Here is a 108,225-nt window from a genome sequence, read left to right on the forward strand (position 1 = left end):
CCGGCGAAGGGGTGCTTGGTGACGGTGCCCTTGAGCGCCCTGCCCTTGCCCGACCAGACCGGCTTCGAGCCGGTGACCTTGGCATCCGCCTCGAATGCAGCCTTCAGCGCCTCGGCCACCAGCAGACGTTCGCCGGTCCTGACCAGCGCGCCTTCGCCGACGCCGGTCACCTCGAGCGCGACATAGTCCACGTTCTCGCCATAGGCGACCGCGCGGTTGCCGGGGATGGTCCAGGGCGTCGTGGTCCAGATCACCACATTCGCGCCTTCCAGTTCCTTCGCCGGCGCCTGCACGATCGGGAACTTCACCCAGATCGTGTCCGAGGTGTGCTCCTTGTATTCGACCTCGGCCTCGGCGAGGGCGGTCTTCTCCACCACCGACCACAAGACGGGTTTGGAGCCGCGGAACAACCCGCCGTTCATCAGGAAGTTGCCGATCTCGGCGGCGATCTGCGCCTCGGAGGCGTTCTTCATCGTGGTGTAGGGATTATCCCAGTCGCCCTCGACGCCCAGCCGCTTGAACTCCTCGCGCTGCACGTCGATCCAATGCGCGGCGAATTCGCGGCATTCCTTGCGGAAGTCGATGATCGCGACTTCGTCCTTGTTCTTGCCGGCCTTGCGGTACTTCTCCTCGATCATCCATTCGATCGGCAGCCCGTGGCAGTCCCAGCCCGGGATGTAGAAGGCGTCCTTGCCGCTCATCTGCTGCGAGCGGTTGATCACGTCCTTCAGGATCTTGTTCAGCGCATGGCCGATATGGATGTTGCCGTTGGCGTAGGGCGGGCCGTCATGCAGGATGAACTTGTCGCGGCCCTTCGAGGTCTCGCGCAGGCGGCGGAACAGGTTCATCTTCTGCCAGGAGGCCAGGATCTCCGGCTCGCGCTTCGGCAGGTCGCCGCGCATCGGGAAATCGGTCTTCGGCAGAAACACGGTCGCTTTGTAGTCCACGTTCGGTCCTTCAGTTCAAATCTTCCGGCAGGCTCGCCGGGTGCTCGCGCAAAGCCGGCCCGCGATATTCGGCCAGCATCCGCCTTGCGGTGTCGCTGTCGGCGGCGATCTGCGCCTTCAATTGATCGAGGCCGGAGAATTTCATCTCCGGCCGGATGAACCCGAGCAACGCCACCCGGAGATGCCGGCCATAGAGGTCGCCGGCATAGTCGAAGAGATGCACTTCGAGCTGGACTCTCGTCCCGCCGACGGTCGGTCGCATCCCCAGATTGGCGACGCCGCCGATCCATTGCAAGCCGCTGCCGCCGTCCACGGCGGCTTTCACCGCATAGACGCCCAGCTTGGGGTGCATGAACTCGCCCAAGGCGATGTTGGCGGTCGGGAAACCCAGCAGCCGCCCGCGCTGGTCGCCATGCTCGACCCGGCCCTCGATCTCCCAGGGCCGGTTGAGGCAGGCGGCGGCGGTCAGCGGATCGCCCTTGGCCAGCGCGTCGCGGATCAGGGTCGAGGAATAGACGGCGCCTTTCTGGTCGGTCTGCGGCGAGACCGCGGTGACGCCGAAGCCGAGCTTCTCCCCGGCGGCCTTCAGCGTGGTCGCATTGCCGCCACGCTTGTTGCCGTAGCAGAAGTCCGAACCGACCACGATATGCGCGGCGCCCAGGCCCTTCACCAGCACCGCGTTCACGAACTCATCGGCGCTCCGCTGCGACATGTCGTGGTCGAAGGTCAGCACGAAGGCGACATCGACGCCGAGATCCTGCAGATGCCGCATCTTGATGCGGAACGGCGTCAGCCGGAACGGCGGCTCGTCCGGCTTGAAGAAGGAGCGGGGATGCGGCTCGAAGGTCAACACCCCGAGCTTGGCGCCGCGCTTCTTCGCCTGCTCCGCCGCCTGGCCCAACACCACCTGGTGGCCCTGGTGCACGCCGTCGAAATTGCCGATGGCGATCACCGCGCCCTGGAGCTCCGCGGGCACATCCTCGAAATGCCGGATCAGCCGCATGGCGGTGCTGGTACAAATGCGGAAGAAATCCTCGACCCCTCATCCCGGTCCTCTCCCGCAAGGGGAGAGGGGGGCTTACACCGCGCACCGCGCGTAAGTTCGCGAGACCGTCTGTAGCCGCAGCGAATAGAAACCCCCTCTGCCCTTGCGGGAGAGGGCGGGGTGAGGGGTCGATGACTCTCTCCGACTGGCATCACTGCGCCGGCCGGCGCGGCACCATCAGCTGCGCTTCGCCGTCGAGGACGATCTTGTCGCCGACATGGGCCGTGGTGGCGAAGGTGACGCGCGCCTTCTCCTGGTCGATGGCGCTGACCGTGACCCGGGCCTTCACCGTGTCGCCGATCTTCACCGGCGCCTTGAACTTCAAGTTCTGGCTGAGATAGATGCAGCCCGGCCCGGGCAGCTTGGTCCCGAACACCGCGGAGATGAAGCCCGCTGTCAGCATGCCATGGGCGATCCGCCCCTTGAACATGGTCGGCTTGGCGAATTCCTCGTCGAGATGGACCGGATTGGTGTCGCCGGTGATGCCGGCGAACAGCACGATATCGGCCTCGGTTACGGTCTTGGAGAAGACCGCGCTCATGCCCTCGGTGATCTCGTCCAGGTATTTGCCGCGCAATTCGTCCATGTCGCCCTCGGAATCCGTCTCTTCGCCTGATTTGGCGCGGCACTATATCGGGCGCATCCCCCCGTCACAAGGCGTCACGCTGCGCCGCGAAAGGTTATTTTCTCTCGTTGAATCAAGGAGTTCTGGGGTCAATCGGTACCGCATCCCGGAGCCCGAGCAGGTCCTCGATCCAGAGCCCCTGGGAGAGCAGGCCGGCCTCGCCGCGGGGCTTGCCGACCAGTTGGATCCCGATCGGCCGCCCGTCCGCCGAGAACCCGCCCGGCAAGGCCAGCGACGGGCAAGAGGTCATGGTGATGAGGGCCGCCAGCTTCAGCCATTCGACATAATTCTCGAGTTGCACGCCGTTGATCTCTCGTGGCCAGCGCTCCTTCACGTCGCGCGGCAGGATCGGCGCCGCCGGCAGCAGCATCGCGTCATAGCTGCCGAAGAAGGCCGCGACCTCGCTGTAGAGACGTGCCCGCCGCAGCAGCGCCTTGCCGATCTCCTCGGACTTGAGCGCAAGGCCCTTCTCGATGTTCCAGATCACATCGGGCTTCAGCTTGTCGCGATGCTGCTTCAGCAGCGCGCCCATGCTGCTGGAGAAATCGACCGCGCGCAGGGTCTGGAAGGCCTGGCCGACGCCGCCGAAATCCGGACTCGCCTCCTCGACGATGATGCCTTCCCTGGCGAGCCTCTCCGCCACCGCGCGCACGCCGGCGATCACCTCGGGCTCGATCGGCAACCCGGCGGGGGCAAGGATCAGCGCCACGCGCTTCGGCTTCTTGCGCCGCCGCGCCGTGGAGAGGAAGGGCTCCGCCGGCTTTTCCAGCGAGATCGGATCCTCGATATGCCAGCCGGCCATGGCGTCGAGCATCAGCGCCGCGTCCTCGACATTGCGCGCCATCGGCCCGTTGACAGAGAGCGTGTCGAAATTCTGCTCGCGCGGGCCGTTGGCGACGCGCCCCGGCGAAGGCCGAAGACCGATCACCGAGCAAAAGCTCGCCGGCGTGCGCAAGGATCCGCCGAGATCCGATCCCGTCGCCAGCCAGACTTGGCCGGTCGCCAAGGCCGCCGCCGAACCGCCCGACGAGCCCGCGGCATTGAGCTTGGTGTTCCAGGGATTGAGCGTCTCGCCGAAGACTTCGTTGAAGGTGTTGGCGCCGGCGCCGAACTCCGGCGTGTTCGACATGGCGAGCGGAATGGCGCCGTTGCCCTCGAGCGTCTCGACCATGATGTCGGAACGCGTCGGCACGTTGTCGGCATAGATTGGCGAGCCGTAAGTCGTCCTGAGGCCGGCGACGTCGTTCAGATCTTTGACCGCGATCGGCAGGCCCGCCAGCATGCCGCGCGCCTCGATGGGCAGCTGCATCAGCCGCTGGGCCTGCGCCCGCGCGCGCTCTTCGCCCAAGGTCACCAGAGCGTTGACGGCGGGATTGACGGCGGCGATGCGGGCCAGCGCCGCGTCGATCAGCTCGACCGGCGAGACTTTGCCGCGGCGCAGCAAGTCGGTGACGGCGCAGGCGCTCAGGCGCCAAAGCTCATTCATCTTGTCGATTTCCTCCTCCGACTTGTTTTAACGAGTCATCCCCATCGCCAGAAGAACGGCGCGCATGCTATCTCTCGATCAATAGAAGACCGCGTTCATCCCGCCAACCCCTCCGATGGAATCCAATCCGCTTTTCTGGCTGAGGCCCACTCGGAAGCCCGGTGCCGGCGCCTTTGCCGCTCTGTTCGCCTTGGACTCGCTGGCGCGTGCCAGCGTGGTGACCGTCCTCTATCTGCAGGCCAAGGATCTCGGCTTGCCGGATCGCGATGTCACCTTGCTCACCAACATCGCGAGCCTGAGCTCGCTGATCTTCAGCTTCCTGGCGCCGCTGCTGATGCAGCGCTTTCGCCGGCGCTGGGTCTATACCGGCGGCATTCTGCTCGGCATGGCGGCGGCGGTCTCGCTCGGCACCGCGACCATGGCGGGCGAGGTCGCCGGCCTGGTGCTGCGCGCGCTCTCCAGCGTCGCGATCAACATCGGCCTGATGCTCTATGTGATGGACTTCATCCCGCGGCATCAGATGATCCGCTCGGAGCCGCTGCGCCTGTTCTCGAGCTGCCTGCCCTGGGGCCTCGGTCCCTGGATCGGCGTCGAGCTCTACAAGCATTTCGGCGTCGGGGCGACCTCGGCGCTGAGCTTCACCGCCTATGCCGCGCTGATGATCTACTTCTGGTATCTGCGCCTGAGCGACAATCCCGCGGTCGCCGCCGCCACGCGACCGCCGCCCAATCCCTTCGCCAACCTGAAGCGCTTCGTCTCGCAGCCGCGCCTGATGCTCGGCTGGGCGATCGCCTTCGGCCGCTCGGCCTGGTGGTCGATGTTCTTCGTCTACCCGACGCTTTACCTGCGCAACCACCAGGTCGATGACAGCTGGACCGGCGCCCTCACCGGGGCCGGCAACCTGCTGCTGCTCCTCACCTTGCCGATCGGCTGGATGGCGCAGCGCACCGGAATCCGCCGGCCGATTGTGATTGCGTTCCTGTGCGCCGGCGGCTTGACGCTCTTAACTTCGGTTACCTGGAACGTCGTGCCGCTGACCGCTTTGCTGTTCCTGGCCGGCGCGGTCTTCGTCGTGGCGTTGGACGCGCTCGGCAACATCCCCTTCATGCGCGCGGTGCGTTCCTATGAGCGGCCGCAGATGACCGCGCTTTTCCGCACGTATATCGACCTCGGCGACCTGCTGCCGGGTCTGATCTATCTCACCCTGCAAGGCTACTTCGACCTGCGCTCTGTCTTCGTCGCCAGTGGTGTGTTGACTCTCGCTGCCGGCTTGATCGCATCGCGATTGCCCCGTCGGATGTAAGCCTTGCGGATGGTGGCCTTAACGGCTTGTAGAGGGGTTCCAAGCTTTCTACTATCCCGTCGCCGCGGGAGGAGGGGAAATGCACGAGGAGAGCGATCGCAAGATGGAAGCCGTGCTCGCGCGCGCCCAGGCTGCAGTTGCCGACCTTGCGAAGAGCTACGGCCCCAGCACCCTCGCCGATCTCGACCGCTGCGGGGACCTCTTGAAAGCGGCGCGTGCCGATGCCGCCACCCGTGCGGCCTCGATCAAGGAACTCTACGGCATCGCCCACAACGTGAAGGGCCAGGGCGGCGCCTTCGGCTATCCGCTGGTGACGCGGATCGCCCATTCGCTCTGCACCCTGGTGCGCCAGGAGCGCGATCTCTCCGACTCCGATCTCGGCGTGGTGCAGGCGCATCTCGATGCCTTGCGGCTGATCCTCACCAAGGAGATCAAGGGCGAGGGCGGCGAGGTCGGCCCCAAGCTGGCCGCGCGCCTGGAGAACATGGTCAAGGCGCCCGGGTGATCACGGGGGTGAACCCGACGTGACCGCGGATCCGCAGGGTTGGCTGGGTTACGCCCTGGTCGGCAAATTCCTTCTCGTCCTCGCCTGGCTGGTCGCCGTCATCGTCCTCGAGAATCGCTGGAGCGCCGCGATCATGCCGTTGCGCATCGCCGGCTATGGCCCGGCCTGGTTCCGCCGCTGGGGCCGCAATCTCGCCCTCTTCGCGTTGAATGCCGGCCTGGCGCCGCTGCTGGTCTTGCCCGTCACCTTCTATGCCGCGGCGCATCCGCTCTGGACCCGGCCGGCCTTCCTGTCATTCCCCTATGCCCTGCCGCTCGACCTGCTGCTGCTCGATCTCTGGATCTATTGGTGGCATCGCGCCAATCATGAACTGCCGATCCTCTGGCGGTTTCACGAGGTGCATCACCGCGATGCCTTCCTCGACGCGACCAGCGCGCTCCGGTTCCATTTCGGCGAAGTGGTGATCGCGGCGGTGGCGCGGGCTATCGTGATCCTCCTGCTCGCGATCCCGCTGGGCTCGGCCCTCATCTTCGAGACCCTGGTGCTGCTGGCTTCGATCTTCCATCACTCGAACTGGCGCTTGCCCGAAGCGATCGAGCAGCGCCTGGCGCGCTGGATCATCACCCCGTCGCTGCACTGGGTGCATCACCACAAGCAGAAGCGCGACACCGATTCCATCTACGGCACGGGTCTGAGCCTTTGGGACCGCCTGTTCGACACCGGCCCGAGCATGAACCGCCGCCGCGACATGCCGATTGGCGTCGAAGGCGAGAAGGAAGTCGGCCTGCTCCGCTTGATCGCGCTGCCGTTCTATCGCGGGCGATGAACTCGCGCGGACATCGCCATCCCCGGGGCCGGATGGCGCCGGCGCGCCAGCATCGGCGGAATTCCAGGCACGCGCACTCTTCTTCTCCGCCCTGCTGCATACTCCTGAATTCATGCAGCGCGAGAGGGCGGCGCGCGCCTGACGCGCAGCGCTTCTTGTGGTATCATCGGCCTGCTGTTTGATATCGTGAATCCTGTGTCGATAGCCGCGTCACACGAGCGCCCCGACGAAGGGGCGGCGCGTGGCGCGCCATGCTTGCTGCGCTGCGTCGCAGACCGGGCGCAGACCGGACGCAGACAAAACAAAAAATCTGCCACGCCGCGAAGGCGGGTGAAGTGTCCATCACCAGAGGCTTGGGCGATTTTGCGCCCGCGGGGCGTCTGCGTCGCGATGCGGCTAGCCCGTCGTTCGGCCCTTCTTCTTCTCGGGCGTGCGGAACAGGGAGTTCTCAAGCTGGACGCCGAACTCGGCGTTGTAGAGGGCGACACGGACCGCCTGGTTCTTGCTGTCGACGATGGTCCATTGCTGGAGCTCGAGGGGCTTGTCGCCGAGCACCAGGGTGACGGTGCCGGCATCCGGCTCGTCGGTCTGCACGATGCCGATCTCGAAGACGTTCGGGCCGCGGTTGAAGGTGGTGACGGTCACGTCGCCGCCGAGGCTGACATGGTCGCGCAGCAGGAACCAGAGCGGCGAGAGGCCGAGCGGCGCCTGGTTGAGCTGGTTCAATTCCGCGTCGTAGTAGCTGACCGCGATCGAATCGGCGACCAGGATGACCTGGCTCGGCGGATCGTATTGCACGCGCAAGAAGCCCGGGCGACGGACATAGATCATGCCGAAGGCGATGTTGCCGGCGCCGTCCACCTGCTGGAACTTGGCCCGCATCGTGGTGATGCCGTTCAGGTATTCCTCGATACGTGCGACGTCGGCCTTGTCCTGGTCGGAGAGGGCGGCCGGCTTCACCTTCTTTGCCCAGGCGGACGAAGTCAGCGCGCCGAGCGCCGTCGCCGTGGCGAGCGCGCCAATTCCCGCGCGCATCAAGCCGCGCCGTGTCAGGTCCAGTTTCAGCAAGGTTTGTCTCAGTCCATTCCGTCGATGTTGCGGGCGAGCACTTCGCGCTTGCCGGCATGATTGGCCTGGCTGACCACGCCTTCTTTTTCCATACGCTCGATCAGGCGGGCCGCGCGGTTGTAGCCGATCTGCAGGTACCGCTGAACAAAACTCGTGGAAGCTTTCCGTTCCCGGCAGACCAGCGCCACCGCCTTGTCGTAGAGCTCGTCGCCGGAGCCGGCGCCCTCGCCGGGCAGTTCACCGTCCTCGCCGACCTCTTCTTCCTCGGCCGTCACGTCCTCGATATAGTCAGGCGTCCCCTGGGCCTTCAAGAACTTCACGACAGTTTCAACTTCACGGTCCGAGACGAACGGGCCGTGAACGCGGGTGATCCGGCCGCCATTGGCCATGTAGAGCATATCGCCCTGTCCCAGCAGCTGCTCGGCGCCGGTCTCGCCGAGGATGGTCCGGCTGTCGATCCGCGTCGTCACGTGGAACGACACTCTGGTCGGGAAATTGGCCTTAATTGTGCCGGTAATGACGTCGACCGATGGCCTTTGTGTGGCCATGATGATGTGGATGCCGGCGGCGCGCGCCATCTGCGCCAGGCGCTGAATCGCGGCCTCGATCTCCTTGCCCGCGACCAGCATCAGGTCCGCCATCTCGTCCACCACGACGACGATGAAGGGCAGCGGCTTCAGGTCGAACGGCTCTTCCTCGTAGATCGGATGGCCGGTTTCCGGGTCGAAGCCGGTCTGCACCTTGCGCGTCAGCTGCTCGCCGGCGGCGACTGCCTGGGCGAGGCGCTGGTTGTAGCCCTCGACATTGCGCACGCCGAGCTTCGACATGGAGCGATAGCGGTTCTCCATCTCGCGCACGACCCATTTCAGCGCCACGATCGCCTTCTTCGGCTCGGTCACCACCGGCGCCAGCAGATGCGGGATGCCGTCATAGACCGAGAGCTCGAGCATCTTCGGGTCGATCATGATGAACTTGCACTGCTCGGGCGTCAGGCGATAAAGCAGCGACATGATCATGGTGTTGATCGCGACCGACTTGCCCGAGCCGGTGGTGCCGGCGATCAGCAGATGCGGCATGCGCGCGAGATCGACCACCATCGGCTGGCCGCCGATATCCTTGCCGAGCGCCAGGCCGAGCTTGCTGCCGGTCCCCGAATAAGAATCGTCTTCCAGCAGCTCGCGCAAGGACACGACCTCGCGCTCGCGGTTCGGCAGCTCGATGCCGATCACGCTGCGGCCGGTGACCACGGCGATGCGCACTGAGACGGCGCTCATCGACCGCGCGACGTCGTCCGCGAGGCCGACGACCCGGCTGGTCTTGGTGCCGGGTGCCGGCTCCAATTCGTAGAGCGTCACCACCGGGCCGGGCCGCACCTTCACGATCTGGCCCTTGACGCCGAAATCGTCGAGCACGGTCTCCAGCAGCCGCGCGTTCTTCTCCAGGCTCTCCTCGTTGATGCGCTGGACCGCGGCGTTGGAGGTCGGGCGCGACAGCATGTCGTGCGGCGGCAGCTCGAACTCGGTCTCGCCGTCGAAGTCGAGCTTGGCCTGGACGCGCTCCTTCTTCGCCGGCTTCTTCTCTTTCTTCGGCGCCGGCGGCACCACGACCCGCGCGGCGCCCGGACGCTCGATCACCGCCGGTTCGGGCAGGTCGATCTCCGGCTCCTCGTAGCCGCCGAGCTGCGGCTCGCGGCGCGCGACCACTTCGTCGTCGTCATCGCGGCGGCCGCGGATCGTGAACAGGCTCTTCAGGCTCGGCATCCGGATCTCGCCGAAGGTGCGCCGGAAGAAGGACTCCTTCGCTTCCTCGTCCTCCTCCTCGTGCACGGTCCGCGCCACGCGCGAGGTTGCGGTGGCGGGCTGGCGGCGGCGGTCGAAGGCCAGGCCGACCTTCTTGCCGGCATGGGCGACATTGCGGCCGAAGCGGACATAGCCGCCGAGCGCGATGCCCAAGGTGAAGAACAGCGCGATGAAGGTCAGCACGGTCGTGGTGAGGATCAGCAGGGCATGCACCTGCGTACCGGGCATCTCGTTGCCGGCGAGGCGGGCCGCCCAGCCGGCGAGGCCGCTGCTGCCGTCGGCCCCGGCAAAGCCCATGCGGCCGACAAAGCCGCCGAAACCCGCCACCCAAGGCCACTGCCCGCTGGAGGGGAGCGCCGACAAGGGAATCGCGGAGAGCGCGGTCGAGATCGGCAGCAGCAGCAGTTTCAGCCACCAGCGCGCCATCGCCCGGGTGCGGACGAGGCGCCAGCCCCAGGCGATCAGCGCCGCGGCCGGAACCGCCGCCGCGAGGCCCAGCGCCTGAAGTGCGAAGTCGGCAACATAGGCGCCGGGCAGGCCGAGCAGGTTGCGTGCCGGATCATCGACCGCGTGGTTGAAGCTCGGATCGTTCGAATCGGCCGAGAGCAAGGCCATGAGATAGGCGAGGCCGAGCAGGATCAGGGCGACCCCGACCGCTTCCATGGTGCGGCGGCGCAGGAAGTCGAGCAGGCTTTGCCCGCCGGTGCCTTCGGCGCGCGAGAGCAGCGACATCCTTGTGTTATCCCCGATCATTGGACTACCGGCCCCCCGCCGCAGCTTTTGCGCTCTTGCCATGAACCAAACCCTCCAGAACCGGCGCCATGCGGCGCAACGCGGCCGCCATCTCCTCCGGTTCCAAGATCACCGCGACGCGGATGTATCGCGCGCCCGGATTCCTGCCATCCGCCTCGGCCCGCGCCATGTATCCGCCCGGCAGTACCTTGACCGCCGCCTGTTTCCACAGCTCGACGGCGGCGCGTTCGCCGTCGCCGACATCGAGCCAGAGGAAGAAGCCGCCCTGCGGCCGCACTTCGCCGAAGATCGGCCCGAGAATCTCCTGCGCGATCTCGAAGCTCTTCCGATAGCGCGCGCGATTCTCCGCGACATGCGCCTCGTCCTGCCAGAGCCTGGTCGCCGCGGCGAGGATCGGCAGCGGCATCGCAACGCCGCCGTAGTTGATGAGCTGCGCCTGGCGCGCGACCAGCTTGGCGTCGCCGGCGATGAAGCCGGAACGCAGGCCCGGCGCGCTCGAGCGCTTGGACAGCGAATGGAAGACCAACAGATGATCGACCGCGCCGCCAAGTTCGCGCGCCGCTTCCAGCGCGCCCGGCGGCGGTGCGTCGGGATAGATCTCCGCGTAGCACTCGTCCGCCGCCAGCACGAAGTCGTGCTTGCGCGCGAGCAGGAGCCATTGCTTCAGATAGTCGAGCGGCGCCACCGCGCCCTGCGGGTTGGCCGGCGAGCAGAGATAGACCAGCGCCGCCCGATCGAGCTCGGCCGTGGTGATCTTGGAAAGATCGGGCAGGAAATTGCTGTTGCGATCGGCGGGGAGGAAAGCCGGCTCGCCGCCCGCCACCGCCGCCGCACCGGCATAGGAATGATAGAAGGGATTCCCCATCAGCACTTTGGTCTTGCCCTTCGGTGCCCCCGCGGCGACGGCCGACAATGCGATCTGGAACAGCGCCTCTCGGGTGCCGGAGACCGGCAGAATCTCCTTGTCGGCGTTGAGCATCGTCGACGGCAGGTGGTAGCGCCGCTCGAGCCAGGCCTTCACGGCGTTGCGGAAGGCCTCGTTGCCGGCGGTCGGCGGATATTTGCTCCAGCCGGCGGCGGCCTTGGCGATCTCCTCGGCGACGAAGGCCGGCGGCGCGAATTGCGGCTCGCCGAGCTGTAACAACAAAGGCGTATTTCCGCCGCCGGGGGCGATCCCCTCCAGCAGCTTGTTGAGCCGCGTGAAGGGATGAAAGGTTACCAAGGACTCGAGTCGGTCCGCGCTCATAGCACCCCGAAAGCCCGGAACGGGCAAAAGGCCGATCGGAATCAAGGCGCGACTCGACGTCGACTCGAGTCGCACAAAGCGGAAACGAGAGTAATCTCTTAAGAATACCACCTCAAGCACTTGTATTTACGGACTTTCCGTCCACAAGGGCGTTCCGCCCGGCGAATCACGACTCGTTCCTGCGGCGTTCGCCGGGGGCGCGTCCGATGGGGATTACGCAGCGAGCCTTAAGGCTTAGGGCAGGATGGCCGTCTTCACGCAGTCGCGGCCGGCATGCTTCGCCGCGTAGAGGCATTCGTCGGCCGCGGCCATCAGCGCCTTCAATTCGGTCTCGGCCTGCTGGCTGGTGGCGGCGCCGATCGAGATGGTGACCGGCGGGAGGTCGTCGTCATGGGCGCGCCGGCCTTTCGACTTTACCGACTCGCGGATCTTCTCCGCGATCCGCTGGGCGTCGGCCGGCCCGCATTCCAGCAGCACCGCGATCTCCTCGCCGCCATAGCGGAAAACCAGGTCGCTGTCGCGGACCGCGGCATGCACGCGCTGCGCGGTGCGGCGCAGCACCTCGTCGCCGACCGCATGGCCGTATTCGTCGTTCAGCCGCTTGAAATGGTCGAGGTCGCACATCATCAAGGTGATCGGCTGGCCTTCAGCGCGGGCCTCGGCATGCCGCTGCGGCATCGAGATGTTCATGCTGCGCCGGTTGAGCAGGCCGGTCAGCGCATCATGCCGCGCCATGCTGCGCAGCTCGGCTTCCGCCCGGTGTCGCTGGATGTCCAGGCGCCGCCCGACCAGGGCGGTCGCCCCGAAGGTGATCCAGCCGACGACGATCACGCTGGCCACCGTCTCCGCCAGCGCGCGCGGCGCGCTGCCTTCGGGCAGCAGGCTCGCATAGAACAGCGCCAGGACGATGGGGCCGACGGTCGCCACCAGGATCTGCTTGCGGGCGAAGCTGCCGGAGATGGTCTTCGAGAGAAAGACGCGGATCGCGCCACGATGCGCCGTCCCGCCCAGCAGGGCGACACCGCACAGCGCCGTCGTCAGCAGGACCAGCGCCGGCGGCCGGCCGAACAGGACGTCGGTGTGCAGCAAATGACCGATCGCGCTGCCGAGGCTCGGCAGGAATCCGAGCACGGTGGCGGCCTGGCCCAACCCATAGCGGCGCGCCAGGAACAGCAGCGCCGCCGCGCCATAGCAGATGACGGCGGCACTCGTGGATCGCGCCATCGCGTCCGGCATCACAAGTGCGGCGAGGCCGATGAAACCGCCCAGGGCCGAGATCAGCCGGCCGAGACGGCGGGTCCGGCGCATCCATGCCAGCACCGCACCGAACGCGAGTAACTGCAGCGACAGCCCCGTCGGCAGGTCTACGCCGGCCGGCGCCGCCGGCACGATCCAAATGAGCGCGTAGGCGCAGAGCATCACGGCGGCAAAGCCGCACAGTGCCGCTGCACCCACGACGAACTTGAGCAGGCCCGACTTCATGCGTTTGAACGGTGTCTCCCCCAACCCCATGATGCATGTTCCTGCCGGTCTGAACAGCCCCGCGACGGGGGCTCCATCGTCGGCGCTTCTCCGCCGCTTTCCCGATAGATCGCCCCGACCCCCTCTGCTAGAAGCCTCGGCGGGTTCTAAGAAGGGGTTAACTCATGCAGATTAAGGGTATGGCTGCGGTCGTGACCGGCGGCGGTTCGGGCATGGGCGCCGACGTGGCGCGGCATCTGACGGCGCTGGGCGCCAAGGTCGCGGTGCTGGACGTCAACACCGCCGGCGCCGAAGCCGTCGCCAAGGAAATCGGCGGGGTCGCCTGCACTTGCGACATCTCCAAGGCCGACAGCGCCGAGGCCGCCCTGGCGAAAGCGAAAGCCGCGCACGGCCCCGCCCGCATCCTGGTCAATGTCGCCGGCATCCTCATTCCCGGCCGCATCCTCGGCAAGGACGGGCCGCTCCCCTTGGAGAAGTTTTCCAAGGTGATCGAGGTCAACCTGATCGGCACCTTCAACATGATGCGCCTCGCCGCCGCCGACATGGCGGGCATGGACCCGCTTGCCGACGGCGAGCGCGGCGTCATCGTCAACACCAGCTCGGTCGCCGCCTATGAAGGCCAGATCGGCCAGGCGGCCTATGCCGCCTCGAAGGCCGGCATCGTCGGCTTGACCTTGCCCGCCGCGCGCGACCTCGCCCGCTCCGGCATCCGCGTGCTGGCGATTGCGCCGGGCCTGGTCGCGACGCCGATGATGCTGAACCTGCCGCCCGACATCCAGAAGGCCCTGGGTGATTCCGTGCCCTTCCCGCAGCGCCTCGCCGAAGCCCGCGAGTTCTCGCGCCTGGTGCAGCACATGATCGAGAACGTCATGCTGAACGGCGAGGTCGTGCGCTTAGACGGCGCGCTCCGGCTCGCGCCGAAGTAACCGCGAGACGGCCCGATGGAGCGGATGCGCATCGGGTCTCTGCTGCTGGAGGCCATGGCGGTGGCGGCCCGCCATTGGTTCGTCTTCATCGTCACGCTCGTAGTCTTGGTCGCCGCCTTCCTGATCGGCACGTCTCTGGTGACTCGATGCCTGCTCTCCCCCGCCTGCGTTCCGACCAGCATCTTCACGACGTTCAGTTCGCCTTTCGAGGATGCTCTCTGGGCGGCCTACCGGGTGACTTCGTGGCTGATCTGTGGCCTGGCGATACAGCGTGTACTGGCATCGGAAGCCGCCCGGCGCGGACTGGGCGATGCAACGCGCGGATCGCGGCTGCTGCCCGGCTACGGCCGATGCCTGCTGTTTCTCGCCAGTCTCAGCGCCGTCGGATATCTCGTCGAAATACCCTCGCGCCTTGTAACGCCTGAGGTCGAAACCGCGCGCGCCTTGTGGATCGGCATCGCCGTCTATATCGGCTTCGGCATCGCTGCCGTCTGCCTCTGGGCTTATGTGGATGCGCGCTTTGCGCTCTTCACGGCGAGCCGGGCCTGTCGCGGTCAGTCCCTCAGCTTCGCCGAAGGCTGGCGCAGGCTGCAGCCGAACCGGCGCGTGGTGTTCTTCTTGTTTCTCATTATCGAAACGGCAACCTATCTCGCCCACGCCTGGGTGCCGGACTCGCCCTACCTGATCATGAATCTCTCGCGATACACCGTGGCCCTCGAGCCTCTACTCGGCCTGCCACGCGGCGCCCTGGTCTTTCGCTTTCCCGCCATGGTGGAGTTCGCCGTCTATCTCACCGTGGCGAACCTGCTCACCGCCGGCGCGTTCATTGCCATCTACCGAAGGCAGATCGAAAGCAGCCCCGAGATGCGTGCCGCCGTGTTTGACTAGGCACAGCAAAAGATCGGCGGCCCTGCGGCCGCCGATCCTTCTGTTTGCAATCCGTCGAAGGTCAGGCGCCTTTATGCGCGCCGCCTTTCAGCAGCCGGTCTTCGCCGTGCGAATGCGACTTGCCTTCGCGTTCGGCCTTGCGCATTTCATCGGCTTCCTTGCCTTCCAGCGCCTGCTTGGCTTCGCGGGCCTTGCCTTCGACCTGGCCGCTCTTGGTGAACTCCGTGGTCTCGCGGTTGTATTCGCGGGCGGCGGTCTTGTTGCCTTCGCCCTCGTTGCGTTGACCCATCATGTCCTCCGTTGGTGATCGCGCGACCGGCATCGGCCGTCGCTCGCAAGACCAATGTCGACTTTCTGGAGTCGTTCCGAACCTGCAGGAAAGGTTGGCCGGCCGCGGGGGGAACGCGGCCGGCCAGTCAGTCAGGGGCGGCGCCCAAGGCCCGAGGGGCGTCCGAGGAGTCGCTGGGGGGAACCCTCGGACGATGCAGGGCCGTCATAAACCGGGAGAAGTCGATCGGCGCAAAGCGCCACGTCTCCATCCGACACGCGGGTCGGATTCGCCACCCGCAAACTTAAATGTGAAATCGCGGAAAAGGTTCCCGTCCGCTTCGCTCAAGCGAGCAATTGGTCGATCGCCCGCGCCAGCTTCAGGTCTCTCTCGGACAGGCCGTCGCAGTCATGGGTGCTCAGCAGGATCTCCACCCGGTTGTAGACATTGGACCATTCCGGATGGTGGTCCTGGGTCTCGGCCAGCAGCGCCACCCGGTTCATGAAGCCCCAGGCCTCGCTGAAATTCTTGAACTTGAACGAACGCTGGATCGCGTCGCGGCCCTGAGACGCCTGCCAATCTTTCAGTTCCGCGAGCCTGGCCCTGCGTTCCGCCTCGCTCAGCTTCTGGATCATGCCGCTCTCCTGATTGGGTTTTCCGCATCCTGGTCGGAGCGAATCCCGCGATCAACAGAATCGTGATCTCTGCAAATGAGAATGATTTGCAATTGATCGTGAAGCCTGCTACACCATCGCCAGCACCGGGGAGTTCATATTCGGGCCGTGTTCAGGCAGGCGCGGCAACTCCCGCGAAGAAAACTCCCCGGTGCGACCTTTCCCAGCAAGTGCAAGGACAGTGCATGGCACGATCCGGTCGCCCGAAAGCTCCCGTGGCCAAAGTCCCGGCGGTGAACGACAACACGCCGCGCGGGCAGGATCTCGCGCATGGGGACGATTGCCGCAACGAGCTGATGGCGATGCCGGATGTCAGCGCGCTCGACTTCACCGCGCAGTTCACCGTCTGGGCGGTCAGGAGCTGGGTGCAGGCCTTCAAGGCGAAGCAGTCCTTCGACGACGTCACGCAGCACACCTTCGCGCGCTTCGGTCTTTCTCGCTCAGGCCTGGCGATCGACAGCCTGATGACGGTGCTGGCCGCCTCCGCCGCGCGCAGCATCGACATCCGCTGCGTGCAATGCCGCTTGCTCAGCCCCGATGAAGCCTTGCTGATCGACGCGATGGCGGCTGCGCAATCCGGCGGCTATTTCGTCGCGACCGTCGCGCTTCGTCAGCTGATGCCGGGGACGGCGGCGCGTGCGGCGCTGCCGCAGCTGGTCGATCTTGCGCGCGACTTCAGCGATGCGGGGATGGTCGCCAAGCCGATTCCGCCCTATGCCGGAATGGCAGCGCCGGCAGCAGCGGCAATGCCGGCCTCAACGGCCCGCGTTCTGCACTAGCGGCTCCGGGCGCGCGGTCAGCGCGTAGGACCGTTCCGCGTGATAGACCGAGTTCTCGCTGCCGAGCACGCTCGAGAACAAGGTGAAGTGCGTCACCTCGAACGGGTCCGAGCGGAACAGGTTGTGCCCGGCGAGATACTGCTGCAGCTTCGCGACCGGCGGATCCTTCGGCCAGGTAAGTGTGACATGCGGCGTGTATTTCTGCCCATCGGGCGGCAGGCCGGCGCGCACCACCGCCGATTCGATCTTGTCATGCAGATGCAGGAGCGCGGGTTCCTTCTCGACGCCCGCCCAGACCGCCTTGATCCGGTTACCACTGGCGAAATGTCCGACCCCGGCCAGCCGCAGCATAAAGCCCGGCGCCCGGATATTGGCGAGCGCCGCGTCGACATAGTCCATGTCGCGACCATCCACATCGCCGAGGAAGCGCAACGTGATGTGGAAATTCTCCGGGGGCACCCAGCGCGCGCCCGGAAGTCCGCCGCAGAGAAGGCGCAGCTGCCAGCGCAGGTTTTCGGGCAAGCTCAGGGCAACGAAGTAACGCATTCTGGTGCCCCAATTCCGCGCGGCGCACGGCGCCCGGCGAATCGCCGCGCGCTGTTCCAATAATACATAAAAACGGCGGCCTTCAACTACAAGACGGAGGCCCCGGAAACCGCGGCGGCCGGGGAACGAAGCCCACAGGCTCGACGTTTGCAGGACAGCCCGCTTTCGCCCTTGGACCGGGATGGACCGTCATGGATCTCGCCGCGCATTTCCAGGGAATCTTTCAATCCTTTGCCTGGCTCGGGCTTGTGGACAGCCCGGTTCTGACCTGGCTCGGCGGCACTTTGTCCAGCTGGCAGGCGCATCCCGACGTCGCCGTCTCCTCCAGCATCGCCGCCCTGGCGGTGGTCATTGCGCTGGCCAGCATCAGCCAGACGCATCTGATCCGCCGCCGTCTGGAAAATGTGAAACGCGAGTTCTTCGCCGCGATGCGACCGCGCCTCGTGCTTCGCGACGTCCATGCCAAGAGCTGCAAGATCGGCGAGCCGATCGAGGTCACCTATACGATCTGCAACACCGGCAGCTCGGCCGCGCATATCGTCGAAAGCGTGCTCTCGGTCGAAGTGCAGCATTGGGACAGCCCGCGCCGCGTGCCGATCCCCGCGGGCAAGAACGCGATCGGCGCCGTAACACTCAACGCCGGCGAAGCCGCGACCTTCACCTACAAGGTGGCGGAGCGCACCTGGAACAAGAACCTGGTCAAGGACAGCGAAGTCATCGCGCTGATTTTCTGCGGCCGCATCGACTATGCCGATTCAGGCGGCGTGGTGCGCGAGACCTCGTTCTGCCGCGCCTTCGACGGCAGCCGCGAACGCTTCTTCCCGATGCGCGACCCGGAGCTCGAATACGCTGACTGAGCCGGCCCTCAGGTGAACAGCGTCAGCACGCCGGTATGGGCGTAGAGCCGGTCGTGGCTGATCTCGCCGTTGGCGAAGAAGCCCACCAGCGGGAAGTCTCCGAGCTGTGCGTTGATGCGGCGGGTCTCCGCCGCATCTGGCCCGAACAGGTTCACGCCGCGCGACAGGCAGGAGACGTAGACTCCGCCACGGATCGGTCTGTCGATCCGTTGCCTGAGCTTTGCGAGCATGCGGTCGAGGTCGGCCTCGGCGCTGGGCTTGTCGCGCCGGGTGAACATGATCGGGTCGCCCTTGGCGACCAGGTCGCCGATCGCGATCCAGCCCTTGTTCGGGTCGATTCCCACCAGGTTGCGCACCAGGTAGTCGCCGGTATCCGAAGCCTTCACCGGCAAGGCCGCGAAGATGTAACCGGCGGCCCGGTTGAGGTTGCGCGCCAGCACCTCGCCGATCTCTTCCTTGAAGACGTCGAGCGCGGGGCGGTCGTCGATCGTCATCACGATGTTGCTGTCGCATTCGGTGACGGTGTGGACCGGGCCGATCGGCGAGCAGCCCTGACTCAAACCGGTCGCGACCACGACGCCGCCCGAGAACATCACGCCGGAGATGCCGCCCTCGGCGACATGCTCGGCCGCCAGGGCGTGAGGTCCGCGCGAGGAGGCGAGGCCGCCCACGAGATAGAGCCCGCTGGTATCGGCGAGCGATTCCAGGATCGCCGGCAGGCGGTGGCTGCGGGGATCGCCGTGGATGAGCCCGAGCTGTGCGCCCTGGCCCTCGATCCAGCGGCCATGCTGTTTAGAAAAGGCGCTGGTGCCGATCTCCCGCTGCTCGAACAGCCGGAAACTGTCGGCGGCAAGGTCGGTCACCATCACGGTCATCGCCGGCGCGTCGAAGTATTCCGCCGCGGCCTTGCCGTCGCTTCCGCTCCCTTCATGTCCAAGGATGCCGACCCCGACCGTACCGACCCAATTCTTGAGCCCGGTGCTGAGGCGGAGATGATCGATGACCTCCGAAAGATTCGCGCCGAGCAGGTCGGTCACATAGACGAAGCCAAGCCCGTCATCGCCGGTCGGAGCCGGACCCTTCTCGGCGAGCCTTGCCAGGCACCGCCGCGTCAGCGCCGACCAATGGCCGCCGGCGACGTCACCCTCGCTGGTGCCCGCATGGGCAACGCGGAACGGTGCGCTCACGCACCGCTCGCGCGCGGTGAATGAGCATTCACGACTTTGCATCCAGCAGCTTCAGCAGGTCCGGCATGATGCCATCGACGATCACCTTGGCCCCCGCCTCGGTCGGGTGCAGCCCGTCGCCCTGCAGCAGCTTCGGATCGGCCTTGCCATCCGCGCCGACGATGCCGGCCATGAAGAACGGATAGAACGCGACCCCGTATTGCTTGGCGAGATCGGGGTAGATCGCATCGAATCGCTGCACATAGTCCGCGCCGAGGTTGCGCTGCGCCTTCATGCCGGCCAGCAGCACCTTGGCGCCCGCCGCCTGGGCCTTCTCGATGATGCCGGCGAGATTCTGCCGCGTGGTCTCGGGACTGATGCCCCGCAGCATGTCATTGGCGCCGAGTTCGAGGATCACCAGCTTCGGCTGGTCGGAGAGCGCCCAGTCGATCCGGGAGAGCCCGCCCGCCGAGGTATCCCCGCTGACCCCGCCATTGATAACCGTGACCGGACGGCCCATCTTGCGAAAGGCGGTTTGCAGCTGGTCGGCGAAGCCTTCGCCCTGCTTTAGCCCATATCCGGCCGTAAGGCTGTCACCAAGGGCAAGCAGTTTCACGGGCTCCTCGGCGAGGGCGGGGCGCAGCTGGGCAGCCAACGTGAATCCAGCTAACCCTGCGAGGAAGCTGCGCCGGGCGGATCGCAGACTGGGGGACAGAGTTGAAGAAGGTTTCATGATCGACATTGCGGACCTCCGTCTCACACTGGCGAGCGATGCCGGCCCGGTCAATATCCTCAATGGACTCAATCTCAAGGTTGCGGCCCGTGAGTCGCTCGGCATCGTCGGTCCCTCCGGCTCTGGCAAGACCAGCCTGATGCTGCTGATCGCGGGGCTGGAGCAGGCAAGCGGCGGCTCGATCCGCCTCGGCAATCGGGAGACCGGTGACGCAGAAGTGACCGCGCTTTCCGAGGATCAGCTCGCCCTCTTTCGCCGCCGGCGCATCGGTATCGTGTTCCAGGCCTTCCATCTGATCCCCACCATGACCGCGCTGGAGAACGTGGCGACCCCGCTCGAGCTCGCCGGCGAGGCCAAGGCCTTCGAGATCGCCCGGCATGCGCTGGAGGAAGTCGGCCTCGGCCACCGCCTCGGCCACTATCCCAGCCAGCTTTCCGGCGGCGAGCAGCAGCGCGTCGCCCTGGCGCGGGCGGTGGCGCCGGAACCCGACATCCTCCTGGCCGACGAACCCACCGGCAATCTCGACACCGAGACCGGCCAGAAGGTGATCGAGCTGCTGTTCGGCATGCAGCGCCGCCGCGGCGCCACTTTGCTGCTGATCACCCACGACTCGGCGCTGGCGCGGCGCTGCGACCGCATCATCCACCTCGCCGACGGCAGGATCGTCGAAGAAGAGATCGTGCAGCACCAGGCGGCGAAATGAGCCGCTTCCCGACGCTGCTGCGCATCGCGTTGCGCGAGATGCGCGGCGGCCGCACCGGCGGACGGGTGCGCGGCTTTCGCATCTTCCTGCTCTGTCTCATTCTCGGCGTGGCGATCGTCGCGGGCGTCGGTTCGATCGCCGCTGCGATCGACGCCGGCATCGCCGCCGACGGCAAGCGCATCCTCGGCGGCGACTATGAGTTCCGCCTCACCTACGAGCCGCTCACCCAGGACCAGGCCAATGCGCTGAAGTCCGGCACGCAGCTCTCGCACACCGTCGAGATGCGGGCGATGGCCCGCGCCGGGAATGAAGTCGAAGGTGCGCATGCCGCCACGGTAGGGGCTGCCAATGCAACCCTGGTCGAGCTCAAGGCCGTCGATCTCATCTACCCGCTCTATGGCAAGATGCTGCTCGATCCCGACATGCCGCTCGCCGCGGCGCTGCAGAAGGACGCACAAGGCCGCTATGGCGCGGTGGCGGAGCCGGCGCTGGTCCAGCGCCTCGGGCTCAAGCTCGGCGATGAAGTCCGCCTGGGCGAGGCGACCTTTCAGCTGCGCGCCGTGATCACCGACGAGCCCGACCGCGGCTCACAGGTCTTCAACCTCGGCCCGCGCCTGATGATCTCCGGCGCCGCTCTCCCGGACACCCGGCTGGTCCAGCCGGGCAGCCTGGTCTATCACCTCTATCGGGCGAAGCTGCCGGCGGCGATCTCCGGGCCGCGCTGGCTGGCGAAGGTGAAGGCTGAGTTCCCGGAACAGCCCTGGCGCATTCGCGGGGTCGAGGATGCGGCCACCGGGGTCAAGAACTTCATCGACCGTACCCGCATGTTCCTCAACCTGGTGGGCTTGAGCGCACTGCTGATCGGCGGCTTGGGGATCGGCAACGCGGTCCGGGTCTATCTCGAGGGCCGCGCCCAGTCGCTGGCGATCCTGAAATCCCTCGGCGCCACCCGCGGCTTCGTCTTCACCTTGCACATGCTGCTGATCGCGCGCATGGCGCTGATCGGCACCGTGCTCGGCCTCGCCCTCGGCGCGCTGGCGCCCTACGCGACGCAGGGCCTGTTCGCACGCTTTGACCTGCGGCTGATCCCGGCGCTCTACGCCGAGCCGCTGCTGCTCGCGGCCGGCTTTGGTCTCGTGACCGCGCTCGCCTTCTCGCTGCCCTCGCTTTTCCAGGCGATGCGGGTCAAGCCGGCCCAGCTCTTCCGCGCGGTCGCGACCGAGCTCGGCGAGGTGCGGCGGCGGGATCTCATCCCGATCGGCCTTGCCGTGGCGGCACTCGCGATCCTGGCGGTGGTCTCGACCGGCAATGTCCGGCTCTCGCTCGGCTTCGTCGCGGCGGCGCTGATGGCTTTCGCGCTGTTCCAGGTGCTGGCACTGGGACTTCGGCGTCTCGCGCGCTGGGGTCGCGCCCGCTCCCGCAGCCGCGCCTTGCGCTTCGCCTTGGCCGCCGTCGGCCGGCCGCGGGCACCGACCGCGAGTATCGTGCTCTCGCTCGGCCTCGGCCTCACCGTGCTGGTCGCGGTGATGCAGATCCAGGGCAGCATCGTCGATGAGATGGAAAGCAGCCTGCCGGCGCGGGCGCCGAGCTTCTATTTCCTCGACATTCAGCCGAACCAGACCGAAGCCTTCGACCGAAGCCTGGGCGCCTTTCCGACCGCGGAAGGCCTGGAGCGCGTGCCGATGCTGCGTGGCCGGATCATGAAGATGCGGGATGTGCCGGTGGACCAGATCCCGACGCCCGAGGACCAGGCTTGGGTGCTGAAGGGCGACCGCGGCATCACCTGGTCGGCCACGCCGCCCAAGGGCTCGCGCCTGGTCGAAGGCGAATGGTGGGCGCCCGATTATCAGGGCCCGCCGCTCATCTCCTTGAGCGCCGAGACGGCGCATGCCTTCAACCTGAAGATCGGCGACACCATCACCGTCAACGTGCTCGGCCGCGAGATCACCGGCACGATCAAGAATCTGCGCGAGATCGACTGGTCCAGCCTCTCGATCAATTTCGTCATGGTATTCTCGCCCGGCATGATATCCGGCGCGCCGCAGACCCATATCGCGACTTTGCATGTCGCGCCGGATGAGGAAGGCAACCTGATCGCGCTCTTGTCGAAGCAGTTCCCCAACGTCTCCGCGGTCCGGGTACGCGACGCCATCGCCTCGGCTGCCGAAATCCTGCGCTCGGTCGGCGCCGCGGTCCGGGTGGCCGCCGGCGTGGCGCTGGTCGCGGGCGTGCTGGTCCTGGCCGGCGCTATGGCGGCGGGCCAGCAGCGGCGGATCTATGAATCCGTGCTGCTGAAGATGCTGGGCGGAAGGCGCCGCGACATCGCCATGAGCTTCCTCTGGGAATTCGCCCTGCTGGCGCTCTCCGCCGCCGCGATCGCGCTGGTCGTCGGCAGCATAGGCGCCTGGTTCTTCCTGACCCGGGTGATGGACACGCCCTTCGTCTTCTCGCCGGCGGCCGCCTTCGGCGCGGTCGTGCTCAGCCTCAGCCTGGCCCTGGTGATCGGCTTCGCGTCATCCTGGCGCGCGCTGGGGGCGAAGGCGGCGCCTTACCTGCGGAACGAGTAAAGCGCGCTACTGCGCCGCGGTGACCGTCTTCGCGTCTTTCGCCGGCGCGAAATCCGCCTCGCGTTCCTGCAGCACCTGCATCAGCGAATCGCGGATCGCCTTAAGCCGGCCTTCGCTCTCCACCTTCAGGCCGAACTGGTCCTTGACATAGAAGACGTCGACCACGCGGTGGCCGAAGGTCGAGATCTTCGCGGTCGAGATCTGCAGGTTCTGCGCTGTCAGCGCGCGGGTCAGGAAGTGCATCAGGCCGCGGCGGTCGCGGCCGGTGATCTCGACCAGCGTATGGGTGGCGCTGGCCTTGTTGTCGATGAGGACCCGCGGCACCACCGGGAAGCTCCGGACCGCGGGATTGGCCGGTGCCATCCGCTTCAATTCGCCGAGCGTCTTGGTCGGATTCTCGAGCACCCGTTCCATGGTGGCGGCGAGCCGTGCCAGCTTGGCCGGGCTTTCGAATGGGCCGCCGTTGGAATCCTGCACGGTGAAGGAATCCAGCGCCATGCCGTTCTTCAGGGTGAAGATTCGCGCGTCGACGATGCTGGCGCCGGAGAGCGCCAGCGCGCCCGCCAGCTGCGAGACCAGGCCACGCCAATCCGCGACATAGATCGTGACCTCGGTCATGGCGCGCCATGCGTCGACAGCGTAGTCGATCGAGAGTGGCCGCTTGTCGAGCTCGGCCTCGCGGATGAGCCGGGCCTGGCGCACCAGGCTCGGCAGCGGGAAGCCCAGCCAGTAGGAGGCGGGGCCGCGGGCGGCATGCGCCTCGAAATCGGCGTCGCTCCAGTCGGCGAGCTCGGCGCGGAGCTGCTTCAGCGTCTCGGCGACCCGGGCCTCGCGGCCCTCGGTGATCAGGCCGCCGGAGAGCTTCTCCTCGGCGCGCTGGTAGAGTGCGCGCAGCAGCTGCGCCTTCCAGCCGTTCCAGACCTTGGGGCCGACGGCGCGGATATCGGCGACGGTCAGCACCAGCAGCAGCCGCAGGCGCTCCATCGACTGCACCGCCTCGGTGAAGTCGGCGATGGTCTTCGGGTCCTCGATGTCGCGGCGGAAGGCGGTGTTGCTCATGATCAGGTGAAAACGTACCAGCCAGGCGACCGTCTCGGTCTCTTCCGCAGTGAGCCCCAGGCGCGGCGCCAGCCGGTCGGCGATATCGGCGCCGAGCTCGGAATGATCGCCGCCGCGGCCCTTGGCGATATCGTGCAGCAGCACCGCGAGATAGAGCACGCGGCGCGAGACCACCTGGTGCACCACCTCGCTGGCGACCGGCGCCTCCTCCTTGATGTCGCCGCGCTCGATCTGCCAGAGGATGCCGATCGCCTTCAGGCTGTGCTCGTCGACCGTGTAGTGGTGATACATGTCGAACTGCATCTGCGCCACCACCCGGCCGAAATCCGGGATGAAGCGGCCGAGCACGCCGACCTCGTTCATTCGCCTGAGGGTCAGCTCCGGGTCGTTCGCACCGGTCAGGATGTCGAGGAAGATCTGATTGGCGGCCGGGTCGGTGCGCATCGCATCGATATGCCGCGCCGACTGTGTCAGCCAGGTCATCGCGACCGGATGGATCCCCATCTCGTGGCGCTGGGCGACGGCGAAGATCCGTAAGAGGTCGATCGGGTGTTTCTGGAACCAGTTGGCGCCGGCCACGTGCAGCTGGCCGCCCTCGTTGCGGAAGCCCTCGACGTCGCTCTTCAGCAGGCTGAGCTTGGGCATCTTGAACAGCGGCCGGTGCAGCTGCTTCGATTCCACCGCCGCCAGGAAATAGCGGGTCAGGCCGCCGACCGATTTCGCGACCAGGAAATAATGCTTCATCAGCCGCTCGACGCCCTTCGAGCCGGCGTGATCGGTATAGCCGAGGCGTCGCGCCATCTCCGACTGCTGGTCGAAGGTCAGGCGCTCCTCGGCGCGGCCGGTCAAGTAGTGTAGATGGCAGCGGAGCGTCCAGAGGAAATTGAAGGCCTTGTCATAGGCCAGCACCTCGTTGGCGGTCAGCAGGTCCTGGTCCACCAGATCGACGAAGTCGCGCACCCGGTACATGAAGCGCGCGATCCAGAGCAGGGTCTGCAGATCGCGCAAGCCGCCTTTGCCTTCCTTGATGTTGGGCTCCAGCGCATAGCGCGAATCGCCGGCGCGCCTGTGCCGCGCCTGGCGCTCGGCGAGCTTGTCTTTCAGGAAGGCCTCGCCCTTGCCTTTGAGAATCTCCTTCTCATAGCGGGCGCGGAACTGCTCGTAGAGCGGCTTCTCGCCCCAGAGATAGCGCGACTCCAGGAGATTGGTGCGGATGGTGAGGTCGCCCTGGGCCTGGCGGATGCATTCCTGCACCGTGCGTGCCGCATGCCCGACCTTGAGGCCGAGGTCCCAGAGCCGATAGAGGATGAACTCCACCACCTGCTCGCTGTGCGGCGTCAGCTTGTAGGGCAGCAGGAAGAGAAGATCGATGTCGGAATGCGGCGCCAGCTCGCTGCGGCCATAACCGCCGACCGCGGCCAGGCTGAGCTTCTCGGCGCTGGTCGGGTTGGGCAGCGGATAGGCGCGCTCGATCGCATAGTCGAACAGACAGCGGATGAGCTGGTCGATCAGGAAGCTCATCTCATGGGCGCAGGCGAGGCCGGCGCCGGCGCCGCGCGGGTTGGCGTCGAACCGCCGCTTGATCTCCGCCCGGCCCTCGGCGAGATGCCGGCGCAGGAGGACCTGGATCTCCGCGGTGGCGCCCGCCGGATCGCCGCTGGCATCGGCCAGGGCGGTCAGCTCGCCCGCCAGCGTCCGGCGATCCAGGATTGCCCGTTGATTCTCGATATCGGCCATTCGGCCATGCTACGCGCCCGGCCCGCAGGGGTAAAGGCGGCCGGACGTCTCTCGCGCCGCTCCGAGCAGCGTGGCGGCAACCGGCGCGATCAATCCTGGGAGATGAAGAGCTTCACGGTCTCGAACGCCTTCTCCCTGCCATCGTCGGAACAGGACAAGCCGACGGTCAGGCCGTTGATCCCTTCCCAGCGCCGTGCGCCCAGCTTGCGGAAGCCGACGCATTCCAGCGGCTCTCCGTCATCGAAGGTCACGGTCACGTTGCGGAGCTCATAGTCGCCGATATCGTCCAGGGTCGCCCAATCGGAGAACTTGGCCGTGTAACTGGTCTCCAGGTCGGACTCCATGGACCGGCGGGTGTAGTAGATGGTGGCGCCCACGATGTAATCGCTGAAGGCATCCAAGAAGGTCGAATCCTTCGCCGAGTATGCGTAAAGGCTGTAGGACTTGGAGGCTGCAAGCGATTGACCGGTGCTGACCGCAGCGCGGCTATAGTCCTTGCAGGTGATCTCGAAACCGGGGGCCTCGAAGTCGAAGTCGGTTTCGCTGCAGGCGACCTCCTTGCCTTTCTCGGCCTGCGCCGCAACAGCGGACAGGGCCAGAAACGCCGCGGCCGCGAAGCTCGTCATCCAACGCATCGTTTTCGTCCTCTCATCCCCTTGGAGCCCGTGCGGTTACTCGCCGGCGAGATGCTTCAGGGCCGTCATGGCCTTGTCACGGCCGTCCATCGAGCAGACCAGGCCGACGGTCATTCCGGCGATGCCTTCGTAACGGCGCGCGCCCATCTGCTGGAAAGCGAAGCAGTCCATCGGATCGTTGCCGTCCTTGAAGTCGGCGGTCACGCGCTTCACCGTGTAGTTCCCGACGTCTTCCTCGTCGGCCCAGCCGTTGAAGTCGCCGTTGTAGTAGCGGGTAATGTTGCTCTGCAGGCTGCTCTTGCGATAGAAGACGCCGGAATTGCCGAGGATATGGTCGCTGACCACGTCGAGAAACGTCGAGTCGGCTTGCGACACCGCGTGCAGGCTGTAGATCTTCAAGGTGATCGTGCCGCCGCTGACATCGACCGAGTTCTGGCTCGCATCCTTGCAGTCGACCACGTAACCCGGCGCATCGAACTCGAAGCTGGTGTCGCTGCAGTCAATCTTCTTGCCCTCCGCGAGCGCCGCGGCGGGCGCCAGAGCGCAGACGGCCAGAGCGCCGAACGCCAGAGCAGCGGCGGCGGCCTTCATGAAACGCATTACATTCATCTCCATTCGCCTCAGCCTCCCGGCGCCTCGAGCTGCTTCAGGGTCTCGATCAGCCCGGCCCGATCGCCGGTGGTGCAGCCGATGCCGATCACGATCCGGCCGAAGCCCGCATCGCCGTAGCCTCCATTGCGGCGCGTCATCTGGCGGCGGAAGGCGATGCATTCCTCCTCGTTGGAGCCGCTGCGCCGGTTGACGTATTCCGCATACTCGAAGCCGGCGACCGGCGCGGCGCCGGCATGCCATTCCGCCAGCTCCTCGCTCGGGAAGTTGGTCCTGACATCCTCCTCGAGGCCCTTTCGGAGAAGGTAGATGTTGCCGATCGCCCGCTTATCCACGACGCCGATGAACTGCTCTTTCTTCTGCGAGATCGCCTTGAGGTATTCGACACCCAGTTTTCCGGCGTTCGAAACCGCCGTGGGGTTGCTGTAATCCTCGCAGGTGATTTCGAAATCCGCCGCCTTCAACGCCATGTCGGTGTCGGCGCAGTCCATTTTCCTGCCGTCTGCGGCCTGCGCCGCGACGGCGGTGAGTGCGGTGATCGTCAGCGTCAACAGGCTCTTCATCAAACGCATGGGCTTCATCTTATGGCAGTCCCGCGGCGCCCCCGGCTCTAATTCTGCTGGCTGACGAAGTGTTGCACGGCCTCGAGCGCCTTGCCTCGGCCGCTCCCGGAGCAGGCATATCCCGCCGTCAGGCTGGAGACGCCTTCATAGCGCCGGGCGCCGAGCTTCAGGAAGCCGACGCAATCGGCGGGCTCGCCGGATTCGGAAGTGATGGTCACGTGCTTGACTTCAAAGTCGCCGATATCGTCCTCGTCGCCCCAATCGGAGAAGCGAGAGGAGAAGCTGTCCTCCAACTCGGATTCCAGGCTGCGCCGGTGGAAATAGATCCGGGTCCCGCCCAGGACCGCCTTCCGGTAGGCTTGAATGTAAGTGATATCCGCCTCGGAGACCGCGAACAGGCTGTAGACCTGCGACGCGGCATTCATTTCGCCGACGCTGATCGAAGAGTCGCTGTAATCACGGCAATTCGCCGTGAAGCCCGGCGCCTCGAACTTCAGGTTGGTCTTATTGCAATCGATCTCCCGGCCCTCATCGCCGTGCGCTGCGCCGCCGCACAGCGCCAGCAGCGTCGCCGCCGCCAAAATCATTCCCCGCATTCCCCGCATCCCGCCAGTCCCAGTCTGATCGCCGCACCGTAATGCAACCGCGGATTTAGTCAACGCGGGAGGCGCGGGCGATGCGTCTCAATACCTGGGATTGCGGCCAACCAGAATGCCCAGGCGCTGCAGCCTGCGGCGCAGCTTCGTTTGCAGCGCCTGGTTCACATAATAGGTGAGCATGATCGACCGGCGCTCGCCGTCGGCCGTCGTGGTCGCCGGCACGCTGTGCCAGCTTTCCTTGCGGCGCACCGCGAAGGCATAGCCCTGCGCCGGCAGGAACGGCATCGTGGTCGGGCGATCGCTGCCGTCCGTGCTGCGGCTGGTGTGGAACACGGTGCCGAGATGCAGCTGGGAAGCATCGCGCGGCAGATAGAATTGCACGGTGATCGCCTTGGTCAATGCGTCGGCGTGGATGCCGATCCGGTAGCCCGGCAGATCGCGCACCAGGATCGGCACCGGGTAGAGCGGGATTCGCTCGGCCTCCCGCCCGAACCGATCCTCCAGCGCCGTGCGGAACTTGCGCTTGAAGGCATCCTGCAGCGCGGGCGCGCAGAGCGCCGCGGCGACCTTGCGCCAGATCCGGCGCTGTGCCGCAGGGAGGCGCCACAGGCTCTCGGGATAGAGATAGAGCCGCTGCCGCGTGCTGCTGCCGTCCGGGCGCAGGGCGTCGCGGTGATGCAGCGGATGAAATGCCGCCGGGGCGGGAAAGGCTTCCAGCATCGCGCGATAGAAGACGGGGGAAAAGACGTCTTGCAGGACAACGTGATCGAAGGGAGCGTCGCGCAGCGATGACCGATCGATCACCTTCACGAGATCAAGGACCGGTGGGTCCGCGCGTGTCGCGCCGGCGATGGCAGCTTCGAGACTCTGGGGGGACATTCGCATCCTCTCATGCCGAATGCCTCCCGCCCCAAGGCAGGATAGAGAGTGCCGGGCTCGAAGGACAGAGCAAGAACCTGACGGCGCGGCGGCGCCGGCGGTCTCCGCCGCGGGTACGATTTTTGCTTGGCAAGGCCGGAGCCAGGCCCCATAGAATAACCCCAGGGGCAAGACCCCAAGGGGAAGGCAACGGGCCGAAGGCCCGCCTCACTGCGGCAAACGCGGTGATCTGAAGAGAGGAAGCCGATGGCGGAGACCGCGCTGGTCGTCGAGGACCTGCATAAGCGATTCGGGGATCTCGAAGTCCTGAAGGGAGTCTCGGTCACCGCGCATGTCGGCGACGTGATCGCGATGATCGGCTCGTCGGGCTCCGGCAAGAGCACCTTGCTCCGCTGCATCAATCTCCTGGAGACGCCTGATTCCGGCAAGGTCATCGTCAACGGCGAACTCATTCGCATGAAGCCAACCCGCGGCGGCCATGCCGTTCCGGAAAGCTCGAAGCAGGTGGATCGGATCCGCTCCAGCCTCGGCATGGTGTTCCAGAGCTTCAACCTCTGGTCCCACATGACCATCCTCGAAAACGTGATCGAGGCGCCGGTCCATGTCCTGAAGCTGCCGAAGAAGGACGCGATCGAGCGCGCCGAGAAACTCCTCGCCAAGGTCGGCATCGCCGACAAGCGCAACCACTATCCGAGCCATCTTTCCGGCGGCCAGCAGCAGCGCGCCGCGATCGCCCGCGCCCTGGCGATGGAGCCGAAGGTGATGCTGTTCGACGAGCCGACCTCGGCGCTCGATCCGGAGCTGGTCGGAGAGGTGCTGCGCGTCATGCGCCAGCTCGCCGAGGAAGGCCGCACCATGCTGGTGGTGACCCATGAGATGGGCTTCGCGCGGGAAGTCGCCAACAACGTGATCTTCCTGCACCAGGGCCGGATCGAGGAAGAGGGCGACCCGAAGGAAGTCTTCGCCAATCCGAAATCGGAGCGGCTGCGGGGCTTCCTGAAGACCGCGCACCACAAATAGCGTGACGAATACCGATCTGCGCAAGTTCGGCCCGCCGCCGAGTCTCGACGAGATCGAGGAGATGGCGCAGCGCATCTTCGCGGCGCTGCCGGCGATCTTCACCGCGCGCTGCCAGGGTCTCGCGATCCGGGTGCTGGATTTCGCCGACGACGCGACGCTCGCCGAGATGGAGATCGAGTCGCCGTTCGAGCTGGCCGGCCTCTATCGCGGCGCGCCGTTACCCACCCGCGGCATCGCCGACGTGACCCAGCATCTCGACATGGTGTTTCTTTATCGGCGGGCGTTGCTCGACTGGTGGGCCGAGGACGCAATGGACTTCGAAGACCTTGTCCGCCACGTCCTCATCCACGAGATCGGCCACCACTTCGGCTTCAGCGACGCCGACATGGATCGCATAGAAGCCGAAGCTCATTGAGTCGTCATGCCCGGGCTTGACCCGGGCATCAGGCGCCGCGCGTCTGCGGCACCATGGTCGCGGCATCGGTCTCGCCCGCGGGGAGCGGGAAACCCTTCAGCCAGAGATTGGCGGCGAAGCTCAGCACGCCGAGCCCCATCACCACCGAGACGATGCCGGCGAGCGGCCCGCCGATCTCGGGGTGGCCGTTGACGATCAGCCAGACGGCCGCCATGAGCGGAGGGAGGCCGAGGTTGTGCAGCCAGAAATGCGCCTTGGCCAGGAAGCTCTTCTCCAGATGTGGCGCCTTCGCATAGATCAGTCCGCAGAGCCCGAGACTGACCCAGCCGAGCAGGTTGAGATGCGCGTGCACCGGAACGTCGGTGAAATTCTCGGTGGCGCCCATGAAGATGCCCCAGCTGACGCCGAGCACCCAATAGACGACCGCGATCTGCAGGAGGCGGCGACTGAGCATGGTAGTATCCTTTCCCGGTGACCGTCCCCAAACGGCTTCTGGCCGCGACCTATACAAAGATGGCCGATCCGCGAGTAGCCGGGATCAATCGGCTCGTGATCGGAATCACACGTTAACTGCGCTTTAATGCGGGAGCGCGAGGCTGGATTATCGATTGAGGTATTGCATCCGATTTTCCCGAGGAGGGATGATCATGACGAAACTCTTGGTATCCGAAGCCAACCCCAACGGCTACACGACGGAGAAGGTGCTGGGGCTGATCCGCGCCGACATCATCACCCGCATGCAGAAACACGCCGGCGACCCGCGCAAGGAAGCGCGGCAGGTACTGGACAACAACATCCGCATCCTGCAGCTGCTCGGCGAGGCGATCGCGCTGGCCGAGGCGAACACGCGGACCCTGACCGGAGAGGGTTGAGCTAACGCTGCATCGGCCGCGTGACGACGACGGTGCTGCCGACGCCCGGCGCGCCGGCGATCTCGAGCGAGCCGCCGGGAAGCTCATCCAAGCCCTTGGCCAGCGGCTGCCGGCAAACCCGCGTCCTGGTTGCGGCCGAATCCACCTGGCCGGGTTTCTCGCTCCGCGGGCCGGGCCGGCCGGCACAATATTTCCGAGAGCGTGTTCGTCGCTCCCGCTTGCGCGAGAACCGTGAAGGAAGTCCTGCCGGGTCGGTCCTGTCTACTAGGAATATACGGATCTTGCGACGAGAACCCAGAGATCCCTGCGGGCGAATCGGCGCTTCAGGCTAGGATTGCTGAGCTGAGCTTGGGAGCACCGACATCGTGCCGAACCTCATTGCCGATCCCCTGCAGGTGCCTGCATCGCCCCTGGAAGCGGCCGATTCCCGGGTCGCGGTCTATGTCGCCCATTCCGGTCGCAGCGTCCTTCCGGCCGATCAAGCCGCACCGGAGACCCCGGAGGCGCGGGCGCTGTGGTCCTGGTGGCGGGGTGCCGCTTCGGGCGGGCGGCAGCCGCATCGGAATGACTTCGATGTGGTCGAGAACCGGCAGCTCGCGGCCAATCTCTACCTGATCGAACCGGTGGCGGGCGGGTTCCGCCTCAGGCTGGCCGGCGAGGTGTTCGAGCAGCTGTTCCGCCGCAGCCGCGGCCATGCCTGGCTGCGCGATTCAAGCGAACCGCTGGCGCGCGCTTTCGCCGGCTACTTCGATTTCGTGACCGAGCAGGCGCAGCCCTATCGCAGCCTGGGGCGGATGAAATGCGAGTATTCCGACTGGTTCAGCTTCGAATCGCTGCTCTGCCCGCTGCGCCACGAGGACGGGGATCAACTGCTGGGCGTGGCGGCGCGGGTGCCGGAACCGGGACTTTGACGGTGCAGCGCGGAGAGATTGGTGGACCCGATCAGAATCGAACTGACGACCTTCTCATTGCGAACGAGACGCTCTCCCAACTGAGCTACGGGCCCACCCGCGGGAGATTCGGCACCGGCTTCCAGGCCGGCGCGAACGGGGCGGAATATGGTTGCCCTGGGTGCGGCCTGTCAAGCAGCGTCTAAGATCTTGTTCAAAAACCCAAAACCTGCAATTGCCTGCTGCGACCCCAGCGCCCTTGGGGCGACCTTGCACCCGGCCCCGGCCTTGGCTAGGGTCCGGCCCACTGTGCAAAACCCCGGCCGGGAGGCGACCTGTCCTGGACGGTCCTGGGGCGGAAGCCTGAGCTTATGAGGAAGCGTCTGCTGCCATGATTGCTCTCGCCCATCTCATCGACGCGGTCGTGAACATCTTCATCTTCGTCCTGATCGTTCAGGTGGTGATGAGCTGGCTGATCGCCTTCAACGTGGTCAACACCCGCAACCGCTTCGTCTACATGATCGCGGACGTGGCCTATAAGATCACCGAGCCGGTGTTGCGGCCGATCCGCCGCATCCTGCCGAATTTCGGCGGTCTCGATCTTTCCCCGGTCGTTCTCATCCTCTTGCTCTACTTCATCCGCGACCTGCTGTTCGAGTATGTGATCTTTGCCTGAGGTCTCCGGCGCGCGTGCGGTTGCCGGTGGCATCCGCCTGCGCCTCAAGGTGCAACCGAAGGCACGCCGCGAGGGCATCGCCGGATGGACCCCCGATCCGGACGGATTAGCCCTGAAGCTCTCGGTCGGCGCCCCACCCGAAGACGGCAAGGCCAATGCCGCGGTGATTGCCCTGCTCGCGAAGGCGCTCGGTGTCGCCAAATCGGCGATTTCGGTCGTCTCGGGCGCTACCGACCGGCGCAAGCTGGTGGAGATTCGCGGCGACGAAAAGGATTTGCGCGCAGCTCTGGACGCGCTGCTGCTGCAACCAGGTAAGAAGGATTGAGAACCATGAGTGACGGAACAACCGTAGCAAAGGCAGCCGATCCGAAGGTCATCGACGGCAAGGCCTTCGCCGAGGGCCTGCGCGCCAAGATCGCGCGCCAAGTCGCGACGCTGAAGGAGAAACACGGCTTCGTGCCCGGCCTCGCCGTGGTGCTGGTCGGCGAGGATCCGGCCAGCAAGGTCTACGTGCGCAACAAGGGCGAGCAGACCAAGGCTTCCGGCATGGCGAGCTTCGAGCATAAGCTCGACGCCTCGACCAGCCAGGCCGATCTCCTGAAGCTGATCGACCAGCTGAACAAGGATCCCCAGGTCAACGGCATTCTCTGCCAGCTCCCGGTGCCGAAGCAGATCGACCCGCAGGCGATCATCGACGCGATCGATCCCGACAAGGACGTGGACGGCTTCCATGTGGTGAACGCCGGAAGGCTTGCCACCGGCGGTAAGGGCCTGGTGCCCTGTACGCCTTACGGCTGCCTGCTGCTCTTGAAGGATCGGCTCGGCGATCTCGCCGGCAAGCATGCCGTCGTCATCGGCCGCTCCAACATCGTCGGCAAGCCGATGGCGCAGCTGCTGCTGAACGAGAGCTGCACCGTCACCATCGCACATTCCAAGACCAAGGATCTGCCGGGCGAGGTCCGCCGCGCCGACATCGTGGTCGCCGCGGTCGGGCGCCCGGAAATGGTCAAGGGCGACTGGATCAAGCAAGGCGCCGTGGTGATCGACGTTGGCATCAACCGCATCGAGAGGGACGGCAAGGGCAGGCTGGTCGGCGATGTCGACTACGCCTCCTGCTACCCCAAGGCCTCGGCGATCACCCCGGTGCCGGGCGGAGTCGGGCCTATGACGATTGCATTGCTGCTCAACAACACGCTGATTGCCGCCTGCCGTCAGCACAACGTTCCGCTCCCGGAATAGACTGCAACTCTTTCGAGGTCTTGGCATTCATGAGCCGCGGGCCTATCTCCTGGACCGCGGTTCCTGAGTGGCTCTTTTCAGTAAGGTAGATTTCCCATCATGCACGGCAAATTGCCCGAGACCCCGGAACTCGCCGCCATCCGAGAGCGGGAGACCGCGATCGGCGTCCCCCTCGACTACCAGCGCGACATGGCGGCCGCCTCGCCCGGCTCGGCTTTGCGGCTGCAGGAAATAGGCCGCCTGATCCGGGAGAACCAGTCGGTGCCCGAACCCGTCGCAATGATGGCTGCGCTGGGCGCGGTCATGGCGGAGGACTGCGGCGAATGCGTGCAGATCTACGTCAACCTTTCGCTGAAGGCCGGGATCGACAAGGCAATCGTGAAGGCCGCACTGGAGAATCACTTGAGCGAGATGCCGGCCGACTTGAAGCTCGGCTTCTGTTTCGGCCGCGTCGTGTCGGAGAACGATCCGATGCTGCTGGAGAAGGGCGCGGCGCTCGAGGCCAAGTTCGGCCGCAAGGCGCTGGTCGACTTGTCGCTGGTGATCGCGATGGCGCGCTTCTATCCGACGGTGAAGCGTGCGCTCGGCCATTCGCGCTCCTGCGCCGAAGTCAAGGTCTCGCTCTAAGCCTCTTACTCCACCGGCACGCGCGATTGCCGCGCCGTCCAAGCGTGGTGGCGCTCTATGTTGGTCACTGCCCGGGCTACGGCATTGGCGTCGGCCGGCTTGGCGATATAGCCCAGCGCCTGCACCGATTCCGCCTTGGCGCGAAGATTGGCATCACCGCTGATCAACACGGTCTCGACCAGGTCTTCATGCAGCGCCCGGGCGGCGGCGAGGCCGGTGCGGCCGTCGCGCAGGGTGATGTCGATCAACGCGAGATCGGCATGCATCCGCCCGGCCTTGGCCGGGGCGGCGGCGCCGTTCTCGGTGATGGCGACGACCTGATGCCCGGCATCGCTCAGCGCTGCCGCAAAGGCGGCGGCGGTCAAGGCGTCGTCTTCGACGATGAGGATGCGGAGGGCCATCCTATTCGTGGGTTACTTCGGGTGTGGCGCGCGCCTCCAGCGCGGCCGGGCCGGCACCGTTGCCGCCCTCCTCGGTGGCCGCGACCACCGCGGCCTCGACGTCGTCCAGCTCACGGCGCTGCAGCTTGATCGCCTTCATGATGGCGCTGCCTTCGGAAGCGGTGATGCTGCGGCCGCGCGGCGATTCCACGGCGCGGCTGCGGCGGATGAGATCGAGCAGGCGGCCGACCGCGCCCGGCAGATCCAGCGCCTCGACCAGCACGTCGCCGACGGGCCGCGTGCTGCGGCGGGTGCGCGCCGCGAGCTGACGGGTGTAGGACTCGAAGAAGGGCGCGCGCCCGGTCTGCTCGTAGCAGGCGGAATCCAGCGCCAGCGCCGTCTGCAATGTCGGCCGTCCTGGCCGGTCGGCGTCGCTGTAGTCGCGCAGGGTCTGCGGCGAGAGGCCGGCGACTTTGGCGGCCTCTTGCGCGCTGAGGAGGCGCACGGTCTCCAGCGCGGCTTCTTCGAAGGAATCCGGTACACGCATCTTGGTCATGGCTCTGCTCCTCGATGGACAAGCATGGCGAACACGCGGTCGGCCCGCTGCCATGATTGAGGACATGACAGGGCACGGGTTGATCTCAGACCGGGGCCATCGGGAAACAAAGTCGGATATGGGGCGAAGGTTCCTTAACCCCGGCCGACCGCGGTTCCGCACACAAAGAGGATTGAATCCAGGGATTTGGCAAAGCCGCCCAGGATGGCTATTTAGCAATACCAGGATGTGATAATCGGGCCGGAGCTGCGGAGGATTCGATGCTGAACCTGGCGCTTGCCGCTACCGCCTTCGTCGCCGCGCATTTCCTGATCTCCTCGACCGGTCTCCGGCCGCGGCTGGTCACCCGGCTCGGCGAACGCGGCTATGCCGCCCTGTTCTCGGCCCAGGCCTTCGCGCTGATCGCCTGGATGGCCATGGCGTTCCGCGCCGCGCCCCGCGACCGGATCCTCTGGGAGTTTCCCGGCGCGAGCCACCTTTTGCTGCCGCTGATGATACCGGTCGTGGTCCTGGCGGTCGGCGGCTTCCTCTCCGCCAACCCTTCTGCCGTGCTGCAGGCTTCGCCCGGCACCGCCTGGCGACCTCGCGGCGTCCTCACCGTCACCCGCCATCCGGTGATGTGGGCCTTTGGCGGTTGGGCGCTGCTCCATATTCTTGCCAACGGCGATCTCGCCGCGCTGATCTTCTTCGGCGCCTTCGCCGTCTTGGCCTTGGGCGGGACGCTCGCGATCGACGCCAAGAAGCGCCGCAGCTGGCCGGCCGAAAGCTGGGCGGCGTATAGCGCGTCCACCTCGAATCTGCCGGGCTGGGCCATCGCGCAGGGCCGGGTCGAGCTCGATCGCGCCGGCATCCTCGAATGGAAAGCCCTCGCGATCACCCTCGCGATCTATTCGGCGATCGTCTTCTGGCTGCACCCGCATGTCATCGGCGTGCCGTTGTACTGATCACTCCACCCGCACCGCGGTCCCGCTGGCGCTCACCATCAGCATGCTGCCGCTCTTGCCGATGACCTCGTAGTCGAGATCGACGCCGACCACGGCGTTGCCCCCGGCCTCGCGCGCGGCTTGCTGCAACTCGCGCAAAGCCGTCTCGCGGGCGCCGCGCAAGGCATCCTCATAGGCGCCGGAGCGGCCGCCGACGATGTCGGTCACCGAGGCGAAAAGATCGCGGAAGATATTGGCGCCGACGATCGCCTCGCCGGCCACCACGCCGAGATACTCGACGATGCGGCTGCCTTCGATCGAAGGGGTGGTGGTGACGATCATGGCTTCTCCTGTTCTGGTTCCTGGCCGGGTAATCGGCTGCGCAAGCTGCCCTTGGAGCGTATGGCATGGCTGTCACCGCGCCCGGCTTCCTGCGAGGCCTGCTGCAGGTCGGCGCGGAAGTCGTCCCGCTTCTGATGGATCGAAGCGATCACCGGCCCCATCGGCACGCCCAGCGCCACCAGGGACGCCTCGGCCAACTGCAGGCTCGCTTCCACGGTCTCCGGCACCGCGTCGGTGGCACCGACCGCGTAGAGATGGCGGGCATGCTCGGCATCGCGGGCGCGGGAGATGATCTTCACATCCGGCCGCATCGCGCGCACCTGCTCAACCACCCGGTCGATCGCCTTCTTGGATTGGATGGTGATCACCACCGCGCGCGCTTCGTCGAGGCCGCAGGCCTGCAGGAACATCGGGTCGCTGGCATCGCCGAAATAGACCCGCCTTCCGGCGCGCCGGTCGCGCGTCACGCTGGCGGAGTCATAGTCGATCGCGAGATAGGGCACGCCATGCTCGTCCAGCAGCGAGGCGGCGACCTTGCCGACCCGGCCGAAGCCGACCACGATCGCGTGCCCGTGCAACGCTTCCGGCATCGCCGCGAGCTCCGGTTCCGGCGCATCCTGCCTGGTCAGGATCGGCGTCAGGCGGCGCGCGGCCAGGGACAGGAACGGCAGCAGCGCCATGGTGAGCGAGGTCGCGACCAGGGTGAAGCGGGCGGTCGGCGCATCGACCAGCTTCGCCGCCGTGGCGGCACCGATGGTGACGAAGGCGAACTCACCGCCAGGGCCGAGCAGCAGCCCCAGCTCCGCCGCGGTCGGCCAGCCTAGCTTGAAGGCGCGCGCCAGTCCCGCCGTCAGCAGCGCCTTCACCGCGATGATGCCGAACACGCTGAGCGCCAGCCATCCCGGGTAGTGCACCAGCTCGCGGAAGTCGATGGTCATCCCGACGCTGAAGAAGAAGACGCCCAGCAGCAGGCTCTTGAACGGCTCGATCGTCGCCTGCACCGCCTTGCCGTATTCGGTATCGGCGAGCAGCAGCCCGGCGACGAAGGCGCCGAGCGCCATGGAGAGCCCGGCCTGGTGGGCCGCGACACCCGCCGCGACGATCACGAACAGGGTCGTGGCGATGAACAGGTCGTTCGAGCGCGTGGCCGCGGCGAAGCGGAAGACCGGCCGCAGCAGCAGCCGGCCGAGCACCGCGATTGCGCCCAGCGTCAGGCCGGCCTGCAGCAGCGCCCGCCCGATGCTCTCGACCAGCGAGCCATGCGTGTCGCCGCCCATGATCGAGATGAAGATCAACAGCGGCACCACCGCGAGATCCTGGGCCAGCAGGACCGAGAAGCCGGCCCGACCGACGGTGGAGGTCAGGCGTTCCTGGTGCGACAGCAGCTCCAGCACGATCGCGGTCGATGAGAGCGACAGGCTGGCGCCAAGGATGATCGCCGCCGCGGTTTCCTGGCCGGCCAGCCAGAGCACCAGGGCGATGGCGGCGGTGCCGCTCAGCACCTGCAGCGAGCCCAGACCGAAGACCAACCGCCGCATGGTGATCAGGCGCTGCAGGGAAAGTTCGAGCCCGATCAGGAACAACAGGAAGACGACGCCGAGCTCGGCGATCCCAGAGACACTCTCGGCATCGACGATGGTGAACCAGTAGAGCGCCGGCAGCGATCCCATGAAGGAGCCGAGGCCGAGCGGCCCCAGCACCGCCCCGGCGCCGAGATAGCCGAGGATCGGGCTCACCCCCAGCCGCCGCAGCACCGGCACGATCAGCCCGGCCGTCGCCAGGAGGATCAGCGCGTCGCTATAAACGCCGATATTGAACGCGTCTTCCATCCCCCGCCCGCCACCGCGCCAGTGATTCGGACAGCATTCTGGCATGGCAATGAAAGAACGTCATGGCCGTCCGCGGACTTGATCCGCGGATTGATCCGGCCATTCGTCCGCTGGGTCCGGGCCCGACGATGTCGGGAGACTCTACCCCCGCCCGCGCTTCAGCAATCGCAGCCTGAGCGCGTTCAGCTTGATGAACCCCGCTGCATCGCGCTGGTCATAGGCGCCGGCGTCGTCCTCGAAGGTGACGTGCTTGAGGCTGTAGAGGCTCTTCTCGGACTTGCGGCCGATCACCGTCGCGTTGCCCTTGTAGAGCTTCATCCGCACCGTGCCCTCGACATGCTCCTGGCTCTTGTCGATCAGCGCCTGCAGCATCTCGCGCTCCGGCGCGAACCAGAAGCCGTTGTAGATGAGCTCCGCATAGCGCGGCATGATCTCGTCCTTGAGATGCGCGGCACCCCGGTCGAGGGTGATCGATTCGATGCCGCGATGCGCTGCATGCAGGATGGTGCCGCCGGGCGTCTCGTAGACGCCGCGCGACTTCATGCCGACGAAGCGGTTCTCCACCAGGTCGAGGCGTCCGATGCCGTTGGCCTTGCCCAGCGCATTGAGCTTGGTGAGCAGGGAAGCCGGCGACAAAGCCTCGCCGTCGATCGAAACCGGATCGCCCTTCTTGAAGCCGACCTCGATCACCGTCGCCTTGTCCGGTGCCGCTTCCGGCGAGATGGTGCGCTGGTAGACCATCTCCTCCGGTTCGATCCAGGGATCCTCCAGCACCTTCCCTTCGCTGGAGGAGTGCAGCAGGTTGGCATCGACCGAGAAGGGCGCCTCGCCGCGCTTGTCCTTGGCGACCTGGATCTGGTGCGCCTCGGCATATTCGATGAGCTTGGTGCGCGAGGTCAGGTCCCATTCGCGCCAGGGCGCGATGACCTTGATGTCCGGGTTCAGCGCATAGCAGGAGAGCTCGAAGCGGACCTGGTCGTTGCCCTTGCCGGTCGCGCCATGCGCCACCGCGTCGGCGCCGGTCCGCTTGGCGATCTCGATCAGGTGCTTGGAGATCAGCGGCCGGGCGATCGAGGTGCCGAGCAGGTACTGGCCCTCATAAAGCGCGTTGGCGCGGAACATCGGGAAGACGAAGTCGCGGCAGAACTCCTCGCGCACGTCGACGATATGGATCTCCTTGATCCCGGCCCGCTCGGCCTTCTGGCGCGCCGGCTCCAGCTCCTCGCCCTGGCCGAGATCGGCGGTGAAGGTCACCACCTCGCATCGGTAGGTCTCCTGCAGCCATTTCAGGATGACGCTGGTGTCGAGCCCGCCGGAATAGGCGAGCACGACCTTTTTGATGTCCCGTGTCGGGGCGCTGGCCATGGGAAATTCGCTCTGCTGGTTTTGAGGAGGTCGGAAAAGCGCGGCGAAACTAGGGGATCGCCCCGAGGGAGACAAGATGGCGGGCGGCCGCGGCGGACAAGAAGCGCTGGTGATCCTCAAGATTTTATAATAGTCTAATATTAGATAATAATCTCACTTAGCATAATCATGCCCAGTCGCCTCATCGTCGGCCCGCGTTTCGAGCTGTTCCTGGCCCTGGCCGCGGTGCTGCGCGCCGGCCCGGACAGTGCGCCTTGGCTCGGCCAGGCCCGCCGCAAGCTCGACCCGGCGACCCGCCGAAGGATGGGCGATCTGGCCCTCGCGCCGGCATTCTGGCTGGCGCTCGCGGCCGTGCCCGGAGCGGCAGCGTTGGACGGCGACACCGAAGCCGTCATCGCCGCCGTCGCCGATTTGGCGCCGGAAGACTTTGCCCGGCGCTGTCGCGATGCCCTGCCGGCCGGTGATGCCGATGCGGCTTTCTTGCGGCTGGTCGAACGCTTAGCGACGGATCCGGCGGAATTGCAGCAGGCCGCCGTCGACGCGCTGCGTCGTTTCGACCGCCTGGCCTTTGCCGCCTTGTGGCGCCGCGCCGCGCCGGACCTCGAAGAGGCGGCGCGTCACGGCATCGCGCCCACGCCTGAAGGCACGGACGCGATCGTCTTTCCCAGCCTGTTCGGCGAGCATCGCTTCCCGCTCGGCAAGCTCCTGGCGTTGACGCTTCCGGCCGAGCGGCTGACGGCAGTTTCGCCGCAAGCGCCGGCGATCGAGGATCCCGAGCTGGTGTTTCGCGCGCTCGGCGATGCGACGCGCTATGCGATCGCGCGCCTGATCGCCCGGGAGCCGCTGACCGGCGCCGCGCTGGCGCGGCGCCTCGGCGTATCGGGTCCCACGCTCACGCATCATCTCAAGGAGCTGCGCCGCGCCCGCCTGGTGATCGAAGAGCGCCGCGGCAACAGCATCCTGCTCAGCCTCGACCGCGGCGCCGTCGCGACGCTATCCTCGGCCGCACTGGCAACCTTCGCCGCCGCACCGGCTTCACTCCGCCGTTCGCGCAAGAGATAAGCCGAAAGTCAGTTCTGCTTCTTCGCGAGCTTCTTCAACTCGAGCCCCGCATCGACGGCTTCGAGGCTGCCGATGCCGGCCTTGGCAGCGACCGCCGCCTCGAAATGCTTGCGCGCGGCCTTGGGCTCGTCTTGCAGCAGCGCCCATTGCCCCAGGTAATAGCGGGTCTCGGCAATGAGGCTGGCATTGGTCGCGGCCTTGCCGGCCTTGGCGGCGGCGAGCAGATCGGCCTCGCTCATCCGGCCCTGGTAGAAGGCGATCACCGGCATCGGCCATTGCTCGTCGGGGAAATTCTTGGCCGCTGCCGCCAGGGGCGCCGCATCCTTCTGCCCCATGCGCCCGCGCGCGATGTACAGCCGCAAGGCGGCATAGGGATTGTCGTTGCGCGCCTGCATCAGCGCGGCGAAGTCCTCGGCGGCCGCGGCATTGTCGCCTTTCAGCATCTCGGCGCGGCCGCGGTTGTAGAGCGCGTCGAGCGCCGCCGGGTCCTTCTTCAGCAGCTGGTTGAGATCGGCAATCGCATCTTCGTTTCGCTGCAGCGCGATCAGCAGACCGGCCCGCTGCAGCCGCGAGATGCCGTCGTCGGGCCGCTGCTTCAGCACGCCGCCCAGATCCTTGACCGCGGATTCGATCTTGCCCTGGTTCACATAGATCAGCGCCCGGTAGAACAGGGTGTCGGGGTCGTTGGGCGCCCGCTCCAGCACCTGCGCGAAATCGCTGAGCGCGTAGCTGGCCTGTCCCATCAGCGCATAGGCGGCGCCGCGGTTGTAGAGCGCGTCAGTGGCGCCTGGATCGATCTTCAGCGCCTCGGAGAAATCCGCGATCGCCGCCTTGAGCTCGTTGCGTTGCGCCTGCGCCTTGCCGCGGGAGACGTAGGCGACGCCGAGCGCCTTGCCCTTCAGGCTGCCGCCGGTGATGAGCTGCGTGCAGGCGACCGCCCGCGCCTCCGGATCGTCGCCGCTGGCGCAGGGCCGCATCGCCTCGACCGCGGGGTCGATCTTGGTCTGGGCGGGCGGGGTATCGGCCCGCGTCGCGGCCAGCGGCAGCGACAACATCAAACCGGCGATCAGAAGAGCGGAACGGATCAAAGCGGACACTCGCACTGAAAGGGCGACCCCGGGGGTTGGCCGCGCCCCGAACTGGTACACCGTGCCGCCGCCGAAACCCACTCACTTCTTGCCGACCAGCCTGTTGCGTCCGATATCAACCGAACCATCCTGTCGATCGAGCGCAGACAGCCGCCTAGGCGGGCTTGCGATCCTTCCAGTCGAAGTAGCGCATCGCCAGCGGCAGGAACCAGGGATCGCCCGAATAGAAGGGCAGAGTTGGGAAGGGCGTCTCGGCGAAAGTCGAGCGCCCTTCCGCTTTCCCCTCGATCATCGCCGCGAGCTTGGCGCCGAAATGCGTCCCCATCGGGATGCCGGCGAAGTTGTAGCCCAGCCCGTACCAGACATGGTCGCGCCCGCCGATATGCGGCATCATGTCGAAGGTGCCGGCGCAATAGCCGGTCCAGGCATGGCTGAGCTTCACCGGCGCGAGCTGCGGGAACACCCGCCGCAGGATGCCGTGCAGGAAGACTGCGATCGCGCGCGCGTCACCGCGCGGGACGCCGGTGCCGCCGCCGAACAGCAGGCGCCGGGCATCCGGCGCCGGTCGGAAGAAATCGATGTTGGTGTTGGAATCGATCATGGTGCGGAGATTCGGGATCGCATCTTGGAGCTGCGCTTCGCTGAGCTCTTCCGTCGCCGCCATATAGGCCTGGAACGGAACGACCCGTTTCGCGTACCAGCCGAGGCCCCGCGGCGTATAGCCATTGGTGGCGATGATCGCGTCCCTGGCCACGACCGTGCCGCGATCGGTGACGACCTGGACGCCGCCAGGCTCCGGCGTCACCGCTTTCACCGTGGTCCCGTCGCCAAGGACGGCGCCCGCCGCCTTCGCCCGTTCGGTGAGGCCCTGGTGATAGAGGCCGGAATGGATCGCCGCGAGATCGGGAATGACCGCGCCGCCGTAATAGGCATCGCTGCCGAACTCGCGCCGTTGTTCGGCGCGAGGGACCATCTCGTAAGGATAGCCGAGCAGCCGGCGCATCGGCTCGAGGTCGGCGGCCAGCGCGTCGTAATGTCTTGTGCTGGTAGCGGCGATGTAGCGTCCCGGCCGCGCCAGATGGCAGTCGATCCGCTCGCGGTCGATCAGGTCGATGACACCGGTGAAGGCATCGCCCAGCTCGCGGTACATCGCGATCCCCTGGGCCTCGCCATGCTTCCGCATCAGGGCGGTCAGCGAATGCTTCAGCACCCGGCCCAGATAGCCGGCGTTGCGCCGCGCCGCACCCGATCCTGCGGCATCCTGGTCCAGCACCAGCACGCTGCGTCCGGCCCGAGCCAGCTCCAGCGCCGCCCGCATCCCGGTGAAGCCGCTGCCCACGATCGCCACGTCGACTCGCGGCGGCAGCGCGGTTGCCGGGTGCATAACCGGTCGCGCCGCATCCCACCAATAAGGCTCGAATTTGATCGACGGCAGCGCGATGCCGTCGATCGGCTCAATCCCCTTCACGATTTTCGCTTCCCCTTGCCCTCGCGTGTTGAACCGCGACGCTAGTGGAAACAATCCTGCCGCGCCAGCCGCCCCCCATGCGACCCCTGGGATGAGAAGTCCGCTTGGCGAGAGATTGCACTCAAGCCTATTGTTGAATCATGCGGATGATTCGCGTCGCCTTCCTGCTGCTCGCCTGCACGGCCACGCCCGTGGCGGCGCAGGACGTCTCGCCCGAGGCCCCCTTGCCTGAAGCCAGGGCGATCGGCGAGATCCTCGCGGTCGGCGCACCCCCGGTCATCGACATTGATGCAGCGCTGGGCGCGGAGGCGGTCGCGGCGTTGCGCAACGTCTATGCCCTGCGCGGCAACCTGCCGATCTGGTTCACCACGGCGGAGGCGCCGGCCGCCCATGCCCTGCTGGACCGGCTGACCCGATCCGACCTCACCATCGGCAACAACCTGCAGCCACTGCTCGACGCGGCCCGCGCCCGGACCGCGGAACCCGGCGCTGACTCCCGCGCCGGCGCCGATCTGCTGCTGACCGCACTCTATGGCGCGACCGCGCGCGCCTTCCGGCCGAAGGATGCGCCCACCGGTTTCGCGGCCGCCCTGGATGCGCTCGCGGCCTCGGGCGACGTTGCCTCCCTGCTGCAGGAACCGGAGCCGCCCAAAGTCGAGACGCCGCCCGCCGAAACGCCAAAGGCCGAAACGCCGAAGGCCGAGGCGCCGCCTGCGGTCGAGACTCCCAAGGTCGAGACGCCGCCGGAACCGGCCAAAGAGGCTTGGCGCCAGGTCACCGACTGGCCGACTGTGCCCGACGGACCGAAGCTGCAGCTCGGTGATTCCGGCCCGCGCGTCGAAGCTCTGAGCCGACGCCTGATCGCCTCCGCCGATCTCAAGGCGACGGCGCCCAGCGCCAAGTTCGACGCAGCGATGAAATCCGCCCTGGAGCATTTCCAGGCGCGTCACGCCTTGCCGGCCGACGGTGTTGCCGGCGCCTCGACCATTGCCGCGCTCAACGTGCCGGCGCCGCAACGCATCGCCAGCCTCGAGCGCAACCTCGCGCGCAGCAAGGATCGCAACTGGGGCGGCCGCTATCTGGTCGTCAACCTCGCCGCCGCGCGCTATCGCCTGGTCGATAAGGGCGGCACGATCGCTGAAGGCCCGGCCATTGTCGGCGCCGCTGCGACGCCGACGCCGGCGCTGGATGCTGCGATCGACCGCATCGAGCTCCGTCCGTCGTACCGCATCCCGCAGAGCGTTGCCGACCGACAGCTCTGGCCGCGCCAGGAGGAGGACGCGCTCTACTTCACCAACCACGGCATTCGCGTGACCGACGACGGCTTGCGCCAGGTGCCGGGAGCCGGCAATCCGCTCGGCATTGCGAAGCTGCTGATCGCCGGCAACGACCGCATCGCCCTGCACGGCGTGCCCGGCGGCCCGCAGAGCCAGGCTGCCTTCGACTCACCCGATCGCCACAGCAGTCTCGGCTGCGTGGCCCTCCCGGACATTGCGTCGCTGGTAAAGCCGCTGCTCGCCGCCGATCCTGCCTGGACCGAAGGCCGTATCGACGGCGCGCTCGCGGTCGGCGGCACCCAGGTCGTGGCGCTGGCGCAGCCGCTCCCCGTGCATTTCGTCTACGACACCGCCTGGATCGACGCCGACGGCACTCTTGAATTCCGCGACGACGTCTACGGTTGGGACAAAGCGATGCCCGCCACCGAGGTCAACGCCGTCGCGGAGCCCTGTGGCAGCTGACGGGATGCATTGCACTTAATCGTCATGCCCGGGCTTGACCCGGGCATCTGTTCCAGTCGGCACGAGATTGCCGGCCCCGTCCGCGAATGCGGACATTCGTGAGCTGGGCCCGGTAATGACGATAATTAGGTTAGCCCATCCGGCTGCTGCCGGTCAGGAACGGCTTCAGCAACGCCAGATCCGCTGCGCTCAGGCGATCGGAGGCGGTGTTGGCCTGATGCCAATAGGGATAGATCAGCGTGGGCTTGCTGACGTCGTCGAGCTTCTTGCGCTCCTCGTCGGTGAGCTTCAGCGCCGCCGCCGGCAGGTTCGCCTTCAACTGCTCCTCGTTGCGCGCGCCGATCACGGCCGAGGTGACGCCGGGCCGCCCCAGCGACCAGGCCAGCGCCACCGCCGAGGCCGGCTGCTGCTTCGCCTCCGCCACGGCGACCAGCACCTCGATGATGTCGTAGAGCGCCTTCTCGTCGTAGATCGGCGGCTCGCCCCAGTCCTTCAGGTGCCGGCCTTCCGGCATCGGCTTGCCGCGCCGGTACTTGCCGGAGAGCAGGCCGCCGGCCAGTGGGCTCCAGATCAGGATCCCAAGCCCTTGGTCGACCGAGATCGGCACCAGTTCGTATTCTGCCTCGCGGGCCTGCAGCGAGTAGTAGATCTGCTGGCTGACGAAGCGCGCCTGGTGCCGCGCGTCGGAGACGGCGAGCGCCTTCATGATGTGCCAGCCGGAATAGTTGGAGCAGCCGATGTAGCGCACCTTGCCGGAGCGCTGCAGCGCGTCCAGCGCGTCGATCGTCTCCTCGATCGGCGTCTCGCCGTCCCATTCATGCATCTGGTAGAGATCGATGGTCTCGCGCTTCAGCCGTTTGAGGCTCGCCTCGCAGGACTTGATGATGTGGTGGCGCGACAGGCCGCGCTCGTTCGGTCCCTTGGCCATCGGGAAGCGCACCTTGGTCGCGACCATCAGGTCGCTGCGTGCGCCGTCCAGCGCCTCGCCGATCACTTCCTCCGAGACGCCGGTCGAATAGGCATTCGCGGTGTCGAGCAGATTGCCGCCGGCATCCCGATACATGTCCATCACCCGCCGCGCCCCCGCGACGTCGAATTTGCCGGCCTTGTTGAAGAAGTCGCCCACCGAGCCGAAATTCATCGTGCCGAGGGTGAGGGTCGAGACCTTCAAGCCGGACCGTCCGAGCAAGCGGTATTCCATGGCGCTGCCTTCCTGTGCTGCATGCGGGTTCGGCCGAGGAGAACCGGCCGTTTGGATATTGCATGCAGTGTAAGCACAGCGCGCGGCGCGCGCCAAGCCGCTCAGTTCGGCAGGAACACCGCGCGCACGAAGTCGCGGTAGAGCCGGATCTGCTGCGGCAGGATCGCGGGATCCTGCAGCATCCGCCCCATCACCAGTCCGCCCTCCACCAGTGCGGAGGCCATGTCGGCGAGGCCGTCGAGATTGACCGGCATGCGCGGCGGATAACGCTCGGCGATCAGCTCAAGCCGCGCCTTGAAGCGCTCGCGCCAGGCGAGCACGCCCTGCCGATTGAGTGCATGGACCTCGCGGTTGAATTGCTGGTCCTGGTAGGTGAAGGCGGCGGCGAGGCAGCCGGGATGCGCCTCGCGCAGTTGGCCCATCATCTCAGCGAACAGCTGCAGGCCGACCAGGAAGCCATGCAGCGGATCCTCGTTCAGCGCGTCGCCGCGCTGGAACACGTCGTCGAGGATCGCGCGGTCATGGGCGAGATGGCGCTCCATCATCGCCTTGGCGAGGCCGGCCTTGTCGCCGAAGTGATAGAAGAACCCGCTCTTGGTGATGCCGACTTCGGCGATCAGCTCCTCGATCGAGGTGGCGGCAAAGCCCTTGGCCAGCACGGCGCGCTCGGCCGCTTCCAGCAGCAGCTCGCGGGTCTCGCTGCCCTTGCGGGCCAATGCTGTCCTGCCCTGCATGATCGCCCCTGAAGTCTTGGCCTGCAGCCTTGGATGGACCGCCCATCTCGAAAAGTCCGGCGAAACTACTGTACCATGGGTCCAGTAATCTGTGATCCATGCCACAGTTGGGCCGGTCAGCATTCTGACGATTGCGCAATAAGTCATTCGGAAAGCGCAGTTTTTCGAAAGTCAGGGTGCTGTACCACGGGCATTCTGGAGCGCAGAACAGGGTTTGGGGGAAGTTCACCGCGCCGGCGGGATGAACCACCGGCCGCGAATCCTCCCAAACGAAAGGCCCAATGCCATGACCGCTTCCCCAATCTCAGCAAAATACCGCCGGCGTCTTCCCCAGCTGGGCAGCAAGCGGTTCCTGACCGACGCCGGCCTGGAGACCATCCTGGTCTTTCACGAGGGCGTCGATCTGCCCTGCTTCGCCTCCTTCCCGCTGCTCAACAGCGAGGCGGGCGTGAAGCGGCTGCGCGAATACTACGCCGGCTTTGCCAAGCTTGCGGTCGCGAACGGCGTCGGCCTGATTCTCGAAGGCGCCACCTGGCGCGCCAATCCCGACTGGGGTGCCAAGCTCGGCTATGACCAGGAGGCGCTGGCCGAGATCAACCGCCGCTCGGTCGATCTGATGCTCGATGTCCGGCGCGACCACGAGACCGCGCAGAGCCCAATGCCGATCAGCGGCAATATCGGCCCGCGCGGCGACGGCTACGATCCAGGCCAGCTGATGAGCCCGCAGGAAGCCGAAGAATACCACGGCGCCCAGGTCCGCGTTCTCGCCGAGACCGCGGTCGACTATGTCTCCGCCTTCACCATCACCAACGCGCCGGAGGCGATCGGCATCGTGCGCGCCGCGAAGGCGGCCAAGGTGCCGGTGGTGATCTCCTTCACCCTGGAGACCGACGGCAAGCTGCCGACCGGCCAGAGCCTGGAAGCCGCGATCGCCGAGGTCGATGCCGCGACCGAAGGCTATGCGACCTATTTCATGATCAACTGCGCGCATCCCACGCATTTCGACAGCGTGCTGCAGCCGGGCGCCGCCTGGGTCCAGCGCCTGCGCGGCATCCGCGCCAACGCCTCCTGCCGCAGCCATGCCGAGCTCGACGCCGCCACCGACCTCGACGCCGGCAACCCGGCCGAGCTCGGCCGGCAATACGCCGATCTCCTGAAGCACTACCCGCACTTCACCGTGCTCGGCGGCTGCTGCGGCACCGACTTCCGCCACGTCGAGGCAATCTCGCACAACTGCTGCGCAAAGGCCGCTTAAGAAGCCACGCGGCGTCCGAGGCAAACGCCGCGCGTGCTCCTTCCCCCTCCCCCGAATCGGGGGAGGGCCGGGGCGGGCGCTGCGAATCACCGCCACCCGCAAGCAAAGATGCGCGCGACCATTGGTGGATGTGGCGGCGCTGTTCGTGGGAGCGGTCTGCGCGGAAAGCGAGGCCCAGCCTTAGGGGACGCCGCACCGCCCAGTTTCATTCAACCTCAACAGGATACAACGCGCGGCTGTCATTCTCGTGGATAGGAAGAATGACGCCAAAATACACTGGAAGATGCGGCCTGCATGGATTGGTCAATATCGCTGCCGGCTCTCTGGCGCTGCAACAACCTGGGGTCGACTTTCGGTATACGGCGCTTCGTTCGCGGGATATAAAGCCTAGATCGGTTGCGCGCGCGGGGCTGCGCGAAGCGATTCGGAACAGAGCTGCCACCTTTTGTCGGGGGAGGGTCGATGCGCTGCTTTCCGCTCATGACGTTGATTGCGGCGGGGCTGGTTCTCAGTTCCTGCGCCGATTTCTACAGTATCGGCCGCCGCACCACGCTCCCGGACAACCCGACCTCGAACAAGGGCCTCGCCATCCATCTCGATGCGCAGCAGCGCCTGATGATGGTGGGCAAGGACGGCACTTATTGCGCCGAAGCCAGCCCCGACGCCATGGCCGCCTATGCCGCCGCGCTCGCCGCCAGCGTCAGCGCCCAGGGTTACGGCGCCGGCTCCGCCTCCAACGCCTCGCAGAGCAACATTGCCAGCATCGGGCTGCGCACCCAGTCCATCACCCTGATGCGCGACGCGCTCTATCGGCTCTGTGAAGCTGGCGCCAACGGCCAGCTCTCGAAGATGAGCGCCACGCAATTGATGGCGCGCAGCCAGGATCTGACCGCCGTCGTCGTGGCGGTCGAGCAGCTGACCGGCGCGGTCGCCGCCAACCAGGCGATCCTCACCGGCACCTCGAATGCCAGCGCCTCGGCCAGCATGATCGGCGATGCGCAGCAGCTCGACATCGCCACCAAGAATCTCGAGCGCAAGCAGGAAGCGACCAGCCAGGCGCAGCTCGATCGCGACGCCGCGGCCGCCGCGGTCAAGGCGCAGGAGCCCAAGGCGACTGCGGCGCAGGGTGCCGTGGACAACGCGCCGGCCGACATCGAGCCGACCGAGCTCGCGCAATTGCAGGCGACCCGCGACCAGGAGCAGGCGACCCTGACCCGGATGCGCAGCGATCTTGCGAACCAGGAAGGCCGGCTGAAGAACGCCAAGGAATCCCAGGCGCATGCCCAGGAGGTGGTGGACACGATCGCGGCCAAGAACACCGCCGCCATGTCCGACACCGCCGCGAGCACGACCGGCGCCGGCCAGTTCTCCGGGGTAACGCCGCGGGTGAAGCTGGACGAGAAGGCGACCGAGCAGGTCGCGAAATCGGTCCAGGCCATGGTGACCACCGTGGTGAACAAGGACTATACCGGCGCCGACTGCATGTTCCTGCTGACCAACATCACGGAGGTCGCGACCCTCGATGCGCAGCACCAGGTCCTGCTCGACAACACGCTGAAGCAATGTGCGGACCTTCTGAGCAAGAAGATCCAGGCCGAGTCGGCCCAGTATATGACGGGCGTGATGGCGACCGACGACAGCACGGCCCGGCTGGAAACCGCGCTCGACACGGTGCCCGGCTTCGATGCCAAGCTCGAGGCGTTCATCGCGCGCAACGCGCCCGGCGCGCCGATGACCAACTTCCTGACCCATGCCGGCTTCGCCCAGCTCAGGCAGCAGGCGATCGCCGAACTGTTGCCCTAAGGCGAGGAGGGAGACGTGCCAACCGCAACCACGACCGGCGTCGAGAAGGACAAGGTCGGCGAGCAGGTGCAGCGCTACATCAAGCGCGACAAGGCGACCAAGGTCGAAAGCAAGCAGGACGCCGACGGCACCTGGACCGTCAAGGCCGAGATCCCCAAGAAGCCGTAGCGCGTCTTCCTTCCGCCATCGCCGCCAGGGTAGAATCGCGGCGATGTATCGCCTCCGGCCCGGCATAAAGAAGAATCCCGAGAAACGCTGGGCCTTGCCCGACCGTGTCTTCTTCGCCTGCGGCGCCTGCCACATCCTCGCCTATGCCTTCCTGCGGCGCTTTCCCGATCGCGGCTTTCGCGCGCTCTGGATCAAGCCGGCCGCAGGCTTCACCGGCAACCACATCATCGCAATCGACGAGGGCGGCCTGGCTTTCGACTATCACGGCTGGAGCCGCTTTGATCGCCTGATGGCGCATATGCAGGCGAAGGCGTGCCGCTGGTGGCCAGGGTGGAATTCGACGCTGATCGAACTGCCCGCAGAAGTTCTCATCTCCGAAGCCAGGTCGCGCACCTACGCGGGCCTATGGCTGCGCGAGCCGCTGCAATTTCTGCACGACGCCATGCCGCGCGCGGAACGGTTTATCGACGGAAAGATCCGGAATTCAGCGCTCGATAGAATCCGCACCGGACAAGCGACGTCGCTTGTGGTATAATGCGCAAGCTGTTTGAGATCGTGAATCCTCCATCGAGAGCTGCGTCGGACGATGCGCCCTCACGACTAAACCGCGCTTCGACCGCAGCGGCGTGCACGCGACTTTCACTTTGCATTGACAGTGCATGTACGGAATGAGGGATCGCTTTCACCGGCTCGGCGCTTTGCTGCACCTGCAACACAGACCGGACGCAGACAGGAGAAATTTCGCCGGTCCATGCGCTGCGCTGCAACGCAGACCCGACGCAGACAGAAGCGAGATTCGGCTGCGCCGTCTGCGTGCGAAAAACGCCTGCATCGTCAGCGGCTTGCCGCCGTCTGCGCTCCGGAAAACGCCCGCGTTTATACCCGCCCGCCCTATCCCGGCCGGGCTTGGTGCTCTGTCAATCCGTTACGGCAACTCGTCGTGCTGCGGCAGGTCGTCGGTGATCTCGAACCAGGGTGCCTTGGAGCCGACGAAGATATGCGCGCTCGGCCGGATCGACGGCGCGTCGATGAGCGTACCCATTGCGACATGAGCATACTTGCCCTCGCGCACCACCGAGTAGAGCAGCGAACCGCAGGTCCGGCAGTGGGTGTCGTTCCCGGTCGCGTCGCCATAGACCAGCAGCGCATCGCCGCCGGCGGTGAGGCGGAGCTTCTCGCGGCGGATTCCGGCGAAGGGCTTGAACGCCGCACCGGTGGTGCGGCGGCACTGCGAGCAATGGCAGTTCATCGCGTATTCGAAGGAGTCCTCGACGGCATATTGCACCGTCTTGCAGAAGCAGGCGCCCTTCAGTTCGCTCAGGCTCATCCCGCCGCGGCCGCGGCGTCTCGGACACTCTTGCGTTCGCGGATGCTCTCGCTTTTCAGCTGGCCGCAGGCCGCCATGATGTCCTCGCCGCGCGGGGTGCGGACCGGTGAGGCATAGCCGGCGTTGAATACAATCTCGGCGAATTTCGAGATCGCCGCATTGGTCGAGCGTTCGAACGGTGCGCCGGGCCAGGGATTGAACGGGATCAGGTTCACCTTGGCCGGGATGTCCTTGATCAGCTGGACCAGCGCCCGCGCATCGGCCGGGCTGTCGTTCACGTCCTTCAGCATCACGTATTCGAAGGTGATGCGCCGCGCGTTGTTGAGCGTCGGATAATCGCGGCAGGCCTGCATCAGCTCCGCGATCGGATACTTCTTGTTGATCGGCACGATCCTGTCGCGGAGTTCGTCGGTGACGGCGTGCAGCGAAATCGCCAGGTTGACGCCGAGCTCGGCGCCGGCGCGGCCGATCATCGGCACGACGCCGGCGGTCGAAAGCGTGATCTTGCGCTTGGAGATCGAGATGCCCTCATGGTCCATCACGATCTTCAGCGCCTTGGCGACGTTGTCGTAATTGTAGAGCGGCTCGCCCATCCCCATCATCACGATGTTGGAGAGCAGCCGCCCGTCCTGCGGGCTCGGCCATTCGCCGAGCTTGTCGCGGGCATTCATTACCTGGCCGACGATCTCGCCGGCGGCAAGATTGCGCACCAGGCGCTGCGTGCCGGTGTGGCAGAACTTGCAGGTCAGGGTGCAGCCGACCTGGGAGGAGACGCAGAGCGTGCCGCGATCCTCTTCCGGGATATGCACCGACTCCGCTTCCTGGCCGTCCTGGAACTTCAGCAGCCATTTGCGGGTGCCGTCGATCGACTCGCGGTCGACGCTGATGCCGGGCCGGCCGACCTCGAAATGCTCGGCCAAGGCCGCGCGGAACGGCTTGGCGAGCGAGGTCATCTTGTCGAACTCGGTCTCGCCGCGGTGATAGATCCAATGCCAGAGCTGGCGCGCGCGGAAGGCCGGCTCGCCGATCTCCTGCATGAGCGCGGTCAGTTCCTCGCGCGACAGGCCGACCAGGGTCCGCTTGGCGTCGGCGGCAGGCAAGGGCGCCTCGAACACCTCGGCATGATGGGCCGTGCTCATGGGCGGGGGCTCATTTGCAGGCCGTCACCGAGGCGTCGTAGGCCTTGCCGAAGCCGGAGAGATAATAGGTGTCGCGCACCTTCTCGCCCTTCTTCGAGATCGAATCGACCACGAGATAGTTGTAGCGCTTCATCGCGCTGACGATCTGCTTGTCCTGGCCGCTGCTCTCGGCCCAGGCGCGGCCGACTGCAAATTTCTTCAGGGTGAACTTCTTGCCCTTGCCGGCCTTGGCGCCGATCGTGACTGTCACGTTCTTGCCGTCCTGCGGCAGGAAGCCGAGCACGATCGAGACCTGGTCCCGGGCGGCGGCGTCGGGCGCCTGGATCACCATCACTGCCGCCGACCCGCGGCTCTCGACCTTGCCGATCGAGCCCGCAGGCTCGCTCTGCGTGTAGCACATCAGCCGGCCCTTATCCTCGAAGGTATAGGCCGACCAGGACTTGAAGCTGCCCACCGCCGTCGGGGTCGCGGCTGCCGCCGCTGCGGTGGCGTCCTGCGCCACCTCCTGCCCCAGGGCCGAAGCCGTGGCGGCGAGGCTCAGGGCAAAGCCGGCGAGGAGCGATTTGAGAATGATTGCCATCGGCGGGATGTATCAGGTGCGCCGCGGAAAATCCACCCGGGAAAGGCAAAAGTGATCGCCGGCGTTATTCGGGATTGCCCAATGTTTTCAACCGGTTCTTCTTCCAGATCGGCAGGCCGTGGCGGTGCTTTTTCTGCTGCGCGGCTACGGGGCCCCCGACCCGGACCGGCCGCTCGGCGAAGCGGCCCAGGCTGATCATCCGGTCATACATCACGATGGCGCCGGCGACCGCCAGGTTGACGCAGAACTTGGTCGGAATCTTGACGATGAAATCGCAGCGCGCCTGCAATTCGGGCGAGAGCGAATCCTGCTCGGCGCCCAGCACATAGGCAGCCGCGACCGGATGGGTGAAGCTCGGCAGGTCGACCGCGTCCTCGGTGATCTCGATCCCGATCAGCCGGCAATGCAGCGGCAGGGCGAAATCCTCGACCTTCTCGTAGAGCTGGACGGGGAGGCTGTTGAAGGCGGCCGACGTGTCGCTGGCCAGGACCGTCGGCACGTCGAACTCGGCCTTGATGGCAAAGGCGAAGCTCGCATTGAAGGCATGGGCCGTGCGCAGCACGGCGCCCAGATTCATCGGCTTCGAGATCCCTTCGACGCCGATCCCGAAATAGCCTCGCATCTTGGGGCCCGGCCCGGCCGTGGCATTGGACGCGCGGTCGCGCTTGGCTTCATTGCTCATGGGGCGGGAAGATAGCGTTCTAGGCCGCCGGCGCCAGCGGCTTTTCGGGTGGCTTTTCTTCGGGCTTTTCCTGCGGCTGGCGGGTGGCGAGGACCAGGCCGATCACGATCACGATGCTGCCCAGGATCCCGTCCAGGGTCGGTGTCTCGTCGAGGATGAAGAAGCCGAGGATGGTTGCGACCACCGGCTGGCCATAGCCCATCAGCGAGGCGAGACCGGTTGGCACGGTCTTCAGGCCGCGGTTGAAGAGGTTGTAGCTGACCAGGGTCAGCACCGCGTAGCCGACCACATAGGCCCAGCCCTGGAAGTCGCGCGGCACCGGCCGGCTGTCGGGCGCCGCCGGCATGACGCTGAGCGCATCCGCCGCGACCGGCGCGAAGGCGACCACGGCGGCACCGGCCGCGGCCCAGAAAATCAGCCAGAAGGAGACGATCTGGGTATCGTAGATTCGACAGAGCCGCGCCGAAATCAGCAGCGATCCCGTGTAGAAGAACGCGGCGGCGACCGCCATCAGGTTGCCGACCAGGCTCGATCGCCCGCCGGGATCGGCATCGGCAACCATCAAGAGCAGCCCGCCGAAGGCGATCAGGCCGCCGATCGCGACCCGCTTGGTGATCCGCTCCTTGAAGATCAGGTAATTCGCGATCGCCGCGATCAACGGATAGACCATCACGAGGACGGTGCCCTCGAGGATCGTGGTCCGCATCAGCGCCTCGTTCCAGAAGCAGAGGTCGCCGGCGAGGAACAGGCCGGCGAAGGCGGCCCAGACCATGGCGCGCGGCGGGAGCAGGAAAGAGCGCCGGATCAGGACGAGCGCGATCGGCAGTGCGATGGCCAGGCGCCAGAAAGCGGTTGACGCCGGATCGACCGGGCTGTCGCGCACCAGCACCGGGCCGATACCCGAGAGGATAACGGCGAGCACCATCAGATGGATTGCTGCGCGCAAGGCGCCCCCGGATCCCTGTTTTCCGAGCCGAAGCCGGAACGCCGACTCGGATGTGATTTTTGTCTCCGGCCACAGTCTCGCGGCTTCTCCGTCGCGTCAAACAAAAGTTGTTGAGATCACACCCGCATCTGTATGCAGCTTGGCGCCGCTCAGAGCGTGCCGGCGCGCAGGCCTGCGAGCACCAGCTGCAGCACCGCCTTGATCTCCGGCGTGGTATCGCGGCCGCCGGATTCCTTCACGTGATACGGATGGTGGAAGCGCGAGGTCGCATTGAGCACGGCGATGGCGGCGGTGTCCGCATTCTTCACCTTGAAAGCGCCTTGCGCGACGCCGTCGCGGATGAGCTGCGCGATCTGCTGCTGCAGCTCGCCGACATGACTCTCGATCACCGCGCGCGCGTCCTGGGCGATCGCGTGATAGGCGGCGAAGAGCTCGGGATCGTTCAGGACTTTGGCGCGCTTCTGCGCCGCCAGGGTCAGCACCCAGCGCTCCAGCCGCTCGGCGGCATCGCCCTCTTCCGCGACGATGGCACGCAGCGGCGCCATGATCTTGGCCAGCCACTGCTCGGCGACGGCATCCTGCAGCTCGGACTTGCTGGCGAAATGGCGATAGACGTTGGCATGGCTCATGTCGAGCGCCCGCGCAACGTCCACCACCGAGGTCTTGGCGATGCCATGTTTCCGCAGCAGATCCTCCGCCGCCGCGAGGATGCGCTCGCGGGTCTCGCTGCCTTTGCCTTCTTGTTCGGCTTTACGGATGGCGGGCTTCTTCATCCTCTCCTTATCAGGCGGAGCGGCGCTCGCTGTCCAGCATCTGCATCTGCCGCGCGTCATAGCGGGTGCCGGCGACGGCGCTGGCCGGGACCGCGGCCTCGATCTGGGCGAGATCCGCTTGGGAGAGCTTGATCTCCGTGGCCTGAACAGCCTCGGCGAGACGCTTGCGGTTCTTGGTGCCGACCAGCGGGATGATGTCGTAGCCGCGAGTCAGCGCCCAGGCGATCGCCAGCTGGGCGGAGCTGACGCCCAGCTCCTGGGCGAGAGTCTCGAGCTGTTGCGCAAGGGTCAGGTTGTTGGCGAGATTCTCGCCCTGGAAGCGCGGCGTGTGTGCGCGGAAGTCGCCGGGCCTGGAAAAGTCGCTGGCCTTCAATCCGCCGAGCAGGCCGCGGCCGAGCACGCCATAGGCGGTGACCGCAATCCCGAGCTCGCGCAAGGTCGGCAGGATCTCCGTCTCGATGCTGCGGGTCATCAATCCGTATTCGATCTGCAAGCCGGCGATCGGATGCACCTTATGCGCCCGGCGGATCGTTGCCGCACCCATCTCGGAAAGGCCGATATGGCGGATGTATCCGGCCTTCACCAGCTCGGCCATCGCGCCGACGGTCTCCTCGATCGGGACCGCGGGATCAAGTCGCGCGGGCATGTAGAGATCGATGTAATCGGTACCGAGCCGCTTCAGCGAATAGGCGACTGCGGTCTTCACCGCCGCCGGCCGCGCATCGAAGCCGAGGAAGGAACTGTCGGGCGCCCGCTGCGCGCCGAATTTTACCTGAATGAACATGCGGTTGCGCTTGCCGCCCTTGATCGCCTCGCGCAGCAGCAGCTCGTTATGACCCATGCCGTAGAAGTCGCCGGTATCGAACAGCGTGATACCGGCCTCGAGCGCGGCATCGATGGTGGCAAGACTCTCCTTGTCGTCCGCCGGCCCGTAAAAGTCCGACATACCCATGCAGCCGAGACCGATGGCGGAGACGAGCGGCCCGTTCGAGCCGAGACGACGCTGTTCCATGAAAAGCTCCTCTGGGGAAGTGACCAGTGACAAAATATGTAATTTGTCACTCTCGTCAAGAGGCGCTGCTGAATTTTTCTCTGAGGGTTCCGACCGCGCGGTCGATGAAGAGCCGGGCCTTGACCGCGAGGTGCCTGCCGGCGGGATGGACAATGTGGACCGGGACCGGTGGTTGCGGCTCGTCCTCCAGCACCCGGACCAGCTTGCCCTCGGCCTCGGCGATGGCGGTCTGGTAGGACAGCAGCCGGACGATCCCGCCGTCGCCGACCGCGGCATCGAGCGCCGCCTGCACCGAGTTCACCGTCAACCGCGGCTGGATCGGCACCGAAACGGTCTGGCCCCGGCGTTCGAAGCTCCAGCGGTCGGCGACCGGGCGGACGCCGGTGGTGGCGATGACCGCATGACGGCTCAAGTCCTCGACCCGGCGGGGCATCCCATGGGCGGCGACATAGTGCGGGCTGGCGCAGCAGATCCGTTGCACCTGCCCGACCAGGATCGCCTGCAAGCTGGAATCCGGCAGTTGCGCGATTCGGAGGCCGAGATCGATACCCTCGTCGATATAGGAGACGATGCGGTTCAGCAGCAGCAGTGAGACATCCACCTGCCGGTACTCGGCCATATAGGCCTGCACGATCGGCAGGATATGCAGGCGCCCGAACATCTCCGGTGCGGTCACCGTCAGCAGGCCCTGCGGCACCTGCTGCTCGCCCGCTGCCGAGAGCTCCAACTCGGAGAACTCGGCAAGGGCGCGCCTAGCGCGTTCGAGATAGCGGGCCCCGGCATCGGTCAAGGCGACGGCCCGCGTGGTGCGGTTGAACAGGCGGATGCCCAGCCGGTCTTCCAGGCTGGCCACCGCCCTTGTCATTGCCGCCGGCGAGCGCCCGAGTCGTCGCGCTGCACCGACGAAGCTGCCGGCCTCGGCCACGGCGACGAAGATCTCGACGGCTTCCAGGCGATCCATGATTAATGCAAAAAATGAAATAGAGAAGGCCAGACTAAGCCATTTATGGCAGCGCTAGAAATAATAAATATGAGGTTCTCGCAGCACTGGAGACCCTCATGCGCCCGACCCGACCGATCACCCTCTACGGCTTCAAGCTTTCCGGCCACTCGCACCGGGCGGAGCTGATGCTCCGTCTCCTCGGCCTGCCCTTCACCTACCAAGCCATCGATCTTGCGAGCGGGGAGCAGCGGGGGGAGGCCTTCCGCCGGCTCAATCCCTTCGCGACCGTGCCGGTGATCGACGACGCTGGGACCGTCATCGGGGATTCGGTCGCGATCCTGGTCTATCTCGCCAGCCGCTACGACCCGGACCGGACCTGGTTGCCGGCCGATCCGGTGACGGCGGCCGAGGTGCAGCGCTGGCTCTCGGTGGCCCAGGGCTGGCTGGCCTTCGGCCCGGCCCGGGCCCGGATCGTCCTGAAGTTCGGCGGACAATACGATCTCGCCGCTGCCCAGACTCTGGCCGAGCGCCTGTTCAAGATCCTGGAAGCGGAACTCGAGGGCCGGGCCTTCCTGGTCGGCGACCGTGCGACCCTGGCTGACATCGCGCTCTACAGCTACACCGCGGTCGCGCCGGAGGGTGGCATCCGGCTCGAGCCCTATCCCGCCATCCAGGCCTGGCTGAAGCGGGTCGAAGCCCTGCCGCATTTCGAAGGAATGCCGCGATGATCGCCAACACCTGGCATGACGGCGAACGGGCCGCGCAGGCCCGCGTCGGGACGGCCGAACATATGGCGGCGATCGGGCCGAAGGTCATTCGCGACTTCATGCCCGACCAGCACCGCCAGTTCTTCGAGCAGCTGCCCTTCGTCGTGGTGGGCTCGCTCGATGCCGAGCATCGCCCCTGGGCCTCGATCCTCTCCGGGATGCCGGGCTTCGCCAGCAGCCCGCACCCGCGGCGGCTGGAGATCGAGGCCAACCCGCTGCCGGGAGATCCGCTGGGCGATGCGCTCGAGGTTGGCAATGCGCTCGGCTTCCTCGGCATCGAGCTGCCGACCCGGCGTCGCAACCGCATGAACGGCCATGTGGTCGCGCGCGACATGGCGGGCTTCGCCGTCCACGTGCGCGAGAGCTTCGGCAATTGCCCGCAATACATCCAGCGCCGCGACTACACCGCCTTCACGCCGCAAGCCGGTGCGGTCGAAAACTTCACCGGCCTGCCCACGGAAGCGGCGGATCTGATCCGCCGCGCCGACACGATGTTCGTCGCCTCGGCGGCGAAGCGCGCGGATGGAAAGTACAGCATCGACGTCTCGCATCGCGGCGGCCAGCCGGGGTTTCTCGGCCTCGACCGCGAGGGCGCGATCGTGGTGCCGGATTTCCGCGGCAACGGCTTCTTCCAGACCATCGGCAACCTGCTCGCTCACCCGCGCGCCGGCCTGCTGATCATGGACTTCGCCACCGGCGATCTCTTGCAGGTGACCGGCATAGCGGAAGTCGTCTGGGATGGCCGCGAAGTTGAAGCCTTTGCCGGTGCCGAGCGGCTCTGGAAGGTGCGGGTGGAATCCGGCCGCTGGCTGCGCGCCGGCTTCCCCTTGCGGTTCGGCGCGCCCGAACTCTCGCCCCGCTCGCTGGCGGTGGGCGTCTACGGCGGGTGAGGTTGCGCCGAACGCAAGGCTGATCACCGGTCGTTGCGGTTGTCCGGTCGCAATGCGGCGGCGAACATGGCCGTCCTGCCTTCGAAGACCCAGCCGGAGTAAGCCCGCGTGAGCAACATGGCCGCAACCGTTGACCGGAGCGATGCGGAGAAGACCGCCTTGGCGGTCCTGGGCGCGATCAGTTTCAGCCATCTGCTGAACGACATGATGCAGTCGCTGGTGCCTTCGATCTATCCGATCCTCAAGAGCGAATACGCTCTGAACTTCATGCAGCTCGGGTTCATCACCTATACCTTTCAGATCACGGCCTCGGTCCTGCAGCCGGTGGTTGGCCTCACCACCGACAAGAAGCCGCAGCCCTTCGCGCTGCCCATCGGCATGGGCTGCACGCTGATCGGCTTGCTGCTGCTGGCCTATGCGGGGAGTTATCCGATCCTGCTGGTGGGTGCCGCCATGGTCGGCATGGGCTCATCGGTGTTCCATCCAGAATCCTCGCGGGTCGCGCGTCTCGCCTCGGGGGGCCGGCACGGTCTGGCGCAGTCGGTGTTCCAGGTTGGTGGCAATATCGGCTCGGCTTCCGGCCCGCTGATGGCGGCCTTCATCGTTATCCCAAACGGACAGAAGAGCCTGGCCTGGTTCTCGCTGGCGGCCCTGGTGGCGATCTCCGTGCTCTATGGCGTCGCGAGCTGGTATCAGTCGCATCGCCGCGCCCGCGCTGCGAAGCCCAAAGCTGAGATCGTCCGGCCCAATCTCACCAGGCGGCAAGTCACCGTGGCGCTGCTGGTGCTGCTGGCCCTGATCTTCTCCAAGTTCTTCTACACGGAGAGTCTTCGGAGCTATTACACCTTCTACCTGATCGACCGCTTCCATGTGTCGGTCCAGAACGCGCTGATCTTCCTCTTCGTCTTCCTCGGCGCCTTCGCCGCGGGCACGCTGGCAGGCGGGCCGATCGGCGACATGATCGGGCGGAAGCGCGTGATCTGGTTCTCGATCCTGGGGCCGCTGCCCTTTACCCTGCTGTTGCCGCATGTCGGCCTGTTCTGGACCGTGGCGCTGACTGTCGTGATCGGCGTGATCCTGTCCTCGGCCTTCTCGGCGATCCTGGTCTATGCCCAGGAGCTGGTGCCCGGCCGTGTCGGCATGATCGCCGGCCTGTTCTTCGGCCTTGCCTTCGGCATGGGCGGCATCGGCGCCGCGGTCCTCGGCGCGCTCGCCGACCGGACCAGCGTCGAGTTCGTCTATTCGGTCTGCGCCTGGCTGCCGGCGATCGGCCTGCTGACGGTGCTGCTGCCTAATCTCGAGACCGCGCGGCAGCGCAGCCGGAAGGCGGCGCAAAGCTAACTTGCTTCCGGACGCGGCACATTCCATGGTGCAGCCCTGAAAAGAATTCAGGACGCGCCATGCAAGACGACCACGAACACGGCCACCATCACCACCACCACCCTGTTCATCCGGCGCCGCAGTTCCGCGACCTGCCCGCGGTGCCGACCGATGGCAGCCCGCTGCTGATCGACGTCTGGCGCGGCAACCTGATCGAGAGCCGACACGAGGTGCACGGCGCGGTGGTCGATTCCCATGGCGGCGTCATTGTCGCATGGGGTGATTTCGAGGCGCCGATCTACGGCCGCTCGGCGATCAAGCCGCTGCTCGCGTTGCTGCTGGTCGAGTCCGGCGCCGCCGACAAATATGCGCTCGGCGACCGCGAGATCGCGCTCGCGTGTGCCTCGCATAACGGCGAGCCCGGCCATGTCGATGCGGTGAAGGCTTGGCTCGGCAGGGTCGGTCTTACGGTCGATGACCTCGAATGCGGCCCGCAGGCGCCGAGCCACGAGCCGGCCTTGCGCGCGATGTATGAGGCGCATGAAGGCCCGACCCGGGAACGCAACAACTGCTCGGGCAAGCATACCGGCTTTCTCACCGCCGCGGTGCATCTCGGCTTCCCGACCAAGGGCTATCTCCAATATGAGCACCCGCTGCAGCAGCGCCTGGTCGGCATCCTCGAGCAGATGTCCGGCTTCAGCCTGACCGGCGTGCCGCGCGGCATCGATGGCTGCGGCATCCCGACCATCGCTTTTCCGATCGGCCATCATGCCTTCGCGATGGCGCAGTTCGCCGATCCGCATCATCTCCCCGATGCGCGGGCGGATGCCTGCCGCCGCATTGCCAAGGCGATGACGAGCGAGCCCTGGTACGTCGCCGGCACCAACCGCTATTGCACCCAGGTGATGGAGGTCACCGGCGCCAAGGCGGCGATCAAGACCGGTGCCGAGGGCGTCTATATGGGGGCGCTGCCGGAGCATGGCCTCGGCATCTGCCTGAAGGTCGCGGATGGCGGCGGCCGTGCCTCGGAAGTGGCGATGGGCGCCGTGCTGCGCCATCTCGGCGTGATCGACGAAGCTGCCGAGGCGAAGCTGCAGGCGGTGATCGAGCCGGCGATCAAGAACTGGGCCGGCACCATCACCGGCAAGATCGCACCCGGCACCGAGGCGCGGTTCTGAATCACCGTCTCCCTCAACAATGTCCGCATAAGTGACAATCATGCGCGCACTGCAATGCCAGGTTCTCAGCAAGCCTTCTGATCTGAAGCTGGTCGAGATTCCCGATCTGCCGTCGCCGAAGGCCGGCGAGATCAAGGTCAAGGTCGCTTCGGCAGGCCTGAACTTCGCCGACACGCTGATGATCGCCGGGCAGTATCAGCAGAAGCCCGAGTTGCCGTTCACCCCCGGGCTTGAACTCGCCGGCACGGTCCTGGAAGTCGGTCCCGGTGAGACGCGGATCAAGATCGGCGATCCGGTGATGGCGGCGGTCGACCACGGCGGCTTTGCCGAACAGGCGATCGTGCGCGCCGCGGATGCGGTGCCGATTCCTTCTGGCATGGATCCGGTGGTGGCGGGTGGCTTCGTCATCGCCTACGGCACCTCTTACGGCGCGCTGGTTTGGAAGGCACGGCTCCAGGAAGGCGAACTGCTGCTGGTCCATGGCGCCGCCGGCGGCGTCGGCCTGACCGCGGTCGAGATCGGCAAGGCCCTGGGTGCCAAAGTGATCGCGACGGCGGGCGGCGCCGACAAATGCGCGGTCGCGAAGCAGCACGGCGCCGATTGGACCATCGACTACAAGTCAGAGAACGTCCGCGACCGGGTGAAGGCGATCGCGGCCGCGCTCGGGCGCGAGGGCGCTGACGTGGTCTACGATCCGGTCGGCGGCGAGATCTTCGACGCCTCGCTGCGCTGCGTCGCCTGGGGCGCGCGGTTGCTGGTGGTCGGCTTCGCCGCCGGGCAGATTCAGAAGATTCCGGCCAATATCCTGCTGGTGAAGAATATCGACGCCCAGGGCTTCTATTGGGGCTCCTACCGCCGTCACCAGCCCGAACGCATCGTGGATTGCTTCGCCGGCCTGGGGCGGATGCATGCCGCGGGGCAGCTAAAGCCGCATATTTCCCATCGATTCGATCTGGCGGATTTTACTCAAGCTTTCGATATCCTGGTGACGCGCAAGTCCACCGGGAAGGTCGTGCTGACGACCTGACCGAAGCCTTACAGATGTCAGGGTCTTGCACCCCGCCCCGACTTGGTTAGGATGCGCCCAAGAATGAGCACCAAGAATCGGCCCGGCTAAATGCTCTCTGAATCGCGCCTGCTGCTGAAGCTCTGGCTGAAGAACCCGCTGAAGATCGGCGCTGTCGCCGCGAGCAGCCCGGAGCTTGCCGCCGCCATGGCCCGGCATATTCCGCTCGGGAGCGAAGGCTATGTGGTCGAGCTCGGCGGCGGCACCGGGCCGGTGACCCGCGCCATCCTCGATACCGGCCTGCCGCCCGATCGCCTGATCGTGGTCGAGCGCGATCCGGTGCTGCACCGGCATCTGGCGGCGCGCTATCCGACCGTGCGGGTGTTGCAGGGCGATGCCATGCATCTCCAGCAGCTGCTGCGGCGCGAGGGCATCCATCCGGTGAAATGCATCGTCTCCAGCCTGCCGCTGCTCTCAATGAAGAAGGCGATCCAGCATCGCATCGGCGCCCAGGCCTTCGCCGTGCTCGAGCCGGGCGCGCCCTTCATCCAGTTCACCTATGGCTTGTTCTCACCATTGAACCGCCGCCTGCTCGGCGTCAGCGGCACGGTCGAGGACCGCGTGCTGCAGAACCTGCCCCCAGCCAGCGTCTGGCTCTACCGCAAGAGCGGGCGCAACCACCACGCCGAGGCGGCTTAGGCGCTACGCCTCTTTGTCTTCATAAATGAAATAGACCAGATCCAGCGGTGGCGGCGCCACGCGGGTCGATGAGATCATGGCATGCGCCTGGCCGCGGTGATGGGTCTGGTGGTTGAAGAAATGCGCCAGCACCGGAAGCATCTCCGACGATTTCGGTTCGCCCGCCGTGTTCTTGTATTCGAACACGGAATCGATCCGTGCCTGCGGCAGCTCGCGGAAGAAGGCGATGATGCGCTGGTCCTCGGCCTCGCGCGCGGCGGTCAGCTCGGCGAATTCCTCATAGGGCGCTTCGTCGAGCCGCTTGTGATCGGAAAGCTTTCCGACGAAGCGGGCCATCCAGATCCGGTCGGTCACGACCATGTGGTTGAGCGTCTTCGCGATCGATGGGAAGAAGCCGCTGCGCGGCGCGTGGATTTCTTCGGGCTCGAGCTGCGCAACCACGCCGTAGATGCGGCGGTTGGCCCAGCGGTTGTAGCGCGCCATGCGCTCGAAATGTGCTTTCATCCCCACAACTCCCGAACGAAGTCAGCCAGCAAATATTCCGGCAGGAAAGTCAGGCCGGATCAAAACAGATTCGCCCCCGATCCCCAACCGCGACTCTCGGGAGCCGTCGCGGTTGGGTCCGAGGGAGAGGAAACGGAAGAACGAAATCCCAGCCAAGTGAAGTCGACCGGCGTTACGCCTTCCAGAACGGCTTCACGTATTCGGCGTCGACCTCGGCGCGGCTGACGCCGATGTCGTGCAGGATGTAATCCGGCATCTGGTAGAGGTGGCTGCGGGCGCGACGGCGCTCCGACCATTCGGAGACCCGGTTGAACAGGCCAACCAGGCCTTCGCCGATATAGGAATTGCGACGCGTGATACCCAGATTGCTGATGACCTGTGCCATGATTTCCCTCACATCTCACGGGGACCGGACCGGGAGTGGCCGTTGCCCTTGGCCTTAACCTGTGCTTGAAATGCGCATGGCACAAATGATCGTTTCTAACTTGTTCTGTTAGGCAACCTCACAAGTCGGGAGCCGGGGTAAGTCCCTGATCATGGCCGCTTTTCCACCGCTTAAAGCCGTGCGCTACTTCGAAAGCGCCGCTCGCCACCTCAGTTTTTCGAAGGCGGCGGAGGAGCTCAACGTCACCCATTCGGCGATCAGCCATCAGATCAAGGCGCTGGAGGAGTGGGTCGGGCAGCCGCTGTTCGACCGCACCGGCCGCGCGCTGCGCCTGACCGAGGCGGGGCGCCAGTTCCTGCCGCCGGTCCGGAGCGCCTTTCAGCAATTGGCCGATGCCGCGCAGGATCTCCGCCAGCTCTGCCATGGTGGGCCGCTGACGGTCAGCGTGCTGCCTTCGCTCGCGTCGAAATGGTTGGTGCCGCGCCTGTTCGACTTCCGCGCCCGGCATCCGGAGATCGAGGTCAGGATCTCGGCGACCGAACGCGTCGAGCAGATCGGCCAGGGCGGCATCGACATCGCGATCCGCTATGGCCGCGGCAAATGGCCGAACGTCGATTCCGAACTGCTGCTGAAGGACGATCTCTTTCCGATCGTCAGTCCCGCGCTGCTGAGCGGCGAACAGAAGCTCAAGGAGCCCCGCGATCTCGCCCATTTCACCTTGCTCTCCGACACCACCTGGCAGGCGGCGCAGTTCGATTTCTGGCAGCAATGGCTGGAGCATGCCGGCGTCACCGGGCTCGAATTGAAGTCCGGCGGCTTCGCCTTCAACTATTCGAACCTGCTGATCCAGGCGGCAATCGACGGGCTGGGCGTGGCACTCGGCAACACCATGCTGGCCAGCGACGACCTCAAGGCCGGCCGGCTGGTGCGGCCGTTCGACATCTCGGTGCCTTTGGACACCGGCTATTACGTGGTCTATGTGCGCGACGCGCTGAAGCGCCCGAAGATCAAGGCCTTCCGCGACTGGGTCATGGACCAGGTGGCACCCTTCCGCGCCGAGATGTCACCGGAACGCGAACAGCTTGGCGAAGCGCTCGGGCAGAAGCTCGGCAAGAAGCTCGACGGCGCGCCGGTCCAGTAGGGGAGAAAATGTCCGCATTCGCGGACCGACCCGGTGATCTCTCTCCGGGCACAAAATGCCCGGATTAGCTCCGGGCATGACCATTGGATTCAGTGATCGAACAGCGCCGGCTCTTTCGGGCTGCGCGCAGGCACCGCGAGATCCGTGGTCGCGACCGGCGCGGCCGCCGGTTCCGCCGCGGGTGCGGCCGGCGGTGCCGACTGCACCTCCGGCGTCGGCGGCGGCACGACCACGGCGGGTTCAGGCGTGGGCGTCGGCGCGGGAGCGACAGCTGGGGCCGGGGCGGTTGCGACCTCGGTGCTGGTAAAATCGGGCACGGGCGCCGGCGGCGTCACCGAAGTCGTGCCGGGTTCCGGCTGGGGCGTCGGAGCCGCGGCCGTGGCGGCTGGCGCGGGTGCCGGCTGCTGCAGATCCAGGGGTTGGGTGACGGTTTGCGCCGGCGCGGGTGCCGGTGTCGGCGCGGTTGACGGCACCGGCTGCAACTCCAGGGGCTCGGTCACCGTGGCGGTGGCGGCGGGTGCCGGCGCCGGGGCTGTGGCGGGCGCCGGAAGCGGCGCAGCGGCAACGGTAGGCTCTGCCGGTGCTGGGGTCAGCGCCGGCGCCGGCGCGGGTTCAGGTGCCGGCGGTGGCGTCGGCTGCGGGGCGGGCGCCGGTTCAGCGGCGGCGACGGGCGCGGCTGCCGGTTCAGCAGCGGGTGCCGGCGCCGGGACCGGCTCGGCCGGCGGCGTTGCCGCGGCGGTGGCGGTGCCGGGCAGGGCGTTGGGGTCGCGCGGCTGCCAGGCCGCTGCCTGGGCCTTGGCGCGCACGACATCGGTCGGGCTCATATTCGCTTCTAGCGCCGCGGCACGCGTCGCGCCTTCCGCGACACCGTTGGCGGCCGCGAGATCGAACCAGCTGTGCGCCGTCACCAAGTCCTGCGGCACGCCCTTGCCCTCGGCATAGAGCTGGCCCAAAGCCAGCATCGACGGGCCGTCCTTGGCATTAGCGGCGGTCTGGAAATGATCCATGGCCTGGATGTAGTCGGGCTGGCCGGTATAGCCGGCCTGGAACAGCAGGCCGAGATTATATTCGGCCTCGGTGCTGCCTTGCGCCGCCGCCTTCTGGAACCAGTCATGGGCAATCTTGGCATTGCGGGTGACCGCATTGCCCTTGAGGTACATCAGGCCGATCTCGTTCAGCGCCGCTCCGGTGCCGGCCTTCTCGAAGTAGGAGACCGCGAGGCGGCCGTCGGGCTTCAGCCCCGGACCGCCGTCGCGGAACAGATAGGCGAGCTTCATCGCCGCCTTCGGATGGCCGAGGTCGGCGGCGCGAACGTACCAGCCGGCCGCCTGCTGCATGTCCTGCGGCACGCCGCGGCCGCTTTCGTAGAGCAGGCCGAGCGAATACTGCGCGTACATCTGCGAACCCTGGATCAACTGGGCAGCATTGGGGCCGAGCGCCGTGCCGTCGAACTTGGGTGCCAAGTCGAGCTCGGCGGCGATCCGGTAGTAGGTGGCGGCCTGCTGATAGTCCGGCGCACCGGCGGAGCCCGATTCATAGAGCCGGCCGAGGTTGTAGGCCGCAACCGGATTGCCGAGCTTCGCCTCCTCGTCCAGCAGGGGTATCGCCGCGGCAAAATCTCCGGCTTCGAGCGCCGCTTCGGCGGCGCGGTAGTCCGCGTAGGCGGGCCCAATTGCAAAAAGGCTGACGGCGGTGGCGAGCAGAAGCGAAGAGCGGCGCATTGGCGATCCCAAATCCTGAACGGTCGCGCGAAATCTAGCCGATGGACGGGGTAGTTGCCAGGGCGGGATTTGCCAGCCTTTTACGGGATTTAGAAGGAGGACATGGGGTCCTTCAGGAAGGCCTCTTCCGCCGGGGTCGAGACCCGTCCCAGCACCGCGTTGCGGTGCGGATAGCGTCCGAAGCGGAAGATGATCTCGGCATGCCGGGCGGCATAGAGCAGCTGCACCGCGCCATCGACATTGTGCTCCGTGGCGCATTCGACGGCGAGGGCGCCGAACAAGGCGAGCGCCCGCTTCTGAACCTTCGGGTCCTCGCTGTGCTCGAAGGGCAGGTAGGTGAACCGCCGCTGCACGAAGCTGAAGCTGCGATCGACGCCGTCAGCGACCATCTGCTCGGCGATCGCCAGCGCCCGGGCATCGCCGGCGAAGGCCTTCGGGCTGCCGCGATAGATGTTGCGCGACATCTGGTCGATCAGGATGAGCAAGGCGAGCGCGCCTTCCGGCGTCGCCCGCCATTCCTCGAAGCCGCCGGCCTGTGCCGCCGCCACCGCGTCGCCGAACTTCTCGCGAATTTCGGCGTCGAAGGCGTCGTTGCGTTCGAAGCAGAGCAGCTGGACGCGGTCGGTGAACCAGAAGCCGAGGACGTCTTCCGGCTTCAATTCGGGAGAGCGCATCACGCCGCTTGGTTCGCGGCGGCGATGCGCGCGATCGCCGGGCGCGCGAGGACGAGATCGGCGAGACGCTTCACGCCCGGGAAGCGTCGATAGGTCTCGGGGCAGCAATCCTGCCAGAGCGAGAGCATGGTGCAGAAGATATCCGCCGCGGAATAGCGATCGCCGAGCAGGTAGGGGCCATTCAGGCGGAGATGAGCGTCGATCCGGCCCCAGACCGCGGCGACTTCCTCCATCGCCTTGCCGACCACGGCCTCGCCATCGCCGGTGGTGTGGCGGTCCGGATAGTAGTAGCGCAGCATTGCCGGCTGCAGCGTGTTGGTGAGATGCGTGAGCCACATGTAGAAATGCCCGCGCGCCAGCTCATCGGTCTTCGGCGCGAGACCCGCGGCCGGATGGCGGTCCGCGATCAGCATGCACATGGCGGCGGATTCGATCATGGTGAAGCCGCCATCCATCACGAGGGTCGGCACCTTCCCATTGGGATTGAGCGCCAGGTATTCCGGCGTCTGGTGCTCGCTCTTGCCTGTATCGACCAGCTTCAGCGTGTAGGCCGCGCCCGCTTCCTCGAGGCAGCAATGCGGCGCCATCGAGGCGGAGCCCGGCGACCAATAAAGCGTGTACATGAATGCTCCCTGTCAGGCCCGCGTCAGCTGGCGGGGCGATTCTTCGTGGCTGAACCGAAACGGCTGGCGAATCGGAGCTTAACGAAGCCTCCGGCGTTGGCACCAGGGCCAAACCTGCGGTTGCGTCCGCGATCCTGCGGCGTTCGATACTCCGGTTTCCGTGGCCAACCCGAATTTCGCCGATCTCCGACTAAAGTCCATGCCGGAAATAGGAAAAATATCGTAATACGATATTTTTATGGTTGTCCGGCCGCCTAGCCTGATTCAGCCTGGAAGCCTGTCCGGCGCGCTGTTCACCGGCCAGCTGATCGAATCGCGGGACAATCGGGAGGATCGTCATGGCCTTGCTCTCCGTGCTTGATCGCGAGCACATCGTCGCACCCCAGAGCTATAACCGCTGGCTGGTTCCGCCGGCCGCCCTCTGCGTCCATCTTTGCATAGGCCAGGCCTATGCCTTCTCGGTGTTCAACCTGCCGATGACCAAGCTGATCGGCATCACCGACTCGGCGCCGGATGACTGGAAGCTGACGGAGCTCGGCTGGATCTTCTCGATCGCCATCGTCTTCCTCGGCGTCGCCGCGGCGGTGACCGGAACGTGGCTCGACCGCGTCGGCCCGCGCAAAGCGATGTTCACGGCGGCCTGCTGCTTCGGTGGTGGGTTCCTCGTCTCCGCAATCGGCGTCGCGACACATCAGCTCTGGATCATATATCTCGGCTATGGCGTGCTCGGTGGCTGCGGGCTCGGCATCGGCTACATCTCGCCGGTGAAGACTTTGATCACCTGGTTCCCGGACCGGCCGGGCATGGCGACCGGGATGGCAATCATGGGTTTTGGCGGCGGCGCCTTCATTGCATCGCCGCTCTCGGTCTGGCTGATGAATCACTTCAAGACCGACACCGACATGGGCGTCACCGCGACCTTCGTGACGCTCGGCATCGTCTATTTCATCTTCATGTCCATCGGCGCGATCATCGTGCGTGTGCCGGCACCGAACTGGAAGCCGGAAGGCTACATCGCCCCGGCACAGCCCAAGCGGCTGGTGACCAACGAGACGGTGCATGTCGACCAGGCCTTGAAGACGCCGCAATTCTACCTGCTCTGGTGGGCGCTCTGCCTCAACGTCACCGCGGGCATCGGCGTGCTGGGCCAGGCCTCGGCGATGAGCCAGGAGATGTTCCAGGGCCGGATCACGCCGGTCGCCGCCGCCGGCTTCGTCGGCCTCTTGAGCCTGTTCAACATGGCCGGGCGGTTCTTCTGGGCGTCCACCTCGGACTATATCGGCCGGAAGAACACCTACTACTGCTTCTTCCTGCTGGGCATCGTGCTCTATGCGGTGGTGCCTTCGACCGCGCAGATGGGCAGCGTCGTGCTCTTCGTGCTCTGCTACGGCATCATCCTGAGCATGTATGGCGGCGGCTTCGCCACCATTCCCGCCTACCTGCGCGACATCTTCGGCGTGCAGTATGTGGGCGCCATCCATGGCCGGCTGTTGACCGCCTGGTCCGCGGCCGGCGTGTTCGGCCCGGTCCTGGTCAACTACATCCGGCAGTACCAACTCGACCACGGCGTCGCCAAGGCCGACGCCTACACGATTACGATGTATATCATGGCCGGCCTGCTGTTCATCGGCTTCCTCTGCAATCTCGCGGTCCGGCCGGTCGATGAACGGCATCACCTGAAGGTCCAGAGCCAGCCGGCGCAGTGAGGGAGGCGACCATGGAAGCGAAGAAAGACTATACCGTGCAGGTCGTGCTGGCCTGGCTGCTGGTCGGCATCCCGCTGGTCTGGGGCGTGTGGAAGACGCTGCTCAACGCGATGCAGCTGTTCGAATAGCCGGCTTCAGGCGGCGGCGGGCTTCGCCTTGGTGCGGGCCTGCCGCCGCAGCAGGATCTGCGACACCATCAGCATGCAAAGCGAAAACACCATCACCGTGGTGCCGATCGCGTTGATCTCCGGCGTGACGCCGCGGCGGATCGAGGCGAAGACATAGATCGGCAGGGTCACCCGCCCGCCGGCGACGAAGGACGCGATCACGTAGTCGTCCAGGCTGAAGGTGAAGCTCAGCAGGAAGCCGGCGATGATTGCCGGCATCAGCTGCGGCAGGGTCACTTGGCGGAAGGTGGCCCAAGGGTCGGCATAGAGATCGGTCGAGGCCTCGATCAGGCTGCGGTCCATGCCGGCGAGCCGCGCCTTCACGATCACGATCACCAGCGCCATGGCGAACAGCGAATGGGCGCAGATCAGCGAGCCGAAGCCGAATCCCAAGGGGGGTGCGCCCGGCGCATCGCCCTGGATCAGCGGGTTGAGGACGTTGAAGGTGGTGGCGAGCGCGATCAGGGTGGCGATGCCGATGACGATCCCCGGCACCATGATCGCGATATAGGTCAGCGCGTCGAAGATGGTGCGGAAGGTCTTGTTGAGGCGGGGCAGGGTCAGTGCCGCCGCGGTGCCGAACAGGGTCGCGATGGTCGAGGAGACGAAGGCGACCAGCAGGCTGTTCAGCAGCGCCTCGATCACGAAGCGGTTGCCGGCTGCGGTCGCATACCATTGCAGCGAGAAGCCGTGGAAGTCGCTGGCGCTGCGGCCGGCGCTGAAGCTGAACAGCGCGATGACGCCCAGCGGTGCATAGAGGAAGAGATAGACGGCGATGGCATAGAGGCGCATCTCAGACCAGTGCCTGATCGCGCATGCCGCGATTCTTCAAGGTCATGCGGAGATAGACGGTCACGGTGACCAGCATGATGATCACCAGGCTCAAGGCGACCGCCGAGCCGAACGGCCAGTTGCGCGATTGCAGGAAGAGATCGACCAGCGCATTGCCGATGAAGAATACCTTGCCGCCGCCCAGCAGCGCCGGGATGAGGTATTCGCCCATCAGCAGGATGAAGACCAGCATGCAGCCGGTGACGGCACCCGGCGCCGACAGGGGCAGGGTGATCTGCAGGAAGGTGCGGGAGGGTGAGGCGCCGAGATCGTCGGAGGCTTCCAGCAGGCGCTTGTCGAGCCGCTCCAGGCTGACGAAGATCGGGAACACCATCAGTGGCAAGTAACCGTAGACGATGCCGACCAGCACGGCGAAGGGCGTGTTGATGAAGCGCACGTCGGCGATGCCGATCGCATCGAGCAGCGCCGGCAATCCCTTACCGCCGAGGATGAAGATCCAGGCGTAGGTGCGGATGAGGAAGCTGGTCCAGAACGGTACGATCACCAGGATCAGCAGCAGCAGGCGGTTGCGCGCGCTCACCTTGACCGCGAGGTAATAGGCGAGCGGATAGGCGGCGATCAGGCAGATGATGGTGCCGAGCGGCGCCAGGGTCAGCGTGTTGCGGAAGGCGGCCCAGCGCGCCGGCAGGTTGGCGTATTGCGCGAAGGTGAAGGCCGCCTGGTATCCGCCCGCTTCAGCGCGCTCGCCGAAGGAGAGCACCAGCACGACCAGGATCGGCATCACCAGGAGGCCGAGGAAGATGGCGACGGACGGTGAGATCAACAGGATCGCCGTCCAATCCCACTTCCTCGGCTGCTTCATGATGCTGGGTCGGCCCTCAGGCGGCCTTGAACCGCGCCAGGATCTCGGCCCGGGCGGGGTTGGTGAAGGTCGCGGCGGAACCGAACTCCAGCGGCGCCAGCAACTCGGCCGCCGGATACATGATCGGATCCTTCAGCAGCTCTTCCGGCAGCAGCTTGTTGGTGCGGCTGTCGGTCGAGGGCTGGCCGTGGAACATGACCTCGGTCGCGTTGATCTTCGGATCGAGCAGGAAATTGATCAGCGCATATCCGCCTTCGCGGTTGGGCGCGCTCTTCGGCACGGCGTAGAAGTCGGTCCAGATCTCGCCGCCTTCCTTGCCGAGCACGTAGGTGATCTCCGGGATATCGCGGTGCAGCTGCTTGCCATCGCCGGTCCAGCAGATGCCAAGCCAGGCATCGCCGTTGCGGAAGGCCGGCTGGTAGTCGCTGGTGATGGCGAAGAGATGCGGCTTGGCCGCCATCAGCAGCTTCTCGGCGTCGGCCAGTTCCTTCTCGTCGTTGGAGTTGAAGGAGTAGCCAAAATACTTCAGCGCATTGCCGATGGTGGTGAGCTGGTAGTCATGCACCGTCACGCGGCCGCTATAGGCGCCCTGGGTCAGGTCCCAGAACTCCTTCCAGCTGGTCGGGTTCTCCTTGACCTTCGCGGTGTTGACCGCGAAGCCGGTGGTGCCCCAATCCTTGGCGGCGCCGAACACGGTGCCGTCAACCGAGCCTTCCTTGATCAGCCGCGCGTCCTGCGAAGCGATGTCGTAGTTCGGCACCTTCGCAAGATCCAGCGGCTCGATCAGGCCAAGCGAGGCATGGGTCGAGACCGTGTAGTTGGTCGGAACGAAGACGTCCCAGCCGGTGCCGCCCGCTTGCAGCTTCGCGAGGAATTCCTCGTTGGAGCCGAACACTGAGACCTCGACCGCGGCGCCGGTTTGCTTGGTGAACTCCTCGAAGTCCTTCGGGTCATGATAGTTCGGCCAAGTCGCGAGCGAGACCTTGTCGCCGATATTGCCGGCCGCCCAGGCCTTGCGCGGCAGCAGGCCCGGGACTTCCGCCGCCATCACCGCCATCGCGGTGCCGAGGCCGGTGACGCCGAGGAAATGCCGGCGCGAGATCGAGCCCTTCTGGTAGCGGCGCAGCTGCTTGATGAACTCTTTACGCGGATCCATGGAAGCCTCCTTGGGATGTTTTCTTGTGACGGCGGGTCAATCGGGCGCGTCGGCCGTCGCTGCGGCGCGCGGGATCTTCTATGTTTCGCTGAGGGCGAGCGCCTGGCTGCCGCGCCAGCCGACCACCGCGGCGGCGCCCGGCTCCAGGCCGGAGGTCTCGACCGCCTTGGGCAGCCGCACCAGCAACTCGCCGAGGCCTTCTGCGCGCACCGAGAACTCGCTGTGATCGCCGAGATAGATGCGGTTCAGGATCTGCGCCTGGGCGCTGCAGTCGAGATCTTTGGGCGCCGTGCCGGGGCGATAGAGGCCGATCACTTCGGGCCTCACGGCGATGACGCCGCTTTCGCCGACCCTCAAGGGGCTGCCCAGCCGGCTGTGGACCGCGCGCAAGGTGAGGCCGCTGCCGATCTTGATCGCGGCGCCGCTCGGGTCGCTGGCCGCGACCTGGCCCGGCCAGAAGTTGGACTCGCCAACGAAGTCCGCGACATAGCGGTTGACCGGCGCGTCGTAGAGTTCTTCGGGCGTGCCCATCTGCACGATCTTGCCGTCCTTCATGATGCCGATCGTGTCGGACATCGAAAGCGCCTCTTCCTGGTCATGGGTCACCAGGATGAAGGTGATGCCGACCTCGCGCTGCAGGTTCTGCAACTCGATCTGCATCTCGCGCCGGAGCTTGCGGTCGAGCGCCGCCAAGGGTTCGTCGAGCAGCAGCACGGTCGGGCGATTGATCAGCGCCCGTGCCAGGGCTACGCGCTGCTGCTGTCCGCCGGAGAGCTCCCAGATCCGGCGCTTGGCCAGCTGCGGCAGTCGCACCAACTCCAGGGCCTCGGCGACCCGGCGATCGATCTCGCTTGCATCGGGCCTCGGCTTACGCTGCCGGAGGCCGTAGCCGACATTCGCCGCGACATCCATGTGCGGGAACAGCGCATAATGCTGGAACACCATGTTGACCGGCCGGCGATAGGCCGGGATGCCGACCATGTTCGCTCCGGCGATCTCCACCGATCCCGCCGTCGGCTGCTCGAAGCCGGCGATCAAGCGCAGGCTGGTGGTCTTGCCGCAGCCCGAAGGTCCCAAGAAGGAATGAAATGAGCCGCGCTTCAGCGCGAAGGAGATGCCATCGACCGCGGCGACGTCGCCGAAATGCTTGCTGACCTCTTGGAATCGAACGTCGATGCCGTCTTCGGCCATGATCGGAACGCCTGCCCTGTCGATCGCGCCCGCTTGTCTGTAGCTGCGCGCGGACTTGCGGCAATTACGCTGGGGCGGGTGGGGGATGTCAATCCATCCTGTTGAAATTACCCCTTTGGATTTCAAAAATCCCGATTTCGGTCAATGGAACAGGCATAAAAAGAGCGGGGCCGTCTCCGGCCCCGCCCCCGATCTTAGGACTGGTCTGCTGCGGTTAGCGGCGGTTGCCGAGGAACTGCAGCAGGAAGATGAACAGGTTGATGAAGTCAAGGTAGAGCGTCAGCGCGCCCATGATCGACTTTTTGCGAGCGATCTCATGGCCGTCACCCTCGAAATACATCTCCTTGATCTTCTGCGTGTCATAGGCGGTCAAGCCGGTGAACAGCAGAACCCCGATCGCGGAGATGGCGAAGGCCATGGCGCTCGACTGCAGGAACATATTGACCACCATCGCGACGATGAGGCCGATCAGTCCCATGAAGAAGAAGCTGCCCATGCCGGTCAGGTCGCGCTTGGTCGTGTAGCCGTAGAGGCTGGTCGCCAGGAACATCGAGGCGCAGACGAAGAAGGTCGTCGCCACCGACGTGCTGGTGTAAATTAGCAGCACCGGCGTCAGCCAGATGCCGTTGATGACCGCATAGGCCATGAAGGCGGCGAAGGCGGTCGAAGCCTTCATCCGGTTGATGCCGAAGCTCAGGAAGAACACCGCGCCGATGCCGAGCAGCGCGAACAGCCAATGCGCCTTGACCAGGGACATCGCCCAGCCCGCTTCGGCATAAACGCCCTGCGCCACCACATAGGCCGTCAGGCCGGACAGACCGAGCCCGAGGCCCATATAGTTGTAGACCTTGAGCATGTACGACCGGAGGCCCTGGTCGATGTCGAGGGCCTGTGCCGCGCCCGAGGTCCGGTAAACCGTCCGATTTTCCGGTCCGATAGCCATGTCTTTGTCGCTCCCTTGCGTAACCCGGCTTAAGGCCGGTCTTGTCGCACCGATACTTAGGTGTTTCGCCTTTAAAATCAATCCCTCGGCGGGAAAATAACAGAAACCTGACACGCTGCCTAAGGCCCGGAAAATCCGCAAATATCTTGCGAAATCAGCGCTCCCCGGCGATAAGGGCGCCCCACCGCAACCTGACCCAATCCGGAACCCCGCCATGAAAGGCCGCATTTTCTCCGGCGTCCAGCCGACCCACACGCTCCATCTCGGCAATTATCTGGGTGCGGTCCGGAACTGGGTCCGCATGCAGAAGGAATACGAGTGCATCTTCTGCGTGGTCGATCTCCACGCCATCACGCTCTGGCAGGATCCGAAGGAGCTCTCGCACAACATCCGCGAGGTGACCGCGGCCTTCATGGCCTCGGGGATCGATGTCGAGCACGGCATCATCTTCGCCCAGAGCCAGGTCCGCGCCCATGCCCAGCTCGCCTGGATCCTGAACTGCGTCGCCCGGGTCGGCTGGCTCAATCGCATGACCCAGTTCAAGGAGAAGGCCGGCAAGGATCGCGAGAATGCCTCGGTCGGGCTCTACACCTATCCGGTGCTGATGGCCGCCGACATCCTCGCCTACAAGGCAACGCATGTGCCGGTGGGCGAGGACCAGAAGCAGCATCTGGAACTCGCCCGCGACATCGCGCAGAAGTTCAACACCGATTACAGCCGCGAGCTCTTCCCGCTGCCCAATCCGGTGATTGGCGGGCCGGCGACGCGGGTCATGTCTCTGCGCGACGGCACCAAGAAGATGTCGAAGTCCGATCCGTCGGATTACAGCCGCATCAACATGACCGACGATGCCGAGGCGATCGCGCTGAAGCTCCGCAAGGCCAAGACCGATCCTAACCCGCTGCCCGGCCCGGAATCGTTGGACGAGAAGGGCTTCATCAAGAAGGAAGCCGACGACGCGCGCCCCGAGGCCTTCAACCTGCTGTCGATCTATGCCGCGCTCTCGGATCGCAATCTCGCCGACGTCGTGAATGCCTTCGCCGGGAAGGAATTCTCCGTCTTCAAGAAGGAGCTGACCGATCTCGCGGTTTCGGTACTGGGGCCGATCGGGAGCGAGATGCAACGGCTGCTGAGAGACACCAGCGAGGTCGATGGCGTGTTGCGGCGAGGGGCCGAGCGGGCCGAGGCGATTGCCGCGCCGATCCTGCGCGAGGTCGAGGACACGGTCGGCTTCCTGCACGCGAAGTAGGTAAAAGGACGCCGGCCCCCAATCGCAGAAAGGGGCCGGCGCTGTACTTCGAATGAGTTTGGAGCTGGGGTTATTCCGCCCCGGTTATTCCGTCGGTCCGTAGACCCGCGCGCCTTCCGGACCCGGGAGGCCGTAGAGCAAGGTCGGCGCCACCGTCGGCATGGCGGCATCGGGCAACGCGGTGCCTTCGGCGCCCGCAACGAAGTCGGACTGGCCGGCCTCATTGCCGTCGATATGGCTGCTTTGCACCTCGGCCGGATCCGCCGCCATCTGGCTGACGCCGGATTCGAGCTGCTGGCTATAGACTTGGTTCTGGCAGGTCACCAGTGCACCACCGGTAAGGTCGTTGCATTCGCTGCCGTCGGGATAGATTCGCACCTGAGCACAGGCGCTGCCCGCCATCGTGGTCAGGAGCAGCGCACCGGCGATCCCTGAGAAAATCGCGAGAGTTCTCATGCTGGGTCTCCTCTGTCAGAGTCGCAAACTCACCCGCGAAACTGAGGAAGAAACCCGGGCGCTGGAGCCGGGTTCCGCTGGGCGGACCTGCTTTGTTCCGCTCAACCACCATGGCCTCTTGGCTTATTGCGCCATGAATCCGCCATCGACCAGCAGGGTATGGCCGGTCACCATCGCCGCGGCAGGGCTGGCGAGATAAAGCACCGCCGAGGCGATCTCGACGGGCTCGGCGAGGCGGCGCAGCGGCGTCATCGCCTCGATCCGCTGCACCAGCTCCGGCTGCGCCATCAGGCCGGCAATGAACGGCGTCTTCACATAGGTCGGTGCCACCGCATTGACGCGGATCCGGTGCGGCGCCCATTCGACCGCGAGCGCGCGGGTCATGTTCACCACCGCGCCCTTCGAGGTCTGGTAGGAGATGTTGGGGTAGAGCCCGCCGCCCGAGAAACCCATGATCGACGAGATCTGCACGATCGCGCCGCCTTCGCCGCGCTTGATCATCCCGCGCGCGACCGAGCGGGAGAACAGGAAGGTGCCGGTGGTGTTGACGTTCATCACCTTGTCCCAGTCCTCGACCGAGACTTCGGTGGCTGGGCGGCGGATCGCCGTACCGGCGGAATTCACCAGGATGTCGAGGCGGCCGAGGCTCTTCTCGACTTCGGCCGTGGTGGCGTCGATCTCGCCCTCCTGCGCGACATCGGTGCCGAAGGCGAGACCCTTTCCGCCGATCCTCGCGAGGGCCTGCTCGGCCGCCGCGGCATCGCGATCGACCACCACGACCGTGGCGCCCGCCGCGGCGAACAGCTCCGCACTGGCCAGGCCGATGCCGCTGGCGCCGCCGGTGACGACGGCAACCTTGCCCTTGAGGCCGAAGAGTTGATCTAGTGCGGTGGTCATGATTCCCCGAAGTAATGCCGTTCCAGGCCGCAGACCATAGAGAGCGGAGAGGAGCCGGTAAACCGCCGGTGAACCGGCGAGATTAATCGCTGCGACCATGCCGCGGCTTGCAGCCAAAGCGGGGAATTGCCATTTAATCCCCGTGATCCGCCCCGGCCCGACCGCAGAGAGCCCGCTCCCATGTCCGATGACCTCCTGATTGACGAGCCGCCGGCCCGTCGGCGCCTCTTTTCCCGCCTGGGCGCTGCATTCCGCTCCGGCCGGGATCGGCACTGGTTCTGGCGGGTGATGAAGTGGCTCGCCATCGTGCTGCTGGCGATTGTCGTCCTTTACTACCCGGTCGGGATGATCCTGACCCACCAGATCAACGACGATCCGAATTTCTCCGGGCCACAGGTCGAACCAAGCCAGGATCTGGAGACCGGACCCAGCCAAGCGGTGGCGACGGCGGCCGCCTTGATGGATCGCGAGATCAGTCAGACCGCCTGGCCGGCCAACGATCCTTTCTTCATGCCGGGCTGGGCGCTCGACAACATGCCCAATTTCCAGGTCGGCATCCGCGACGCGGTTAAGCGCTTTGCCCTGGAGCTGCAGGACGAGATCGGCCGCAACCGCGGCACCAGCGGCGCCGATAGCGACCTTCAGGCGGCGGCCAGCTATTTCAACTATCGCCCGGATGTCTGGATCTGGAACCCCAGCAACGCGCTGCTGCCGACCTCGACCACCGAGGAGCAGTACCGTCAGGGCGTCAAGGCGTTGCAGAGCTACAACGCCCGCCTGGCGCAAGGGAAAGCGACCTTCGACCGCCGCGCCGACAACCTGCTTTCGACCCTGGACCGGATCGGCAAGGACCTGGGCGCCGCCTCCGACCGTACCCAGCGCCAGATCGATCAGGAATCAGGCTCCTGGATCGACTTCCATGCCGACGACGTCTTCTACCTGAACAAGGGCCTGCTCTACGGCAATGCGCTGATCCTGCGTGATCTCGGCAAGGACTTCGGCAAGATCCTGGACGAGAAGGGCGCCAGGCAGATCTGGGAGCGGATGGTTTCCAGCATGATGGAAGGCGCCGAGCTCAATCCCTGGATCGTGATCAACGGCCGCCCGGATGCACTGATGCAGCCCAATCACCTGGCGGCCCAAGGCTTCTACCTGATCCGCGCCCGGGCCCAGCTCGAAGAACTGAACGACGTGCTGATCAAGTGATGGCAATAGCCATCTTACTCACTCGTCATGCCCGGGCTTGCCCCGGGCACCCCTGAGTTCTTTCAACCTGACTTCAACTCCGGGATCCCCGGGCCAAGCCCGGGGATGACGACTGAGTGAGCAATCCGTAGCAGCTGCTGGCCCGACCGAACTGAAAAAGCGCGGGCCAAGCGGGGCGCTCACTTTCTTCCGGCGAATCAGAGGCGTAGATTGGGGCACGATAGGTCCATCGGTCCCGAGTCGGACACCTGTTAGGCGCTCCGCGGCCGTCCCGATTCCGGTTTCCGGTTCCGATTCCCGTCGTATGGAAATGCGGCCTGGATATTTGGGGGACCGGCGTCTTGAACGGCTTGCAGGCGATCTCGGACTGGTTCTTCGGCCTGCAGATCTACCTGCCGATCGCTGAAGTCTCGCTCAACATCGTGGTGCTGCTGGCGATCGGCGGCGGCGTCGGGCTGCTGTCCGGTCTGTTCGGCGTCGGCGGTGGCTTTCTGATGACGCCGCTGCTGATCTTCATCGGCGTTCCCCCGGCGGTGGCGGTGGCGACCCAATCGAACCAGGTGGTGGCCGCTTCGGTCTCCGGGGTTCTGGCCCATTGGTCCCGCGACAACGTCGATTTCAAGATGGGCGGCGTGCTGCTGGGCGGCGGCATCCTCGGCTCCAGCGTCGGCGTCCTCATCTTCAGCCTGCTGAAGCGCTTCGGCCAGATTGATCTCGTCATCGCCATCGCCTATGTCGTCACCTTGGGGTCGATCGGCACGATCATGGCGATCGAATCGATCAACGCGCTGCGGAAGGTGCGCCGCCGCCAAGGTGCCCCCGCCAAGCTGCACCAGCACAACTGGGCGCAGGGCCTGCCCTTCAAGATGCGATTCCGGAAGTCGCGGCTCTACATCAGCGCCATCGTCCCGGTCGCGATCGGCTTCGTGGTCGGCATCATGTCGGCGATCATGGGTGTCGGAGGCGCCTTCCTCATGGTGCCGGCGATGATCTATCTCCTGGGCATGCCGACCTCGATCGTGATCGGCACCTCGCTGTTCCAGATCATCTTCGTGCAAGCCTATGTCACCATCCTGCAGTCGGCGCAGAACCAGACCGTCGACCTGCTGCTGGCGCTCATCCTGACCCTGGGCGGCGTGGTCGGGGCGCAGTATGGCGGGCGCTGGGGCGCGCGCCTGCCCGCCGAGCAATTGCGCCTGCTGATGGCGCTGGTCGTGCTGGTCGTCGCCGGCGGATTGCTCTATGAGCTGGTCGCCATTCCCCGCGAGCTCTATGCGGTGATTACGCTCGGAGGCGCGCTGTGAAGCGACTTGCCCTGCTGCTGCTGATCCTGGTTGGCGCGAGTGCCGGCGCCGCCTCGGCCAAGGACATCGTCGCCGATCTGGTGGTGCACCGGATCGAGATCACCTCAGGCTTCTCCGGTGCCGAGCTGACATTGTTCGGCGCGGTCGATGAGAAGGGCGATGCGGTCGCCGTGGTGCGCGGGCCGACCGCGCCGGGCGGCGGGCTGGTCGGCGGCTCGGTCGAGGTGCGGCAGAAGACGCGGACCCTCGGCATCTGGATGACCGGTTCGCATGTGCGCTTCGACAACGTGCCGGGCTTCTACGCGATCGCCGCCTCGCGACCACTGGAGGAAATCCTGACCTTCGACATGCTCGACCGCTACCAGCTCGGGGTCAACGAGCTGAAGCTGCCGGCAAGCGCGGCGACCGCGCCCAATATCTCCGATTACACCAGCGCGTTGATCCGGATCCGCCAGCGCCTGGGACTCTATGCCGACAAGGTCGGGCATATCAGCTTCATCGGCGACCGGCTCTTCCGCACCAGCTTCGCCTTTCCCTCGACGGTGCCGACCGGTATCTATAACGTCGATGTCTACCTGGTGCGCGGCGGCAAGATCGTCGATGCGCAGAGCTTCCCGCTGCTGGTCAACCGCGCGGGGTTCAGCGCCGACATTTACAACTTCGCGCATCGCAACGGCTTTGCTTATGGCGTGATCGCCGTCCTCACCGCGCTCCTCTTCGGATGGATCGCCCATCTCGCCTTCCGCAGGAGATAACAGAGAATGGCCGAGACGGAACCGACAGAAGGCAAGCTGGCGGAGACGCCGTCCGCGGCGCGCGTCTTCCTGGTCGTGGTCGACGACACGCCGGAGCTGAAGATTGCGATCCGCTATGCCTGCCTGCGCGCCAAGAAGACTGGCGGCCGCGTCGCCATGCTGCACGTGACGGCGCAGGAAGACATGCAGGAATGGATCGGCGTTTCGCGTCTGATCAAGGAAGAGTCGCGCCAGCAGGCCGAGGCGCTGATGCAGAAGATGGCCGCCGAGGTGCAAAAGCTTTCGGGTGCCATGCCGGTGCTCTACTTCCGCGAAGGCGACCGTCGCGACGAGGTAATGAAGCTGATCGACGAGGAGCCATCGATCTCGATCCTGGTGCTGGGCGCCTCGACCGGCCCGAAAGGCCCCGGCCCGCTGGTGCAGGCGCTCACCAGCAAATATGTCGGCAAGCTGCGGGTACCCATGACCATCGTCCCCGGCCAGCTCACCAACGAGGACATCGACCACATCGCTTAGTTGATGGGGCCAGTCTCGGAGTTCGAAGCAATGAAGAACTCCCGTCGGTGAGACTGTCAAACCCCGTCCAAGATCACGAAGTTGCTGCTCATGCATTTCATGCGGAGCGGCAGGATCTTTTGGTATTCGGGCGAGTGGTACCAGGCCTCGGCCTTTTCGCGCGACGGGAATTCCAGGATCACGCTGCGGTCATAGGGCCATTCGCCTTCCAGCACGCTGACCTTGCCGCCGCGGGCCAGGAACTTGCCGCCATAGGGCGTGAAGGTCGCGATCACCTGCTTGCGATACTCCTCGAACGGCGCCTGGTCGCCGTGCAGGTTCTCCTGGACGATGATGTAGGCCGCCATCGAAGATACTCCCTCGACATTCTGTAAGGCGTCAGTCGGGCAATCCGTAGATGTCCTGCGGCTCCGGGAATCCGGCGAGGTCGAACTTGCCGAGCGGCACCAGCATCGAGCCGCAGGGCGAGGCGAAGGCCTTCGAGGCCAAGAGCGGTCGGTTCAATCCCTTGCACAGCCCTTCGATCCTCGACGCGAGGTTGACCGCCGGGCCGATCGCGGTGAAGTCCAAGCGCGCCGAATTGCCGATGACGGCGCCGATATTGCCGTAGGAGACCGAGCCGGCATGGAGCCCGATGCCGACGCGGAGCGGCGGCTTGCCGGCGCTGGCGCGGATCTCGTTCAGGGCATCCAGCGCGTCGAAGGCATCCTGCGCGGCGCGCAGCGCGATGTGGCATTTGCGGTCGCGGTCGAGATCGTCCTGCATCGGGAAGATCGCCAGCATGGCGTCGCCGATGAATTTCAGGATCTCGCCGCCATGGGCATGGACCGGTCGCGCCATCGCATCGAAATAGTCGTTGAGCAGCGCGATCACCTCGTCGCGCGGCAACTGATTCGACATCGCGGTGAAGTCGCGCAGGTCGCAAAACCAGATCGCGGCGGCGATGGTGGTGGATTGGCCGCGTCGCACCGAGCCGCCCAGCACCTGCCGCCCGGCATCCTCGCCGAGATAGATCTCCAGCAGCGACTTCGCCAGGCGGTGCCATTCGTGGCTGTCGACGATCATGGCGAGCAGCGGCATTACCGCGCCGACGCTGGCGATCTCGGCGTCGCTGAACCCCTCCGGCGCGTTGGTGGTGATCGAAATCGAGGCCCGGGCCTCGTCGTCGATCTCCAGCAGGAAGATCGCATAATCGGTGGCGCCGGTCTCCTTGAGCTCGTGCAGCACCGGAAAATCGAGCTGTGCGTCGGGCCCGGTGAGCTTGCGGCGGATCAGCTTCTCGCCGTCCTCGTAAAGCCGGCGCATCGGGCTGGAGAGATAGGTCTGTCCGCTGACCACCGAATGCTCGCGCTCGATTACCTGTGCGGTCGAATCGTCTTTGTTCCAGAGATAGCCGATGGCGCCCATCTGCGGGTGGATGGTGCGCTGGCCCAGATAGAGGCGCTGCAGCGGCAGGCCGCCTTCGCTGAGCTGCCGGCCAAGTCCGGCCACGATCTCGCGCAGGTCGTTAAGGCGGCGGCCGTCGTTGAGCAGCCAGCGGAACGCCCTTCCGCCGGCCTCGCCGCCGGCGAAAAGCTGCGCGATCTCGCCCTGGCCAATGCCATAGGGCGCCCTGGCCTCCGGCGCAGTCGACCGCCGGTAGCTGCGGGGGCGCCATGGCTCCGCCGCCGACCGCCGATTCGGATCGGAATCAACCGGCGGTTCGGTGGTTTTGTCGCGCGTGGAATCGCTGGGTTGAGCGGCCATAACCTTAATTAGATTGGGGTTGAAGCACCATCCAGCATCGCCCATCTTCGATGACATATATGGCGGCCAAGAGCTTAGTGGAGCAATCCATGTTCATCCAGACTGAAGAGACCCCCAATCCGGCAACCCTGAAATTCCTTCCGGGCCGGGCTGTGGCGGAAACGGGCAGCGTGGACTTCGCCTCCGCGGAATATGCGGCGCGCTCGCCGCTGGCCGACCGGCTGTTCAAGGTCGAGGGTGTCGAGCGCGTCTTCTTCGGCCTGGATTTCGTCACCATCACCAAGTCCGACCGTAAGGACTGGGCGGTGCTGAAGCCGGCGTTGCTGGGCGTCATCATGGAGCATTTCGTCTCCGGCCAGCCGGTGCTGCTGGATGATGACGCCACCGCCCCCGGTGGCGACGAGGAAGATGACGAGATCGTCGCCCAGATCAAGGATCTGCTCGAGACCCGGGTGCGGCCGGCGGTCGCGCAAGACGGCGGCGACATCATTTTCGACTCCTTCAAGGACGGCATCGTCTACCTGCATATGCAGGGCTCCTGCTCCGGCTGCCCGAGCTCGACCGCGACCCTGAAGATGGGCATCGAAAACATGCTTCGCCACTACGTCCCGGAAGTGGTCGAGGTGCGGCCGGTCTGACCCGGTCGCCCGATGCCCGACACGACCAGCCCGCTCGGTCTCCAAGAGCCGCTCGGCGCGCCCGCTCTGGCGCAGCTCTTCGACGAGGCGCACACCACCCGGCGCTGGTCCGACCGGCCGGTGCCGGACGATTTGCTGCGCCGGGCCTACGACCTGGCGAAGATGGGGCCGACCAGCGGCAACTGCCAGCCGCTCCGGATCGTCTTCGTGCGCTCGCCCGAAGCCAAGGAGAAGCTGAAGCCCTGCCTCTCCCGCGGCAACGTCGAGCAGACCATGGCGGCGCCCGCGACCGCGATCATCGCCTGGGACACGGAGTTCATCGAGCACCTGCCGCGACTCTATCCGCGCGAGGATGCGCGCGCCTGGTGGGCCGGCAAACCCGAAGCGATCAAATACAACGGCGAGCTGAACGGCGACCTGCAGGCCGGCTATTTCATCCTCGCGGCGCGCGCCCTCGGCTTGAGCTGCGGCCCGATGGGCGGCTTCGACCGCGCGAAGGTCGACCAGGCCTTCTTCGAGGCGAGCGATTGGGGCAAGACCTGGCGCTCGCGCTTCCTCTGCAATCTCGGCTATCCCGGCGAAGGCGGAACCCGCCCGCGCGACCCGCGCTTCGGTTTTGACGAGGCTTGTAAGGTCGTTTGATCTCTACATCAGAGGTTTCGGCAAGGTCGCCTGGTCGACCAGTGGATAGTCGCGCGCCTGGAACAGCTGGTAGTGCCACCACTCGTTCCTGTAAAAGTCCCAGCCCGCCGCCGACATGATCCCCATCAGCGTGAAGCGGTTCTGCTGGGCCGCGACGGAGACGTCGGTGCGGCCATGATGCGAGATCGGCCGCATCTCGTCGAAGCCGGTCCCCATGTCGAGCTCCAAGCCCGACTTGTCGATCAGGGTGAGATCGACCGCGACCCCTCGGCTGTGCGGCGAGCCCTTTCGCGGGTTGGCGACGAATTCGTCGCTGGGGAAGGCCTCCCAGAGCTTCCATTGCGCTTCCGACGGGCGGTAGGCGTCGAATATCTTGAACCGGAAGCCGAGCGGCGCCGCCAGCGCCACGGCCGCCTTCATCTTCTCCGCGGCATGTACGTGGAGATAGCAGGCGGCGGCGCGGGTGTAGATCGGCCTGCCGGTGATGTTGTCCGGCGTGGCATAGGCGAGGGCGATTTCGACATCGAAATCCTGCGCCGTGATCTCTACCATCGACATGATGCAATCCGACTCGTTTCTTACTCGCGGCCATGACTAACAGATCAGACCCCGCCGGCAAAGCCCGGCCCGGCATCGCCCAGGGATTCGCCGAAGGCAAGTCGCGCCCGATCCTGGCCATCGAAACCGGCGGCCGCGCCTGTTCGGTGGCGATCTTCTCCAGCCTGAAGGATCTTCCAGTCTTCCTGCACCAGCATACCGACCACGGCCAAGCCACGATGCTGATGCCAATGATCGAGCAAGCCATGGCAAAGGCTGGCTGCGGCTATGCCGACCTCGATCGGATCGCGGTTGCCGTGGGGCCCGGCAGCTTCACCGGAATTCGCGTCGGCCTTGCGGCGGCGCTGGGGCTGTCGCTGGCCTCGGGCGTACCGGCAATTGGCATATCGAGCTTCCTGACCGTCGCCCACGGTGCGGCGCGCGAGCGACAGGACCGTCGCCTCTTCGCGCTGCTCGACAGCCGCCGGGAAGAGCCGTTCTTGGCCGAACTCGATGCCGAGTTCAACTTCGCTCAGCCGCCGGCCGTCGTCACCGCTGAAGCGCTGGATGAAATCCTCGCCCCGGCCCGACCACTCATTCTCGCCGGCGATGCGCCGCTTATGGGGCGCTATGCAACGCAAGGCGGCATCCGCTTGATGCAGACCGCGCCGAGCGCGTTGGATGTCGCCATGCTCGCGGCCGATCTGCAACGTCGCTTCGACTTGCCACCGAAGCCGGTTTATGTGCGGCCACCGGACGCGACCATGCCGAAGCCCAAATGACGGCGCATGCCTGGAAGATCCGCCCGGTCGAGGGGTTCGACATTCCGGTGCTGACGGCGCTGCATGCCGCCTGCTTCACCGCGCCCTGGGATCAGCCCTGGACCGACCGATCCTTCGCCGAGGTCCTGCAGATGCCGGGCTCGGGCGCTTACATCGCGGCGCTGGGCGCCGAGCCGGTCGGCTTTGCCCTGGCACGCATCGTTGCCGACGAGGCCGAATTGCTGCTGATCGGCATTCATCCCGAGCATCGCCGCGCTGGCCGTGGCCGCGCGCTGCTCGACCATCTGTTCGCGGCCTTGCGCGCCTCGGGTGCGGCGCGGCTGTTCCTGGAAGTGGCCGAGGCCAATCCGGCGGCGACCGCCTTCTATCGCGCCGCAGGGTTCGAGCCGGTCGGACGGCGCAAGAAATACTACGAGGGTGAGGATGCTTTGGTGCTTATGAAAGCATTGCGGGCCGATATAGCCCAAACTTCAAAATAGCGGCATTGCGCTATATTGACCGAGACAGTAGTGTTGCCCCTCGAATACTTGGGGGCAATATTGGACGGAAGCCCGGAATGTCTGAAGAGTTGAAGCCCGGCAGCCTGCTGCAGATGGCGACGACGATCGTCGCCGCCCATGTCTCGAAGAGCAGCGTCCCCGCCGCCGAAATCCCGCGTCTCCTGAGCGACGTCTACCAGGCGCTGAGCGGTCTCGCGGGCGGCAAGCTGGCTGCGGCGCCGGCCAGTCGCGATCCGGCGGTGCCGGTCAAGAAGTCGGTGACGCCCGACTACATCATCTGCCTGGAATGCGGCAAGAAGCAGAAGATGCTGAAGCGCCATATCCGCACCGCCTACGGCCTCTCGCCGGAGCAGTATCGCGAGAAGTGGGACCTGCCGGCCGAATACCCGATGGTTTCGGCGAATTACGCGAAGAAGCGCAGCGCGCTCGCGCGGCAGATCGGACTCGGCACCGGCGGCAAGCGGCGCTGATCCGAAATCCCAGTTGCGAATCACTCGCGGCGTTTTTCCTTGGCCATCCGTCGCTTGACGGGCAGAATGCCGCAACGGAGTGAATCGAACCGTTAACATACGGAGTGGCTGGTTTCGTGACTTCACGGTTGGAAAAACTCTGCGTCGATAAGGGGCTGAAGATGACGGAGCAGCGGCGCGTGATCGCGCGCGTGCTCTCGGATGCGGCCGACCATCCCGACGTCGAGCAGGTGCACAAGCGCGCCACCAAGATCGACCCCAACATCTCGCTCGCCACGGTCTATCGCACCGTGCGCCTGTTTGAGGAGGCCAGCATCCTGGAGCGCCACGATTTCGGAGATGGCCGCGCGCGCTATGAGGAGGCGCCGGAAAGCCATCACGATCATCTCATCGACATCCAGTCCGGCCGGGTGATCGAGTTCTCCAACGAGGATATCGAGAAGCTGCAGAAGCGGGTCGCGGACGAATTGGGCTACAAGCTGGTCGGCCATCGCCTCGAGCTCTACGCCGTGCCGATCGGCTCGAAGTCTCGCGAAGCCAAGAAGCAGTGACCGCGCGGTTATGACTTTGGCCGAGACCAAAGCGCGTCCCGTCGACCTCACCATCGGTGATCTTGAAATCCGGCTGGCCGAGAGCGAAGCCGAGATCGCCGCCTGCCAATCCCTGCGCTACCGCGTCTTCTACGAGGAGATGAGCGCCACGCCCTCTCCGGAGATGGCGGCGACCCGGCGCGACTTCGATTCCTTCGATCCATTCTGCGACCATCTGATCGTGATCGACGCGCGCAAGGGCAGCGGCGCTGCCGGCATCGTCGCCACCTATCGCCTGCTGCGCCGTCCCGGCGCCGAGAAGCGCGGTCAGTTCTATTCGATCGACGAATACGACATCTCGGCAATCGTGGCGCATCCGGGCGAGATCCTGGAACTCGGCCGTTCCTGCGTCGATTCTGCCTATCGCTCGAAGGCGGTGATGCAGCTCCTGTGGAAGGGCATCAGCGAATACGTCTTCCATTTCAAGATCGAGATCATGTTCGGCTGCGCCAGCTTCCCCGGCACTGATCCCGCCGAGCATGCGACCACGCTCTCCTATCTCCATCACCGCCATATGGCGCCGCCGCAGTTCCGGCCGCGCGCCGTCCCGTCGCGCTATGTCTCGATGAACCTGCTGCCGATCGAGCAGATCGACGAGCGCCGCGCTCTGGCTTCGCTTCCGCCGCTGATCAAAGGCTACCTCCGGCTCGGCGGCTTCGTCGGCGACGGCGCGGTCATCGACCATCAGTTCGGCACGATCGACGTCTCGGTGGTCGTCGTGACCAATCTCGTCACTGACAAATACTACAAGCACTATGCCCGCGCCGAAAGCTGACGCCGCGACCCTCGAAGGCCCGGTTTCCCGCTTGCCGACTTCCGGTCCGGCGGATCTCAGCTATGCCGAGGATCCGATCGAGCCGGGCATCGCGCCCTTCGGCTCCGATACACTCGGTGCGCGGCGCCTCATCGGCTATCTCCTCCTCACCTTGGTGCTGATGCCGGTGCAGGCGCTGTTCGTGGCGCTCGGCAGCCGCATGGCGGAGCGTTTCCCGGTGACCTATCACCGGATCTGTTGCCGCCTGATGGGGATCGACATCGCGACGGTCGGGACGATGTCGCGCAACCGGCCGACGCTCTTCGTCAGCAACCACACCTCTTATATCGATATCACGGTCCTCGGCGCGCTGATCCCCGGCTCCTTCGTCGCCAAGGCCGAGGTCGCGCAATGGCCGCTCTACGGCTGGCTCGCCAAGCTGCAGCGCACAGTCTTCGTCGATCGCAAGCGCAACACCTCGCATATCCAGCGCGACCAGCTGGGGCAGCGCCTCGCCGCCGGCGACAATCTCATTCTCTTTCCCGAGGGTACGTCGAACGACGGCAACCGCGTGCTGCCGTTCCGCAGCGCGCTGCTGTCCGTTGCCGAGGCCTCTAGCACAGATGCGCCATTGGTTATCCAGCCGGTCTCGGTGGCCTACGTCGCGCTGAACGGCATCCCGATGGGTCATGGGCTCCGGCCGATGGTCGCCTGGTATGGCGACATGACCTTGGGGCCGCATCTCTGGCAGTTCAGCCGCCTGGGCAAGGTGACCGTGGTGGTGGAATTTCACCCGCCGGTCGATCTCAAGGATGCGGGCTCCCGCAAGGACCTGACTCGCTACTGCCTCACCGCCGTCGCCGACGGGGTCGAGCGGGCACTGACCGGCCGGGCGCTCGCCCCCGACCCGGCGGCCTCCGGTGGCCATTAGCGCCTCGCCATGCTAGGGTCAGGGTCATGGGAAACGCCGCTTTGCCGAATCGCCCGGAGTGAGTTCTAAATCGTTGGCGAAGAAGCTCTTCATAAAGACCTATGGCTGTCAGATGAACGTCTATGACTCCGCCCGAATGGCGGAGTTGCTGGCGCCGCTCGGCTATGCCCCGACCGAGGATGCAGGCGAGGCCGACATGGTCATCCTCAACACCTGCCATATCCGCGAGAAGGCCTCCGAAAAGGTGTTCTCGGAGCTCGGCCGCCTGCGGGCCGATCGCCGCGAGCGCGGCGCCGAGGACGTGATCGTTGCGGTTGCCGGCTGCGTCGCCCAGGCTGAAGGCGCCGAGATCATCCGCCGCGCGCCCGACGTCGATATCGTGCTCGGGCCGCAGACCTATCACCGCCTGCCGGAAATGGTCGCGCGCGCGGCCCGGGCCCATGACGCCAAGTTCCGATTGCCGGGTCGCGGTGCGGGTCTGCTCGATACCGAATTCCCCGCGGAATCGAAATTCGACTTCCTGCCGGCCACGAATGAATCTCCGGTCAGCGCTTTCCTGGCGATCCAGGAAGGCTGTGACAAGTTCTGCACCTTCTGCGTGGTGCCTTACACCCGCGGCGCCGAGTTCTCGCGTCCCGTCGCGCGCATCCTGGACGAGGCGCGTGCGCTGGTCGCGGCTGGGGCGCGCGAGATCACCTTGCTCGGGCAGAACGTCAACGCCTATCACGGCGAAGCGGAAGATGGGTCCGACTGGTCGCTGGCGCGCCTGATCCGCGAGCTCGCCGATCGCGTTCCCGATCTCGTCCGCATCCGCTACACCACCTCGCATCCGCGCGACATGGATCTCGATCTCATTGCCGCCCATGGCGAGGTGCCGCAGCTGATGCCCTTCCTGCATCTCCCCGTTCAGTCGGGCTCGGACCGCATGCTGGAGGCGATGAACCGCCAGCACGGCGTCGATCTCTACCGCCGCATCGTGGAGAAGCTGCGTGCGGCGCGGCCGGACATCGCCTTCTCCTCGGACTTCATCGTCGGCTTTCCCGGCGAGAGCGCCGGCGATTTCGCCGCGACCATGGCGCTGGTCACCGAGGTCGAGTTCGCGATGGCCTATTCCTTCAAATACAGCCCGCGCCCCGGCACGCCGGCGGCATCGATGGATCTCCAGGTGCCGGACGCCGAACAGAATGCGCGGCTGCAGGAATTGCAGGCCCTGCTGAACGCACAGCAACAGGACTTCAACCGCGCTACGCTCGGCCGGGTACTGCCGGTGCTGCTGGAGAAGCCTGGCCGTCGCGATGGCCAGCTGGTCGGCAAGTCGCCCTATGCCCAGGCCGTGCATGTCGAAATATCGCCGGCCGAGATCGGCCGCGTGGTCGAGGCCCGGATCACCGGCCTCGGGCGCTTCAGTCTGCGTGGAGAGATCGCAACCCCGCCGGTGCCGCTGGCGCCGCGCCATATGGAGGCCATCGCTTGAGCTTGGACGCGCCCGTCACCTCCGCTCCGGCCCATATGCAATTCGACGACAACCGCCTGCTGCCCCTCTTGTTCGGCGAGCATGACCAGAATCTGGCGCGGATCGAGAAGGAGCTCGGCGTGAGCTTGGTCTCCCGCGGCAACCAGATCGCGATCTCCGGCCCGGCCGACGCGGTTGCGATCGCGCGACAGGTGCTGGTCGGCCTCTATCAGCGCCTGAAGCGCGGCCTCGAGGTCAACCGCGGCGAAGTCGATGCCGCGATGCGACTCGCCCGCCAGGATGACGGGCTCGAGCCCAATCTGTTCGGCGCCGATGCCAAGGACGGAACCGCGATCCGCACCCAGCGCCGTCACATCACGCCGCGCTCGGCGATGCAGGCGCGCTACATGCGCATGCTGCACGAGAAGGAGCTGGTGTTCGGCCTGGGGCCTGCCGGCACCGGCAAGACCTATCTTGCGGTCGCCGTCGCCGTCGCCATGCTGACCAAGGGCGCGGTTGATCGCATCGTGCTCTCTCGCCCCGCGGTCGAGGCCGGGGAGCGCCTGGGTTTCCTGCCGGGCGATCTCCGCGAGAAGGTCGATCCCTATCTCCGTCCGCTCTATGATGCGCTCTACGACATGCTGCCGGCCGAGCAGGTGATGAAGCGTCTCTCTTCCGGCGACATCGAGATCGCGCCCTTGGCCTTCATGCGCGGCCGCACGCTGGCGCATTCTTTCGTCATCCTCGACGAGGCGCAGAACACGACGCCGATGCAGATGAAGATGTTCCTGACCCGCTTGGGCGAGAATTCGCGCATGGTGGTGACCGGCGACCTCTCGCAGATCGATCTTCCTTCCGGCACCAAGTCGGGCCTCAAGGATGCGCTCGAGGCGATCGGCGACGTGCCGGACATCGGCGTTACGCAGTTCACCGAGGTCGACGTCGTGCGCCATCATCTGGTCGCGAAGATCGTCCACGCCTATGACAAGCGCGATCGCCAGGCGAAGAAGCCCGCCGCGCCGAGCCGCGATTCATCGAACTGAAACATCCGAAGATGCCGCGCGCAGCTTCATCCACGGTTGCCGTCTCCGTCATCGTCGAGCATGGTGCCTGGCGCGAGGCGATCGCCGATCCGGTGCCGCTGCTGCGCCGTGCCGCCCAGGCCGCGGTTGCCGAAGTGCGCCGCACTCGGCGGTCGCGGGCGACCTGGACGCCGGTCGTCGCCGTCGCGCTGATGGACGATCGCGCGATGCGCAAGCTGAACAACACCTATCGCGGCAAGGACAAGCCGACCAACGTGCTTTCCTTCCCTTCCGGCGAGGCGGCTGAAGGCAAGCGGCGCCGGCTGGGCGATGTCGCGATGGCCCTTGGAACGGTCAAACGCGAGGCCCGGGCGCAGGGGAAGCCGCTGCAAGACCATGTCGCGCATCTTATGGTGCATGCCGTGCTGCACCTGCTAGGATATGACCATGAAGCCGATCCGGACGCCGAAGAGATGGAGGCGCTTGAGCGCAAAATCCTGGCCGCGCTCGGCATCGCCGATCCTTATAGGGATGCTCAGTAGTCTAAGGTCATGACCGACGCTCCCGCCACGCGCGGCGCGCGCAGCGAGCCGCAAGGCCCCGAACGGGGCGAAGAAGCGAAATCCCGCAAGTCGCTGAAGAACCTGTTCCGCCTGTGGCGGCGGCGCGGCGGCGAGACCGACCTGCGTGACGCGATCGAGGAGCTGATCGAGGAGAGCGAGGAGGCCGAGCCCGGCGAGGCTGCGCTCGACACCAGCGAATCCGACCTGCTGCTCAACGTCCTCAAGTTCGGCGAACTGACGGCCTACGACGTCATGGTGCCGCGCGCCGACATCAAGGCGGTGGCCGAGGACGTCGATCTCCGCGCCCTGATCCAGACGGTGCGCGAGTTCGGTCATTCGCGCCTGCCGGTCTACAGCGAGAATCTCGACGACATCATCGGCATCGTCCACATCAAGGACGCGCTGCCCTCGATCTTCGAGCCGGAGAAGTTCCAGCTGAAGCGCGTGCTGCGCGAGCCGGTCTTCGTGGCGCCCTCGGTTCGCCTTCTGGACCTGCTGCTGCAGATGCGCCTCGCCCGCGCGCATATGGTTCTTGTGGTAGACGAGTTCGGCGGCACCGACGGCCTCGTCACCATCGAAGACCTGGTCGAGCAAATCATCGGCGAGATCGAGGACGAGCATGACGTGGTGCGCGGGCCCAACCTGGTCGAGCGGCCCGACGGCACCCTGATCGCCAATGCGCGCACCACGATCAGCGATTTCGAGGAACGCGTCGGCCCAATCCTCACCGAAGAGGAGCGCGAGGCCGATATCGACACGCTGGGCGGCCTGGTCATGTCGCTGACCGATCGCGTGCCGGCGCGCGGCGAACTGGTCACGCATCCTTCCGGAATCGCCTTCGAGGTGCTGGACGCGGACCCGCGCCGCATCAAGCGCCTGCGCGTCCGCAACGCGCCGCAGAGGCCCGATCGGGACAAGGAGTAGCATGAGCGTCGCTCGCGAGATGGCCGGGTCGCCGGAATCGCGCCCGGCGCGCAGCCTCGGCGCGATTTCCGGTTGGCGCGCCTATGGCTTGGCTGCGGTGCTGGGTGCCATCGCCGGCCTTGCCTTTGCACCGCTCAATTTCGTGCCGGCATTCGCACTCGGCATTTCCGGTCTGGTCTGGCTCGCGGCCGAGGCGCCCACGCGGCGCGGGGGCTTCGCCGTTGGCTGGTGGTGGGGGCTCGGGCATTTCGCGGTCAACAGCTATTGGATCGCCGAGTCCTTCCTGGTCGATGCCGAGCGCTTCGGCTGGATGATCCCGCCGGTCTTGGGCGGGCTCGCCGCCTATCTGGCACTCTATCCCGCGCTCGCGGTGCTGGCCTTTCGCGCTCTGCCGCAACGGCTCTCGGTGGCCGGCATCGCCGCCTTCGCCGCCTTCTGGACCATCGCCGAATGGCTGCGCGGCCATGTCCTGACCGGCTATCCCTGGGATCTCGCCGCCTATATCTGGAGCGGCAGCGACGCGATGATGCAGTCCGCCTCGCTTTGGGGCGCCTGGGGCTTGAGCCTCGTCACCGTCTTTGCCCTTGCCTTGCCGGCGCTCCTCGTCTTGATGAACCTGCGGGCCGCGCGCGCCGCTGCGATCGGCATGGCCCTGGTCCTTGGCGCACTCTATCTGGGCGGCCTCTGGCGACTTTCCAACGCCATTCCAACAGCGCCAGAATCCGATCCGAGCGCGGTTCGCGTTCGCTTGATCCAGCCCAACATCGCCCAGAGCATGAAGCTCGATCGCGACACGCGACCGGACCAGATCCGCACCTTGATGCGTCTCACTTTGGAGACACCGGGCTTCGACAAGGTGAAGGCGGTGATCTGGCCGGAGACCGCGGCCAACTATCTCTTGGAGCGCGACCCGAGCCTGCGCGGCTTCCTCGCCCAGGCGGCGCCCCATGAGGGGATTCTCCTGACAGGCGTGCCGCGCGGCGAACCGCTCGACGGCCCGCTCACCGAGATCTGGAACTCCTTCGCGGTCTTGGATGGTCGAGGTCAGATCCTAGGAACGGCCGACAAGTTCCATCTGGTGCCGCTCGGCGAGTATGTCCCATTGCGTGGGATACTCCCCTTCATCAACAAGCTCACGCCAGGCTCGATGAACTTCACCCCAGGCCCAGGGCCGCGCACGCTGCATACACCTGCGCTGCCGCCGTTCAGTCCGCTGATCTGCTACGAGGTGATCTTCCCCGGCGCGGTCGTCGATCCCAACGACCGCCCTGCGCTCCTCGTCAACGTGACCAATGACGGATGGTTCGGAACCAGTACCGGACCATCGCAGCACTTTGCCACTGCGCGCTTCCGCAGCGTCGAGGAAGGTATTCCGATGCTGCGGGCGGCCAACACCGGAATCTCCGGCGTGATCGATGCTTACGGCCGTGTCGAGACTCGCTCCAATCTGGTGGTGGAAGCGGTGATCGATGCGACCGTTCCGTCGGCGCTCGGCCCGACGCTCTTTGCCCGCTTCGGATTGTTCACCGTGCTGCCGTTGATTGTTCTCGCGCTCATTCCTATCCTGTTTCGCGTGCGCAAGTCTTCGATCTCATAGCCTGTGATAACTCTCTCATTCCCGGTGTTCGCGTCGAATTGATTCAGGTCACGAATCACACGCTGCGGCGCGCAATCCAGCGTTGACTGCATATGGTTGTATGTCTATAGGTGTCGGCGCGTAACGGTGCGCTGGCGGATGGGAATCGCATCAGGCAATGGCAAGGCAGATGGAAAAGCGTAAGACGGCGCGCGGCCGCAAGTCATCGGGCCGGATGGCCAGCAAGGGCTTCCCAAATCCGATCGACGTTCATGTCGGAACCCGTATCCGCTTGCGCCGTACCTTGCTGGGCTTGAGCCAGGAGAAGCTCGGCGAGGCGATCGGCCTCACCTTTCAGCAAGTGCAAAAATACGAGCGCGGCGCCAACCGCGTCGGCTCCAGCCGTCTCTACGATTTGTCGCGCGTGCTCGACGTGCCGATTGCCTACTTCTTCGACGAGATGCCGGGCGGCGTTCAGGATAAGAGCCCGAGCCGGCTCATGGGCCTCGCCCATCCGCCGACCGTCGAATACGAGCCGGACCCGATGGCCAAGCGCGAGACCCTGGAGCTGGTCCGCGCCTACTATCGGATCACCGACCCCGCGCTCCGCAAGCGTCTCTTCGAGCTGATCAAGTCGATCGCCCGTGGCCTGCAGGACGAGGACTGAGCCCGTTGCCCGGCTCGGGAACCACCCGGCTCCAGGACCGTTTCAGCTAACCGCCAGAACCTCTTGAGTTTTTTCCGGGTTGCGGCGCAGCAGAACGCGCTTGACCGCGGTCCTGCCCTCCACCATGATCCGCGCGCTCCAAAACTGGGCGCCTCTGATTCCATGCGCCGGCTTGGCTAAATAGCCGGGGCCATCTGAAATTCTCCTTCCCTTTTTTAGCGGGGTATATGGCGTGACGAGATCCTCCTACCTGTTCACCAGCGAAAGCGTTTCCGAGGGTCACCCGGACAAGGTCTGTGACCGGATCTCCGACACCATCGTTGACATCTATCTCGGCGCCGACCCGCAGGCACGCGTCGCGGTCGAGACGCTCTGCACCACCAACAAGGTGGTGCTGGCCGGCGAGGTTCGCGGTCCCGGCTCGATCACCCATGACAAGCTCAAGGAAGCCGCGCGCGCCGCGATCAAGGACATCGGCTACGAGCAGGAAGGCTTCCACTGGCAGAAGGCGGACATCGAGTGCTACGTGCATTCGCAGTCGGCCGACATCGCCCAGGGCGTCGATGCCGCGGGCAACAAGGACGAGGGCGCCGGCGACCAGGGCATCATGTTCGGCTATGCCTGCAACGAGACCGAAGAGCTGATGCCGGCGCCGATCTACTACGCGCACCGCATCCTGAAGCTGCTCTCCGAGGCGCGCCGCTCCGGCAAGGAGAAGGGCCTCGCCCCCGACGCGAAGAGCCAGGTGACCCTGCTCTATCAGAACGGCAAGCCGGTGAAGGCGACCTCGATCGTCGTCTCGACCCAGCATGCCGAGAATCTCGACCAGGAGCAGGTGCGCGAGATCGTGCGCCCCTACGTGAACCAGGTGCTGCCGAACGGCTGGATGTGCCCGGAAGAGGAATTCTACGTGAACCCGACCGGCCGATTTGTGGTCGGCGGTCCCGATGGCGATGCCGGCCTGACCGGTCGCAAGATCATCGTCGACACTTACGGCGGCGCGGCCCCGCATGGCGGCGGCGCCTTCTCCGGCAAGGACCCGACCAAGGTCGACCGCTCGGCTGCCTATGCCGCGCGCTATCTGGCGAAGAACGTGGTCGCGGCCGGCCTCGCCGACCGCTGCACCATCCAGCTCGCCTATGCGATCGGCGTCTCCAAGCCGCTCTCGATCTATGTCGACACCTACGGCACCGGCAAGGTCGACGAAGCCAAGGTGGAGAAGGTCCTGGCCGAGCTGATGGACCTCTCGCCGCGCGGCATCCGCAACCATCTCGGCCTCAACAAGCCGATCTACGCGCGCACCTCCGCCTACGGCCATTTCGGCCGCAAGCCGGAAGCGGACGGCGGCTTCTCCTGGGAGAAGACCGACCTGGTCGCGGATCTCAAATCCGCGTTCGCCTGAGTGAATGGCCGAGGCTGAGAAACGGCGCCAAGCGTTCCAGTTCTACGGCAGGCGTAAGGGACGGCCGCTCCGCAAGGGGCGGCAGTTTCTTTTTGACGAACTGCTGCCGCGCGTCGCCATTCCGCTGACCGCGGGATCCACGCTCGATCCCGCGACGCTGTTCACCCCGCGCAAGCACGCCATCTGGCTGGAGATCGGCTTCGGCGGCGGCGAGCATCTGGCGCATCAGGCCGAGGAGCATCCCGGCATCGGCTTCCTCGGCTGCGAGGTGTTCGAGGCCGGCATCGCCTCCTGCTTGAGCCATATCGCCGAACGCAAGCTCGAGAACGTGCGGCTCCATCCCGAGGATGCCCGGGTGCTGCTGGCGGCCTTGCAGCCGCGGAGCCTCGATCGCGTGTTCCTGCTGTTTCCCGATCCCTGGCCGAAGCGCCGCACCGCGAAGCGCCGCTTCGTCAACCGCGACAACCTCGATCGCCTGGCGGAATTGATCGTTCCCGGCGGCGAGCTCCGCATCGCCAGCGACGACCCGACCTATATCGAATGGACGCTGCAGCACGTCCCCGTGCATCCCGGATTCCAATGGGTGGCGCAGTCACCGGTCGATTGGCAGGACCGCCCCATGGATTCGATCGAGACGCGCTATGAGAAGAAGGCACGTGAAGCGGAGCGCGTGCCGCATTTCTTCCGCTTCGCGCGGCTGTAAAGCGGAATTGTTCTTGGTTGAGTCGAGTAAGCGGCGCTGTATCTATCTCAAGCGTGACAGGTCTCAAGCAGCTTCAAGACCCTCATCCTGTCCTGCTCCCTCCGGGAGAAGGGACGCTGTTACTCGAGCCTTTCCAATTCGCTGTCAGCGAGCGATCGCCGCACTCCCTCGCCCGTAGGGAGAGGGTTGGGGTGAGGGTCTTGAAGCTGCTTGAGACCTTTCAAACTGCAACCCGCTTTCGCCTCTCATCAGACCGTCTCGATAAAACGAAACCGCGCTTCCGGCTTCCAAGAATTCCGCTGCATACTCCTGAATTCAGGCGTCGTGGCCGGCCGAGACTCGCGACGAGGTTCATGGTACAATCGCTGCGCTGTTTGAAATGGTGAATGCGGCGTGGAACGTCCCGCCCGGCGCGATGCCCCGTGCATGCTGCGCCGCATCGCAGACCCAGCACAGACAGGATGAATAGATCCTGCAAATTCGGCATGACACGGCGCGAGCATCGACAGCGTTGCATGGATCTGCGCGAACGCGTGGTCCCGCGCGCCCGGAACCTTTACAGGGCCTTTACCAGGACAAGCCTGGCTTTGATCTCGGCCGCGCGGCAAAGGGCGTTGCACATCAAAGAGTTGATGCGGATTTTCGCGCTTCGAAATGGCGCGGTCCGTAAAGGTGCGGGGGAGAGCTATTCCTTCCGATGCGCCGCGACGAAGGCGGCCATGCTGGGGAAATGGAAATCCGTCTTCACACCTTCGACCGGCGCGGTCGCGCCGCTGCCGCTCTTGCCCATGCGGCGGTCGATCCAGTTGGTGGCGAGGCCGACTTGCTTTGCCATCTGGTGGTCGTGGAACAGGCTTTGCGCCGTATGGAGGATGTCCTTCGGCCCGAAGCCGAATTTCTCCTGGACGACTTTGAGCACGAAGTCGAAGTTGCGCTTGTCGGGCTTGTAGGAACCGATGTCCTCGGCGGTGCAGATCGCATCGAAGGTGACGCCCAGCTTCTTGTTGCTCTCGGCGAAGCTCGCGCGATCGATGTTGGAGAGAATGACCAGCTTGTAATGCTGCTTCAGATAGGCGAGTGCCGCGGCCGAATCCGGGAAGGCCGGCCAGTCCGGCACCGAGTTGCCGAAGCGCTCGGCCTCAGCCTCGGTGATGCTTGCGTTCCAGTCCTTCGCCAGGCGGCGATAGCATTCGGCGAGCAGCTTCCGGTAATTGAGGCTCGGCTGCGCCTTCTCGATCGCGGTTTCATGACGCGCGAAGGTGTTGAGCGCCGTCTCTTCATCCACCTTGCCGCCGAGGCGTTCCAGCATCGGCCGCAAGGCCGCGAGCAGACCGCTCTCCCAGTCGATCAGCGTGCCGTAGCAGTCGAAGGTCAGGACCTTGAAATCGGTGAGGCGCATGGCGGGCTCCGTTGCAGGGGATGCGGCTCTATAGCCCGAAGCGGTCGGCCCCGGCTTGACCCGGACTATGGCGCCTTGTGCCCAGACTGCAGTCGGCGGCGGTAGGCGGCCGGGGATTGGCCGAAGCGGCGGCGGAAGGCACGGGTGAAGGCGCTCTGCTCGCTGAAGCCGACGCCGAGCGCGATCTCGACGATCGGCTCGGCGCTGCCGGCCAAGCGATCCTTTGCGCGATCCAGCCGGATCTCGCCGAGATAGCGGCCGGGTGTCATGCCCAGCCACTGTTTGAAAAGGCCATGGAGATGCGCGGTGCTGATCCCGGCGACCTTCGCCGTGTCCGCGCAGGTGATCGGCCGCGGATAAGCGCGGCGCATGTATTCCGTCGCCCTCAACACGGCTTCGGGTGCCCGCGCCTCGCCTTCGGTATCGGCCAAGGCCGCCGCCAGCAACGGCGCTAGATGCTCGGCATCAGCGCCGAGCGCGCCAGATCGCGATTCGACATAAGCCAGCAGGTGCTCGACCGCGCGCGAGATGGCGAAATAAGGCTGGCCCGTGCCGAGAAGACGCGCGGGCGCCGCATCGGAGGTCTGGCCGATGTCGAGCGTCACGAATCGGTTCCGGCCGACACCGGTGAAGGCATGCAGCATGCCCGCAGGAACCAGCGCGCCTCGGCTCCCATCCACCCGGCCCGACCGGCCGCCGATTTCCATCTCGAGCTGGCCTTCCAGCGCCAGCACCACCTGGTGATGCGGATGGTCATGCGCATAGGGCACGCCGGCATAGGAGCGAAGATCGAGGGTGAGGGACTGCATGGGCCGGCCTCCAGTTGCGGCGGCGACATTACAGGAATCCGACCCGGCGGTGAAACCCGCGTTTCGGGCGCACCCCGAACGATCCGCCCCTTGCATTTCAGGCAGTTAGCCCCGACATTGGGAAGCATGAACGGGAGCGCACCGCGCGTTACCGCCGTGCTCGGGCCCACCAATACGGGCAAAACCCATCTCGCCATGGAGCGGATGCTCGGTCATGCCAGCGGCATGATCGGCTTCCCCTTGCGCCTGCTCGCCCGCGAAAACTACGAGCGGGTGGTCAAGGCGAAGGGCGAGGGCGCCGCCGCCCTGGTGACCGGCGAAGAGAAGATCATCCCGCGCTCGGCGCGGTATTTCATCTGCACCGTCGAATCGATGCCGCTCGACAAGCCGGTCGCGTTCGTCGGCATCGACGAGATCCAGCTCGCCGCCGACCGCGAGCGCGGCCATATCTTCACCGACCGGCTGCTGCATGCCCGCGGCATCTCCGAGACCATGTTCATGGGCGCGGAGACCGCCTCGCGCTGGATCCGCACGCTGGTGCCCGGTGCCGAGTTTATCCAGCGCCCGCGCTTCTCGAGCCTGAGCTATGTCGGGCCGAAGAAGCTGACCCGCCTGCCACCGCGCTCGGCGACGGTCGCCTTCTCGGCCGCCGATGTCTATGCGATCGCCGAGCTGATCCGCCGGCAGCGGGGCGGCGCCGCGATCGTGATGGGTGCGCTCAGTCCGCGCACCCGCAACGCGCAGGTCGAGCTCTACGAATCCGGCGAGGTCGATTACCTGGTCGCGACCGACGCGATCGGCATGGGCCTCAACATGGACGTGCAGCACGTCGCCTTTGCTTCGCTGCGCAAGTTCGACGGCATCACGCCGCGGCCGCTGACCAAGGCGGAGATCGCGCAGATCGCCGGCCGCGCCGGCCGGCACATGGCCGACGGCACCTTCGGCACCACGGCCGAGGTCGGTCCGATGGATCCCGAAGTGGTCGAAGCCGTGGAGAACCACCGCTTCGATCCGCTGCGCCATCTGATGTGGCGCAATTCGCGTTTGGATTTCCGCAGCGTCATCACGCTGCAGCGGAGTCTCCAGGAACGTCCGCCGGTCGATGGCCTCATTCGCCAGGGCAGCGCCGAAGACCACCAGGCGCTGGAACTGCTCTCCAAGGATCCGGAACTGGCGGAGCTCGCGGTCGGCCGCGAGCGCGTCGAGCTGCTCTGGGAAGTCTGCCAGGTCCCCGACTTCAGGAAGCTGATGGCCGATGCGCATATCCGGCTCCTGGGCCAGCTCTACCGGCATCTGACCAAACTTGGCACGCTGCCCGACCAATGGGTCGCCGACCAGGTGGCGCGGCTCGATCGCGTCGACGGCGACATCGACCAGCTGACCGGCCGGATCGCCCATATCCGCACCTGGAGCTACGTCGCCCACCGCGCCGACTGGGTCGTCGATCCTAGGCACTGGCAGGGCCGCACCCAGGCGATCGAGGACCGCTTGTCGGAAGCCCTGCACCAGGCGCTGACCCAGCGCTTCGTCGACCGCCGCCATGCGGTGCTGCACCGGCGCCTGCGCTCCGGCGACGAGATCGACGGCGCGGTCAACGACGACGACAGCGTCACCGTCGAAGGCCACACCGTCGGCCGCCTGGTCGGCCTGCACTTCCAGCGCGCCGCCGATGCCAAACCCGACGAGGTGCGGGCGCTGCTCGCCGCCGCGCGGCGCATCCTCGATCCGGTGGTCGCCGCCCGCGTCGCCAACCTGGTGGCCGAGACCGATCGCGATCTGCGGCTCGATCTGCGCGGCCGGATCTCCTGGCACGGCGCCGAGATCGCGATGCTGACCGCCGGCGACACGCCGCTGAGGCCCGGCCTCCGCCTGCTGCAGGACGATCTGCTCGAGGGCCGCCAGCGCCGTGCGGTCGAGGAGCGGCTGAAGGCCTTCGTGGAATCCGAGATCCGCCGCCGCCTCAGGCCTCTCCATCTCGCCGGCAAGGCGGACCTAACGCCGATCCCCCGCGGCATCGTGTTCCAGCTGATCGAGCATCTGGGCGCCTTGCCGACCGAGCGTTTGCAGGAATCGCTGAAGGGCCTCGGCGATGCCGATCGTGCGGCGCTGGCTAAGCTCGGGCTGCGCTTCGGCCGCGAGACGGTCTGGATCGGCGGCCTCGGCGACAAGCGTCAGCGCAAGCTCTTAGGGTTGCTGCTGGCCGTGCATCGCGGCCACGCGGCTGCGGAGCCGGATGAAGCGGCTTTGCTCGCTGTCGGCAAGCGCCGGATCGGCGGTAAGGTCTTCGAGTTCGGCGCCCTGGAACGGGTCGCGGCACTGCTCCGGCGTCGCGCCAAGGCCGGTGCGATCAGGGCCGATGCCGAGACTGCCGCTGCCTGCCGCCTCGACGTGAGCGAACTCGAGCCGGTGATGCGCGCGCTCGGCTATTACGCGCGTCATCCGCACAAGCCCGAGGAAGGTGCCCCGCGCACCTTCGCCAAGCCGCGACGCCGCCGGCCGGCCCCGCCTGCCGAGCCGCGTGCAGGCTCGCCCTTCGCCGCTCTCGCTGGAATGAAATTCAAGCGATGAGCGATATCCAGGAGGCATCACTGCGCCTGGACAAGTGGCTCTGGCACGCCCGCTTCGCCCGCACCCGCTCGCTGGCCGCGAAGCTGATCGCCGGTGCGCGCTTCCGAATCAACGGCAACCCGACCGAGAAGGCGCATCACGCGGTGCGGCCGGGCGACGTCCTCACTTTCCCGCTCGGGCCGCATATCCGCGTCATCAAGGTGCTGGCCCTTGGTGTCCGCCGCGGCCCGGCGCCGGAAGCGCGGCTGCTCTACGAGGACCTCGAGCCGCCGCAGCCGAGCCCGTCGCCGCCGAAGGAACCCTCCGTCGCCATCCGCGCGGAGGGTACCGGCCGCCCGACCAAGCGCGAACGCCGCCAAACCGATCGCCTCCGATCCGACGAATAGACCGGACGCGGTCCGCAACATTCCCCTGACCGCAGTGTGCGCTGTCCCGGTCATTGCGGGCGGGGAGGGGCTATGCTAGCTAGCCCACCTGCCTGTCCAATCACCCGGTTCCCGCAAGAGCCGGTGTAGTTTCGGAGTTGCCCAAATGGCTTATGTCGTCACCGAGGCCTGCATCAAGTGCAAGTATATGGACTGTGTGGAGGTCTGCCCGGTCGACTGTTTCTACGCCGGCGAGAACATGCTGGTGATCCATCCCGACGAATGCATCGACTGCGGCGTCTGCGAGCCGGAATGTCCAGCCGATGCCATCCTGCCGGATTCCGAGAGTGGAATGGAGAAGTGGCTGGAAGTTAACCGCGAATATGCGACGAAATGGCCCAACATCACCCGGAAGGGCGCGGCGCCAGCCGACGCCGATCAGTGGAAGGGCGTGCCGGACAAGTTCGAGAAGCATTTCAGCGCTAATCCAGATAAGGTTTGACATTTCAGTTACTTAAGGCGGTTGGGGGACGCGCCGCTAGGTCTGGATTCCGCAGCCCGTTAAGCACCGGTGCGGCCTGCGCATAGCTGCGTTTCCTTGAATTCCAGCCCCCTTTCTGGTATATATTTCGCGTAGGTCGTTCGGGCGGTTTTCGGCGGAAAAGTTATTAATTTCCGCGCCGTCCAAGCCTCAAATCGGGGATGACGCAATTCGGATAGGCTCTATCCGGAGAGGCGTTGCTTGTGCCCCGCCATGGGCCCTGCGTGGGTCTGGCTTCGGTCGGACCAGTGAGTTCAGGGTGCCCGGGTGAGGAACGATCTTGCGTCGGCTGATGGTGGCCGCCGCCCTGCCTGTTTTAGGCCTGATGAATCGGATTGGGAGCGAAACGTGGTCGATAAGAAGAAGACAGTTGCAAAGGCGACTCCGGCAGTGAAGGCGGTCCCCGCGGTGAAGGCCGTGCCGGCGGCATCGGCCAAGGCGAAAGACAAGGACTCCGGCTTCAAGAAGGGCGACTTCGTCGTGTACCCGACGCATGGCGTCGGCAAGGTGCTGGGTGTCGAGAACCAGGATATTTCCGGCCACACGCTCCAGGTCATCATCATCAGCTTCGACAAAGACCGCATGACGCTCCGCGTTCCGGTCGCCAAGGCGCGGAATTCGGGCCTGCGCAAGCTTAGCTCGCGCAAGGTGATGGAGACGGCGCTGGCGACCCTGAAGGGCCGCTCGCGGGTCAAGCGCGCGATGTGGTCGCGCCGCGCCCAGGAATACGAAGCCAAGATCAATTCCGGCGACCCGGTGTCGATCGCGGAAGTCGTCCGCGACCTGCATCGCAACGCCGACCAGCCGGATCAGTCCTACAGCGAGCGGCAGATCTATCAGGCGGCGCTCGACCGCCTGGTGCGCGAGCTGGCGGCGATCGATGGGATCGACGAGACGCAGGCCACCCAGCGCCTGCATCAGGTGTTGAAGGCGGCCTAGAGCCGCCGCTCTCGAGATCGGCGGGGTTAAGTCAGCCTCGCCGGCGAGCTCTCTCCTCGGAGAGGCCCCCAGCGGTCCCAACCGCAAGCGACGGATGGCATCACCGCTTCCCCAAGCGGCGTCATCCGTCGGGGGTGTCCGATTTCTGTATCCTCAATCCGATGTTGGCGCGATCACGCCCTCGCTGCGTGCCGTCTTCGCGGCCTGCAGCAGCGTGTAGAGTCCGCAGAGCATAATCACCGCGGCGCCGCCGATCGTGATGGCATCCGGCAATTCCTGGAACAGCAGGAAGCCGAAGGCGGTGCCCCAGATCAGCTGCGAATACATGAAGGAGGAGACCAGGGCCGCCGCCGCATAGCGGAAGGCGAGGATCAGCAGCAGGTTGCCGAGACCGGAGCAGGCGCCGGTCGCCGCCATCAGCCCGAAATCCATCGCATCGGGCATGCGCCAGTCGCCGAGCGCGAAGGGCAGGCTGATCACGAACAGCATGACGAAATAGACCAGCAGCAGCGCGCCGCTGGATTCGGTCTTGGCGATCCGCCGCAGCATCAACATCGACAGCGCGAAGAGCGCACCCGAAGCCACCATCGCCAACTGGCCCCAGCCCATCCGATCGCCGCCGACCGCGCCGAAATCCGGCCGCATGATCAGCACCACCGCGCCGAAGCCGATCACCACCGCGACCCATTGGCGCCAGCCGACATGCTCGCCGAGCAGCGGAGCCGAGAGCGCGGTCACCAGGAGCGGCGTCATGAAGGCGATGGTGTAGGCATCCGCCAGCGGGATCAGCGAAAAGGAAACGAAGGCAAGGACCAGGCTGGCGGCGCCCAGAGTGCAACGCACCACGACCAGGCCAAGCCGGCATGGCCGGAGACTGGCGAAGCCTTCCCACAGCACCAGCACCGGCAAGGCGGTCAACAGGGCGAAGACCGCGTCGATGGCGGCGATCTCGAAGACCGTATAGCGTGCCGAGAGGAATTTGGTGAGGGCGTCCGCAGTCGCGAGCACCGCGAAAGCGAGAAAGCCCAGGCCGGTGCCGAGCATCGTCCGGTCTGCGTGACCGCGCATGCGAAAGTCCCCGATACGCCCTTCGGCGGAACCAACCCGCCCCGGCTTGCATATAACCGAACGAGGCGGCGCGGTCAGTGCAGAAATGCCGGGCAAGCTGATAAGCTGCGATTCGCGCGACTCGAGCCCGATCTGGCGAGCGATTCGCGCCCGCATCGAAGAGACGGAGCAGATGCAGGACGCCGCTCAGGAGCCGGAAAAGTTCGCGGTATTGCGCCGCGCCAAACGCGTCTGGGCGATCTCGCCGGTGCATGGCGACATGATGCGGCTGCGCGCACTCCATGCCTTCATCGAGCCGCTGTTTGAGCCAGGCGACCGCATCGTCTATCTCGGCGGCTACCTCGGGCGCGGGCATGACGTGGCCGGCACGGTCGATGAGTTGATCGCTTTCCGCCGTCAGATCATCGCCCGTCCGGGCATGTTCGCCTATGACGTCGTCTATCTGCGCGGCCAGCAGGAGGAGATGTGGTCGAAGCTGCTGCAGCTCCAGTTCGCGCCCAACCCGAAGGAGGTGCTGCCCTGGATGCTGCAGCACGGCGTCGGCGCAACCATCACGGCCTATGGCGGCGATCCGGCCCAGGGCATCATCCATTGCCGAGAGGGCGCCATGGCGATCACACGCTGGACCAACAGCTTGCGTGCCGCCATGCAGGCGAAACCGGGCCATGCCGCGCTGATGTCCTCCACCCGCCGCGCCGCCTATACCGACGACCAGGGCCTGCTCTTCGTCCATGCGGGCCTGGATCCCGAGCGCCCGCTCTCGGCGCAGGGCGACAGCCTCTGGTGGGGCAGCCCGGGCTTCGCGCAGCTTAATCACCCCTACGGCGAATTCCTGCGGGTGGTGCGCGGCTATGATCATGCGCATCAGGGGCCGAGCGCCGGCCCGTTCACGTTGACCATCGACGGCGGTTGCGGCTATGGCGGCAAGGCCCTGGCCGCCTTGATCGATCCCAAGGGCGAGTTGCTCAATCTCGTGGAGGCGTGACGCTCCGCGTCTCCGTGTCCTCGCCGCCCAGGCGATAGACCTCCATCGGCGGCGCGCGCTCGACCACGGCATGCCGGCCCAGCGGCTGCTGCGGGATCTCGACCGGCAGTCGGCCGGCGACGTCGGCGCTGGCGACGATGATCACCTCGGAATGCCCGTCGTCGATCTCCTTGGCGAACTGCTCCAACCGCTGCGCCACGTTCACCGTCTCGCCGACCAGCGTGTAGTTGATCCGGCCGGTCGCGCCGATATTGCCAGCCAGCGCGGTGCCGGTGTGAAGGCCGATCCGCACCCGGATCGGGTTCAGGCCCTTGCGCTTGCGCCGCGCGTTGTCGGCCCGGAGGCGCCGGCCCATCTCGACCGCGGCCCGCGCCGCGCGCTCGGCGTGGTCGCCCTGCGCGGTGGGGGCGCCCCAGAATGCCATCACGGAATCGCCGATGTACTTGTCGATGGTGCCGCCTTCCGCCTCGATCGCCTCGCCCAGGATCTCGAAATGCCGGTTGAGAAATCGTGCCAGCGCCGCAGGCCCTAAGCGATGCCCGATTGCGGTGAAGCCGATGATGTCGGTGAACAGCACGGTCACCTCGCGCTCCTTGGCGGTGAAGGATTCCGCGCTGTCCGGCTCCATCAGCGCCGGTACCAGGGTGCGGGGCACATAGGTCGAGAGCCAGGTGAGGCCCGAGCGCATGCCGTTATAGGCTTCGGCGGCGACGTCGAATTCCCTGAGCCAGCTCCCCTTGAGCTGAGGTGCATTGTCGAAGTCGAGCGCGCTCAGTTGACGGGCGGCGCGGGCATAGCCGTGGATCGGCCGGGCGAACAGCCAGCCGAGTCCGACACCCGCCAGGATCGCCACGGCCAGCATGATGAGCGAGACGGTGAGCGCCTTGAACAGGTTGCTGTAGACATCGGTGAGGGCCGATTGCGGGACGGCGACCAGCACGGTCCAGGGATGCATGTCACTGATCAGGTTGCGATAGACGAAGAGGTATTCTTCAGCGGGTCCGACCCCCTCGCAGACCCGGAAATTCGCCCGTGCGCTGATGAAACGCGCCGCCTCGTCGTCGCAGCTGTCCGGCTGGAAGCCCCGGAGCAGCGGGTCCTGGAGGTCGGCAATCTCCGGCAGTGGCTTTTCTTCCGTGGCGACGTAGCTGCCATCGGCGACCTCCGGGTGCACCAGCACGCGGCCGTCGCCCATCAGGACGAAACCGGGCAGCCC

At 65.9% G+C, this 108,225-nt stretch carries 116 protein-coding genes, 1 tRNA gene and 1 pseudogene (2 of these 118 only partly in view); 59 read left to right on the forward strand and 59 right to left on the reverse strand.

The features are described 5' to 3' along the window. From ileS to ACYQ4T_RS17335, 4 genes are all read right to left on the reverse strand, one after another. On the reverse strand, positions 1-902 hold the start of the coding sequence (gene ileS, locus ACYQ4T_RS17320) for an isoleucine--tRNA ligase (protein ID WP_459858051.1). Its footprint begins 1,894 nt before the window's first position; 902 of the gene's 2,796 nt are visible here — the first part of the coding sequence; the start codon lies at positions 900-902; the stop codon falls past the left edge of the window. A gap of 55 nt (positions 903-957) precedes the next feature. Further along, a complete protein-coding gene (locus tag ACYQ4T_RS17325; RefSeq protein ID WP_459856690.1) occupies positions 958-1,950 on the reverse strand; it encodes a bifunctional riboflavin kinase/FAD synthetase in 993 nt (330 codons plus the stop codon). A gap of 193 nt (positions 1,951-2,143) precedes the next feature. Beyond that, positions 2,144-2,578 (reverse strand): MaoC family dehydratase, encoded by a 435-nt coding sequence (locus tag ACYQ4T_RS17330; protein ID WP_395019461.1) that lies wholly within the window; start codon positions 2,576-2,578, stop codon positions 2,144-2,146. A 112-nt stretch (positions 2,579-2,690) separates the two neighbouring features. Then, positions 2,691-4,103, reverse strand: coding sequence for an amidase (locus ACYQ4T_RS17335; protein ID WP_459856692.1), 1,413 nt, complete (start codon positions 4,101-4,103; stop codon positions 2,691-2,693). Positions 4,104-4,218: 115 nt separating this feature from the next. Here ACYQ4T_RS17335 and ACYQ4T_RS17340 point away from each other — a divergent pair, with 115 nt between their 5' ends. The 3 genes from ACYQ4T_RS17340 to ACYQ4T_RS17350 all read left to right on the forward strand — a co-directional run bounded on the left by ACYQ4T_RS17340 (position 4,219) and on the right by ACYQ4T_RS17350 (position 6,737). Next, complete coding sequence (locus tag ACYQ4T_RS17340; protein ID WP_459856694.1) at positions 4,219-5,406, forward strand: MFS transporter; 1,188 nt, start codon at positions 4,219-4,221, stop codon at positions 5,404-5,406. 79 nt (positions 5,407-5,485) lie between these two features. Beyond that, a complete protein-coding gene (locus tag ACYQ4T_RS17345; protein ID WP_459856696.1) occupies positions 5,486-5,911 on the forward strand; it encodes an Hpt domain-containing protein in 426 nt (141 codons plus the stop codon). 19 nt (positions 5,912-5,930) lie between these two features. Then, positions 5,931-6,737, forward strand: a complete 807-nt coding sequence (locus tag ACYQ4T_RS17350; protein WP_459856699.1) for a sterol desaturase family protein — start codon at positions 5,931-5,933, stop codon at positions 6,735-6,737. Between the two features lie 396 nt (positions 6,738-7,133). Here the strand turns inward: ACYQ4T_RS17350 and ACYQ4T_RS17355 are convergent, their stop codons facing one another. The 4 genes from ACYQ4T_RS17355 to ACYQ4T_RS17370 all read right to left on the reverse strand — a co-directional run bounded on the left by ACYQ4T_RS17355 (position 7,134) and on the right by ACYQ4T_RS17370 (position 13,085). Next, entirely contained in the window at positions 7,134-7,805 is a 672-nt protein-coding gene (locus ACYQ4T_RS17355; protein WP_459856702.1) for a LolA family protein, read from the reverse strand. Between the two features lie 8 nt (positions 7,806-7,813). Beyond that, positions 7,814-10,336: a DNA translocase FtsK gene (locus ACYQ4T_RS17360; protein ID WP_459856705.1), complete on the reverse strand. Its 2,523-nt coding sequence runs from the start codon at positions 10,334-10,336 to the stop codon at positions 7,814-7,816. Between the two features lie 25 nt (positions 10,337-10,361). Beyond that, positions 10,362-11,603 carry an aminotransferase class I/II-fold pyridoxal phosphate-dependent enzyme gene (locus tag ACYQ4T_RS17365; protein WP_459856708.1) on the reverse strand — a complete coding sequence of 414 codons (1,242 nt, stop codon included), beginning with the start codon at positions 11,601-11,603 and terminating at the stop codon, positions 10,362-10,364. 234 nt (positions 11,604-11,837) lie between these two features. Continuing rightward, positions 11,838-13,085: a GGDEF domain-containing protein gene (locus ACYQ4T_RS17370; protein WP_459856710.1), complete on the reverse strand. Its 1,248-nt coding sequence runs from the start codon at positions 13,083-13,085 to the stop codon at positions 11,838-11,840. Between the two features lie 164 nt (positions 13,086-13,249). Here ACYQ4T_RS17370 and ACYQ4T_RS17375 point away from each other — a divergent pair, with 164 nt between their 5' ends. After that, positions 13,250-14,011, forward strand: a complete 762-nt coding sequence (locus ACYQ4T_RS17375) for an SDR family NAD(P)-dependent oxidoreductase (RefSeq protein WP_459856712.1) — start codon at positions 13,250-13,252, stop codon at positions 14,009-14,011. Between the two features lie 15 nt (positions 14,012-14,026). Continuing rightward, the gene (locus ACYQ4T_RS17380) at positions 14,027-14,899 is read left to right on the forward strand and encodes a hypothetical protein (protein ID WP_459856714.1); all 873 of its coding nucleotides are present in this window, start codon (positions 14,027-14,029) and stop codon (positions 14,897-14,899) included. A 61-nt stretch (positions 14,900-14,960) separates the two neighbouring features. On the opposite strand, the gene ACYQ4T_RS17385 is transcribed toward ACYQ4T_RS17380, so the two are convergent. After that, entirely contained in the window at positions 14,961-15,191 is a 231-nt protein-coding gene (locus tag ACYQ4T_RS17385; protein ID WP_459856716.1) for a hypothetical protein, read from the reverse strand. A gap of 320 nt (positions 15,192-15,511) precedes the next feature. Next, a pseudogene (locus tag ACYQ4T_RS17390) lies at positions 15,512-15,805 on the reverse strand (4a-hydroxytetrahydrobiopterin dehydratase); the annotation flags it as partial. A gap of 251 nt (positions 15,806-16,056) precedes the next feature. Between ACYQ4T_RS17390 and ACYQ4T_RS17395 the strand changes: the two are divergent. Further along, the gene (locus tag ACYQ4T_RS17395) at positions 16,057-16,620 is read left to right on the forward strand and encodes a hypothetical protein (RefSeq protein WP_459856718.1); all 564 of its coding nucleotides are present in this window, start codon (positions 16,057-16,059) and stop codon (positions 16,618-16,620) included. Here the strand turns inward: ACYQ4T_RS17395 and thpR are convergent. Next, positions 16,597-17,166 carry an RNA 2',3'-cyclic phosphodiesterase gene (gene thpR, locus ACYQ4T_RS17400; protein ID WP_459856720.1) on the reverse strand — a complete coding sequence of 190 codons (570 nt, stop codon included), beginning with the start codon at positions 17,164-17,166 and terminating at the stop codon, positions 16,597-16,599. The two genes, ACYQ4T_RS17395 and thpR, sit on opposite strands and share 24 nt — an antisense overlap. Before the next feature lie 191 nt (positions 17,167-17,357). Between thpR and ACYQ4T_RS17405 the strand changes: the two genes are divergently transcribed. After that, positions 17,358-18,023 carry a hypothetical protein gene (locus ACYQ4T_RS17405; protein WP_459856722.1) on the forward strand — a complete coding sequence of 222 codons (666 nt, stop codon included), beginning with the start codon at positions 17,358-17,360 and terminating at the stop codon, positions 18,021-18,023. 8 nt (positions 18,024-18,031) lie between these two features. On the opposite strand, the gene ACYQ4T_RS17410 is transcribed toward ACYQ4T_RS17405, so the two are convergent. After that, positions 18,032-19,210: an FIST signal transduction protein gene (locus tag ACYQ4T_RS17410; protein WP_459856724.1), complete on the reverse strand. Its 1,179-nt coding sequence runs from the start codon at positions 19,208-19,210 to the stop codon at positions 18,032-18,034. 28 nt (positions 19,211-19,238) lie between these two features. Next, on the reverse strand, positions 19,239-19,844 hold the full coding sequence (locus tag ACYQ4T_RS17415; RefSeq protein WP_459856726.1) for an arylesterase: 606 nt from the start codon (positions 19,842-19,844) through the stop codon (positions 19,239-19,241). Between the two features lie 76 nt (positions 19,845-19,920). Here ACYQ4T_RS17415 and ACYQ4T_RS17420 point away from each other — a divergent pair, with 76 nt between their 5' ends. Next, positions 19,921-20,625, forward strand: coding sequence for an ABC transporter ATP-binding protein (locus ACYQ4T_RS17420; protein WP_459856728.1), 705 nt, complete (start codon positions 19,921-19,923; stop codon positions 20,623-20,625). After that, positions 20,622-23,192, forward strand: coding sequence for an ABC transporter permease (locus ACYQ4T_RS17425; protein WP_459856730.1), 2,571 nt, complete (start codon positions 20,622-20,624; stop codon positions 23,190-23,192). Before ACYQ4T_RS17420 ends, ACYQ4T_RS17425 begins: the two co-directional genes overlap by 4 nt. A 6-nt stretch (positions 23,193-23,198) precedes the next feature. Here the strand turns inward: ACYQ4T_RS17425 and ACYQ4T_RS17430 are convergent, their stop codons facing one another. From ACYQ4T_RS17430 to ACYQ4T_RS17455, 6 genes are all read right to left on the reverse strand, one after another. After that, entirely contained in the window at positions 23,199-25,988 is a 2,790-nt protein-coding gene (locus ACYQ4T_RS17430; RefSeq protein WP_459856733.1) for a [protein-PII] uridylyltransferase, read from the reverse strand. An 89-nt stretch (positions 25,989-26,077) separates the two neighbouring features. Beyond that, positions 26,078-26,614, reverse strand: a complete 537-nt coding sequence (locus tag ACYQ4T_RS17435) for a hypothetical protein (protein WP_459856735.1) — start codon at positions 26,612-26,614, stop codon at positions 26,078-26,080. Positions 26,615-26,659: 45 nt separating this feature from the next. Then, entirely contained in the window at positions 26,660-27,223 is a 564-nt protein-coding gene (locus ACYQ4T_RS17440; RefSeq protein ID WP_459856737.1) for a hypothetical protein, read from the reverse strand. 20 nt (positions 27,224-27,243) lie between these two features. After that, positions 27,244-27,804, reverse strand: a complete 561-nt coding sequence (locus tag ACYQ4T_RS17445; RefSeq protein WP_459856739.1) for a hypothetical protein — start codon at positions 27,802-27,804, stop codon at positions 27,244-27,246. 38 nt (positions 27,805-27,842) lie between these two features. Further along, a complete protein-coding gene (locus ACYQ4T_RS17450; RefSeq protein ID WP_459856741.1) occupies positions 27,843-28,391 on the reverse strand; it encodes a hypothetical protein in 549 nt (182 codons plus the stop codon). Positions 28,392-28,478: 87 nt separating this feature from the next. Then, positions 28,479-29,273 carry a hypothetical protein gene (locus ACYQ4T_RS17455; RefSeq protein ID WP_459856743.1) on the reverse strand — a complete coding sequence of 265 codons (795 nt, stop codon included), beginning with the start codon at positions 29,271-29,273 and terminating at the stop codon, positions 28,479-28,481. A gap of 246 nt (positions 29,274-29,519) precedes the next feature. Between ACYQ4T_RS17455 and ACYQ4T_RS17460 the strand changes: the two genes are divergently transcribed. Beyond that, positions 29,520-30,293, forward strand: coding sequence for an ABC transporter ATP-binding protein (locus ACYQ4T_RS17460; RefSeq protein WP_459856745.1), 774 nt, complete (start codon positions 29,520-29,522; stop codon positions 30,291-30,293). Between the two features lies 1 nt (position 30,294). Continuing rightward, complete coding sequence (locus ACYQ4T_RS17465; RefSeq protein ID WP_459856747.1) at positions 30,295-30,708, forward strand: metallopeptidase family protein; 414 nt, start codon at positions 30,295-30,297, stop codon at positions 30,706-30,708. Between the two features lie 28 nt (positions 30,709-30,736). On the opposite strand, the gene ACYQ4T_RS17470 is transcribed toward ACYQ4T_RS17465, so the two are convergent. Then, on the reverse strand, positions 30,737-31,162 hold the full coding sequence (locus tag ACYQ4T_RS17470; protein ID WP_459856749.1) for a cytochrome-c oxidase: 426 nt from the start codon (positions 31,160-31,162) through the stop codon (positions 30,737-30,739). A gap of 193 nt (positions 31,163-31,355) precedes the next feature. Here ACYQ4T_RS17470 and ACYQ4T_RS17475 point away from each other — a divergent pair, with 193 nt between their 5' ends. Next, positions 31,356-31,580, forward strand: coding sequence for a hypothetical protein (locus tag ACYQ4T_RS17475; protein WP_459856752.1), 225 nt, complete (start codon positions 31,356-31,358; stop codon positions 31,578-31,580). Position 31,581: 1 nt separating this feature from the next. Here the strand turns inward: ACYQ4T_RS17475 and ACYQ4T_RS17480 are convergent, their stop codons facing one another. Then, on the reverse strand, positions 31,582-31,725 hold the full coding sequence (locus ACYQ4T_RS17480) for a hypothetical protein (protein WP_459856754.1): 144 nt from the start codon (positions 31,723-31,725) through the stop codon (positions 31,582-31,584). 220 nt (positions 31,726-31,945) lie between these two features. On the opposite strand from ACYQ4T_RS17480, the gene ACYQ4T_RS17485 reads away from it, so the two are divergent. Next, positions 31,946-32,491 carry a PAS domain-containing protein gene (locus ACYQ4T_RS17485; protein ID WP_459856756.1) on the forward strand — a complete coding sequence of 182 codons (546 nt, stop codon included), beginning with the start codon at positions 31,946-31,948 and terminating at the stop codon, positions 32,489-32,491. A 19-nt stretch (positions 32,492-32,510) separates the two neighbouring features. On the opposite strand, the gene ACYQ4T_RS17490 is transcribed toward ACYQ4T_RS17485, so the two are convergent. Further along, positions 32,511-32,586: transfer RNA gene (locus tag ACYQ4T_RS17490), tRNA-Ala, on the reverse strand. Positions 32,587-32,861: 275 nt separating this feature from the next. Between ACYQ4T_RS17490 and ACYQ4T_RS17495 the strand changes: the two genes are divergently transcribed. The 4 genes from ACYQ4T_RS17495 to ACYQ4T_RS17510 all read left to right on the forward strand — a co-directional run bounded on the left by ACYQ4T_RS17495 (position 32,862) and on the right by ACYQ4T_RS17510 (position 35,012). Beyond that, on the forward strand, positions 32,862-33,146 hold the full coding sequence (locus tag ACYQ4T_RS17495; protein ID WP_459856758.1) for a YggT family protein: 285 nt from the start codon (positions 32,862-32,864) through the stop codon (positions 33,144-33,146). Then, on the forward strand, positions 33,139-33,471 hold the full coding sequence (locus ACYQ4T_RS17500; protein WP_459856761.1) for a DUF167 domain-containing protein: 333 nt from the start codon (positions 33,139-33,141) through the stop codon (positions 33,469-33,471). The genes ACYQ4T_RS17495 and ACYQ4T_RS17500 overlap by 8 nt, the downstream gene beginning before the upstream one ends. Positions 33,472-33,476: 5 nt before the next feature. Beyond that, a complete protein-coding gene (folD, locus tag ACYQ4T_RS17505; protein ID WP_459856763.1) occupies positions 33,477-34,385 on the forward strand; it encodes a bifunctional methylenetetrahydrofolate dehydrogenase/methenyltetrahydrofolate cyclohydrolase FolD in 909 nt (302 codons plus the stop codon). Positions 34,386-34,484: 99 nt separating this feature from the next. Beyond that, positions 34,485-35,012 carry a hypothetical protein gene (locus ACYQ4T_RS17510; RefSeq protein WP_459856765.1) on the forward strand — a complete coding sequence of 176 codons (528 nt, stop codon included), beginning with the start codon at positions 34,485-34,487 and terminating at the stop codon, positions 35,010-35,012. Between the two features lie 5 nt (positions 35,013-35,017). Here the strand turns inward: ACYQ4T_RS17510 and ACYQ4T_RS17515 are convergent, their stop codons facing one another. Together ACYQ4T_RS17515 and ACYQ4T_RS17520 are read right to left on the reverse strand one after the other, a co-directional pair. After that, on the reverse strand, positions 35,018-35,413 hold the full coding sequence (locus ACYQ4T_RS17515; protein ID WP_459856767.1) for a response regulator: 396 nt from the start codon (positions 35,411-35,413) through the stop codon (positions 35,018-35,020). Position 35,414: 1 nt separating this feature from the next. Further along, a complete protein-coding gene (locus tag ACYQ4T_RS17520) occupies positions 35,415-35,948 on the reverse strand; it encodes a hypothetical protein (protein ID WP_459856769.1) in 534 nt (177 codons plus the stop codon). A gap of 260 nt (positions 35,949-36,208) precedes the next feature. Between ACYQ4T_RS17520 and ACYQ4T_RS17525 the strand changes: the two genes are divergently transcribed. Further along, positions 36,209-36,892, forward strand: a complete 684-nt coding sequence (locus ACYQ4T_RS17525; RefSeq protein ID WP_459856771.1) for an NnrU family protein — start codon at positions 36,209-36,211, stop codon at positions 36,890-36,892. On the opposite strand, the gene ACYQ4T_RS17530 is transcribed toward ACYQ4T_RS17525, so the two are convergent. From ACYQ4T_RS17530 to ACYQ4T_RS17540, 3 genes are all read right to left on the reverse strand, one after another. Continuing rightward, entirely contained in the window at positions 36,893-37,213 is a 321-nt protein-coding gene (locus tag ACYQ4T_RS17530; protein ID WP_459856774.1) for a heavy metal-binding domain-containing protein, read from the reverse strand. It abuts the gene before it with no gap. Then, on the reverse strand, positions 37,210-39,042 hold the full coding sequence (locus ACYQ4T_RS17535; RefSeq protein ID WP_459856776.1) for a cation:proton antiporter domain-containing protein: 1,833 nt from the start codon (positions 39,040-39,042) through the stop codon (positions 37,210-37,212). Before ACYQ4T_RS17535 ends, ACYQ4T_RS17530 begins: the two co-directional genes overlap by 4 nt. Before the next feature lie 141 nt (positions 39,043-39,183). Further along, positions 39,184-40,407: an argininosuccinate synthase gene (locus ACYQ4T_RS17540; RefSeq protein WP_459856779.1), complete on the reverse strand. Its 1,224-nt coding sequence runs from the start codon at positions 40,405-40,407 to the stop codon at positions 39,184-39,186. Between the two features lie 168 nt (positions 40,408-40,575). Between ACYQ4T_RS17540 and ACYQ4T_RS17545 the strand changes: the two genes are divergently transcribed. Then, positions 40,576-41,469: an ArsR/SmtB family transcription factor gene (locus ACYQ4T_RS17545; RefSeq protein WP_459856782.1), complete on the forward strand. Its 894-nt coding sequence runs from the start codon at positions 40,576-40,578 to the stop codon at positions 41,467-41,469. Between the two features lie 8 nt (positions 41,470-41,477). On the opposite strand, the gene ACYQ4T_RS17550 is transcribed toward ACYQ4T_RS17545, so the two are convergent. Both ACYQ4T_RS17550 and ACYQ4T_RS17555 read right to left on the reverse strand, forming a co-directional pair. Further along, positions 41,478-42,524: a tetratricopeptide repeat protein gene (locus tag ACYQ4T_RS17550; RefSeq protein WP_459856785.1), complete on the reverse strand. Its 1,047-nt coding sequence runs from the start codon at positions 42,522-42,524 to the stop codon at positions 41,478-41,480. A 187-nt stretch (positions 42,525-42,711) separates the two neighbouring features. Then, entirely contained in the window at positions 42,712-44,025 is a 1,314-nt protein-coding gene (locus ACYQ4T_RS17555; protein ID WP_459856787.1) for an NAD(P)/FAD-dependent oxidoreductase, read from the reverse strand. 146 nt (positions 44,026-44,171) lie between these two features. Between ACYQ4T_RS17555 and ACYQ4T_RS17560 the strand changes: the two genes are divergently transcribed. Then, the gene (locus tag ACYQ4T_RS17560) at positions 44,172-45,764 is read left to right on the forward strand and encodes a L,D-transpeptidase family protein (protein WP_459856789.1); all 1,593 of its coding nucleotides are present in this window, start codon (positions 44,172-44,174) and stop codon (positions 45,762-45,764) included. 130 nt (positions 45,765-45,894) lie between these two features. On the opposite strand, the gene ACYQ4T_RS17565 is transcribed toward ACYQ4T_RS17560, so the two are convergent. Further along, positions 45,895-46,965: an aldo/keto reductase gene (locus ACYQ4T_RS17565; RefSeq protein WP_459856791.1), complete on the reverse strand. Its 1,071-nt coding sequence runs from the start codon at positions 46,963-46,965 to the stop codon at positions 45,895-45,897. Positions 46,966-47,066: 101 nt separating this feature from the next. After that, positions 47,067-47,699 carry a TetR/AcrR family transcriptional regulator gene (locus ACYQ4T_RS17570; protein WP_459856793.1) on the reverse strand — a complete coding sequence of 211 codons (633 nt, stop codon included), beginning with the start codon at positions 47,697-47,699 and terminating at the stop codon, positions 47,067-47,069. Between the two features lie 286 nt (positions 47,700-47,985). Here ACYQ4T_RS17570 and ACYQ4T_RS17575 point away from each other — a divergent pair, with 286 nt between their 5' ends. From ACYQ4T_RS17575 to ACYQ4T_RS17590, 4 genes are all read left to right on the forward strand, one after another. Beyond that, a complete protein-coding gene (locus ACYQ4T_RS17575; RefSeq protein ID WP_459856796.1) occupies positions 47,986-48,954 on the forward strand; it encodes a homocysteine S-methyltransferase family protein in 969 nt (322 codons plus the stop codon). 462 nt (positions 48,955-49,416) lie between these two features. Beyond that, a complete protein-coding gene (locus ACYQ4T_RS17580; protein ID WP_459856799.1) occupies positions 49,417-50,757 on the forward strand; it encodes a hypothetical protein in 1,341 nt (446 codons plus the stop codon). A gap of 15 nt (positions 50,758-50,772) precedes the next feature. After that, entirely contained in the window at positions 50,773-50,925 is a 153-nt protein-coding gene (locus ACYQ4T_RS17585; RefSeq protein ID WP_459856801.1) for a hypothetical protein, read from the forward strand. A gap of 43 nt (positions 50,926-50,968) precedes the next feature. Continuing rightward, positions 50,969-51,460, forward strand: a complete 492-nt coding sequence (locus ACYQ4T_RS17590) for a hypothetical protein (protein WP_459856803.1) — start codon at positions 50,969-50,971, stop codon at positions 51,458-51,460. Positions 51,461-51,850: 390 nt separating this feature from the next. Here ACYQ4T_RS17590 and ACYQ4T_RS17595 read toward each other — a convergent pair whose 3' ends face one another. From ACYQ4T_RS17595 to ACYQ4T_RS17630, 8 genes are all read right to left on the reverse strand, one after another. Next, complete coding sequence (locus ACYQ4T_RS17595) at positions 51,851-52,252, reverse strand: GFA family protein (RefSeq protein WP_459856807.1); 402 nt, start codon at positions 52,250-52,252, stop codon at positions 51,851-51,853. Next, positions 52,249-53,391, reverse strand: coding sequence for a dual-specificity RNA methyltransferase RlmN (rlmN, locus tag ACYQ4T_RS17600; protein WP_459856810.1), 1,143 nt, complete (start codon positions 53,389-53,391; stop codon positions 52,249-52,251). The genes ACYQ4T_RS17595 and rlmN overlap by 4 nt, the downstream gene beginning before the upstream one ends. A gap of 10 nt (positions 53,392-53,401) precedes the next feature. After that, entirely contained in the window at positions 53,402-53,971 is a 570-nt protein-coding gene (locus tag ACYQ4T_RS17605) for an invasion associated locus B family protein (RefSeq protein ID WP_459856813.1), read from the reverse strand. Between the two features lie 64 nt (positions 53,972-54,035). Continuing rightward, on the reverse strand, positions 54,036-54,653 hold the full coding sequence (locus ACYQ4T_RS17610; protein WP_459856816.1) for an RNA methyltransferase: 618 nt from the start codon (positions 54,651-54,653) through the stop codon (positions 54,036-54,038). A gap of 19 nt (positions 54,654-54,672) precedes the next feature. Beyond that, positions 54,673-55,578, reverse strand: a complete 906-nt coding sequence (locus tag ACYQ4T_RS17615) for a DMT family transporter (protein ID WP_459856819.1) — start codon at positions 55,576-55,578, stop codon at positions 54,673-54,675. Between the two features lie 170 nt (positions 55,579-55,748). Further along, on the reverse strand, positions 55,749-56,372 hold the full coding sequence (locus ACYQ4T_RS17620; protein ID WP_459856822.1) for a TetR family transcriptional regulator: 624 nt from the start codon (positions 56,370-56,372) through the stop codon (positions 55,749-55,751). A 10-nt stretch (positions 56,373-56,382) separates the two neighbouring features. Beyond that, on the reverse strand, positions 56,383-57,384 hold the full coding sequence (locus ACYQ4T_RS17625; RefSeq protein ID WP_459856824.1) for an aldo/keto reductase: 1,002 nt from the start codon (positions 57,382-57,384) through the stop codon (positions 56,383-56,385). A gap of 55 nt (positions 57,385-57,439) precedes the next feature. Further along, the gene (locus ACYQ4T_RS17630) at positions 57,440-58,345 is read right to left on the reverse strand and encodes a LysR family transcriptional regulator (RefSeq protein WP_459856827.1); all 906 of its coding nucleotides are present in this window, start codon (positions 58,343-58,345) and stop codon (positions 57,440-57,442) included. A gap of 98 nt (positions 58,346-58,443) precedes the next feature. Here ACYQ4T_RS17630 and ACYQ4T_RS17635 point away from each other — a divergent pair, with 98 nt between their 5' ends. The 6 genes from ACYQ4T_RS17635 (at position 58,444) to ACYQ4T_RS17660 (ending at position 64,187) form a co-directional block, all read left to right on the forward strand. After that, on the forward strand, positions 58,444-59,055 hold the full coding sequence (locus ACYQ4T_RS17635) for a glutathione S-transferase family protein (protein ID WP_459856830.1): 612 nt from the start codon (positions 58,444-58,446) through the stop codon (positions 59,053-59,055). Beyond that, complete coding sequence (locus ACYQ4T_RS17640; RefSeq protein ID WP_459856832.1) at positions 59,052-59,984, forward strand: flavin-nucleotide-binding protein; 933 nt, start codon at positions 59,052-59,054, stop codon at positions 59,982-59,984. The genes ACYQ4T_RS17635 and ACYQ4T_RS17640 overlap by 4 nt, the downstream gene beginning before the upstream one ends. A gap of 117 nt (positions 59,985-60,101) precedes the next feature. Continuing rightward, the gene (locus ACYQ4T_RS17645; protein ID WP_459856834.1) at positions 60,102-61,325 is read left to right on the forward strand and encodes an MFS transporter; all 1,224 of its coding nucleotides are present in this window, start codon (positions 60,102-60,104) and stop codon (positions 61,323-61,325) included. Between the two features lie 59 nt (positions 61,326-61,384). Next, on the forward strand, positions 61,385-62,482 hold the full coding sequence (locus ACYQ4T_RS17650; RefSeq protein ID WP_459856836.1) for an asparaginase: 1,098 nt from the start codon (positions 61,385-61,387) through the stop codon (positions 62,480-62,482). Between the two features lie 40 nt (positions 62,483-62,522). Then, a complete protein-coding gene (locus ACYQ4T_RS17655) occupies positions 62,523-63,509 on the forward strand; it encodes an NADPH:quinone oxidoreductase family protein (protein WP_459856838.1) in 987 nt (328 codons plus the stop codon). A gap of 90 nt (positions 63,510-63,599) precedes the next feature. Continuing rightward, positions 63,600-64,187 carry a class I SAM-dependent methyltransferase gene (locus tag ACYQ4T_RS17660; RefSeq protein ID WP_459856841.1) on the forward strand — a complete coding sequence of 196 codons (588 nt, stop codon included), beginning with the start codon at positions 63,600-63,602 and terminating at the stop codon, positions 64,185-64,187. Between the two features lie 3 nt (positions 64,188-64,190). Here the strand turns inward: ACYQ4T_RS17660 and ACYQ4T_RS17665 are convergent, their stop codons facing one another. Beyond that, a complete protein-coding gene (locus tag ACYQ4T_RS17665; protein ID WP_459856843.1) occupies positions 64,191-64,691 on the reverse strand; it encodes a DinB family protein in 501 nt (166 codons plus the stop codon). Positions 64,692-64,863: 172 nt separating this feature from the next. After that, on the reverse strand, positions 64,864-65,076 hold the full coding sequence (locus ACYQ4T_RS17670; RefSeq protein WP_459856846.1) for a DUF1127 domain-containing protein: 213 nt from the start codon (positions 65,074-65,076) through the stop codon (positions 64,864-64,866). 151 nt (positions 65,077-65,227) lie between these two features. Between ACYQ4T_RS17670 and ACYQ4T_RS17675 the strand changes: the two genes are divergently transcribed. Continuing rightward, a complete protein-coding gene (locus ACYQ4T_RS17675) occupies positions 65,228-66,217 on the forward strand; it encodes a transcriptional regulator GcvA (RefSeq protein WP_459856848.1) in 990 nt (329 codons plus the stop codon). Between the two features lie 89 nt (positions 66,218-66,306). Here ACYQ4T_RS17675 and ACYQ4T_RS17680 read toward each other — a convergent pair whose 3' ends face one another. From ACYQ4T_RS17680 to ACYQ4T_RS17690, 3 genes are all read right to left on the reverse strand, one after another. Further along, positions 66,307-67,938 carry a tetratricopeptide repeat protein gene (locus ACYQ4T_RS17680; RefSeq protein ID WP_459856851.1) on the reverse strand — a complete coding sequence of 544 codons (1,632 nt, stop codon included), beginning with the start codon at positions 67,936-67,938 and terminating at the stop codon, positions 66,307-66,309. Positions 67,939-68,027: 89 nt separating this feature from the next. After that, on the reverse strand, positions 68,028-68,612 hold the full coding sequence (locus ACYQ4T_RS17685; RefSeq protein ID WP_459858053.1) for a DUF924 family protein: 585 nt from the start codon (positions 68,610-68,612) through the stop codon (positions 68,028-68,030). Next, positions 68,612-69,235, reverse strand: a complete 624-nt coding sequence (locus ACYQ4T_RS17690; RefSeq protein ID WP_459856853.1) for a glutathione S-transferase family protein — start codon at positions 69,233-69,235, stop codon at positions 68,612-68,614. The genes ACYQ4T_RS17685 and ACYQ4T_RS17690 overlap by 1 nt, the downstream gene beginning before the upstream one ends. 338 nt (positions 69,236-69,573) lie before the next feature. Here ACYQ4T_RS17690 and ACYQ4T_RS17695 point away from each other — a divergent pair, with 338 nt between their 5' ends. Both ACYQ4T_RS17695 and ACYQ4T_RS17700 read left to right on the forward strand, forming a co-directional pair. Next, a complete protein-coding gene (locus ACYQ4T_RS17695) occupies positions 69,574-70,941 on the forward strand; it encodes an L-lactate MFS transporter (RefSeq protein ID WP_459856856.1) in 1,368 nt (455 codons plus the stop codon). A gap of 11 nt (positions 70,942-70,952) precedes the next feature. Further along, the gene (locus ACYQ4T_RS17700; RefSeq protein ID WP_459856860.1) at positions 70,953-71,069 is read left to right on the forward strand and encodes an MFS transporter small subunit; all 117 of its coding nucleotides are present in this window, start codon (positions 70,953-70,955) and stop codon (positions 71,067-71,069) included. A 6-nt stretch (positions 71,070-71,075) separates the two neighbouring features. On the opposite strand, the gene ACYQ4T_RS17705 is transcribed toward ACYQ4T_RS17700, so the two are convergent. The 5 genes from ACYQ4T_RS17705 to ACYQ4T_RS17725 all read right to left on the reverse strand — a co-directional run bounded on the left by ACYQ4T_RS17705 (position 71,076) and on the right by ACYQ4T_RS17725 (position 76,052). Next, on the reverse strand, positions 71,076-71,900 hold the full coding sequence (locus ACYQ4T_RS17705; RefSeq protein WP_459856862.1) for an ABC transporter permease: 825 nt from the start codon (positions 71,898-71,900) through the stop codon (positions 71,076-71,078). Position 71,901: 1 nt separating this feature from the next. Further along, positions 71,902-72,762 (reverse strand): ABC transporter permease, encoded by an 861-nt coding sequence (locus ACYQ4T_RS17710; RefSeq protein WP_459856865.1) that lies wholly within the window; start codon positions 72,760-72,762, stop codon positions 71,902-71,904. 16 nt (positions 72,763-72,778) lie between these two features. Next, complete coding sequence (locus ACYQ4T_RS17715; protein ID WP_459856868.1) at positions 72,779-73,918, reverse strand: ABC transporter substrate-binding protein; 1,140 nt, start codon at positions 73,916-73,918, stop codon at positions 72,779-72,781. 78 nt (positions 73,919-73,996) lie between these two features. Further along, positions 73,997-75,109, reverse strand: a complete 1,113-nt coding sequence (locus ACYQ4T_RS17720) for an ABC transporter ATP-binding protein (RefSeq protein WP_459856870.1) — start codon at positions 75,107-75,109, stop codon at positions 73,997-73,999. A gap of 214 nt (positions 75,110-75,323) precedes the next feature. Beyond that, positions 75,324-76,052 (reverse strand): Bax inhibitor-1/YccA family protein, encoded by a 729-nt coding sequence (locus ACYQ4T_RS17725; RefSeq protein WP_459856873.1) that lies wholly within the window; start codon positions 76,050-76,052, stop codon positions 75,324-75,326. A gap of 214 nt (positions 76,053-76,266) precedes the next feature. Between ACYQ4T_RS17725 and trpS the strand changes: the two genes are divergently transcribed. Then, positions 76,267-77,301 (forward strand): tryptophan--tRNA ligase, encoded by a 1,035-nt coding sequence (gene trpS / locus ACYQ4T_RS17730; protein ID WP_459856876.1) that lies wholly within the window; start codon positions 76,267-76,269, stop codon positions 77,299-77,301. A gap of 84 nt (positions 77,302-77,385) precedes the next feature. Here trpS and ACYQ4T_RS17735 read toward each other — a convergent pair whose 3' ends face one another. Beyond that, positions 77,386-77,757 carry a hypothetical protein gene (locus ACYQ4T_RS17735; RefSeq protein WP_459856879.1) on the reverse strand — a complete coding sequence of 124 codons (372 nt, stop codon included), beginning with the start codon at positions 77,755-77,757 and terminating at the stop codon, positions 77,386-77,388. A 123-nt stretch (positions 77,758-77,880) separates the two neighbouring features. Beyond that, the gene (locus ACYQ4T_RS17740; RefSeq protein WP_459856882.1) at positions 77,881-78,654 is read right to left on the reverse strand and encodes an SDR family NAD(P)-dependent oxidoreductase; all 774 of its coding nucleotides are present in this window, start codon (positions 78,652-78,654) and stop codon (positions 77,881-77,883) included. A 180-nt stretch (positions 78,655-78,834) separates the two neighbouring features. Here ACYQ4T_RS17740 and ACYQ4T_RS17745 point away from each other — a divergent pair, with 180 nt between their 5' ends. The 4 genes from ACYQ4T_RS17745 to ACYQ4T_RS17760 all read left to right on the forward strand — a co-directional run bounded on the left by ACYQ4T_RS17745 (position 78,835) and on the right by ACYQ4T_RS17760 (position 82,435). Then, on the forward strand, positions 78,835-79,860 hold the full coding sequence (locus tag ACYQ4T_RS17745) for a DUF2333 family protein (protein WP_459856885.1): 1,026 nt from the start codon (positions 78,835-78,837) through the stop codon (positions 79,858-79,860). Positions 79,861-80,240: 380 nt separating this feature from the next. Next, positions 80,241-81,164 carry a sulfite exporter TauE/SafE family protein gene (locus ACYQ4T_RS17750; protein WP_459858055.1) on the forward strand — a complete coding sequence of 308 codons (924 nt, stop codon included), beginning with the start codon at positions 80,241-80,243 and terminating at the stop codon, positions 81,162-81,164. After that, the gene (locus ACYQ4T_RS17755; RefSeq protein ID WP_459856888.1) at positions 81,161-81,919 is read left to right on the forward strand and encodes a TIGR02186 family protein; all 759 of its coding nucleotides are present in this window, start codon (positions 81,161-81,163) and stop codon (positions 81,917-81,919) included. Before ACYQ4T_RS17750 ends, ACYQ4T_RS17755 begins: the two co-directional genes overlap by 4 nt. Positions 81,920-81,925: 6 nt before the next feature. Beyond that, positions 81,926-82,435, forward strand: coding sequence for a universal stress protein (locus tag ACYQ4T_RS17760; RefSeq protein ID WP_459856891.1), 510 nt, complete (start codon positions 81,926-81,928; stop codon positions 82,433-82,435). A 56-nt stretch (positions 82,436-82,491) separates the two neighbouring features. Here ACYQ4T_RS17760 and ACYQ4T_RS17765 read toward each other — a convergent pair whose 3' ends face one another. After that, positions 82,492-82,782 (reverse strand): DUF1330 domain-containing protein, encoded by a 291-nt coding sequence (locus ACYQ4T_RS17765; RefSeq protein WP_459856894.1) that lies wholly within the window; start codon positions 82,780-82,782, stop codon positions 82,492-82,494. Between the two features lie 31 nt (positions 82,783-82,813). Continuing rightward, on the reverse strand, positions 82,814-84,181 hold the full coding sequence (locus ACYQ4T_RS17770) for an adenylate/guanylate cyclase domain-containing protein (RefSeq protein WP_459856896.1): 1,368 nt from the start codon (positions 84,179-84,181) through the stop codon (positions 82,814-82,816). An 89-nt stretch (positions 84,182-84,270) separates the two neighbouring features. Between ACYQ4T_RS17770 and ACYQ4T_RS17775 the strand changes: the two genes are divergently transcribed. Together ACYQ4T_RS17775 and ACYQ4T_RS17780 are read left to right on the forward strand one after the other, a co-directional pair. Then, complete coding sequence (locus tag ACYQ4T_RS17775; protein WP_459856899.1) at positions 84,271-84,819, forward strand: NifU family protein; 549 nt, start codon at positions 84,271-84,273, stop codon at positions 84,817-84,819. 12 nt (positions 84,820-84,831) lie between these two features. Then, a complete protein-coding gene (locus ACYQ4T_RS17780; protein WP_459856902.1) occupies positions 84,832-85,461 on the forward strand; it encodes a malonic semialdehyde reductase in 630 nt (209 codons plus the stop codon). Positions 85,462-85,464: 3 nt separating this feature from the next. Here ACYQ4T_RS17780 and ddpX read toward each other — a convergent pair whose 3' ends face one another. Continuing rightward, positions 85,465-86,019 (reverse strand): D-alanyl-D-alanine dipeptidase, encoded by a 555-nt coding sequence (gene ddpX / locus ACYQ4T_RS17785; RefSeq protein WP_459856905.1) that lies wholly within the window; start codon positions 86,017-86,019, stop codon positions 85,465-85,467. A 44-nt stretch (positions 86,020-86,063) separates the two neighbouring features. Beyond that, entirely contained in the window at positions 86,064-86,231 is a 168-nt protein-coding gene (locus ACYQ4T_RS17790; protein WP_459858076.1) for a hypothetical protein, read from the reverse strand. On the opposite strand from ACYQ4T_RS17790, the gene tsaB reads away from it, so the two are divergent. From tsaB to trmB, 14 genes are all read left to right on the forward strand, one after another. Then, positions 86,166-86,780 (forward strand): tRNA (adenosine(37)-N6)-threonylcarbamoyltransferase complex dimerization subunit type 1 TsaB, encoded by a 615-nt coding sequence (gene tsaB, locus ACYQ4T_RS17795; protein ID WP_459856907.1) that lies wholly within the window; start codon positions 86,166-86,168, stop codon positions 86,778-86,780. The two genes, ACYQ4T_RS17790 and tsaB, sit on opposite strands and share 66 nt — an antisense overlap. Beyond that, positions 86,777-87,259, forward strand: a complete 483-nt coding sequence (rimI, locus tag ACYQ4T_RS17800; protein WP_459856910.1) for a ribosomal protein S18-alanine N-acetyltransferase — start codon at positions 86,777-86,779, stop codon at positions 87,257-87,259. Before tsaB ends, rimI begins: the two co-directional genes overlap by 4 nt. Positions 87,260-87,336: 77 nt before the next feature. Then, the gene (locus ACYQ4T_RS17805; RefSeq protein WP_459856913.1) at positions 87,337-87,750 is read left to right on the forward strand and encodes a Ros/MucR family transcriptional regulator; all 414 of its coding nucleotides are present in this window, start codon (positions 87,337-87,339) and stop codon (positions 87,748-87,750) included. Between the two features lie 116 nt (positions 87,751-87,866). Further along, on the forward strand, positions 87,867-88,301 hold the full coding sequence (locus ACYQ4T_RS17810) for a Fur family transcriptional regulator (RefSeq protein WP_395019614.1): 435 nt from the start codon (positions 87,867-87,869) through the stop codon (positions 88,299-88,301). Between the two features lie 16 nt (positions 88,302-88,317). Further along, positions 88,318-89,115: a GNAT family N-acetyltransferase gene (locus tag ACYQ4T_RS17815; protein WP_459856917.1), complete on the forward strand. Its 798-nt coding sequence runs from the start codon at positions 88,318-88,320 to the stop codon at positions 89,113-89,115. A gap of 31 nt (positions 89,116-89,146) precedes the next feature. Continuing rightward, entirely contained in the window at positions 89,147-90,025 is an 879-nt protein-coding gene (locus ACYQ4T_RS17820; protein ID WP_459856920.1) for a lysophospholipid acyltransferase family protein, read from the forward strand. 73 nt (positions 90,026-90,098) lie between these two features. Next, on the forward strand, positions 90,099-91,499 hold the full coding sequence (miaB, locus tag ACYQ4T_RS17825; protein ID WP_459856923.1) for a tRNA (N6-isopentenyl adenosine(37)-C2)-methylthiotransferase MiaB: 1,401 nt from the start codon (positions 90,099-90,101) through the stop codon (positions 91,497-91,499). Between the two features lie 35 nt (positions 91,500-91,534). Then, positions 91,535-92,521: a PhoH family protein gene (locus ACYQ4T_RS17830; RefSeq protein WP_459858057.1), complete on the forward strand. Its 987-nt coding sequence runs from the start codon at positions 91,535-91,537 to the stop codon at positions 92,519-92,521. Between the two features lie 11 nt (positions 92,522-92,532). Beyond that, entirely contained in the window at positions 92,533-93,042 is a 510-nt protein-coding gene (gene ybeY, locus ACYQ4T_RS17835; RefSeq protein WP_459856926.1) for an rRNA maturation RNase YbeY, read from the forward strand. A gap of 9 nt (positions 93,043-93,051) precedes the next feature. Beyond that, positions 93,052-93,987 (forward strand): hemolysin family protein, encoded by a 936-nt coding sequence (locus ACYQ4T_RS17840; RefSeq protein WP_459856929.1) that lies wholly within the window; start codon positions 93,052-93,054, stop codon positions 93,985-93,987. Between the two features lies 1 nt (position 93,988). Then, on the forward strand, positions 93,989-95,584 hold the full coding sequence (gene lnt, locus ACYQ4T_RS17845; protein ID WP_459856932.1) for an apolipoprotein N-acyltransferase: 1,596 nt from the start codon (positions 93,989-93,991) through the stop codon (positions 95,582-95,584). Between the two features lie 169 nt (positions 95,585-95,753). Continuing rightward, a complete protein-coding gene (locus tag ACYQ4T_RS17850) occupies positions 95,754-96,230 on the forward strand; it encodes a helix-turn-helix domain-containing protein (protein WP_459856935.1) in 477 nt (158 codons plus the stop codon). Positions 96,231-96,462: 232 nt separating this feature from the next. Further along, positions 96,463-97,632, forward strand: coding sequence for a methionine adenosyltransferase (gene metK / locus ACYQ4T_RS17855; protein WP_459856937.1), 1,170 nt, complete (start codon positions 96,463-96,465; stop codon positions 97,630-97,632). 4 nt (positions 97,633-97,636) lie between these two features. Then, a complete protein-coding gene (gene trmB / locus ACYQ4T_RS17860; RefSeq protein WP_459856940.1) occupies positions 97,637-98,335 on the forward strand; it encodes a tRNA (guanosine(46)-N7)-methyltransferase TrmB in 699 nt (232 codons plus the stop codon). Between the two features lie 685 nt (positions 98,336-99,020). Here trmB and ACYQ4T_RS17865 read toward each other — a convergent pair. Continuing rightward, positions 99,021-99,734, reverse strand: a complete 714-nt coding sequence (locus ACYQ4T_RS17865) for a haloacid dehalogenase type II (RefSeq protein ID WP_459856942.1) — start codon at positions 99,732-99,734, stop codon at positions 99,021-99,023. 65 nt (positions 99,735-99,799) lie between these two features. After that, on the reverse strand, positions 99,800-100,543 hold the full coding sequence (locus tag ACYQ4T_RS17870) for a helix-turn-helix transcriptional regulator (protein WP_459856944.1): 744 nt from the start codon (positions 100,541-100,543) through the stop codon (positions 99,800-99,802). A 126-nt stretch (positions 100,544-100,669) separates the two neighbouring features. Between ACYQ4T_RS17870 and ACYQ4T_RS17875 the strand changes: the two genes are divergently transcribed. The 4 genes from ACYQ4T_RS17875 to ACYQ4T_RS17890 all read left to right on the forward strand — a co-directional run bounded on the left by ACYQ4T_RS17875 (position 100,670) and on the right by ACYQ4T_RS17890 (position 104,956). Further along, the gene (locus ACYQ4T_RS17875; RefSeq protein ID WP_459856947.1) at positions 100,670-103,111 is read left to right on the forward strand and encodes a helicase-related protein; all 2,442 of its coding nucleotides are present in this window, start codon (positions 100,670-100,672) and stop codon (positions 103,109-103,111) included. Then, positions 103,108-103,497: an RNA-binding S4 domain-containing protein gene (locus tag ACYQ4T_RS17880; protein WP_459856949.1), complete on the forward strand. Its 390-nt coding sequence runs from the start codon at positions 103,108-103,110 to the stop codon at positions 103,495-103,497. The genes ACYQ4T_RS17875 and ACYQ4T_RS17880 overlap by 4 nt, the downstream gene beginning before the upstream one ends. A 145-nt stretch (positions 103,498-103,642) precedes the next feature. Beyond that, positions 103,643-103,978, forward strand: a complete 336-nt coding sequence (fdxA, locus tag ACYQ4T_RS17885) for a ferredoxin FdxA (RefSeq protein WP_459856951.1) — start codon at positions 103,643-103,645, stop codon at positions 103,976-103,978. A gap of 456 nt (positions 103,979-104,434) precedes the next feature. Further along, positions 104,435-104,956, forward strand: a complete 522-nt coding sequence (locus ACYQ4T_RS17890) for a CarD family transcriptional regulator (RefSeq protein WP_459858059.1) — start codon at positions 104,435-104,437, stop codon at positions 104,954-104,956. 153 nt (positions 104,957-105,109) lie between these two features. Here ACYQ4T_RS17890 and ACYQ4T_RS17895 read toward each other — a convergent pair whose 3' ends face one another. Beyond that, positions 105,110-106,024 carry a DMT family transporter gene (locus tag ACYQ4T_RS17895; protein WP_459856953.1) on the reverse strand — a complete coding sequence of 305 codons (915 nt, stop codon included), beginning with the start codon at positions 106,022-106,024 and terminating at the stop codon, positions 105,110-105,112. A 172-nt stretch (positions 106,025-106,196) separates the two neighbouring features. Here ACYQ4T_RS17895 and ACYQ4T_RS17900 point away from each other — a divergent pair, with 172 nt between their 5' ends. Then, entirely contained in the window at positions 106,197-107,009 is an 813-nt protein-coding gene (locus ACYQ4T_RS17900) for a hypothetical protein (RefSeq protein ID WP_459856955.1), read from the forward strand. On the opposite strand, the gene ACYQ4T_RS17905 is transcribed toward ACYQ4T_RS17900, so the two are convergent. Then, positions 106,990-108,225: the 3' portion of an adenylate/guanylate cyclase domain-containing protein gene (locus ACYQ4T_RS17905; RefSeq protein ID WP_459856958.1), read on the reverse strand. It continues 615 nt past the right edge of the window; the window shows 1,236 of its 1,851 coding nt (coding positions 616-1,851); the start codon falls outside the window, past its right edge; the stop codon is at positions 106,990-106,992. The genes ACYQ4T_RS17900 and ACYQ4T_RS17905 overlap by 20 nt on opposite strands.

It is taken from the genome of Dongia sp. agr-C8, from assembly GCF_054658695.1.

What these genes read in the sequence shown, in the direction of transcription:
- ACYQ4T_RS17325 (WP_459856690.1), bottom strand. Translation starts at nt 1,950, where the DNA reads ATGCGGCTGATCCGGCATTTCGAGGATGTGCCCGCGGAGCTCCAGGGC.
- ACYQ4T_RS17330 (WP_395019461.1), bottom strand. Translation starts at nt 2,578, where the DNA reads ATGGACGAATTGCGCGGCAAATACCTGGACGAGATCACCGAGGGCATG.
- ACYQ4T_RS17335 (WP_459856692.1), bottom strand. Translation starts at nt 4,103, where the DNA reads ATGAATGAGCTTTGGCGCCTGAGCGCCTGCGCCGTCACCGACTTGCTG.
- ACYQ4T_RS17340 (WP_459856694.1), top strand. Translation starts at nt 4,219, where the DNA reads ATGGAATCCAATCCGCTTTTCTGGCTGAGGCCCACTCGGAAGCCCGGT.
- ACYQ4T_RS17345 (WP_459856696.1), top strand. Translation starts at nt 5,486, where the DNA reads ATGCACGAGGAGAGCGATCGCAAGATGGAAGCCGTGCTCGCGCGCGCC.
- ACYQ4T_RS17360 (WP_459856705.1), bottom strand. Translation starts at nt 10,336, where the DNA reads ATGTCGCTGCTCTCGCGCGCCGAAGGCACCGGCGGGCAAAGCCTGCTC.
- ACYQ4T_RS17365 (WP_459856708.1), bottom strand. Translation starts at nt 11,603, where the DNA reads ATGAGCGCGGACCGACTCGAGTCCTTGGTAACCTTTCATCCCTTCACG.
- ACYQ4T_RS17370 (WP_459856710.1), bottom strand. Translation starts at nt 13,085, where the DNA reads ATGAAGTCGGGCCTGCTCAAGTTCGTCGTGGGTGCAGCGGCACTGTGC.
- ACYQ4T_RS17375 (WP_459856712.1), top strand. Translation starts at nt 13,250, where the DNA reads ATGCAGATTAAGGGTATGGCTGCGGTCGTGACCGGCGGCGGTTCGGGC.
- ACYQ4T_RS17380 (WP_459856714.1), top strand. Translation starts at nt 14,027, where the DNA reads ATGGAGCGGATGCGCATCGGGTCTCTGCTGCTGGAGGCCATGGCGGTG.
- ACYQ4T_RS17385 (WP_459856716.1), bottom strand. Translation starts at nt 15,191, where the DNA reads ATGATGGGTCAACGCAACGAGGGCGAAGGCAACAAGACCGCCGCCCGC.
- thpR (WP_459856720.1), bottom strand. Translation starts at nt 17,166, where the DNA reads ATGCGTTACTTCGTTGCCCTGAGCTTGCCCGAAAACCTGCGCTGGCAG.
- ACYQ4T_RS17405 (WP_459856722.1), top strand. Translation starts at nt 17,358, where the DNA reads ATGGATCTCGCCGCGCATTTCCAGGGAATCTTTCAATCCTTTGCCTGG.
- ACYQ4T_RS17420 (WP_459856728.1), top strand. Translation starts at nt 19,921, where the DNA reads ATGATCGACATTGCGGACCTCCGTCTCACACTGGCGAGCGATGCCGGC.
- ACYQ4T_RS17425 (WP_459856730.1), top strand. Translation starts at nt 20,622, where the DNA reads ATGAGCCGCTTCCCGACGCTGCTGCGCATCGCGTTGCGCGAGATGCGC.
- ACYQ4T_RS17430 (WP_459856733.1), bottom strand. Translation starts at nt 25,988, where the DNA reads ATGGCCGATATCGAGAATCAACGGGCAATCCTGGATCGCCGGACGCTG.
- ACYQ4T_RS17435 (WP_459856735.1), bottom strand. Translation starts at nt 26,614, where the DNA reads ATGACGAGCTTCGCGGCCGCGGCGTTTCTGGCCCTGTCCGCTGTTGCG.
- ACYQ4T_RS17440 (WP_459856737.1), bottom strand. Translation starts at nt 27,223, where the DNA reads ATGCGTTTCATGAAGGCCGCCGCCGCTGCTCTGGCGTTCGGCGCTCTG.
- ACYQ4T_RS17445 (WP_459856739.1), bottom strand. Translation starts at nt 27,804, where the DNA reads ATGCGTTTGATGAAGAGCCTGTTGACGCTGACGATCACCGCACTCACC.
- ACYQ4T_RS17450 (WP_459856741.1), bottom strand. Translation starts at nt 28,391, where the DNA reads ATGCGGGGAATGATTTTGGCGGCGGCGACGCTGCTGGCGCTGTGCGGC.
- ACYQ4T_RS17455 (WP_459856743.1), bottom strand. Translation starts at nt 29,273, where the DNA reads ATGTCCCCCCAGAGTCTCGAAGCTGCCATCGCCGGCGCGACACGCGCG.
- ACYQ4T_RS17460 (WP_459856745.1), top strand. Translation starts at nt 29,520, where the DNA reads ATGGCGGAGACCGCGCTGGTCGTCGAGGACCTGCATAAGCGATTCGGG.
- ACYQ4T_RS17470 (WP_459856749.1), bottom strand. Translation starts at nt 31,162, where the DNA reads ATGCTCAGTCGCCGCCTCCTGCAGATCGCGGTCGTCTATTGGGTGCTC.
- ACYQ4T_RS17475 (WP_459856752.1), top strand. Translation starts at nt 31,356, where the DNA reads ATGACGAAACTCTTGGTATCCGAAGCCAACCCCAACGGCTACACGACG.
- ACYQ4T_RS17495 (WP_459856758.1), top strand. Translation starts at nt 32,862, where the DNA reads ATGATTGCTCTCGCCCATCTCATCGACGCGGTCGTGAACATCTTCATC.
- folD (WP_459856763.1), top strand. Translation starts at nt 33,477, where the DNA reads ATGAGTGACGGAACAACCGTAGCAAAGGCAGCCGATCCGAAGGTCATC.
- ACYQ4T_RS17510 (WP_459856765.1), top strand. Translation starts at nt 34,485, where the DNA reads ATGCACGGCAAATTGCCCGAGACCCCGGAACTCGCCGCCATCCGAGAG.
- ACYQ4T_RS17515 (WP_459856767.1), bottom strand. Translation starts at nt 35,413, where the DNA reads ATGGCCCTCCGCATCCTCATCGTCGAAGACGACGCCTTGACCGCCGCC.
- ACYQ4T_RS17520 (WP_459856769.1), bottom strand. Translation starts at nt 35,948, where the DNA reads ATGACCAAGATGCGTGTACCGGATTCCTTCGAAGAAGCCGCGCTGGAG.
- ACYQ4T_RS17525 (WP_459856771.1), top strand. Translation starts at nt 36,209, where the DNA reads ATGCTGAACCTGGCGCTTGCCGCTACCGCCTTCGTCGCCGCGCATTTC.
- ACYQ4T_RS17530 (WP_459856774.1), bottom strand. Translation starts at nt 37,213, where the DNA reads ATGATCGTCACCACCACCCCTTCGATCGAAGGCAGCCGCATCGTCGAG.
- ACYQ4T_RS17535 (WP_459856776.1), bottom strand. Translation starts at nt 39,042, where the DNA reads ATGGAAGACGCGTTCAATATCGGCGTTTATAGCGACGCGCTGATCCTC.
- ACYQ4T_RS17540 (WP_459856779.1), bottom strand. Translation starts at nt 40,407, where the DNA reads ATGGCCAGCGCCCCGACACGGGACATCAAAAAGGTCGTGCTCGCCTAT.
- ACYQ4T_RS17545 (WP_459856782.1), top strand. Translation starts at nt 40,576, where the DNA reads ATGCCCAGTCGCCTCATCGTCGGCCCGCGTTTCGAGCTGTTCCTGGCC.
- ACYQ4T_RS17550 (WP_459856785.1), bottom strand. Translation starts at nt 42,524, where the DNA reads ATGTTGTCGCTGCCGCTGGCCGCGACGCGGGCCGATACCCCGCCCGCC.
- ACYQ4T_RS17560 (WP_459856789.1), top strand. Translation starts at nt 44,172, where the DNA reads ATGATTCGCGTCGCCTTCCTGCTGCTCGCCTGCACGGCCACGCCCGTG.
- ACYQ4T_RS17565 (WP_459856791.1), bottom strand. Translation starts at nt 46,965, where the DNA reads ATGGAATACCGCTTGCTCGGACGGTCCGGCTTGAAGGTCTCGACCCTC.
- ACYQ4T_RS17570 (WP_459856793.1), bottom strand. Translation starts at nt 47,699, where the DNA reads ATGCAGGGCAGGACAGCATTGGCCCGCAAGGGCAGCGAGACCCGCGAG.
- ACYQ4T_RS17575 (WP_459856796.1), top strand. Translation starts at nt 47,986, where the DNA reads ATGACCGCTTCCCCAATCTCAGCAAAATACCGCCGGCGTCTTCCCCAG.
- ACYQ4T_RS17580 (WP_459856799.1), top strand. Translation starts at nt 49,417, where the DNA reads ATGCGCTGCTTTCCGCTCATGACGTTGATTGCGGCGGGGCTGGTTCTC.
- ACYQ4T_RS17590 (WP_459856803.1), top strand. Translation starts at nt 50,969, where the DNA reads ATGTATCGCCTCCGGCCCGGCATAAAGAAGAATCCCGAGAAACGCTGG.
- ACYQ4T_RS17595 (WP_459856807.1), bottom strand. Translation starts at nt 52,252, where the DNA reads ATGAGCCTGAGCGAACTGAAGGGCGCCTGCTTCTGCAAGACGGTGCAA.
- rlmN (WP_459856810.1), bottom strand. Translation starts at nt 53,391, where the DNA reads ATGAGCACGGCCCATCATGCCGAGGTGTTCGAGGCGCCCTTGCCTGCC.
- ACYQ4T_RS17605 (WP_459856813.1), bottom strand. Translation starts at nt 53,971, where the DNA reads ATGGCAATCATTCTCAAATCGCTCCTCGCCGGCTTTGCCCTGAGCCTC.
- ACYQ4T_RS17610 (WP_459856816.1), bottom strand. Translation starts at nt 54,653, where the DNA reads ATGAGCAATGAAGCCAAGCGCGACCGCGCGTCCAATGCCACGGCCGGG.
- ACYQ4T_RS17615 (WP_459856819.1), bottom strand. Translation starts at nt 55,578, where the DNA reads ATGGTGCTCGCCGTTATCCTCTCGGGTATCGGCCCGGTGCTGGTGCGC.
- ACYQ4T_RS17620 (WP_459856822.1), bottom strand. Translation starts at nt 56,372, where the DNA reads ATGAAGAAGCCCGCCATCCGTAAAGCCGAACAAGAAGGCAAAGGCAGC.
- ACYQ4T_RS17625 (WP_459856824.1), bottom strand. Translation starts at nt 57,384, where the DNA reads ATGGAACAGCGTCGTCTCGGCTCGAACGGGCCGCTCGTCTCCGCCATC.
- ACYQ4T_RS17630 (WP_459856827.1), bottom strand. Translation starts at nt 58,345, where the DNA reads ATGGATCGCCTGGAAGCCGTCGAGATCTTCGTCGCCGTGGCCGAGGCC.
- ACYQ4T_RS17635 (WP_459856830.1), top strand. Translation starts at nt 58,444, where the DNA reads ATGCGCCCGACCCGACCGATCACCCTCTACGGCTTCAAGCTTTCCGGC.
- ACYQ4T_RS17640 (WP_459856832.1), top strand. Translation starts at nt 59,052, where the DNA reads ATGATCGCCAACACCTGGCATGACGGCGAACGGGCCGCGCAGGCCCGC.
- ACYQ4T_RS17645 (WP_459856834.1), top strand. Translation starts at nt 60,102, where the DNA reads ATGGCCGCAACCGTTGACCGGAGCGATGCGGAGAAGACCGCCTTGGCG.
- ACYQ4T_RS17650 (WP_459856836.1), top strand. Translation starts at nt 61,385, where the DNA reads ATGCAAGACGACCACGAACACGGCCACCATCACCACCACCACCCTGTT.
- ACYQ4T_RS17655 (WP_459856838.1), top strand. Translation starts at nt 62,523, where the DNA reads ATGCGCGCACTGCAATGCCAGGTTCTCAGCAAGCCTTCTGATCTGAAG.
- ACYQ4T_RS17660 (WP_459856841.1), top strand. Translation starts at nt 63,600, where the DNA reads ATGCTCTCTGAATCGCGCCTGCTGCTGAAGCTCTGGCTGAAGAACCCG.
- ACYQ4T_RS17665 (WP_459856843.1), bottom strand. Translation starts at nt 64,691, where the DNA reads ATGAAAGCACATTTCGAGCGCATGGCGCGCTACAACCGCTGGGCCAAC.
- ACYQ4T_RS17670 (WP_459856846.1), bottom strand. Translation starts at nt 65,076, where the DNA reads ATGGCACAGGTCATCAGCAATCTGGGTATCACGCGTCGCAATTCCTAT.
- ACYQ4T_RS17675 (WP_459856848.1), top strand. Translation starts at nt 65,228, where the DNA reads ATGGCCGCTTTTCCACCGCTTAAAGCCGTGCGCTACTTCGAAAGCGCC.
- ACYQ4T_RS17680 (WP_459856851.1), bottom strand. Translation starts at nt 67,938, where the DNA reads ATGCGCCGCTCTTCGCTTCTGCTCGCCACCGCCGTCAGCCTTTTTGCA.
- ACYQ4T_RS17685 (WP_459858053.1), bottom strand. Translation starts at nt 68,612, where the DNA reads ATGCGCTCTCCCGAATTGAAGCCGGAAGACGTCCTCGGCTTCTGGTTC.
- ACYQ4T_RS17690 (WP_459856853.1), bottom strand. Translation starts at nt 69,235, where the DNA reads ATGTACACGCTTTATTGGTCGCCGGGCTCCGCCTCGATGGCGCCGCAT.
- ACYQ4T_RS17695 (WP_459856856.1), top strand. Translation starts at nt 69,574, where the DNA reads ATGGCCTTGCTCTCCGTGCTTGATCGCGAGCACATCGTCGCACCCCAG.
- ACYQ4T_RS17700 (WP_459856860.1), top strand. Translation starts at nt 70,953, where the DNA reads ATGGAAGCGAAGAAAGACTATACCGTGCAGGTCGTGCTGGCCTGGCTG.
- ACYQ4T_RS17705 (WP_459856862.1), bottom strand. Translation starts at nt 71,900, where the DNA reads ATGCGCCTCTATGCCATCGCCGTCTATCTCTTCCTCTATGCACCGCTG.
- ACYQ4T_RS17710 (WP_459856865.1), bottom strand. Translation starts at nt 72,762, where the DNA reads ATGAAGCAGCCGAGGAAGTGGGATTGGACGGCGATCCTGTTGATCTCA.
- ACYQ4T_RS17715 (WP_459856868.1), bottom strand. Translation starts at nt 73,918, where the DNA reads ATGGATCCGCGTAAAGAGTTCATCAAGCAGCTGCGCCGCTACCAGAAG.
- ACYQ4T_RS17720 (WP_459856870.1), bottom strand. Translation starts at nt 75,109, where the DNA reads ATGGCCGAAGACGGCATCGACGTTCGATTCCAAGAGGTCAGCAAGCAT.
- ACYQ4T_RS17725 (WP_459856873.1), bottom strand. Translation starts at nt 76,052, where the DNA reads ATGGCTATCGGACCGGAAAATCGGACGGTTTACCGGACCTCGGGCGCG.
- trpS (WP_459856876.1), top strand. Translation starts at nt 76,267, where the DNA reads ATGAAAGGCCGCATTTTCTCCGGCGTCCAGCCGACCCACACGCTCCAT.
- ACYQ4T_RS17735 (WP_459856879.1), bottom strand. Translation starts at nt 77,757, where the DNA reads ATGAGAACTCTCGCGATTTTCTCAGGGATCGCCGGTGCGCTGCTCCTG.
- ACYQ4T_RS17740 (WP_459856882.1), bottom strand. Translation starts at nt 78,654, where the DNA reads ATGACCACCGCACTAGATCAACTCTTCGGCCTCAAGGGCAAGGTTGCC.
- ACYQ4T_RS17745 (WP_459856885.1), top strand. Translation starts at nt 78,835, where the DNA reads ATGTCCGATGACCTCCTGATTGACGAGCCGCCGGCCCGTCGGCGCCTC.
- ACYQ4T_RS17760 (WP_459856891.1), top strand. Translation starts at nt 81,926, where the DNA reads ATGGCCGAGACGGAACCGACAGAAGGCAAGCTGGCGGAGACGCCGTCC.
- ACYQ4T_RS17765 (WP_459856894.1), bottom strand. Translation starts at nt 82,782, where the DNA reads ATGGCGGCCTACATCATCGTCCAGGAGAACCTGCACGGCGACCAGGCG.
- ACYQ4T_RS17770 (WP_459856896.1), bottom strand. Translation starts at nt 84,181, where the DNA reads ATGGCCGCTCAACCCAGCGATTCCACGCGCGACAAAACCACCGAACCG.
- ACYQ4T_RS17775 (WP_459856899.1), top strand. Translation starts at nt 84,271, where the DNA reads ATGTTCATCCAGACTGAAGAGACCCCCAATCCGGCAACCCTGAAATTC.
- ACYQ4T_RS17780 (WP_459856902.1), top strand. Translation starts at nt 84,832, where the DNA reads ATGCCCGACACGACCAGCCCGCTCGGTCTCCAAGAGCCGCTCGGCGCG.
- ddpX (WP_459856905.1), bottom strand. Translation starts at nt 86,019, where the DNA reads ATGTCGATGGTAGAGATCACGGCGCAGGATTTCGATGTCGAAATCGCC.
- rimI (WP_459856910.1), top strand. Translation starts at nt 86,777, where the DNA reads ATGACGGCGCATGCCTGGAAGATCCGCCCGGTCGAGGGGTTCGACATT.
- ACYQ4T_RS17805 (WP_459856913.1), top strand. Translation starts at nt 87,337, where the DNA reads ATGTCTGAAGAGTTGAAGCCCGGCAGCCTGCTGCAGATGGCGACGACG.
- ACYQ4T_RS17830 (WP_459858057.1), top strand. Translation starts at nt 91,535, where the DNA reads ATGCAATTCGACGACAACCGCCTGCTGCCCCTCTTGTTCGGCGAGCAT.
- ybeY (WP_459856926.1), top strand. Translation starts at nt 92,533, where the DNA reads ATGCCGCGCGCAGCTTCATCCACGGTTGCCGTCTCCGTCATCGTCGAG.
- ACYQ4T_RS17840 (WP_459856929.1), top strand. Translation starts at nt 93,052, where the DNA reads ATGACCGACGCTCCCGCCACGCGCGGCGCGCGCAGCGAGCCGCAAGGC.
- lnt (WP_459856932.1), top strand. Translation starts at nt 93,989, where the DNA reads ATGAGCGTCGCTCGCGAGATGGCCGGGTCGCCGGAATCGCGCCCGGCG.
- ACYQ4T_RS17850 (WP_459856935.1), top strand. Translation starts at nt 95,754, where the DNA reads ATGGAAAAGCGTAAGACGGCGCGCGGCCGCAAGTCATCGGGCCGGATG.
- trmB (WP_459856940.1), top strand. Translation starts at nt 97,637, where the DNA reads ATGGCCGAGGCTGAGAAACGGCGCCAAGCGTTCCAGTTCTACGGCAGG.
- ACYQ4T_RS17865 (WP_459856942.1), bottom strand. Translation starts at nt 99,734, where the DNA reads ATGCGCCTCACCGATTTCAAGGTCCTGACCTTCGACTGCTACGGCACG.
- ACYQ4T_RS17870 (WP_459856944.1), bottom strand. Translation starts at nt 100,543, where the DNA reads ATGCAGTCCCTCACCCTCGATCTTCGCTCCTATGCCGGCGTGCCCTAT.
- ACYQ4T_RS17875 (WP_459856947.1), top strand. Translation starts at nt 100,670, where the DNA reads ATGAACGGGAGCGCACCGCGCGTTACCGCCGTGCTCGGGCCCACCAAT.
- ACYQ4T_RS17880 (WP_459856949.1), top strand. Translation starts at nt 103,108, where the DNA reads ATGAGCGATATCCAGGAGGCATCACTGCGCCTGGACAAGTGGCTCTGG.
- fdxA (WP_459856951.1), top strand. Translation starts at nt 103,643, where the DNA reads ATGGCTTATGTCGTCACCGAGGCCTGCATCAAGTGCAAGTATATGGAC.
- ACYQ4T_RS17895 (WP_459856953.1), bottom strand. Translation starts at nt 106,024, where the DNA reads ATGCGCGGTCACGCAGACCGGACGATGCTCGGCACCGGCCTGGGCTTT.
- ACYQ4T_RS17900 (WP_459856955.1), top strand. Translation starts at nt 106,197, where the DNA reads ATGCAGGACGCCGCTCAGGAGCCGGAAAAGTTCGCGGTATTGCGCCGC.